Here is a 113,765-nt window from a genome sequence, read left to right as displayed (position 1 = left end):
CTCGCCGCAGGCCCTCGCCGAGAACATCCGGTACTCGGGTTCGCCGCTGCCGTATTCCTTCGGCGAGCGCACCCACAGCAAGGCGGTCTACCTCGTGGATCTCGACGCCGACGGACTGCGGGCCGTCGAGCGGGTCGACCTGCCGGTGGTCCGCGGTCTCCGGCAACTGACCGGGACGGTGCAGGAGTTGCTCGAGGACGACACGTTCCGCGACGCCGAGGACTGCTACGTGTCGGCGGTGCTCACCGACCCGGAACGTCCGGTCGACGCCATGCGCTCACTCCAGACGCGATTCCCGTTCGCCGTGCACCTCGAGTGGCAACGCCCCGAAGGCGGCGACGATCTGCGCTACCGCGACAAGGTCCACGGGCGCAGCGATCTGCAGATCACGCGCAGCTTCCTCACCGACGTGCGCAGCGAGCCGTCGACCGGCGAGATCCGGCTGGTGGAGGCCGCACTCGGCTTCGCCGGCCGGTCCGGCGAAGGCACCGCCGAGGTCGTCGCGCTGGAACAGACGGCATGAGGCTGCATCGACTCGAGGTCGAAGCCTTCGGGCCGTTCGCAGGATCCGTGGAAGTCGACTTCGATCGGCTCGGCGCCGACGGGCTCTTTCTGCTGCACGGTCATACCGGCGCCGGTAAGACGACGGTCCTCGACGCGGTGGCGTTCGCGCTGTACGGCACGGTGCCCGGGGCACGGAAGGACGGCAAGCGCCTCCTGTCCGACCACGCGCCCGCCGGTTCCGTTCCGACGGTGACGCTCGAGGCGACGATCGCGGGCCGGCATCTGCGACTCGTCCGCAGCCCGGAGTTCGAGCGTCCCAAGCGCCGTGGGTCGGGGACCATCAAGGAAAACGCGAAGGCCACGCTCACCTGGCTCGACGGTCGCGGGGAGAACCTGTCACGAATCCCCGACATCGCCGACGAGGTCGGGCGGCTGATGGGCATGAGCGCCGACCAGTTCTTCCAGGTGGTCCTGCTGCCGCAGGGAGAGTTCGCGAAGTTCCTGCGCGCCGACAACGAAGAACGCGGTCAGCTTCTGGAGAGGCTGTTCGACACCACCCGATTCGGGACGGTGGAGGAGTGGTTCCTCGACCGCAGGCGCACCAGCGCCCACGACCTGGACGAGCATCAACGGGCCGTCGACGTCCTGCTGGCGCGGGTCGCGACTGCCGCAGGCATCGAGGGGGGCGCCGACGCCGATCCGGTGACCTGGGCTCACAAGCTCGAGGCCGAGGCGCGCGAGACTCGCGACCTGGCCGCGGACGACCTGCAGACGGCCAAGGGTCAGGCGAAGGTGACCCGCGATGCGCTGACGGAGGCGCGCCGTGTCCTCGAACTGCAGAACCGCAGGCGGCGAGCCGAGGCGGAACTCGAGGCGCACGCAGCGGGAGCGGACCGGCGGGCGGTCCTCGTCGCCGAATTGGCGGATGCGCGCCGGGCCGAACCGGTCGCGACCGTGGCACGCGACGCCGACGCCGCCCGGGCCAAGGCCGCGGCCGCGGCGCGGAACGTCGAGGCGATCACGGACGGGTTGCGTTCGACGGTGGGCGGCGCCGATCTCGTGGCGGAGTTGTCGTGGCCTCCGACCGCCGACGAACGGGAGCACATCCGGTCGAGTATCCGGGACTGGCGTGATGAGATCGTCCGCCTCGACGGGGCACTCGCCGAATCCGTCGCCGCCGACCGGCTCGCTGTCGAAGTGGAGCGGCTGCGTACCCGGCAGGTCGAACTCGCCGAGGCCGGCGACGCGCTGTCCCGGGAGCGCGAACAATTGCCGCTCGCTCTGAGTGAAGCGGAGAAGGCGCTCGACTCGGCGCAGAAGGCCCGCGCCGCGGTGCCCGGGCTCGTCGATGCCCGGGACCGGGCGGCCGACGCTGCCTCGGCGGCGGCGGATCTCCGCACCCGCCGGGCCGAGCGGGATCGGCTCGAGCGCGGTGTGCTCGATGCCCGGCGACAGCATCAGGACGCGCGGGAGCACTGGCTCGACCTTCTGCAACGTCGGATCGCGGGCATGGCAGCCGAATTGGCGGGCACGCTCGAGGACGGTGTCCCGTGCCAGGTGTGCGGTTCATCCGAGCACCCGCAGCCTGCCGAACCGTCCGAGCTGTCGGTGACGAAGACCGACGAGGACAAGGCCCTCGCCGCGGAGCAGAAGGCCGCGGCGGCGATGACGACCGCGACCGAGAAGCTGGGCGCGGTGGAGCGCGCGATCGGCGTGCTCGTCCAGCGCGGTGGCGACGGTGACGCGGACGAACTCGCCCAGGCACTCACGGCCGCGGAGACGGCGGTGGGGCAGGCGACTGCGCTCGGCGACGAGGTCGAGCGTCGGTCCGCGTCGCTCACCGAGCTACGGGACCGCGAGAGTCACCTGCAGGAACGGTCGCTGGACCTGGGCGTCGACGCCGCCACCGTCGCCGAGAGGATCACGGCGAGCACGACACAGCTCGGGGAGATCCGGGCCCGGGTGAGCGAGGCGGCGGGCGACGACCCGAGCGTGGAGGCGCGCCGCGCACGACTCGACGCGCTCGCCGAGTCCGCATCCGAGCTGCTCGACGTGCGGGACGCCGGTGCCGGAGCCGAGTCGGCGGCCCGTGAACTCGCGGCCAAGGCCGAAACACTGGCCGGGGACGCCGGTTTCGACAGCACTGCCGACGCCGTGGCCGCGGTCCGGACGGCCGCCCGTCAGGGCGAGATCGAGGCCGTCCTCACGGCGGCGCGGGACGCCGAGGTCGGGGCGCGCAGCGTGCTCGACGACCCCGAGGTCGTTGCCGTCGCCGAGGCGGATCCCGTGGAACTGGCGTCCGTCCAGCACGCGCACGACGTGGCCGCGGAGGTCGTGAACGTCGCCGTCGCGGCGGCGTCCGACGCCGAGCGCCGACTGCTCGATCTGGAACGGTTCGTCGGTCAGCTCGACAAGGCCGCCGAGGCGATTGCGCCGATGCAGGCCGCGCACGAGGAGCTGGCTGCCCTCGCCGAGGTGATCGCGGGCCGTGGCCAGAACGCCAGGAAGATGTCGCTGCGATCGTATGTGCTGGCGGCCCGGCTGGAAGAGGTGGCCGTCTCGGCATCCGCGCGGCTCGGCCGGATGTCGGCGGGACGGTACGAGTTCGTCCACAGCGACGAGGCCGGTCCGCGAGGCCGCCGCGGCGGTCTGGGGCTGGACATCCGCGACGACTACACCGGGGTGGTGCGTTCGGCCAAGACCCTGTCCGGTGGTGAGTCGTTCCTGGCGTCGCTGTCGCTGGCGCTCGGTCTCGCCGATGTCGTCGCGGCGGAGTCGGGAGGCGTCGTCCTCGACACGATGTTCATCGACGAGGGATTCGGCACCCTCGACGCGGACACCCTCGACTCGGTGATGGGCGTGCTCGACGAGCTTCGTGACGGCGGCCGGGTGGTCGGGATCGTCAGTCACGTCGACGAGATGCGTCAGCGAATCCCGAGCCGGCTGCACGTGATTCGCGGACGCACCGGCTCCACCGTGGAGGTGGTCGCCGGCTGACCGCCGGTCAGTCCGCCTTGGGCGCGACGGCGGCCTCGTCGACGGTGACGCCCTCCCGTTCGGCGTCGTCGAGGTCGTCGTTCGCGGCGACGGCGTCGGCGATGTTGCTTTCGGCGCTGTGCTCGTCGATCTGCTCACCGATGTAGCGCACCACCACGGCGGCGACGGCGGCGGTGGGCACCGCGAGGAAGGCGCCGACGATCCCGAACACGGAGCCACCGGCGGTGACGGCGAGCAGAACCACGACGGCGTGAAGTTTCATGCTCTTGCTCTGGAGTACGGGCTGCAGCACGTTGCCCTCGATCTGCTGCACCACGAGGATGATGATCAGCACGATCACGGCGGTGGTGAGACCGTTGGCCACCAACGCGACGAGCACGGCGAGAGCACCGGCGACGAACGCACCGACGATCGGGACGAAGCCACCGATGAACGTCAGGATCGCGAGGACCGGTGCGAGCGGCACACCGAGAATGAGCAGTCCGGCGCCGATGAAGACGGCGTCGATGAGGCTGACCAGTGCCTGCGTCCGGATGAACCCGCCGAGCGTGTCCCACATGCGGCCCAGCACCACTTCGAGGTGACGGCCCGCGCGGCCGCCGCCGACGGAGTGCAGCCACGGGATGAACCGCGGGCCGTCCTTGATGAAGAAGAACGACAGCACCAGCACGAGGCCGAGTGTGAGCAGCAGGGAGCTGGCGGTGCTGACCCCGGTGAACACACCGGACGCGATGACCGTCCCACTTTCCTGCACCTTCACGACGATGGTGTGGATGCCCTGGTCGATCTGATCGTCCTGCAGGTTGATCGGCGGACCCTTCAACCAGTCCTGCACCTGGTTGATGCCCTGGGTGGCCTTGTTGGCCAGCTCGGGTGCCTGGTTGACCACGGACGGCACGATGCCCGCGATGATTCCGGCGACGACGGCGATGAACACGACGAGCGACGTCGCGGCGGCCGCCGCCGGGGGGATACGCCGTCTCGTCATCGCCCGCGTCGGCGGCCACAGCACCGTGCACACCACGACGGCCAGCAGCACGGGGAGGACGATCACCCACAGCTTTTCGATGATCCACCCGAACAACAACGCGCCCAGCGAGATGGCCACGAGGACCAGCGACCACTTGGCCACCCACATCGCACCCACCCCGATGAGATGCCCGCGGTCCGGTTTCGTGATTGCGGTCCCGGACGGCGCCGGGGCTTCCTTCTCCGTCACAGATGGTCCTCCCTGCCGTGTCTGCTCAGCCGATCAGTACTGACAGTACTGGGGGACGCCGGGACGGCCCGGTGAGGTCAGCAGCAGCGGGCACCCGGGTTCGCGTCGGCGTCCGCGTAGCGCGCCTTCCAGTACTCGCGCTCGGTCGGCACCTCGGCCTCCGGATGGTTCCGGCGAAGGTGTTCGACGTACCTGCTGTAGTCGTGGTCGCCCATCAGCGACCCCGTCCACCACCAGGCGGTCCGGACGGCCCCCACAACCCTATTCATCATGGTGATGTGCCCTGTCCGTGTGGGTGTGTGCAGCACCGGGTGCGCGCACGACGCCCGATGCGATGAGTTCGTTCCATTCCTTGTCGAGTTCCTTCTCGGCGGCGGTGGGGACGAACCCGGCGGGCGCGAAGATCTTCGACGGTTGCTCGGGTGACTCGGTGGTCGGCAGTCCACCCGCCCGGAATGCCTTGATGCAGACGAGCGCTCCGGCCACCACGACGACGAGGACGAGTCCGGCGAACACGATCGACAGGGTGCCCTGGATGAACGTGTTGCGGATGACGGCGTCGATGGCCTCGGGAGTCTTGGCGGAACCGAAGCTGGTCTTGCCGGCTTCCTTCGCCTCCTTGAACGCGGCGTGCTGGGACCAGTAGCCGACGGCGGTGTTGCCGGAGAAGATCTTCTGCCAGGACGCAGTCATGGTGACGATCAGGTCCCAGACGAGGGGAACGCCCGGAATCCATGCCCATTTGAAGAGGCCCCTCTTCATGACGATGGCGAGGACCACCATCAGCGCGATCGCGGCGAGCAGCTGGTTCGCGATGCCGAAGAGCGGGAACAGGGTGTTGATTCCACCGAGCGGGTCGGTGACGCCCATGAGCAGGATCGCGCCCCACAGTCCGACGACGGCCAGCGAGCACACCCAGGCTCCGACGCGCCACGACGGATCCTTGAACTTGCGGGCGGGTCCACCGAAGTTGCCGAGCGAGTCCGACAGCATGAACCGGGCGACACGGGTGCCTGCGTCGACGGTGGTGAGGATGAACAGCGCCTCGAACATGATCGCGAAGTGATACCAGAACGACTTGAGGGCGGCGCCGCCGAGGAACTGGCTGAGCACTTCCGACATGCCGAACGCGAGCGTCGGGGCACCGCCGGTGCGGGAGATGATCGACTCCTCGCCCACGTTCTCCGCGGCCTGCGAGAGGGTGTCGGGGCTGATGTTCGGGCTGGACAGTCCGAGGCCGTTCACGTAGGCGGCGGCCGTCTCGGGGGTTCCGCCGGTGAGGGTGGCCGGCGCGTTGAGCGCGAAGTACAGGTGCTGGTCGATGATGCACGCGGTGACGAGCGCCATGATCGCGACGAACGACTCGGTGAGCATGCCCCCGTATCCGATCAGCCGCATCTGCTTTTCCTTCGCCAGCAGCTTGGGTGTGGTGCCGGAGGAGATGAGGGCGTGGAAGCCCGACAGCGCGCCGCACGCGATCGTGATGAACAGGAACGGGAACAGCGAGCCCGCGAACGCGGGACCGTTGCCCTGGATGGCGAACGTCGTGACGTCGGGCATCTTGATGGTGGGCTGCGCGACCAGGATGCCGATGGCCAGCAGGATGATCGTGCCGATCTTCATGAACGTCGACAGGTAGTCGCGCGGGGCCAGCAGCAGCCACACGGGCAGGACGGAGGCGGCGAAACCGTAGGCGATCATCAGCCAGGCGATGGTCACCTTGGAGAGCGTGAACCAGTCGGCGCCCCAACCGGTGTCGGCGACCCAGCCGCCGGACACGATGGCGAGGAGCAGCAGCACGACGCCGATCAGCGACACCTCCGCGACCTTGCCCGGGCGCAGGTACCGCAGGTAGACGCCCATGAACAGGGCGATCGGGATGGTCATGGCGATCGAGAAGACGCCCCACGGGCTTTCCGCGAGCGCGTTGACGACGACGAGGGCGAGTACCGCGATGAGGATGATCATGATGACGAAGACGCCGATCATGGCGGCCACACCGCCGACGAGGCCGAGTTCGTCGCGAGCCATCTGACCGAGGCTGCGTCCGCGGCGTTTCGTCGAGATCCACAGGACGAGGAAGTCCTGGACCGCTCCGGCGAAGACGACGCCGATGATGATCCACAGCGTGCCGGGCAGGTAGCCCATCTGTGCGGCGAGGACGGGACCGACGAGGGGACCTGCGCCGGCGATTGCGGCGAAGTGGTGCCCGAACAGCACCCGCCGGTCCGTCGGCATGTAGTCCTTGCCGTTTTCCAGGATTTCGGCGGGGGTGGCCCGGTCGTCACGGGGCTGGACGAGTTTGCGCTCGATCATCCGCGCGTAGAAGCGGTAGGCGATGAGGTACGTGCAGACGGCGGCCACCACGAACCAGACGGCGTTGATGTTCTCGCCGCGGATGAACGCGATCATCACCCAGGCGATGCCACCGAGGAGGCCGAGGACGGCGAACGTGATCCGCGCCGCCGGTGAGATGGGGGTGCGGTCCACGACGCCGACCGCTGGCAGATCCGGATCCGTTTTCAGGTACTCGATCTCGGATTCGGGGGCGGCTCTCAGGGCCATCGCGAACTCCTTCCCAGCGCCCCCGTCGTCATTGTGTGCCGGGGGTGACGCCGTCGACAGATGCCACATCTTTTGTGGCCCCCGTCACCCTATTGCGCCGACGTTCGGTTCGACGAAAAAACGACGTCAGAAGCGAGACGAATCGGCGTCGATCCAGTCGGTGAGCCAATCCGAGGGCGGATCCTCGAGCAGTTCGCCGGGCATCAGCCACTCGTACAGTTCCGCGTAGGTGCGCGTGGTGACCCCGTCGATCCGGCGGTTGAGCATCGACGGTGTCAGTTGGTCGAAGCTGTCGAGACCCATCGATGCCACCATCTGCTGGGCGCCGGCCACCGTCGACTTCTGGAACCGGAACACCCTGGCCGCCTTGTCGGGGACGTCGAGCGCGCGGGTCCGCGCCGGGTCCTGCGTAGTCACTCCGACGGGGCAGCGGTTGGTGTGGCACATCTGCGCCTGGATGCAGCCGACGGCGAACATCATCGCGCGGGCGGCCAGGGTGAAGTCGGCGCCCTGAATGATCCGTTTGACGATGTCGGATGCGCTGGCGACCTTCCCGGACGCGCCGATCTTGATGCGGTTCCGCAGTCCGGCGCCGGTGAGCGCGTTGTGCACGAGCATCAGCCCCTCGGTGAGGGGCATGCCCATGTTGTCCTCGAATTCCACTGGACCTGCACCGGTTCCGCCCTCGGAGCCGTCGACGATGACGAAGTCCGGGGTGACGTCGCGTTCGAGCATCGCCTTGCAGATGCCGAGGAACTCGGTGCGCGATCCGACGCACAATTTGAACCCGACGGGTTTGCCGCCGGAGAGCGTTCGCAGGGTGACGATGAAGTCGATCAGCTCGTTCGGGGTGGAGAACGCGGTGTGCGAGGGCGGGGAGATCACCGTCTTCCCGACCGGCACGCCGCGCGTCTCGGCAATCTCCCGCGACACCTTCGCCCCGGGCAGCACTCCGCCGAGCCCGGGTTTCGCGCCCTGCGACAGCTTGATCGAAATCGCCTTCACCTGGTCTGATGCCGCATGTTCGGCGAACTTCCCGGGGTCGAAGTGGCCGTCGTCCGTGCGGCAGCCGAAGTAGCCGGACGCGATCTCCCAGATCAGGTCGCCGCCGTACTTGCGGTGGTACGGGCTGATCGCGCCCTCACCGGTGTCGTGCGCGAACCCGCCGCGCGCGGCCCCGGCGTTGAGGGCTTCGATGGCGTTCGCGGAGAGCGAGCCGAAGCTCATCGCCGACACGTTGAGAAGCGCGATGTCGTAGGGCCGTTCGCAGTCGGGGCCGCCGATGCGGACGGTCGGCGGCTCGGGCGGTGCCATCCGGGCGCGCAGCGAATGGGCCATGAACTCGTAGCCGACGGCGTGCACGTCCCGCTCGGTGCCGAACGGTTCCTCGGCGAGCGTCCCCTTGGCCCGCTCGTAGACGAGGTCGCGGGTGTCGCGGTCGAAGGGCGTTCCGTCCGTGGACGATTCGACGAAGTACTGCTGGATCTCGGGGCGGATCTTCTCGAGCAGGAACCGCGCGTGCCCCAGCACCGGATAATTCCGCAGAATGCTGTGCCGCCGTTGCAGCAGATCCCACGTCCCCAGGGCTGCGAGCGCGAGAAGGACGACCGCGGCGAACCACCACCCGGTCGCCACACCGAGGGTCAAGGCAAGAGCGCCCAGTCCGAGGATCCATAGCGCGAGGACGATCAACCAGCGGGTCACTCGCTGAGGCTAGAACCTCACATGAGTGCCGACGCGTACTCCGGCGCACTTTCGCACTCACATGGGGAGACAGGTGGGATAGTGGACGCACGAGGTCAGCTGCCACGACAGGGGGAGTCATGTCGGAGTCGCCGAGCAATCCGGAATCGTCGAGCAATCCGGTGCCGCCGAAGCCCGGCGACACGGGTACCTACGGCTACCAGTACCCGACGCAGCAACAGCAGCCGCCGCAGCCGCAGCCGTACCCGGGCCAGTACGGCCCGCCGCCACTGCCGCCCTCGAACGCCGGATGGGCGGTGGCTGCCGTCCTCTTCTTCTGGCCGCTCGCCTTCGCCGCGTTCAACCACGTCCACGACGTGTACCCCAAGTGGGCGATGGGCGACTATCAGGGCGCCCAGTACGCGTCCGACCGTGCCAAGGCGCTCGGCAAGATCGCCTTGTGGATCTGGGTGGCGCTGATCGTCGTCTTCGTCATCGGGTACGCCATCCTGATCATCGCCCTCGTCGCGAACAGCGATACCTCCAGCTGGTGAGGCCGATGGTCGTTGATCGGACGCCGACGCCGTAGAATCCAACGACCGTGAGCCTTACCCTCGGAATCGTCGGACTGCCCAACGTCGGCAAGTCCACCTTGTTCAACGCGCTGACCAACAACGACGTGCTGGCCGCGAACTACCCGTTCGCGACCATCGAACCCAACGTCGGCCTGGTCGAACTGCCCGATCCGCGGCTGTCCGAGCTCGCCCGGATCTTCGGTTCCGAGCGCATCCTGCCCGCCACGGTGTCGTTCGTCGACATCGCCGGCATCGTCAAGGGCGCCTCCGAGGGCGCCGGCCTCGGCAACAAGTTCCTCGCCAACATCCGCGAGGCCGACGCGATCTGCCAGGTGGTTCGCGTCTTCAACGACGACGACGTCGTGCACGTCGACGGCCGCGTCGACCCGGCATCCGACATCGAGGTGATCGAGACCGAGCTCGTCATCGCCGACATGCAGACGCTGGAGAAGGCCCTGCCGCGCCTGGAGAAGGAAGCGAAGAAGAACAAGGAACTCAAGCCCGTCCACGAGGAGGCGCTGAAGGCGCAGGAAGTCCTCGACGAGGGCAAGACCCTGTTCAGCGCGAAGGACAAGCTGGACTTCGCGCTGCTGCGCGAGCTGAGCCTGCTCACCACCAAGCCGTTCCTGTACGTGTTCAACGCCGACGAGGCCGTGCTCACCGACGACGCGAAGGTCGCCGAACTGCGCGCCTCCGTCGCCCCGGCAGACGCTGTGTTCCTCGACGCCAAGGTCGAGCAGGAGCTGCTCGAGCTGGACGAAGAGGACCGGCAGGAGATGCTCGACTCCATCGGACAGTCCGAGCCCGGCCTGCACGCACTCGCCCGCACCGGCTTCCACACCCTCGGCCTGCAGACCTACCTCACCGCCGGTCCCAAGGAATCCCGCGCCTGGACCATCCACAAGGGCGACACCGCCCCGCAGGCCGCCGGCGTCATCCACACCGACTTCGAGCGCGGCTTCATCAAGGCCGAGATCGTCTCCTTCGACGACCTCGTCGCCGCCGGATCCATGGCAGCCGCCAAGGCCGCTGGCAAGGTCCGCATGGAGGGCAAGGACTACATCATGGCCGACGGCGACGTGGTGGAGTTCCGCTTCAACGTTTAGAACCCCTGGTCACCACCCTGTTTTGGGTCCTCGGTACGCAGTGGGTACGCAGCGGACTGCAGCGACGACCGGAAGAGTGCCTCGGCCGCGTTGCGAGTACGGTCGCTCGCGTCCGGCCACAGGTGGGCGTAGGTGTTCAGCGTGACGGTGGGGGAGCTGTGCCCCAGCGCCTTCTGCACCGTCACGACGTCGCAGCCCGCCGCGATGAGGCCGGACGCGTAGAAGTGCCGCAAGTGATGGAGATGCAGATCGTCGACTCCGACGGCTTTGCGCGTCTTGCGCCATCTGTAGCCGACCGAGTTCTGGTGCCAGGGGTGCTCGCCCTCGCCGGGGAACATCCAACCGGCAGGGTCGGTGCCAGCTCGCCAGTGGGCGATGTGGAGCGACAGCAACTCGAGTAGCCCGTTGGGTGCGGGGATCACGCGCTCGGAGCCGTACTTCGGTGCCCGGAGCTCGACGACCCCGCCGTTGGCTCGCTGCACCTGACGCCGAACGTTGATCTCGCGACGCAGGAAGTCGACGTCGCCGACCTGTAGCGCCGCGGCTTCACCCAGTCGAAGGCCAGCGAAGGCGCAGAGCCCGACGAACGCGTCGAAGTCCACGTCGGCGGCCTGGACGAGCGCGCCGACCTGCTCTGCCGTGGGGATGATCATCGCGGCATCGGCGCGCCGCCGGCGGGGGAGCGTGATCTTCTCGGATGGATCTTCGGCGAGGACCTTGTCTCGGCGCGCTGCGCGCAGCACTGAGCGCACGTTGTTGAACCGTGTCTTGATAGTCCCTGGTGCGAGGGGCTTGTTTTGCATGGCCTTCACCCATGTCTCCAGATGGGAAGGCCGCAAGTCCGCCATTGCGACGTTACCGAACGTGACTCCGTTCGCCGCAAGGTTCATCGCCTCCACGGTGCCCGGTACCCACACCTGACGAGATGACCACTCACGGTAGAAGCTCGCGAATGTGATCTTGCCCGCTATCGTTGAGCCGCGTCAGTGCCACGTCCGAACAGATCGCCGACACGATCGTCGACCTCGAGCGCCTGGGCGTGCCGGTGACGGCGACCCGCGCCGAGGCCCAGCTAGCGCAAAGGCTGGCGAATCGCGGTGTGTCGACTGACCGCTTGCGCGCCGCGCTCAACACCCGGAGAGCGAACGCCGGCGTCACGTCGAGGAATCGCGGGGCCGCGGCACTGCGAAATCCCCAGGGACGCCGCAAACGCAAGGCGCCGCCGGTGCTGACCAACTTGATCGACGACCGCCTGATCGACGCCGCGTGCGTCGGGCACCACCACCTTTTCGACGGCGAGCGGGACGGCGAGAACGCAACCGACAGGGCGGGCCGCCACGCCGAAGCGGTGCGGATCTGTCGACGCTGCCCGGTCCACGCAGGGCGTGCACAGCGTGCTCCTGCGGCACCGCAAGCTCGCCACTGGCGGCAACACCTGGACGGTCTACAACAACAGTCAGCTCCTGGTCAAAGGGCCGTAGGCGGCAAAGGCCCTCGTCCGCACGATGGACGGGGGCGTGCTGTCGAGCATTCGTCGCCACACGGACGCCGACAGGTCGATAATCGAAACAGGTCGGGGTGACCGCGAGATAGGTGGTATTCCGATGATCGGATTCGGCCCGGACTGGAGTTACTGGTTCCCGTTCCTTGTGCCGCTCGTGCTGTGGTGGAACTCCTGGCACTGACCAGCCCTTCTCGGTGACAGCAACGAAGGAGGAACCATGCAACTGCAGATGTGGATCTGGCAGCAGCTCGGCGACCACGTTTGGTACATCCCGATCCCCGGCTTCCGGGAGTGGATGGGGATCGGGTAGGTGCCGAACGAAAGGGAGATCGAGATGGATGCCTTCACTCACCTGGTCGGGGATAGCTGGAGCATGTGGTCGCCGTTTCCACCGGTGGTCACGTCTTGGCTGGTCGACGTAGTGGATCAACTGTGGAGGATGGGGATCATCGCCGGGTGATCGGAGTGCAGTGGTGTGGCACCGCTCGGTACGCAGCGGGTACGCAGCACTCCCGAGGCCTGTCGGTGCTCGCCAACGCTATCAACGGTCGAAGTCGCAGGTAGGTGCGATTTGCCAACAATCGCCAACTCCAGCAAACGCCCAGCGCTGAGTTCCGCTTCAACGTCTGACGGCGGTTCCTCGCACGAGCACGCCGACCACCCCTGCGCCGACCAGTGAGATCAGCCCGGTGGTGACGGCGGCGTAGTTCCAGCCCGGCACCATGCCGTCGACGGTGCCTACCGGGTCGAGAGCGATGATGCTGACGACGGTGACGCCGATGGACGAGCCGAGGTAGCGGGCGGTGTTGTTGGCGCCGCTGCCGAGTCCGCCCTGATCGGCGGGCACGCTGGCGACGGCTTGGCGGCCGAGGCCGGCGTTGAGCAGGCCGCTCGCGACGCCGGCGAGCAGCAGTCCCGGGACCAATCGCAGCAGGGACGAGTCGGGGGTGAGGCCCGTCATCGTGAGCATGGCGACGCCGACGCCGGCGAGTCCGATGACGAGTTGTGGTGAGCCGGCGAGCCTTGCCGGGAGTGTGCGGGCGAGCAGCGACGCCACGACACTCGTGCCCGACCACAGCGCGATCACCCCGGCTGCGGCCAGCGTGCTGACGTGCATCGTCTTGACCAGAAACGTGCACGCGAACGACATCAGGCCGATGATGCCCGCCCCGGTCGCGAGGGCCGCGAGGGTGGCGGCCAGGAAGTCGCGTCGACGGAACAATGCGAGGTCGAGCATCGGGAACGGTCGTCGCAGCTCGACCGCGACGAAGGCGAGGGTGAACACAGCCGCGCCGACGCCGCAGAGCACGGTGGCGGCCATGTTGCCCTGTCTGCCCTCGACGAGTGCGACGAGCACCAGGACCATCGCGGCGCACAGCGTGACCGCTCCGGGGACGTCGATCCGCTTGGGGACGGCGGAGCGTGACTCCGCGAGCGCGCGCGTCGCGACCTGTCCGATCACGAGCGATGCGACGGCGAGTGCCCAGTACAGGCCGCGCCACCACCCGGCGAGGTCGAGGAGGCCCGCGACGACGGGGCCGACGGCGATGCCGGCGCCGACGCTCGCGCCCCAGATGCCACTCGCCGTCGCCCGCGCCGCAGGCGTGGTAAAGGCATGTGCGACGGCGCCGAGGCTGGCCGCGATCAATGCCGCGCCCGCCACTCCCTGGATCAGTCGTCCGACGATGAACAGGACGGGTTCCTGACTGACCGCGCCGACCACCGCGCCCAGGGCGAGAAGCCAGGCACCCCAGTGGAACACCCGGCGCCTGCCGTAGTCGTCGGCGAGTGCGCCCGCGGTCAGCAGGACCGCGGCGAGGCCGACGCTCATCGAACTGAGAATCCACGTCTGCGCTGCCGGGCCCGCCGACAGTGCCGCGGCAACGGTGGGCATGTTGCCGAGCGGGGCGCAGAACGCGACCAGGGCGACGAACGTCCCGAGCGATGCGACGGCCAGCGTGGTCCCCGGGCGGGGAGTGTGTGCACGGATCAGTGGGGCAACCGCAGTTGGTCTGTTCACAAGACTGAACTTAGAACCATTTTGGTCTGGTGACAAGACTGAATTGCGTTAGCATGTGGGTGTGGCACTGGGAACCGGGTACTCGCAGCAGAACTGCAACCTCGCTCGCGCCCTCGAAGTGGTGGGTGAGCGGTGGACGATGCTTGTGCTGCGCGACTGTTTCTACGGGGTCCGCCGCTTCAGTGATCTGCTTGCCCACCTCGACATCTCGCGCGCCGTCCTGACGGACCGGCTGACCGCTCTCGTCGAGGCCGGCGTCCTCGTCCGTGTCGCCGACGGCGGTCATCCCGAGTACGAACTCACCGAGGCCGGGAAGGCTCTGTGGCCGAGCATCTATGCGCTGTCGCAATGGGGTGAGCAGTACGTGTCGCCCGGCAGTTACCCGGGCCGCGTGTTCTCGCACGCGGTGTGCGGAGCGCAACTCGATCGTTTCGGGCGATGCCCCGACTGCGGCACGATCCCGGGCCCCGAGGACCTGGTGGTCGCGCCCGGGCAGGGGGAGGCCGTCCGTCCCCGCAGCGACGCCGTCGCCGTGGCCCTGCGTGAGCCGCGCCGGATGCTCACTCCACTGCGGCCGCACAGCGCCTGATCGACGCGACCCTCACGCCGCGACGGGCAGGGCCGGTTCGAACGTCGCCCGCACCTGCAACCACTGGGCGAGGATCTGGCATCCGGTGAGCCCGCTCGCATCGAGGGGTTCGCTGGCGTACGCGACGTGCCGCCCACCCCGCGCATTGACGACGCGCACACCGCGCCAGGCGAGGCGCGGCGGAAGGTAGCCGAGCACCTCGATGGCCGCGGTCCGCAGCCGGCGCAGGTCGGTGCGCCACTGCCGGGGGCTGACGCGGGTCTTGGTCGCATTCTGGAAGCTGTTGTTGCGGATCAGTTCCCACGTCTGTGCGAGCCACGTCCGCAGCGCGTGAAACGACATCCACCGGGTGAGGTCCGCGATGTCGCGCACGTAGCTGTCTTCGCTGGCATTGCAGATCATGTCGTCCGGGTGCGCGATCCACTGGACCGGTACGGAGTCGGGGATCGGGGCGCCGTCGCCCGCGACACCGCGTCCGCGGCAGCCCGGCACCACCCCCGCGGGTTGCTCGGGGTCGGAGACGAGACCCACCGCGGAGAGGTTGTCGGCGCGCAGGGCGCCGGTGGCGATCTGCCCGAGCGCCTCACGGATCACGGTGCATCCCTGCGAGTAGCCGATCAGCATGACCGGTCCCGGAGCGTCCTCCATGGCGTCGATCAAGCGGCGGACGCCGATCTCGGTGCTCTCCCGGTAGCTGAGCCCGCCCGCGGCCACCGGCCCGTACGACGCCGGATAGCCGACCCACCGGGACGCGAACCGGTCGTCGAGGGCGTCGGTGACGTCACGCAACAGTCCGGAGACGTGGCGTCGGTGGTCATCGGGGTGGGACTCTCCGGTGCCACCGACGGCGAGAACGGTCACCTGGGACATGGATCCCATCATGCCGACCGCGGGTAATGATCCGTTCGGGCGACCCTGAGAAGTTCCTGGCAATCGAGCGCCGTGGGTTGTCACCCGATCGCCAGCGCGATCAAGGCCACCAGCGGGGGCACGCTCTGCGACAGTGTGCCGACGACGCCGTCCCCGCGCTGTCGGCTGAGCGCCATCCGGTCCGAAACGGCCAGGGCGATGCCCGCCAGGAACATGAAGAGGCAGGTGTAGACGACGAGGGTGCGACCCGGAGTGTCGTGACCCGCCCACCACAGGACGACGCCTGCGATGGCGCCGGAACCGAGGAACAGGTTGTAGAAGCCGACGTTGAACGCCCACAGATGGGCCGCGGGCACATCGCGGCCGGGGATGCGGAAGATGCCCTCGTGCACCGACGGCCTGCGGAACAGGACCGACTCCCACACGAATGCCAGCAGGTGCACGCCTGCGGCGACCAGTGTGGCGATCTGCGCGACGATGGTCACGGCGCACCCGACCCGGTCGCGAGTTCGACGCCGTACCGATCGGTGACCCCGCGCAGCAACCGGTCCATTTCTCCCGGCGAGTCCCCGCCACGGCCGACCGCGTCGAGATCACCGAAGAAACGGCTGTGGGATGCCCCGGCGGAGACGAGGAGGAAGTCGGCGGACTCGGACAGGACCGTGAACGTATTCATCGTTCCCGCCTCGATGGCGATGGTTTCCCCCGCCGCGAGTTCGTACCCGGTGTCTCCGGCCTGGACCAGCATCCGGCCGCGCAGCACGTGGTAGGACTTCGACCACGGCTCGGCGTGCAGCGGGCCGTCCGGTGCGGTCCGGGACGCTTCGACGAGGAAGACTTCGTACGCCCCGCCGGTGTGATCGCCGCCGACCAAGACCGTGATGTGGGCGTCCGGCGCGGTGAGGTGGCGGCCGTCGCCTGCTCTGATTACGTGAACGTGAGTGGACATACTGCGACGGTATGACCGGTGCACCCCGCTGCCCATCCCCGGAATCTGGGATGGTGGTGTGCCCGTGACCAGCGCATACTGTGTTCATGCTGGAGGTCCGGGCGGAAAAGTTGCGCCGGGAGGTGCTCGCTGTGGCGGGATCGGGTGCCGGTGTCACGCAGCTGCACGAGCGCGCCATCGAACTGGTCGGTGAGACGGTGCGCAGCGACCTGACGTGCTGGGCGATGCTCGACCCGGAGACACTCGCGATCAGTTCGATGACCAGCGGGCGCAGCCGGATACCGCAGCAGTACGAACCGCTGCTCGCCGAATCCGAGTACAACGGCGACGATCCGGGCACGTTCGCCGAACTCGCCCGCAGCGGCCGAACCGTCGCGCGGGCCTCGGACCTACCCTCGGACGAGGTCGCGCACAGCCTCCGCCACGGCGCGGTGTGGGCGCCGCTGGGGCTCGGCGGCGAGGTCCGAATCGTGTTCCGCGTCGACGGTGTGTGCTGGGGCGCAGCCGGATTCGTGCGGTCCGGGCCGGATTTCACCGACCGTGAGCTCGAGTTCCTCACACTCGTGGCTCCCGGCCTGGCGGTCGCGACGCGGGCCGCGTCCGTGCACGCCCCGGCGGTCTCCGGTCGCGGTGACCAGGGTCCGGCGGTGGTGGTCACCGACGCCGCCGGCGATCCGATTGCGCTCACAGCCGCGGCCCGCGGCTGGCAGGACCGCTTCGACGAGGTCGCCCCCGGCAGGCTGACCGTGGTGCTGCGGGCCGCGACGTTCGGAGCCCGGTCGAGCGGTTCGGGGATCTTCAAGGCGCGTGTGCGCGACGCGGAGGGCGGCTGGATTCTGGTGCGCGCCACGGCCTTGATCGGCGGCGACGAACCGCAGACGGTGGTCACCCTCGAACCCGCCGTCGGCGGCGAGCTCACCGGATTGTTGCTCGCGGCGTATGCGGTGACCGCACGCGAGCGTGACGTGTGCGCCGATGTGATGGCCGGCTACGCGACGTCCGAGATCGCGGACCGCCGCGGCATCACCGTGAACACCGTCCAGGACCACCTGAAATCGGTGTACGCGAAGGCCGGGGTCCGCAGCCGCGCGGAGCTCGCCGCTCGGCTGCGGACCGGTCGCGAGCACTAGCGGCGGCTCACGAACCGGCCCCGCCCTCCACGGCGGCTCAGCGCGGTTCGGGCCGTTCCTGGTAGCACTTGAAACTCAGTGCGAGACGGCCACGCCCGTGTGTCATCGAGCGCAGGGCGACCGGATAGTCGGTGACCTCGCTCGTCGGCACCGACGCGATGACGGTGACCTCGCCGTCCCCTGCCGGTTCGGTGCCCTCGATCTGGCCGCGGCGCCGTCCGAGATCCGCCATCACGTCACCCTGAAGCGCCGACGGCACCGTGACCTCGACGTGGTCGACGGGTTCGAGGACGAGGGTGCCCACCTTGTCGATGGCCGCACGGAGGGCGAGTGCCCCCGCCATCCGGAAACTGAAATCGTCGGAGTCGACCGAGTGATGCTTGCCGTCGAGAACGGTGGCCCGCAGGTCGACGAGCGGAAACCCGTGCCGGCCTCCGCGTCCCATCGATTCGGCAATCCCCTTGCCGACCGCGGGGATGAGGGACTTGGGTATCACTCCACCGCGGGTCTCGTCGACGAACTCGTAGCCCTCGTTGCGGGGGAGCGGCTCGAAGCGGACCGTCGCCACCCCGAACTGGCCGTGGCCGCCGCTCTGCTTCTTGTGGCGGCCCTCCGTCTCCACGGTGCCGAGCAGCGTCTCGCGGTACGCGATCTTGACGGGTTCGGTCTGGAGGGTGATGCCGTACCGCCGCTTCAACCGGGTCAGCGCCACCTGCACGTGCACATCGCCGGCGCCCCGGACCACCGTCTGGTGGGTTTCGCTGTCGCGGGTCACCTCCAGCGTCGGGTCGTCGCTGACGAGCTCCGTCAGGGCGGTCGCCAGTTTGTCCTCGTCGCCCGCGCTCTCGGCGGCCACGGCGATTCCGTAGACGGGACGCCGGTGCACGATCGGGGGGACGGTGAGGGACGAGCCGATCGGCGCGAGGGTGTCACCCGTCGAGACGTCGGTCAGTTTGATGGCGCCGACGATGTCGCCCGCCTCCGCGGTGTCGATCGCGGTGTGTTTGCTGCCGAGGACGCGAAGCAGGTTGTGCAGGCGCTCCTTCGCTCCGGTGCGCTGATTGACGAGGACGTCGTCGGCGTGCACGGTGCCGGACAGGATCTTCACCAACGCCACCTGCCCGACGTACTCGTCGGTCTGCGTCTTGAAGACGTACGCGAGCGGATCACCGGACGGATCGCACCGCACCTCGGCGACCCCGTCGCCGTGAACCTCGATGCCCGGGACCTCCGACGGTGCGGGCGCGATCCGGCACACGAAGTCGAGCAACCGGTCGACGGCGATCGCATCGACCGCCGACCCGCACAGCACCGGCCACAGCGAGCCCGCCGCGAAACCCGCGCGGAGCGCGTGCTCGAGTTCGGCCACGGAGATGTCCTCCCCGTCGAGATACTTCGAGAGCAGGTCGTCCTCGATCTCGACCACGTCCTCCACGAGATGCTCGTGCTGTTCGTGCTCGCGGTCGGCGATATCGGCGGGCAGTTCGTCGCTCGTGTTCGCGGACCCGCTGTCGTAGAGGATGACGTGCTCGGTGAGGAGATCGGCGACCCCGGTGAACGCCGACGCCTCGCCGACGGGCAGGTCGACCGGCTCGACCCCGGACCCGAAATGGTCGCGGATACCGGCCAGGACGACGTCGAACGACGCCCGCTCCTTGTCCATCTTGTTCACGAACAGGATGCGCGGGATGGAACGCTCACCGGCCGCCTGCCACAGCAACTCGTCGTTCACCTGCAGACCGCTGACGCCGTCGATCACGAACACGGCGACGTCCGCGACCCGGAGAGCGGTCATCGCGTCGCCGATGAAATCGGCATAACCCGGCGGGTCGAGCAGGTTGATCCGGTAGTCGCCCCACGAGAAGGAGGCCAGGCCGAGCGCCAGCGACTGCGTGCGGTCGTGCTCTTCCGGTTGGGTGTCGAGCACGGTGTTACCGCTCTCGACGCGTCCGGGCCGGGTGACGACACCGGCGCGGAAGAGCATCGCCTCCGCGAGCGTCGTCTTCCCGTTACCCTGATGTCCCATCAGAGCGATATTGCGGATCAGATCCGTCTCGGTCGTCACTGCTACCCCCACCACAGCACTGTCGTTGGGTCGCTCCCGACGATACAGCGCGCGCGACCGTCGGCGAGGCGTTATCTTCCACCTGTCCAGGTGGGCGCGACCTCGTTCCACCACACCCGACAGCGAATGGAGACCGGCATGGCTTCGGACGACTTCCTCGTCGAACGTTCCACCGTCATCGATGCGAGCCCCGACGTCGTTCAGCCGTTCCTCGACAACTTCCGGCAGTGGCAGTCGTGGTCGCCGTGGGAGAACGTCGATCCCGACCTGAAACGCACGTACTCCGGCCCCGAGTCGGGTGTCGGCGCCGCCTACGCCTGGGAGGGCAATCGCAAGGCGGGGGCGGGGTCGATGGTGATCACCGAGTCGGTGCCCGGTTCGAAGGTCGTGCTCGACCTGAAGTTCCTCAAACCGTTCAAGGCGGACAACGTCACGACGTTCCTCCTCGAACCGAACAGCGCCGGGACCACCGTCCGCTGGCAGATGACCGGCAAGACCAACCGTTTCTTCAAGATCGTGGGAGTCCTCTTCCCGATGGACAAGATGGTGGGCAAGGACTTCGAGAAGGGGCTCGCGCAACTGAAGGCGACGGCCGAGCAGCGTTAGGCGTCGGTTCCCGTCGTCAACTCGAGGTCGGTCATGGTCTTGAAGCGGGGTGTGCCGTCGCTGTCGTTGCGTGCCTGTTCCATCACGAGGCGGGCGGACCGTCCGTTCAGGTGGAGCGTCGCGACCTGGTCGCCGAAGAACGGTCCGGCGACCTTCGACCAGTCGATGGGAACGGGTGGCACCCGCGACACCCGGCCGAGGATGAAACGCACGGTCCGCTCGGTCGCGCGCCGCCACGAGATCCGGAACGTCACTTTCATGGCGGCCGGAACGTAGTTGTGCAGGGGAGAGCACGTCAGCTGATACACCAGTGACTGCAGTTTCTCGGCGTAGTGCGCCTGCGCGACATAGGCGTGGTGGACGTCCCCGGACAGCACCGAGATGGTGGACGGCGCCCGGCCGGCCGGACCGGCCTTGCGGCCTGCTCCGACCTCGGCGAAGAGGCGGGCCAACCGGTCGAACGAGTCACGGAACGCCGCCCAGTGCTCGAGGTCCGCACCCCGCCGGATCTTCTCCGCCACGGCCGCCACCCGCGGGCCGCGGGACCCGGCGGCGAGTCGTTCGTCCCAGGACTCGAGGTCGTGCAGGGCGCGGGGCAGCAACCACGGCAGCGACGTCCCGACGAGCAGATGGTCGTAATCGCCCTCGGTCTGACGTTCGATCCAGGAGAATTCGGGGTCGGACACCATCTCGCGGCGACCGCCGGAGAGGACACGACCACACCGCGAGTCGATGACGAGCAGCCGCGCGACCCCGAGGTCCCGGCGATACGACCATTGCGTGCCCTTCGCCCCGTCCGCTTCCTCGTCGGCGGCCGACGCGAATTCGCGGAGCATCGGCTCGACGTCGCCGCCGTGCTTCCGAACCCGTTGATACAGTTCATTTTCGGCGAGGAGGCTCGGCGCCAGGTTCCCGAGGTGCTGGTACACCCAGTACGAGGACAGCGCGCCGACGATGCGCTCCTCCCACCACGACGTGGCCTCGAGTTCGGCACGCCAGGATTCCGAGGTGTTCCAGTCGTCCCGGACGTCGTGGTCGTCGAAGATCATCGACGTCGGCACCGTCGACATCAGCCAGCGCACCTGAGGGTCCGTCCACGACTCGGCGTAGAGCCAGGTGTACTCCTCGAAATTGCGCACCTGCGGCCCCGGCGGCTCTTTCACGTCGTGGATCTCGGCGACCCGGGCCTCGGTCTCGGGGGAGAGTTCGTCGGCGTACACCTGATCCCCGAGCAGTAGCAGGGCGTCGGGCCACTGGTCCGGGGACTGTTCGGCCATCCGCACCGCGTAGGCGTCCAGCGCGTCGGCGCCGAGGTGCCGGTTGTCCTCCGTCGTGGACATCGTGGCGAACCGGCACGACCCGAACGTCAGGACGAGCGTGTCGTCGTCCTCCCGGAGGGTGCGGATCACCGACGGGACGGCACTCGGCAACGGCCACACCGGGCGGCCGTCGAGGGTCACCTCGTACGGGGTGGTCGACCCGGGCTCCAGACCCTCCACGACGACGAGCGCATAGTGGTGACCCGACACGTTCCACGTGCGCTCCTCGTGGCCGAGGACCCGGACGGTGCACGCCTCCGACGTCTCGACCCACACCGTGGCATCGCACGTGCCGACATGCCTCAGCAGTGGCCCCAGAATCAGCTCCGCCACGGCGTCACCTTGCCGGAATTCTCTTCGCGCGTGACGGATACATACGCTCAGCCTACGGATCCCCGAGCAAACCCGAGAAGGCTTCCGCCGCGAAAGAGTCGTGGGGTTCGCGGCGACTCGTGGTGATTCGCCAGGAGGTGCCGTCACCTGGTACCACTTTGGTATCATGGGTACATGGCCATGACATTGCGACTGACTGAGGAGCAGGAGCGCGCGCTCACGCTTCTCGCCGACGCTCAAGGTGTCAGCAAGCAGGAGGCGACCGTCCGCGCGATCGTGGAGGCTGCTGCCCGACACACCCATGACGAGCGGGTTCGCGCGCTGTCCCGTCGCGGCCGCGAGCGGTATGCCACCTTGCTGGACCGCCTCGCTCAGTGACGATCGACTACCTGACTCTCGAGGACTTGCTCGCGCTGGCCGAGGATCTCGGCGTTGCGTCCGTCCGGGACCTCGGACTGCTCGACTCGGCGGCTCATCGTCCGCAGACGTCATTGGTCGGCGAGGAGGCGTACCCGTCGATTCACGACAAGGCTGCCGTTCTGCTCGAGTCCCTGACGAGGAACCAGGCGCTGGTCGACGGGAACAAGAGGCTGTCCTGGCTGGCGGTTCACGTGTTCTATGGACTGAACGGCTACGACCTGGATGCTCCCGAAGATCCGGCGTACGACTTGGTCATCGCTGTGTCGAGCGGGGAGCAGGGGTACCGGGAGGTGTCGCGGCAGCTCGCTGATTGGGCGCGTCCCGTCTGAGTGTCGCTACATCCGAAGATCCCTGTCGGACAGTATGTGTCGGAGGGTTCGGCTAGCCTGTCGCGCATGGCTGAACCAGTGAAGGGTCCCGCGTCGTATTTCCCGTCGATCGAGGAGAAGTACGGTCGGCCGATCAGTGAATGGCAGACGCTCATCCGGGCGTCCGAGCTGACCAAGCACATGGAGTTGGTGAGCTGGCTGAAGTCCGAGCACGGCCTCGGTCACGGCCACGCCAACGCGCTGGTCGCCCACACCCTGAAGGGGGACGCCGCCGGCTGACGGCCCCGGTCCGGGTTCGGGTTCGGCGCGGGAGGTTCCTCGCCGCCCTGGCGCAGCCATCTCCGGACCTCTCGCCGCGATGAATCCGATATTCGGCCGCGGGCTATCATTCCGACGACGAATCTGGTGTCGAGGGTTCTGCTGTCGAAGGGAATCGAAGTGAGCACGAAAATCGAACAACTGGAGTTCCAGGCGGAGACCCGCCAGCTCCTGGACCTCATGATCCACTCGGTGTACTCCAACAAGGACTCGTTTCTGCGGGAGCTCATCTCCAACGCGTCGGATGCGCTGGACAAGTTGCGGCTCGAAGCCTTCCGCAACAAGGAGCTCCACGTCGACACGTCGGATCTGCACGTCGAGATCGAGGTGGACGCGGAGAAGCGCACGCTGACCGTCCGCGACAACGGCATCGGCATGTCGCACGACGAGGTCGTCGACCTCATCGGCACGCTGGCCAAGTCCGGCACCGCAGACCTGCGCCGCAAGTTGAAGGAAGCGAAGGACGCCGCCGCCTCCGAGGAACTGATCGGACAGTTCGGCATCGGCTTCTACTCAACGTTCATGGTCGCCGACAAGGTGACGCTGCTGACGCGGAAGGCCGGCGAGAGCGAGGCCACGCGCTGGGAGTCGAGCGGCGAGGCCACCTACACGATCGAGGCGGTCGACGACGCCCCGCAAGGCAGCTCCGTCACCCTGCACCTCAAGCCCGAGGACGCCGAGGATCACCTGCACGACTACACGTCGGAACGGAAGATCAAGGAACTCGTCAAGCGCTACTCCGACTTCATCGCGTGGCCGATCCGGATGAACGTCGAGCGCACGGTTCCCGCGGAGGGCGACGGTGAGGACGAGGTCACCACGACGTCCGAGACGATCAACTCGATGAAGGCGCTGTGGGCGCGCTCGAAGGACGACGTCTCCGAGGACGAGTACAAGGAGTTCTACAAGCACATCGCCCACGCCTGGGACGATCCGCTCGAGGTCATCCCGATGAAGGCGGAGGGCACGTTCGAGTTCCAGGCACTGCTGTTCATCCCGTCCCACGCCCCGTTCGACCTGTTCATGCGGGACGGGAAGACGGGTGTGCAGCTGTACGTCAAGCGCGTCTTCATCATGGACGACTGCGACCAGCTGATGCCGGAGTACCTCCGCTTCGTCAAGGGTGTGGTCGACGCTCAGGACCTGTCCCTCAACGTGTCTCGTGAGATCCTTCAGCAGGACCGGCAGATTCGTGCCATCCGGCGCAGGCTCACCAAGAAGGTCCTCACCACGATCAAGGACCTGAAGACCGAGCGGCCCGACGACTACCGCACGTTCTGGGCGGAGTTCGGCCGCGCGGTCAAGGAAGGCCTGATGTCGGACACCGACAATCGGGATGTGCTGCTGGGTATCTCGTCGTTCGCGTCCACCCACAGCGAGGAGGAGCTCACCTCGCTCGAAGACTACGTGGCACGGATGAAGGACGGTCAGGAACAGATCTTCTACGCGACCGGCGAATCCCGGCAGCTGCTCGAGAGCTCACCGCATATGGAGGCTTTCCGCGCGAAGGGCTTCGAGGTGCTGCTGCTCACCGATCCCGTGGACGAGATGTGGGTCGGCGCCGTGCCGGAATTCGACGGCAAGTCGTTCCAGTCGATCGCCAAGGGCGAGGTCGATCTCGACACCGAGGAAGACAAGAAGGCACACGAATCGGAGCGGGAGGAGCAGGAGAAGGACTTCGCCGGCCTGCTCTCCTGGATGGCCGACGCGCTGAGCGAGCAGGTCAAAGAGGTGCGACTGTCCACGCGGCTGACCACATCACCGGCCTGCATCGTCGGCGACGCCTTCAGCATGTCGCCGGCGTTGGAGCGGATGTACCGGGCGTCCGGGCAGCCCGTCCCCGTGACGAAGCGCATCCTCGAGCTGAACCCGACCCACCCGCTCGTCACCGGGCTGCGGGAGGCGCACGGCGAACGCAACGAGGATCCGGCGCTGGGGGAGACCGCGGAGCTCCTCTACGGGATGGCGTTGCTGGCAGAAGGCGGCGAACTCGAGGATCCCGCCCGGTTCACCACCATGCTCGCCAACCGTCTCGCCAGGACGGTGTAGTTCACCTTGCTGGTATTGGTCACGGGGGGAACAGGGTTCGTCGGGGCATGGAGCGCGAAGGCGGCGGTGGACGCCGGTCACCGGGTGCGCTTCCTCGTGCGGGATCCTGCTCGCCTCGTGACCAGTGCCGCGGCACTCGGACTCGACACGTCGGATCACGTCGTCGGTGACATCACGGACGCCGAGTCCGTGCGCCGCGCGCTCGACGGCTGCGACGCCGTCGTCCACGCCGCCGCCGTGGTCGCGGTCGACCCGCGGCGCGCGGAGGAGATGCTGCAGACCAACCTGGCCGGCGCGCAGAACGTGCTGGGAACCGCGGTCGAGCTGGGCCTCGATCCGATCGTCTACGTCTCGAGTATCGCTGCACTGTTCCAGCCGGGGGCCCGGCTGCTCACTCCCGACCTGCCGGTGTGCGGGCCCCCCGACGCCTACGGCCGGAGCAAGGCACGTGTAGAGCAGTACGCTCGCGACCTTCAGGCCGACGGCGCACCCATCGCGATCACCTATCCGGGCATGATCATCGGCCCGCCGGCGGGGACCCAGTTCGGCGAGGCCGCCCAGGCAGTCGAGGCCGCCGTCCACCTGCGGGGTCTGCCCGGGCGGGGCGCCGCGTGGACGATGGTCGACGTCCGGGAGGTGGCGAGCGCGCACGCCGCCCTCCTCGAGCAGGGACGCGGTGCCCGCCGGTACATGCTCGGTGGTCCCCGGATTCCGATCGCGGGGATCGCCGAGATGCTGGGCGTGATCACCGGCAAATGGATGGGCGTGTTCCCGGTTCCGGACGCCGCGCTGCGCCTGGTGGGCAGGCTGGTCGACGCCGTCGACCGGTTCGTCCCCATCGACACCCCGATCTCGGAGGCCGCGATGGAGTACTACACGCGGATGCCGGACACCGACGACTGGCCGAGCGAGAGCGAACTGGGTGTGAAGTACCGCGATTCGGCGGAAACCCTGGCCGACACCGTTGCCGGGCTGGCGGAGGCGGGCCGACTGTGAGCTTTACTCGTGCGGAGTTGGAGTCGTTCCGCGACGCCGAGGTTCCGGACCTCATCGGACCGGGCTGCAGGCTGCTGTTCGTCGGTATCAACCCGGGACTGTGGACCGCCGCGACCGGGGCGCATTTCGCGCGCCCGGGCAACCGCTTCTATCCGGCCCTGCTGGCCGCCGGGATCATCGAGCGTCCGATCGACCCGACGTCCGGGATGTCGGACGCGGATCGCCATCACCTGATCGAGCGGGGTGTCGGCATCACCAACCTGGCCCCACGCGCCACGGCGAAAGCGGACGAGTTGTCCGGCGAGGAACTGGCCGTCGGAGCCGAGCGCCTGCGCGCCGTGGTCCGCGGCACCGCTCCCCGGGTGGTCGCCGTCGCCGGAATCACCGCCTATCGCACGGCATTCGGGGAGCGTGCCGCGAAGAAGGGTAAGCAACCCCGCGACCTCGAGGGCGCGGAGTTGTGGCTGGTACCCAATCCCAGCGGGCTCAACGCCCACGAAACCGTCGCCACCCTGGCCACGTCGTACCGCGAGGCGGCGATCGAGGCGGGAATCGTTTCCGGCTGACCGGGCGGGTCGCTAGGCTGCGGAGATGACCGTCGTCTACAACCTCTTCTTCGTCTGCCACCTGCTCGGCATGGCCGCCCTCGTCGGCGGTTATTTCGCGGTGCTCGGAGCGCCGCGGATCTCCGAGGTGATGGTGTGGGGTGCGCGGCTCCAATTCGTGACGGGACTGATCCTGGTCGGGCTCGGCGAGGCCGTACTGGACAAGGACTACAACCACGTCAAGATCGGCGTGAAGCTTGTGCTCTCACTGGTCGTGGTCGCGCTCGCCGAGATCGTCCGGGGCAAGCAGAAGAAGGGGCAGGAGAACCCGAACCTGGTCCACGTGACCGGTGGGCTCGGCATCGTCACCGTCTTGGTGGCCGCACTCTGGACCTGATCTCGAGCGGGCATCACTTCTTTGGTGGAGCAAGGATTTTCATCGCGAGTCGCTGCGCGGACTCGGGCATCCGGTCCTTCATCGACATCGCGAACTCGCCCGCCTTCGTGCGCACGGACGTGCCCCTGCCGAACCGCCGGTTGAAGGCGGATCCCTCGGTCGGCTGATCGAAGTGGAGGGGCGGGGCGCCGTCCGCGGCGCCGAGTGCGCGCCCGATCACCATCCGCTGAATCTCGCTGGTGCCCTCGAAGATGGTGTACAGCTTGGCGTCCCGGTACCACTTCTCGACGGGGTGGTCGCTGATGTACCCCCACCCACCCATCGTCTGCAGTGCGCGTTCCGTGGTCTTCACCGCGACCTCCGACGCCGCGAGTTTCGCCATCGAACCCTCGCCGTGGCGGAACTCCACGCCCGCCGCCGCCATCCACGACGCCCGCCACGTGAGCAGCCGCGCGGCGTCGATCTGGGTCGCGAGGTCGGCCAACGGAAATGCGATGCCCTGGTTGTCGATGATGGGGCCGCCGAATGCCTCGCGGCGGTTCGCGTACTCGGTGGCGTATTCGAGCGCGGCGCGGGCGATGCCCAGCGCCTGAGCGGCGACCATGGGGCGTGTCTGCTCGAACGTGCCGAGGGTGGCCGATTTGCGTTGGGGCGCGCCGGTGGCCACCTCCTCCTGCACCTCACGGGCCTTCCGCATGCGGTTCTGCAGCTTGTCGTCGCCGCCGAGCAGGTGGTCGGCGGGTACCCGCACCTGATGGAATTTCAGCTCCGCCGTGTGCGACGCGCGGCAGCCCAGCTTGTCGAGCTTGCGGACGAGTTCGATACCCGGGCTTCCGCCGGGGACCACGAAGAGCGCCTGCCCGCGATGGCCCAGATCCGGATCGACGGTCGCGTTCACCACGTGCACGTCGGCGATGCCCCCGTTGCCGATCCACATCTTGTGGCCCTCGATCACCCACTCGTCGCCGTCGCGCGTCGCGGTGGTCCGCAGATTCCGCACGTCGCTGCCGCCCTCGGGTTCCGAGATACACAGTGCCGCGAGTTTCAGGTTGCCAGGCTCGCCGAAGCACTCCGGCGCCCACCGCAGCATCTGCTCCGGCGTCGCGGCCTGCCCGATCGACGACAGCGCCAACGCGGGCATCACGACGGCCAGCCCGATTCCGGCGCAACCCCAGAACAACTCCTCCATGAACAGGGGGAGGGACAGGCCGGTCGGGTCGCCGATGAGGTCGCGGTAGAACAGCGGACTGTAGAAACCCTCTTGGGCGGCCTTCTCGAGAACGTCCCAGGGGAACTCCTGCGCGCGGTCGTGCTCGGCAGCCACCGGTCGGATCACGTTCTCCGCGAAGGCGTGCGTCCGCTCGACGAGGTCTTTCTGCGCCGGAGTGAGAGCGAGGCTGAAAGTCATGACAGTCCCTCGGTTGCCGCGTTGGTGTGCAACAACGTAACACTCACGACTCGCCGCTACCGGAGTTCACGATATCTCAAAATATGGGAGGACTATCCCATTATCTGGTCGATGTTGCTAGCGTCGAGGCATGAACGGCGACGAGACGGTCTACACCCACGGTCACGACGAATCGGTGCTGCGAAACCATCGGTGGCGCACCGCCGAGAACTCCGCCGGTTATCTGCTCCCGCACCTGCGCGCAGGCATGACGTTGCTCGACGTCGGGTGCGGGCCGGGCACGATCACCGCCGACCTCGCCGGACTCGTCGCACCCGGAGTCGTCACCGCCGTCGAGATGAACGACGACGCGCTGTCCCTCGCCCGGAACGAATTCGCGAAGCGGGGAGTCCCGAACACCCTGACCGTGGTGTCGGACGTCCACGCCCTGAACTTTCCCGACGACAGCTTCGACGTCGTGCACGCGCATCAGGTCCTGCAACACGTCGGTGACCCGGTGCAGGCGCTGCGCGAGATGAAGCGGGTGTGCAGGCCCGGCGGAATCGTCGCCGCCCGCGACGCGGACTACGGCACCTTCACGTGGTTTCCGGCGACACCGGAACTCGACGAATGGCTGACGCTCTACAAAAACATCGCGCGGGCGAACGGTGGTGAACCGGACGCCGGCCGCCGCCTGCGGGCCTGGGCACACGAGGCGGGTTTCGCCGACGTCGTGAACACCGCGAGCACGTGGTGCTTCTCCTCCGACGAGGATCGCGAGTGGTGGGGAGGGTCCTGGGCTGATCGCTCGCTGCAGTCGAACTACGCGGACCGCGCGCTCGAACTGGGGCTCGCCACCGAGGCGGACCTGGAACGCATCGCTGCGGGCTGGCGTTCGTGGGTGCGGGAGGACGACGGCTGGTTCGCGCTCCTGCACAGCGAGATCCTCTGCCGCGTGTAGCAGCGCGGAGGGAAAATCTCGCGACGAGTGCCCGAGGATGGAACACTCGCCCCATGACGACGTTACGGGTGGGTCGACTGTGGTTGGCGGGACTGATGGTGGCTCTGATCGGGCTGGTGCTCGTTCCCGGCGCCTCCGCGACCCCGAACCGAGCAGTCTTCTCCGGCGCATCGGACCAGGTGATCACCGTCTACGCCCCGTCCGCGGGGGCAGTGGTCGCCGAACTGACCGCCTGGGAACGGAATGCGGACGGCACGTGGCAGGTGTTCGCGGGCCCCGTCCCCGCCGACGTCGGCGCGGAGGGAATCGGCGCGGCGAACGAATTCTCCACCCGCACGCCGGCCGGTGTCTTTCCGCTGTCGCAGGCGTTCGGCCGGCAGCCCGCACCGGAGACGGCGATGCCGTACTTCCAGTCCGATCGACGTGACTGGTGGGATGCGAATCCACTCTCGCCGACCTACAACACGCACGTCCGGCAGGACGCGAGCCCCGGTGGGAACAGCGAGAATCTCTACGCGGCTGGACCGCTGTACGACTACGCGGTCGCGATCGGCTACAACGCCGCCCGCATGCCCGGCCTCGGTTCGGCGATGTTCCTGCACGTCACGGACGGCACCACCACCGAAGGGTGCGTCGCCATCGACCGCGACACGCTGACCTCAGTCCTCGGCCGGCTCGACCCGGCGAAGAACCCGGTCATCGAGATCGCCGTAGGCGCGTAGCACCCGTGAGTGGTTGACGAGTCCAGGGACTCGTCAACCACTCACGGGCGGCGGAGCCGCCTACAGGCCGGGACGCTTGCCGATGGTGAGGGTGGGGGTGGAGACGCCGGCGAAGAAGTCCTCGCCCTTGTCGTCGACCACGATGAACGCGGGGAAGTCCTCGACCTCGATCTTCCAGACCGCTTCCATGCCGAGTTCTTCGTACTCGACGATCTCGACCTTCTTGATGCAGTCGAGGGCGAGACGCGCCGCGGGACCGCCGATGGACCCGAGGTAGAAGCCGCCGTACGACTTGCACGCGTCGGTGACCTGCTTGGAGCGGTTGCCCTTCGCGAGCATCACCATCGAGCCGCCCGCGGCCTGGAACTGCTCCACGTAGGAGTCCATGCGACCGGCGGTGGTGGGTCCGAAGGAGCCGGACGCCATGCCGTCGGGGGTCTTGGCCGGACCGGCGTAGTACACCGGGTGGTCCTTGAGGTACTGCGGCATGTCCTCGCCGGCGTCGAGCCGTTCCTTGATCTTGGCGTGGGCGATGTCGCGTGCGACGACGAGCGGGCCGGTCAGCGACAGCCGTGTCTTCACCGGGTGCTTGGACAGCTCGGCGAGGATCTCGGGCATCGGCTTGGTGAGGTCGATCTTCACAGCGGCGCCCTTGCCGGTGCCGGAGACGCCGTCGGTCTCGGCGTCGAGTTGGGCGTCGGTGACCTCGGGGAGGAACCGGCCGGGGTTGAATTCGAGCTGCTCGAGGAAGACGCCCTCGGGGGTGATCTTCGCCTTGGCCTGGCGGTCCGCCGAGCAGGACACGGCGAGAGCGACGGGCAGTGAGGCGCCGTGGCGGGGGAGGCGGATGACGCGGACGTCGTGGCAGAAGTACTTGCCGCCGAACTGTGCGCCGATTCCGATCTGACGGGTCAGCTCGAGCACCTTCTCCTCGAGTTCCAGGTCGCGGAAGCCGCGGCCCGTGATCGCTCCCTCGTTGGGGAGTTCGTCGAGGTAGTGCGCGGACGCGTACTTGGCCGTCTTGAGCGCGAACTCCGCGGACGTGCCGCCGACGACGATCGCGAGGTGGTACGGCGGGCAGGCCGCGGTGCCGAGGGCGCGGATCTTCTCTTCGAGGAACCGCATCATGCCGTCCGGGTTCAGGATCGCCTTGGTCTCCTGGAAAAGGTAGGACTTGTTGGCGCTGCCGCCGCCCTTGGCCATGTACAGGAACTTGTAGGCGTTCTCGTGGCCGGTCGCCGTGTCGGCGTAGAGCTCGATCTGGGCGGGGAGGTTGCTCCCGGTGTTCTTCTCGTCCCACATCGTGATCGGCGCGTTCTGCGAGTACCGCAGGTTGAGCCGGGTGTAGGCGTCGTAGACGCCCCGGGCGATGGCCTTCTCGTCGTCGCCGGGGGTGAGGACGTGCTGGCCGCGCTTGCCCATGACGATCGCGGTGCCGGTGTCCTGGCACATCGGCAGCACGCCGGCCGCGGAGATGTTGGCGTTCTTGAGCAGATCCAGTGCCACGAACTTGTCGTTGCCCGAAGCCTCGGGGTCGTCGAGGATGCTCGCGAGCTGCGTCAGATGGTCGCTGCGCAGGTAGTGAGAGATGTCGTGGAGCGCGGTCTCGGTGAGCAGGCGCAGCGCCTCGGGCTCGACGGACAGGAAGGTGCGGCCGTCGGGTCCTTCGACGGTCGACACCCCCTCGGTGGTCAGCAGCCGATACTCGGTGGGGTCCTCACCGATGGGCAGCAAGTCCTCGTAGAGGAAGTCGGCCATTTTATCTCCTGGACAGCGGGTTGTGTGAAGTTCGTATCCAGGCTAGACGCGGGCTCCGGCGGCCCTGTGACGCGGGGGCATGCTTCGACCTGCGCAGTGGCGTGGCTCACAGAGGTTTCACAGACAAATCCGTACACTTGACTTGATGCGTGTTCACGAACCAGATCGGCCGGCCGAATGACCCTTGAAGTCCAGTACGCCGGAGCTGTCGACAGCGAGACGTCCGGTGCACGCGCGAAGCGGCCCGTGCTGCACGCCTACCTCGACATCGCGATCGTGGTGGTCGTCCTCGTGGCCACGAATCTGATCGCACACTTCACCACCGCGTGGGCGAGCATCGCCACCGTTCCCATCGCCGCTGTCGTGCTGCTCGTGCTCACCCGCCGTCGCGGACTCGGCTGGGCCGAGCTGGGGCTCTCGCCCCGGCACTGGCGAAAGGGCTCGCTGTACGCGCTGGCGGCGATGGGACTCGTGATCGGCGTCGTGGCGATCGGCGCGGCCCTGCCGATCACCCGCCCCTTCTTCATGGCCGACCGGTACGCCACCCTGTCCGGTGCGCTGGTCGCGTCGATGATCGTCATCCCGTTGCAGACCGTCATCCCCGAGGAGCTCGCGTTCCGCGGCGTGCTGCAGGGCACCCTCGGCCGGGTCTACGGCGCACGCGGCGTGTTCGCGGCCGGATCGCTGATGTTCGGTCTCTGGCACATCGCGTCGTCGCTGGGACTGACGTCGGGTAACAAGGGGCTGTCCGGTTTCCTCGGAGGCGGGGTTGTCGGTCAGGTGCTGGGCATCCTGGGGGCAGTCGTCGCCACCGCCGCCGCGGGCGTCGTGTTCACCTGGCTCCGTCGCCGCAGCGGCAGCCTGATCGCGCCCATCGCGCTGCACTGGTCGCTGAACGGCGCGGGCGCGCTCGCAGCCGCCATCGTGTGGCACACGACCATGGCCTGAGTCCGGGAGTCAGCCGGTTTCCGGCGTGCCCAGCCATTCGAGCAGCTTTTCGTACACCGACTCGTGGTTGAGCATCGTGAAATGGTTCGCGGACGCGAGGTGCATGCCGTGCTCGCCGCGGAAGCCGATCATCCGCGTCCTGTTCCGGCCGGACGCGCTCGGCACGAGCACCATGCCGTCGCCGAGCAGGCGACCCAGCGGATGCCGCGGGCTGCGCGTGATGGTCGCGGAGACGAAGTAGTACGTCACGCCGTCGAGGAGTGGGACCTCGTTGCACGCCGCGGCGCGGAGTGCGTCCGGATCGCGATCGCGCCAGTCCTCGTCGACGAGTGAACCCTGGTTCAGATCCCGGATGCCGGCGCTCCTTCTGCGCAGGAGCCCGGAGATCGCGCGCGTCTCCGGCAGTGCGGCCAGGCCGGCACTCGCATAGTGGACGGCCTGCTCCAGCGGGGCGCCGAGGTGGGGCGAGCCGAGACTCACGACCTGCCGAACCCGTCTCACCCACGGCCGGTCGTCGAGGAAGGCGATCCGGCAGGCGCTGCGGGCCACGAGGCCTCCCATGGAATGCCCGACGAGTGCGATCGACTCGACCTCGACCGGCCAGTTCTCGGTGACCGCGTCCAGAAGTTCGGACAGGCTCCTGCCGTTGTCCGAGATGTGCCTGCCGGAGTTGTACCGGATCTGCAGCGCCGTATGCCCCAGGTCCGTCCCGAGCCGTTCACCGTAGGTGGGACGGCGGCCCAGCGCCCACGCGTCTTCGGTTTCGACGAGTCCGTGCAGGAAGACGACGATGCGGCCGCCGGCGTGCGGGAAGGCGTCGGCGAGCGTGGATGCGTCCGGCGCGAGCGCGACACCGTTCACCCGTATCGCCAGGGGTTCGGCGAGCGGCGATCCCTCGGATTCCAGTACGTCACCGATCAGCCCCTGGATCGCGGCGATGGCCTGGGCTCCGCGGCGTGTCTGGGACGGGGCGAGATTCTCCGACGACGGGAGATCCAGGAACCGTCCTGCGAGGGAGCCGCCGAGACGCGCGGTGTCGGCGACGAGTGTGTACACGGCGCCCGAGATCTCGTCGTGGAGCAGCTTTGCAGGAAGGGCGTGGGAGCCGACGCCGAGCCGGATGCCGGCGAAGACGCGATCCGCGATGGCGCGGTGGATGCTGCCGATGCCGGTGGCGGCGCCCCCGATTTCCTCGAGGGCCAGCCGGGCGAGGGCCCGCACCTCGGAGCGGCGTCTGATCTGCGCGTCGGTCACGAAATTTGAGTGTACGCACGTGCACTGAGATGTGCGCGTGTTACGGAAGGGCCGAGAATAGGCGGTGCGGCCGATTATTTCGAGAATAAATCAACCGTGAAGCGGGAAAGTTGATCTTCGATGGTCGACTCAATTGGTCGCCCGACCAATTCCGGGAAAAATGCTGGTGACGCGGATAATGAACATGTTCACGTAGGGAATTGGCCGTCGTGATAGATACGTGATTGAGTCGATCGAAGGTCGCCGACAACGCCGTGACGGGGTCCGCGCGCCTGAAGCGTGCGAACCCCGTCACGGGTGTTCAAGTCTTGTGCCAGCGAAAATGCTAGCCAATCGTGGCCGCGGCCGCGGTTGCGGCGTCTGCGCCACCGCCCAATGCGTCGGCGGAACCCGAGAAGAAGTCCAGGGCACCGGCGAGGTCGGAGAAGGCGGAGAAGAATTCGGACAGGAAGGCGAGATCCATGCTTTTAACTCCTTGCTCGGTTGTGGGCATTTATGTCGGCGCTGAGCGGGCGCCGGATTCATTCCTACCGTTATTGAAATGAGATCGCAATCCGAAGGTTTAACCGAAATGAAACGCGGGGCGAATTACCGGGTTCCGACCAGGTGAGAAGCCCGTGTCCGGATTCACATCCGACGCTCGGGATCCCACGATGTGGGAGCCGTGGCCGTGCTCGAATACGCCGTCGGCGGGCGTCGGCGGGGCTATCCTCGTCCCACGACGTGTAGCGCCTTCCGGACATACCGACGTATAGGGGAATCCATCATGCGCAAGACCATCGTCACCGGTATCGCGGTCGCGGCCATCGCGCTGCTCGGTGCGGCCGGCTGTTCCGACGACAGCTCGAACGAGGCCCCGATCGCGACCACGACGACCTCGTCGGCGTCCGAGCGGGTGGAGGGCGCGATCAGCAGCGTGCAAGCCACGGCGTCGTCCGCCGTCAACACCGCGCGCGAGGCCACCCAGAACGCGATCAACTCGGCCATCGCGGCGGTCCCGATCGGATTCGAGTCGGGAACCGCCGAGCTCAACGCCGTCTCGGACGTGACGATCAAGGCGGTGGCCGCCGCGATGAAGGCCGGCGACAGCAAGATCGAGATCGAAGCGTACGCCACCAACTCGGACGAGGCGGCCGCCGAACTACTCGCCGATCAGCGCGCCCAGGCCGTCGCCAACGCGCTCGAAGCGCAGGGCGTCGACAAGGGCCGCATCTCGGTCGACGGAACGGCCAACCCGCCCGAAGGTGTCAACGTCGATCAGGCGGAGATCACCGTCGAGGACAGCTGACCGGCCCGGTCAGTGCAGGACCGCCCGGTGCTCGTTGCTGTACGGGATATGCTCGGCGGTTCTGCCTTCGCGAAGTTTGAGGACCCACTCGGGATCGGACAGCAGTGCGCGGCCGATGGCCACGAGATCGAACTCGCCGTTCTCGTACTGCGCGAGCAAGCGGTCGATACCGGCGGTGTTCGACGCGCCGTCCGAGGTGAAGGCCGTCGTGAACACGTCGTCGAGGCCCACCGAACCGACCGTGATGGTGGGTAGTCCGGTCAGCCGTTTGGTCCAACCCGCCAGGCCGAGTTCCCCGTCGTCACCGGCCAGCTCGGGGAACGCCGGATCCCAGTGCCTGCGGGTGGACGGGTGCAGCACGTCGACACCGGCGTCGACGAGGGGCGCGAGCACGGCCGCGAGTTCGTCGGGGGACTGCGCGATCCGCGAGTCGTAATGGTTCGACTTCCACTGGCTGAAGCGGTAGACGATCGCGAAGTCCTCGCCGACGGCCTCGCGGATCGCTGCGACCACCTCGACGGGGAATCGGGTGCGGGCCTCGAGGGATCCGCCGTAGCCGTCGGCCCGGACGTTGGTCCGGTCCCACAGGAACTGGTCGAGAAGGTAGCCGTGCGCCCCGTGCAGTTCGATGCCGTCGAAGCCCACGTCGCGCGCGTTGACGGCGGCCGCCACCCAGGCCTCGCGCAGCGCGTCGAGATCGAACGCGGTGAATTCGCGTCCCAGGCGGGTTCCGTCCAGGGCGATTCCGGACGGGCTGGCGGTGGTCACGTCCGGATTCGTGCGGGGCTGCGGGCCGCGTTCGACGCCCAGATGCCACAGCTGCGGGATGATCTGCCCGCCCTCGTCGTGGACCGCGTCCACCACCGATTTCCAGCCCGCGAGGCTGTCCTGGCCGTAGAGGACCGGCACCCGGGTGTGCGATCCGGCGGCCGGGTCGGGAATGTACGTCCCCTCGGTGATGACGAGTCCGACCCCGCCTGCCGCGCGTCGGCGATAGTACGCCGCCACATCGTCCCCGGGAACGCCGCCTGGGGAGAAAGCCCTGGTCATGGGTGCCATCGCGAAGCGGTTCCGTAGCCGGAGGGATTTGACGGCGAACGGCTCGAAGAGCCCGTCCACGGGTAGCGGTGTGTCGGTCATGCCTGTCTGCAACTGATCTTGGTTACGCACTATTCCTGCATACGGCCTGCTGTGTAGTTGTAATCTGAAGTCACAGTCGACACTCGCTGCCGGTGCGTGGGCTCTCGTCCACGCCCGGTCTGACGGGAGGGTGCACTGATGGGCACGAACGACGGAAAACCTGCCGATCTGGTGCTGTTCGGTGACGTGGTCACCATGAACGACGCCGCTCCACGCGCTCGGGCGGTCGCGGTGCGTGACGGTCGGATCGCCGCCGTCGGCAACGATTCTGCGGTGTTTCCGCTGATCGGACCGGCAACGATCACGGTCGACCTGCACCGCGCGTGCATACTCCCCGGCTTCATCGAGGCGCACGGCCACCCACTGAATTCCGCGGTGTTGCTCGGCGAACCGGTGGTGGACGTCAGGCCGGTGACCATCGCCGATGCGGGGGAGGTGGTCGACGCCGTACGCCGCGCCGTCGACGAACACCCCGACGGCGCCGTGCTCAACGGCTGGGACCCCCTGCTCCAGAAGGGACTGCCCGAACCGACCCGGGAATGGCTCAATTCGATCGCTCCCGACACGTCCCTGGTGATCCTGCACAACACCGGCCACGTGGCCTATTTCAACGACGTCGCCGCGCGGGATTCCGGATTGACCAAAGACACACCGGACCCCGAGGGCGGTAGTTTCGGCCGCGACGAGTCGGGTGAACTTGACGGTTCGGCGTTCGAGGCGCCCGCGGTGATGGCGGTGGCCGCCACGATCCTCGCCGGAGCCAGCACCCGGCTCCCGGAGCTCCTCGCCGCGGAATGCGCGCGGATGAACGCGGCAGGGATCACCACCGCCAGTGAAATGGCGTTCGACCCACGCTTCCGGAGCGCCCTGACCGCGTTCGCCCGGTCCGGCGCGCTCACCACCCGGCTGCGGCTGTACGAGATGTCGAACCCGGAGCGCGCCACGGACGTCTCACCCGGAGTCGGCAACGACCTGCTGCGCCAGGTGGGCATCAAGATCTGGTCGGACGGCTCGCCGTGGGTGGGCAACGCGGCCACCAGCTTTCCGTACCTCGACACGGACGTCACCCGGGCGCTCGGCCTCGCCGGAACGCGTGGGGAGGCCAATTACACGACGGACGAGATTCTCGAGATCAGCAAGCCGTACTTCGAGAACGGCTGGCAGATCTCCTGTCACGCCAACGGCGACGCCGCGGTCACGCTGGTGCTCGACGCATGGGAGCGGATGCTGGCCGACTCCCCACGCGAAGATCACCGGCTCCGGCTCGAGCACGTCGGTGCGATGACCCCGGACCAGTTCCGCCGAGCGACCGAACTCGGCGTCACGTGCAGCATTTTCGTCGACCACCTCTACTACTGGGGCGACGTGCTCGTCGACGACCTCTTCGGTCCCGAGCGCGGAGCACGTTGGGCGGCTGCAGGTTCCGCGATCAAGGCAGGACAGCGGATCTCGTTCCACAACGACGGCCCGGTCACCCCGACCAACCCGCTGCGCAACATCGCCGACGCCGTCACCCGCCGCACCCGGTCGGGACGTGTGCTCGCTCCCGAGGAACGGATCTCCGTCCCGGACGCCCTGCGGGCGGAGACGATCAACTCGGCGTGGCACCTCCGGAGTGAGGACGCCATCGGGGCGATCGTCCCCGGTATGCACGCCGATCTCGTCGTGTTGTCGGCCAATCCGCTGCTGGTGGATCCCGACGACATCGCGGACCTCGAGGTGCTCGCCACGATCCTGGAGGGTCGAACGGTCTTCGGAAAGCTGGAGTGATCCGGGTGGCGCCCGGGTCGAGGGCTCTGCGGTCGATCGGGACGTCAGCCGGAAAGTGGATCCGGACTTCGGGTTACACCCGCAAATGGCTGGTTCTCGGCGTCGTGATCGGGATCGTCGCCGGGCTCGGAGCGGTCGTGTTCTACGTTGCGCTGAGGGAGGCGACGCAACTGCTGATCGTCGGCATCGGCGGCTACACCCCGCCCACCGCGGCGGGCGATGGTGGGGCGGTCGGCAGCCGGGAGTTCACGAGACCGTGGGCGATCCCGCTCGTGGTGTGCCTGGGTGGTCTGGTGTCGGGCATCATCGTGTTCACGCTGGCACCGGAGGCCGAGGGACACGGCACCGACGCGGCGATCGACGCCGTTCACCGGGACCCCCGGATGATCCGCGTCCGCGTCGTCCTCGTGAAGCTGGTCGCGTCCGCGATCACGATCGGGTCCGGCGGGTCGGGCGGTCGCGAGGGACCCACCGCGCAGATCTCGGCGGGTTTCGGATCGCTTCTCGCCCGCAGGCTGGACCTGTCCCCACGGGACGGTCGAATCGCCGTGGCGATCGGGATCGGCTCCGGCATCGGCGCGATCTTCGGCGCCCCGCTCGGCGGCGCGGTGTTGTGCTGCACGATTCCCTACAAGGAAGACTTCGATTTCGAGGTGCTCGTGCCGGCGCTGGTCACGTCGATCGTCAGCTACACCGTGTTCGGCAGCTTCCTCGGTTTCGGGCCACTGTTCGGGTATGCCGCTCAGGATTACGTCTTCGACACCCCGGTCCAGCTGGTGTGGTTCGCGCTCATCGGTGTGCTCGGCGGCCTGATCGGATTGTTGTACAGCGGGACGTTCTACACGGCCGTCGATCTCACCCACCGGCTGCCCGGCAGCCGGATCGTCAAACCGGCGGTCGGCGGACTGCTCGTCGGGCTGATGGCGCTCGTGTTGCCGGAGGTGCTGGGCAGCGGTTACGGCTGGATCCAGCAGTCGATGGCCCGCGGCGACCTCACGGCCATCCCGCTGTGGGTGGTGTTGCTCCTGCCGTTCGCGAAGATCCTCGCGACGTCGCTGTCCATCGGCTCGGGGGGATCAGGCGGCATCTTCGGCCCGGGAATGGTGATCGGGGCGTTCACCGGCGCCGCGGTGTGGCGACTGCTGGAACCGATCGCCCCGGGCGTCCCCGACAATCCGGCGCCCTTCGTCATCGTCGGCATGATGGCCTGCTTCGGGAGCATCGCCCGCGCGCCTCTCGCGGTGATGCTGATGGTCGCGGAGATGACGGGAAGCGTCGGTGTGCTGGTGCCGGGGATGATCGCCGTCGGCCTCGCCTATCTCATCGTGCGCCGATCGGGGAAGACGATCTACCGGGCGCAGCGCGAGAACCGCGCGGAGGCTCGGCTCGCCCCGGGATGATCGGATCGGGGTCCGTGTGTGGAGGGCCGGGTGGATTCCGGCATGCTTGTGGCCATGACTGTTCACGTTCCTCAGTACGTCGACCTCCTCTGGCCAGCGCTTCAGGCTGCCATTGCTCTCGGTGGTTCGGCGTCCAACGAGGAACTCGACAGCGCCGTCGTTGAGCGAGAAGGACTTTCGTCCGACGTGCAGGGGGTGCTGCACGGTGACGGTCCGAGCACCGAGATCGAGTACCGCTTGGCGTGGGCCCGCACCTACCTCAAGGGGATGGGTCTGCTCACGAACAGCCGGCGCGGGGTGTGGAGCGTGACGGAGAAGGGCCGCGAGGTCGCCGAGAGCGAGATCCGCCCCCTGCACGCCGAGTTCTCCGCCGAGAACCGCAAGAAGAACGCCGCCCGCAAATCGGCGAAGGCGGCGTCCCGCCGCAACGACGAACCGGATGCCAACATCGCCGAGGCCGAGAACGACGCGGACTGGAAGGACCTCCTCCTCGACACGGTCCTGAAGATGTCGCCGCCCGCGTTCGAGCGGCTGACCCAGCGGTTACTGCGGGAGGCCGGGTTCTCGAGCGCGTCCGTCACCGGTCGCGGCGGCGACGGGGACATCGAGGGACTCGGCGTGTACCAGTTGTCGCTGCTCAGTTTCCCCGTGTTCTTCCAGTGCAAGCGTTACAGCGGCAGCGTCGGTGCGGGGGCGGTGCGCGATTTCCGCGGCGCGATGGCGGGCCGCGGCGAGAAGGGCCTGCTCATCACCACCGGAACCTTCACCGGTGACGCCCGCACGGAGTCCAAGAGGGACGGGGCGCCGCCGATCGACCTCATCGACGGCGACCGGCTGTGCGACCTGTTGAAGGAGCATTCACTGGGTGTCCAGACCACCACGCGCCTCGTCGAGGACGTCGAGGTCAGGTCCGATTACTTCCACTCGCTGGAGCCGAAATGATGAGCGCTGGGTCACCTACCCGGCGCCCGGACACTCTTTCCCGTTGCGGTATGGCCACGAAGCGATCACGCAGGCCCTGAAGCGGTGCCGACAGCGTCCTCTCGTGTGTAAAGAGGAAGTTAAATACACATGTCGCTGACGTGAAGACGATCGAGGGAAGTCGAAATGACGACCACGGCGCCGTGGCAGTTGAAGGGCCACAGGGCACGGCCGCCCGCCGGGATGCTCGCGGACCGTCGCTTCGGGATGCTCGTCGACCAGTTCTTCCGACTCTTCCACGACAGCAGCCAGGGCGGCGGCGCGCTGGCCGTCTATCTCCACGGTGAACCGGTCGTCGACGTGTGGGCGGGATGGGCCAGCCGCGACACGTTCTGGCAGGACGACACGGTCACCCTCACGTTCTCCACCGGCAAGGGCGTCGCGTCCACCGTGCTGCACCGTCTCGCGGGACGCGGGATCGTCGACTACGACACGCCGGTGGCGCAGTACTGGCCCGAGTTCGCCGCCGAGGGCAAGGACGAGATCACGGTGCGCGAACTGCTGTCGCACCGCGCCGGACTGCACCGGGTACGCGGGCTCGTGCCCGGACCACTGAGTCTGATGGACCATTCCCTGGTCAGCGCCGCATTGGCCGCGGCGACCCCGGATCAGCGGCGGCTGAAGGTCCCCGGCTATCACGCAGTGACGTTCGGCTCCCTCGTTGCCGAACTGACGTCCCGCGCGGCTGGGAAACCCTTCACGGAACTGGTGCGCACCGAGGTCGCCGAACCGCTCGGGGTGAAGGAGTTCTGGTACGAGGTGCCGCCGGCCGAGCGTGCCCGGATCGCGAGGACCTTCCCGCACATCAACCCGTTCGGCGTTCCGTGGGGTGCCACGTCGTTCGCGATGTCGCGGCTGCCCGGTCTGCGCAACGTGGCCGACGCCGGCATGCCCGCCGGTTTCGATGCCCTCGTCCGCAACCCCGCGATCCACGACAGCGTGATGCCCGGGTGGAACGGCGTGTTCAGCGCCCGCGCGCTGGCGCGGATGTACGGGGCGCTGGCGAACGGCGGAACGGTCGGCGGTGTGGAGTTCCTCCCACCGGACGTCGTGGCGCAGCTGAGTCAGGTGCAGACGACGGCCCGCGACTACGTCCTGGGCATTCCGATGAACTGGCGGCTCGGCTACCACGCGGGGATGGTGGCACGTCGCAGGCAGCCGTCGAATACTTTCGGGCACTACGGGTTGGGCGGGTCGGGTGCGTTCGCCGACGCCGACACCGGGCTGTCGATCGCCTTCGTCACCAACCGGCTCGGCAACATGCTGACCCCGATCGCCGATCTCCGCCTGCCGAAGCTCGGCTCGACGGCGCTCGCCGTCGCCGAGAAGCTGTAGCCGGGCGGCTCGCGCCGCTGGTGGACCAATTCGATGTCGACGCGCCGTTTTTCGATCGACGCGAGCCTCCGGTCTGGAGGGCGGGGTACCGGTAGCATCGGGTCCGTGACCGACGCGACCGCCAACACCAGCCGTCCTGATCGGTTGCGTGTCCTCGTCTACAGCGACGATGCGAACACCCGCCAGAAGGTCGTTCTGGCGCTGGGGACGCGTCCGCACCCCGACCTTCCGCAGTTGGAGTACGTCGAGGTGGCGACCGCGCCCGTGGTGATCCGGCAGATGGATGCCGGCGGTATCGACCTGGCCGTCCTGGACGGGGAGGCGGTGCCCGCGGGCGGGATGGGGATCGCGAAGCAGTTGAAGGACGAGATCGACGACTGCCCCCCGATCCTGGTGCTGACCGGCCGCCCAGACGACGCCTGGCTGGCCAGCTGGTCGCGGGCCGAGGCCGCGGTGCCTCACCCGCTCGACCCAATCCGGTTGTCCGAAGCGGTCATAGCGCTGCTGCGCACCCGCCTCTCAGCTTAGGCTCGCCTGACTCCGTTTCCCGCCGCGTGAAGGTGCATCGAGCGCCTGTGCCGCAGGGGTTTTCCGTGCTTCGAGATCGCCTGGAACTCGCACGGTCAAATCGACCGGGCCCGACGACTTCCCTTGTACGCTGTGGCATAACTCACAAGAGCGTAGCTTCGGAAACGACCGTCCGGGAATCGGGCGGACAGGCTCGGGAAGAGGGGAGCTGAGACGGCATGAATGTCTATGTGCCGATCCTCGTGCTCGGGGCGATTGCGGTCGCGTTCGCGGTCTTCTCCGTGATCGTGGCGAGGATCGTCGGTCCGAGGCGCTACAACCGTGCCAAGCTCGACGCCTACGAGTGCGGCATCGAGCCGACACTCTCGCCTCTGGGTGCCGGCCGCATCCCGGTGAAGTATTACCTGACGGCCATGCTCTTCATCATTTTCGACATCGAGATCGTGTTCCTCTATCCGTGGGCAGTTCACTTCGATGCTCTCGGTTTCTTCGGTCTCGGGGCCATGGCCCTGTTCATCTTCAACGTCTCCGTCGCCTACGCGTACGAGTGGCGGCGTGGCGGTCTCAGTTGGGACTGATCGGTCCCGTCAGCGATCCAAAAGCTAAGTCGGAAGAGAAGAGTCGGATATGGGCATCGAGGAGAAGCTGCCGAGCGGCTTCCTGCTGACCACGGTCGAGGGGCTCGCGGGTTATGTCCGCAAGGGCTCGCTGTGGCCGGCGAGTTTCGGGCTCGCCTGCTGTGCGATCGAGATGATGGCCACCGCCGGCGGACGCTTCGACATCGCCCGTTTCGGCATGGAGGCGTTCCGGGCGTCGCCGCGGCAGGCGGACCTGATGATCGTGGCGGGCCGGGTGAGTCAGAAGATGGCCCCGGTGCTGCGGCAGATCTACGACCAGATGGTGGAGCCGAAGTGGGTGCTGGCGATGGGTGTCTGCGCGTCGTCGGGCGGCATGTTCAACAACTACGCGATCGTGCAGGGCGTCGACCACATCGTGCCGGTGGACATCTATCTGCCCGGGTGCCCGCCGCGGCCGGAGATGCTGCTGAACGCGATCCTCACCTTGCACGAGAAGATCCAGCAGATGCCGCTCGGTGTTCACCGCGAGGAGGTGGCGCGTGCGGCGGAGCAGGCGGCGCTGGCCGCCACCCCCACCATCCAGATGAAGGGCCTTCTGAGATGACCGGCGCGGGCGAGGGAGTGAAGCGGACCGAGATTCAGCGACGGGGCCGTGCGGTGGTGTCGAGGGAGCGAAGCGAGCCGAGCAGAAGGTGCCGGGGCCGTGTGGTGGTGTCGAGGGAGCCAAGCGAGCCGAGCAGAAGGTGCCGGGGCCGTGTGGTGGTGTCGAGGGAGCCAAGCGAGCCGAGCAGAAGGTGCCGGGGCCGTGTGGTGGTGTCGAGGGAGCGAAGCGAGCCGAGCAGAAGGTGCCGGGGCCGTGTGGTGGTGTCGAGGGAGCGAAGCGAGCCGAGCAGAAGGTGCCGGGGCCGTGTGGTGGTGTCGAGGGAGCCAAGCGAGCCGAGCAGAAGGTGCCGGGGCCGTGTGGTGGTGTCGAGGGAGCCAAGCGAGCCGAGCAGAAGGTGCCGGGGCCGTGTGGTGGTGTCGAGGGAGCGAAGCGAGCCGAGCAGAAGGTGCCGGGGCCGTGTGGTGGTGTCGAGGGAGCCAAGCGAGCCGAGCAGAAGGTGCCGGGGCCGTGTGGTGGTGTCGAGGGAGCCAAGCGAGCCGAGCAGAAGGTGCCGGGGCCGTGTGGTGGTGTCGAGGGAGCCAAGCGAGCCGAGCAGAAGGTGCCGGGGCCGTGTGGTGGTGTCGAGGGAGCGAAGCGAGCCGAGCAGAAGGTGCCGGGGCCGTGCGGTCTGGACTGAGGAGCGAGGGAGCGTAGCGAGTGAGTGACGAGGGAAGACCGCACGACCAAGCTCCGGCACAAGCGAGCAAAGCGAGCCGAGTTACAGAACAGATCGGTGTGCGTAAGGGTTTGTTCGGGGTGCGGGGTAGTGGGGATACGTCGGGGTATGGGCGGTTGGTGCGTCCGGTGTTGTTGCCGGGGAGTACGCCGCGGCCGTTCGGGGGGTATTTCGATGATGTCGCGGATGGGTTGGGGGCGGCGTTGGCGGAGTCGGGTGTGGGTTTCGAGGTGGCGATCGAGTCGGTTGTGGTGTTTCGGGGTGAGGTGACGTTCGGGGTGCGGCGCGAGTTCTTGCCGTTGGTGGCGCGTGTGTTGCGTGATGAGCCGGATTTGCGGTTCGAGATGTGTCTGGGTGTGAATGGTGTGCATTTCCCGCAGGATGCGGGCCGGGAGTTGCATGCGGTGTATCCGTTGTTGTCGATTACGCACAATCGGCGGATTCGTTTGGAGGTGGCGGCACCGGATGCGGATCCGCACATCCCGTCGTTGTATGAGGTGTATCCGACGAATGATTGGCACGAGCGGGAGACGTACGACTTTTTCGGGATCGTGTTCGATGGTCATCCGTCGTTGACGCGGATCGAGATGCCGGATGACTGGCCGGGTCATCCGCAGCGGAAGGATTATCCGCTCGGCGGTATTCCGGTCGAGTACAAGGGCGCGGAGATCGCGCCGCCGGACGAGCGGCGGGGGTACAACTGATGAGCGAGGACACGGTTTTCACTGTCGCGGGTCAGGACTGGGACGACGTTGTCGATGCGGTGAAGGCGTCGTCGGGTGGTGGGGGTTCGGAGGGCGGCGAGGAGCGGATCGTCGTCAATATGGGTCCGCAGCATCCGTCGACGCATGGGGTGTTGCGGCTCATCTTGGAAATCGAGGGTGAGACGGTCACGGAGGCCCGGTGCGGTATCGGTTATCTGCATACGGGTATCGAGAAGAACCTCGAGTATCGGACGTGGACGCAGGGCGTGACGTTTGTGACGCGGATGGATTACCTGTCGCCGTTCTTCAATGAGACGGCGTATTGCCTCGGTGTGGAGAAGTTGCTGGACATCACGGATGAGGTGCCGGAGCGGGCGAGTGTCATCCGGGTGATGTTGATGGAGCTCAACCGCATCTCTTCGCATCTGGTGGCGTTGGCCACGGGTGGTATGGAGTTGGGGGCGGTCACGGCGATGCTGTTCGGTTTCCGGGAGCGTGAGCTGGTTCTGGACGTGTTCGAGATGATCACGGGTCTCCGCATGAATCATGCGTATATCCGGCCGGGTGGTTTGTCGCAGGATCTGCCGGAGGGTGCGGTGGAGAAGGTGCGCGAGTTGCTCGCGTTGATGCCGGAACGGCTGCGGGACATGGAGAATCTGCTCAACGACAACCGCATCTGGAAGGGGCGTACGCAGGGCATCGGGTATCTGGACCTCACGGGGTGCATGGCGCTCGGTATCACGGGTCCGATGCTGCGGGCGACGAGTCTGCCGCACGATCTGCGGAAGTCGCAGCCGTATTGCGGTTACGAGAATTACGAGTTCGATGTCAGTACCGATACGGGGTGTGACGCGTACGGCCGCTATTTGATCCGGGTCGACGAGATGAAGGAGTCGCTGAAGATCGTCGAGCAGTGCCTCGACAAGTTGCGGCCGGGCCCGATCATGGCGGAGGACAAGAAGATCGCGTGGCCGGCGGATCTGACGTTGGGTCCCGACGGTCTGGGTAATTCGCCCGGGCACGTCCGCGAGATCATGGATTCTTCGATGGAGTCGCTGATCCATCACTTCAAGTTGGTGACGGAGGGTTTCCGGGTGCCGCCGGGTCAGGTGTATGTGGCAGTGGAGTCGCCGCGGGGTGAGCTCGGTGTGCACATGGTGAGCGATGGCGGCACCCGCCCGTTTCGGGTGCATTTCCGGGATCCGTCGTTCACGAACCTGCAGTCGGTTGCGGCCACGTGTGAGGGCGGCATGGTTGCGGATGTCATTGCGGCGGTTGCGAGTATCGATCCGGTGATGGGGGGCGTGGACCGATGACCGAGCAAGCAGCACCGAAGCAAACCCCCATCTTCATCGAGTTCGGCCCCCGGCCGGAGGAGAACGGGCTGTTGGTGCGGTCGGGTGCGCGTGAGGAGTATCCGCCGGAGGTCGGTGCGCGGCTGGACGCCGATGCCGACGTCGTCATCGGGCGTTACCCGAATTCGCGGTCCGCGCTGTTGCCGCTGCTGCATCTGGTGCAGGCGGAGGACGGGTGCATCACGCCGGCGGGGATCGAGTTCTGTGCCGGCCGGCTCGGGTTGACCGGCGCCGAGGTGGCTGCGGTGGCGACCTTCTATTCGATGTACCGGCGCGACCCGACGGGCGACTACTACGTCGGAGTGTGCACCAACACGTTGTGCGCGATCATGGGCGGCGACGCGATCCTCGCCGCGCTGGAGGAGCATCTCGACCTGCCGCACGGTGGCACGTCCGCGGACGGCAAGGTCACGCTGGAGCACATCGAGTGCAATGCGGCGTGCGATTACGCCCCGGTGGTGATGGTCAACTGGGAGTTCTTCGACAATCAGACCCCGGAGTCGGCTCGCTCACTCGTCGATTCCCTGCGTTCGGGGGAGCGGGTGTCGCCGAGCCGCGGTGCGGCGCTGTGCACTTTCCGGGAGACGGCCCGTATTCTCGCCGGGTTCCCCGACGAGCGTCCCGGTGCGCCGGCGGAGGGCGGCACCGCGGGCGACGCCACACTCGCCGGACTGCGTGTGGCGCACGAACGGGGCATGACGGCGCCGGATCCGGCGGAGACGTCGCTGATCCCGGAGCCGTCGTCGCGGAACACCGAGCCGGTGGCGGCGGAATCGGCGAAGGACCAGCCGGCGCCTGCCCCGTCCGCGACGGTGCCCCCGGATCGGTCCACCTCGGAGACGGATCCGGCGGCCACCGACCCGGGTCGAAAGGGAGACTGACATGCCGCTGACCCCTGTACTGAGCCGCTACTGGGACGAGCCCGAGTCGTGGACCCTCGACACGTACCGTCGCCACGACGGGTACGAGGGCCTGCAGAAGGCGCTGCGCATGGACCCCGACGAGGTCATCTCGACCGTCAAGGAGGCCGGACTGCGGGGTCGTGGTGGGGCCGGGTTCCCGACCGGGATGAAGTGGTCGTTCATCCCGCAGGGCGACGCCAAGCCGCACTACCTCGTGGTCAACGCCGACGAGTCGGAACCGGGCACCTGCAAGGACATGCCGCTCATGCTGGCGACGCCCCACGCGCTCGTCGAGGGCGTCATCATCGCGGCGTACGCGATCCGCGCCGGGCACGCCTTCATCTATGTGCGCGGTGAGGTGGTGCCGGTGCTGCGCCGACTGCAGGCCGCGGTCGCGGAGGCGTATGCGGCTGGCTACCTCGGCACGAACATCCTGGACAGCGGTTTCGACCTCGAACTGGTCGTGCACGCGGGTGCGGGGGCGTACATCTGCGGGGAGGAGACGGCGCTGCTCGATTCGCTGGAGGGTCGCCGCGGTCAGCCTCGGTTGCGTCCGCCGTTCCCCGCGGTGGCCGGTCTCTACGCGTCACCGACCGTCGTCAACAACGTGGAGTCGATTGCGAGCGTCCCGCCGATCATCGTGAACGGCATCGAGTGGTTCCGGTCGATGGGCAGCGAGAAGTCGCCCGGCTTCACCCTGTACTCCCTGTCCGGGCACGTGACGAAGCCCGGACAGTACGAGGCCCCGCTCGGAATCACCCTGCGGGAGTTGCTCGAGTACGCGGGCGGAGTCCGCGCCGGGCACCGGTTGAAGTTCTGGACTCCGGGCGGTTCCTCGACACCGATCTTCACCGACGAGCATCTCGACGTCGCCCTCGACTACGAGGGTGTGGGGGCCGCCGGGTCGATGCTGGGCACCAAGGCCCTGCAGATCTTCGACGAGACCACGTGCGTGGTGCGTGCCGTGCTGCGCTGGACCGAGTTCTATGCGCACGAGTCGTGCGGCAAGTGCACGCCCTGCCGGGAAGGCACCTATTGGCTGGTGCAGATCCTGGAGCGCCTCGAAAGGGGGGAGGGGACCGACGCCGATCTGGAGAAACTGCTCGACATTGCCGACAACATCCTCGGCAAGTCGTTCTGCGCTCTCGGTGACGGTGCGGCCAGCCCGATCATGTCTTCCATCAAGTACTTCCGCGACGAGTACCTCGCACACTTCGAGCAGGGCGGCTGCCCGTTCGACCCGCATCAGTCCACGCTCATGGCGGGAGTGCATGCATGAAGCCAGCGAGCGTAGCGAGCGATGTTTCGGCGCGGAGGCCGCGCGTTCTGGACCGAGGAACGAGGGAGCGCAGCGAGTGAGCGATGAGGGAAGGGCGCGCGTGAAGGGCTCCGCGCCAGCGAGCATAGCGAGCCATGATACGAGCCCTGACGCAGTGAGCGTTGTCATCGACGGTGTCGAGGTCAGTGTTCTTAAGGGCACGTTGGTGATTCGTGCCGCGGAGATGATCGGTATTCAGATCCCGCGGTTCTGCGACCACCCGTTGCTCGATCCGGTCGGCGCCTGCCGTCAGTGCCTCGTCGACGTGGAGGGGCAGCGCAAGCCGCTCGCTTCCTGCACCACGACGGTCACCGACGGCATGGTCGTCCACACCCAGCTCACGTCGCCCGTCGCCGACAAGGCGCAGAAGGGTGTGATGGAGTTGCTGCTGATCAACCATCCCCTGGACTGCCCGGTGTGCGACAAGGGCGGCGAGTGCCCGCTGCAGAATCAGGCGATGTCCAACGGGCGCGCGGAGTCGCGCTTCGGGGAGGTCAAACGCACGTTCCCCAAACCGATTCCGCTGTCCACGGAGGTCCTGCTGGACCGCGAGCGGTGTGTGTTGTGCGCGCGGTGTACCCGGTTCTCCCAGCAGGTCGCCGGCGACCCGTTCATCGAACTCATGGAACGGGGCGCGCTGCAGCAGGTCGGGATCTACGCGAAGGAACCGTTCGAGTCGTACTTCTCCGGCAACACCGTCCAGATCTGCCCGGTGGGTGCGCTGACCGGTTCGGCGTACCGGTTCCGGGCCCGCCCGTTCGACCTGGTCTCCAGCCCCAGCGTCTGCGAGCACTGTGCGAGCGGGTGCGCCCAGCGCACCGACCACCGGCGGGGGAAGGTGCTGCGCCGGCTGGCGGGCGACGATCCCGAGGTCAACGAGGAGTGGAATTGCGACAAGGGGAGGTGGGCGTTCGCCTACGCCACCGAGCGGGACCGGATCACCGCCCCGCTGGTCCGCGGCGACGACGGCACGCTGGCACCCGCCTCCTGGTCCGAGGCCCTGGCCGTCGCGGCGCGGGGATTGGCCGCCGCGCGGGGCAACGCCGGTGTTCTCGTCGGGGGGCGGTCCACGTGGGAGGACGCCTACGCCTACGCGAAGTTCGCGCGAACAGCGCTCGGCACCAACGACATCGACTTCCGCAGTCGCGCGCACTCCGGCGAGGAGTCCGAATTCCTGGCGGCCCGGGTGGCGGGGCAGCGATTCGCGGTCACGTACGAGGATCTCGACGCCGCGCCGGTCGTCCTTCTCGCGGCGTTCGAGCCGGAGGAGGAATCACCGATCGTCTTTCTGCGGCTGCGCAAGGCCGTGCGGGCGAAGGCCGTTCCGGTCTACTCGATCGCGCCGTACACGTCCCGTGGCCTGGAGAAGATGTCCGGCCGGCTGCTGCGGTCCGCCCCGAATGCGGAGGCGGAAGTGCTCGACGGTCTCCGCACGGGTGATCTGGAGCCCGGTGTCACCGAGCTGCTGCGCAGGCCGGGTGCGGTCATCGTGGTCGGGGAGAGACTCGCCGGGGTGCCGGGGGCGCTGTCCGCGGCGGTGCGGCTGGCCGACGAGACCGGGGCCCGGCTGGCGTGGGTGCCGCGCCGGGCCGGCGAACGCGGCGCACTCGAGGCGGGCGCGCTGCCCGGACTGCTCCCGGGTGGCCGACCGGTGGCCGATCCGGAGGCGCGGCGGCAGGTCGCGTCCGTGTGGAACATCGCGGATCTGCCGGAGACGGCAGGCCGGGATACCGCGGGCATCCTCGCCGCGGCCGAGGCGAAGACGCTCGGGGCGCTCGTGATCGGCGGTGTCGAGGCCGACGATCTCCCCGACCCGCAGGCCGCGTTGGCCGCCGTCGAGGCGGCAGGTTTCGTGGTGAGTCTGGAACTGCGGCACAGTGCGATCAGCGAGCGCGCGGACGTGGTGTTCCCCATCGCACCGGTCATGGAGAAGCCGGGCACCTTCCTCGACTGGGAAGGGCGCGCACGCGATTTCGACGCCGCCCTCCGCGCCACCGGGTCGATGCCCGATCAGCGGGTGCTGCACGCGATCGCCGGCGAAATGGGTGTCTCGCTCGGTCTTCCGGACGCCGCGACCGCACGGCGCGAACTGGAGAGGCTCGGCGCCTGGGACGGAGACTTCCCGGATCCGCCCGGCCACCCGCAACCGCCGCGGCGGGAACCCGGGCCGGGGGAGGCGGTGCTCGCCACCTGGCGGATGCTGCTCGACTCGGGACGGCTGCAGGACGGGGAACCGCACCTGGCGGGCACTGCCCGGACGCCGGTGGTGCGGATGTCCGCGGCCTCGGCGGCCGAGTCGGGTGCCGGTGACGGAGATCCGGTCACCGTGACGACGGAACGGGGCGCCGTCACCCTGCCGTTAATGATCACCGACATGCCGGATCGAGTGGTGTGGCTGCCGCTCAACTCGCCCGGATCCGCTGTCTACCCGCAACTGGCTGCCCGGGCGGGGAGCGTCGTGAACGTCCGCCGCGCGGCCGGCACCAACGGGATCGTCCCGGGAGGTGCGCTGTGACGATCGAGGGCGTCTACCCCGACCCGGCTCTGTTCGGGCACGACCCGTGGTGGCTGGTGCTCGGCAAGGCCCTGGCCATCTTCGTGTTCCTCGTCCTCACCCCGCTTCTGACGATCCTGGCCGAACGCAAGGTCATGGCGTGGATGCAGATGCGCGTCGGCCCGAACCGGGTCGGCCCGCGGGGCATGCTGCAGAGCCTCGCCGACGGCATCAAGCTCGCACTGAAAGAGGGGATCGTCCCGAAGGGTGTGGACAAGCCGATCTACATCCTGGCGCCGGTCATCGCCGCGGTACCTGCGTTCATGGCGTTCGCCGTGATCCCGTTCGGGCCGGCGGTGTCGATCTTCGGGCACTACACGCCATTGCAGTTGACGGACCTCCCGGTGGCCGTCCTCTACGTCCTCGCGGCCACGTCGATCGGCGTCTACGGCATCGTGCTCGCCGGCTGGGCGTCCGGTTCCACGTACCCGTTGCTGGGAGGGCTGCGCTCGACGGCGCAGGTGATCTCGTACGAGATCGCGATGGCGTTGTCGTTCGCGGCAGTCTTCCTGGACGCCGGAACGATGTCCACGTCGGGCATCGTCGCCGCCCAGGAACACACCTGGTACGTCTTCCTGCTGCTGCCGTCGTTCCTCATCTACGTCACGTCGATGGTCGGCGAGACCAACCGGGCGCCGTTCGATCTGCCCGAGGCGGAAGGCGAACTGGTCGGCGGGTTCCACACCGAGTACTCCTCGCTGAGCTTCGCCATGTTCATGCTCGCCGAGTACGTGAACATGGTGACGGTCTCGGCGCTCGCCACCACGCTGTTCCTCGGCGGCTGGCATGCCCCGTTCCCGCTGAGCCTGTGGGACGGCGCGAATTCCGGCTGGTGGCCGGTGCTGTGGTTCACGCTGAAGGTCTGGGGCTTCCTGTTCGTGTTCGTCTGGCTGCGCGCCACGTTGCCCAGGCTGCGGTACGACCAGTTCATGGGTCTCGGCTGGAAGATCCTGATCCCGATCTCGCTGGTGTGGGTCATGATCGTCGCCACCGTCCGGGCCTTCCGCAACGAGGGATACGACGCCCGGTCGATCGCGCTCGTCGTCGCGGGCCTCGTCGTGGCCCTCGTCGTGGTGGTGCTGTTGTGGAAGCGGCTGCGCCCGGGCCGCGTCCCCGCGCCCGAGAAGCCGGTCGAGCCGCGGGGACGCGCCGAACTGTCCCCGGAGACACTCGAACCGTTCGACCCCATGGCCGGTGGATACCCGGTTCCGCCGATGCCGGGTCAGACGCTGCCTGCGTTCCGGCGCACCCCCGTCTCCGTCACCGGCGCACACTCCACCGGTCCCACCCAGGAGAACAGCGATGACTAAATTCCTCGGCCCCATAGCGGGTTTCGGCGTGACCTTCTCGACGATGTTCAAGAAATCGAATACGGAGTTCTACCCCGAGGAGAAGGTGCCGACGGCGCCCCGCTACCACGGCAGGCATCAGCTCAACCGTTACGCGGACGGACTGGAGAAGTGCATCGGGTGCGAACTGTGTGCCTGGGCGTGCCCCGCCGACGCCATCTACGTGGAGGGCGCCGACAACACCGACGAGGAACGCTTCTCGCCCGGCGAGCGGTACGGCCAGGTGTACCAGATCAACTACCTGCGCTGCATCGGGTGCGGGCTGTGCATCGAGGCGTGCCCGACGCGGGCGCTGACCATGACCAACGAGTACGAGATGGCCGACGACAACCGGGCCGGCCTGATCTACGAGAAGGACCGGCTGCTGGCCCCGCTCGAGCCCGGCATGGTCGAGTCGCCGCACCCGATGGCCCCGGGCGCCACCGCCGAGGACTATTACCGCGGCACCGTGACCGGGGGAGCGGCGGCTGCGGCGCAGGACGAGTCCGAGGTCGACGACACGGCGGGGGACAGGCCGTGATCGAGGGAGGAGAGCCGACGTGGTGAACACGATGCCGTCCGCGGTCCAACTGGTCGCGGAACCCTTCACCCAGACCTCGACGGGCGAGGGTGTGCAGTTCTGGGTCCTCGCAACCGTGGCGGTGATCGGCGCGCTCGGGGTGGTCAGCGCAACCAAGGCCGTCTACTCGGCGATCTTCCTAGCGACGACCATGATCATCCTGGCCGTGTTCTACATCGCCCAGGGCGCACTCTTCCTCGGCGTCGTACAGATCGTGGTGTACACCGGCGCGGTCATGATGCTGTTCCTGTTCGTGCTCATGCTCATCGGTGTCGATTCCTCCGAATCCCTCGTCGAGAACCTCCGCGGTCAGCGGGTAGCCGCGATCGCGGCCGGGCTGGGATTCGGTCTCCTGCTGATCGGCGGCATCGGCAGCGCGTCCGTCTCCGCGTTCACCGGTCTCGATCAGGCCAACGCCGCGGGCAACGTCGAGGGGCTGGCCGAACTCGTGTTCATCCGGTACGTGTGGGCTTTCGAACTGACCGGTGCGTTGCTGATCACCGCGACCATCGGTGCGATGGTGCTGGCCCACCGGGAGCGTTTCGAGCGGCGGAAGGACCAGCGCGAGCTGTCCCAGGACCGCGTCCGGGAGGGGGCCCGGGTCACGCCGCTGCCCAGTCCGGGTGTGTACGCGCGGCACAACGCGGTCGACATACCGGCGTTGCTGCCCGACGGCACGTTCTCCGAGCTGTCCGTCAGCCGGTCGCTCGAACGGCGTCCGAGCCTGCCCGCTCGGGCGCTGGGCACCGCGGACGTCGCGACCCCCGACCCCGGTGCGACCGACGAGGGGGATCGGCGATGAACCCCGAGAACTACCTCTACCTGTCGGCGCTGCTGTTCACGATCGGCGCGGCCGGGGTGCTGATCCGGCGCAACGCGATCATCGTGTTCATGTGCATCGAACTGATGCTCAACGCCTCGAACCTGGCGTTCGTGACATTCGCCCGGATGCACGGCAACCTCGACGGCCAGGTCTTCGCGTTCTTCACGATGGTCGTCGCGGCCGCCGAGGTCGTCGTCGGTCTGGCGATCATCATGACCATATTCCGTTCCCGCCGTTCGGCTTCCGTCGACGACGCCAACCTCCTCAAGAACTGACGGGTCCCCGATGACGCACATCCTCGAGAAGGTGACTTTGCCCGACGACGACGCCCCGATCGGCGGTGCGGCATGAGCGGAACGCTCTCGTCGGCCGTGTGGCTGCTGCCGGTTCTGCCCCTCCTCGGCGCCGCCGTGCTCCTGCTCGCGGGCCGCCGCAGCGACGCGTGGGGCCATCTCCTCGGCTGCGCGACGGCATTGGTCTCCTTCGCGCTCGGCGTCGTCTTCTTCGTCGACATGCTGGGCAGGGACCCCGCCGAGCGGGTCGTGCACCAGACCCTGTTCAGCTGGGTGCCGGTAGGCGAACTCCAGGTGGATTTCGGTCTCCAACTCGACCAGCTGTCCGTGTGCTTCGTGCTGCTGATCACCGGGGTGGGTTCGCTGATCCACATCTACTCGGTCGGCTACATGGCGCACGATCCGGAGCGTAGGCGATTCTTCGCCTACCTCAACCTGTTCCTCGCGGCGATGCTGCTGCTGGTGCTGGCCGACAACTTCCTGGGCCTGTACGTCGGATGGGAGGGCGTCGGTCTCGCCTCGTACCTGCTCATCGGGTTCTGGCAGTACAAGCCGTCCGCGGCGGCGGCCGCGAAGAAGGCGTTCGTGGTCAACCGCGTCGGCGACATGGGCCTGGTCCTCGCGATCATGATCATGTTCTCGACTTTCGGCTCGATCGAATTCGCCGACGTGTTCACGCGTGCCGACGCCGCGAGCGAGGGGGTGCTCACCGCGATCGGGCTCGCGCTGCTGCTCGCCGCCTGCGGCAAATCGGCGCAGGTCCCGTTGCAGTCCTGGCTCGGTGACGCGATGGAGGGCCCGACACCGGTGTCGGCGCTCATCCACGCCGCGACGATGGTCACGGCGGGTGTGTATCTGATCGTCCGGTCCAACGCGATCTTCGACCTGGCCCCGAATGCCCAGCTCGCCGTCGTGATCGTCGGTGCGGTGACCCTGCTGTTCGGCGCGATCATCGGCTGCGCGAAAGACGACATCAAGAAGGCGCTGGCGGCATCCACGATGAGCCAGATCGGGTACATGGTGCTGGCCGCCGGTCTGGGACCGGCCGGGTACGCGTTCGCGATCATGCTGCTGCTCACCCACGGCTTCTTCAAAGCCGGCCTGTTCCTCGGCGCAGGCTCGGTGATGCACGGCATGAACGACGAGGTGAACATGCGCCGCTACGGCGGTCTGCGCACCGTCATGCCGATCACGTTCGTCACGTTCGGGCTGGGATACCTGGCCATCATCGGGATTCCGCCGTTCTCCGGCTTCTTCTCCAAGGACAAGATCATCGAAGCGGCGTTCGCCGCCGAGGGCGTCCAGGGCGTCGTCCTCGGAACGGTCACGCTGCTCGGCGCGGGACTCACCGCCTTCTACATGACCAGGGTGATGCTGATGACCTTCTTCGGACAACCGCGGTGGGCTTCCGGGGCGGGCGAGGGGAAGGGGGATGTTCCCGTCGCCGACCCACACGAATCGCCAGGGGTGATGACGGTACCGATGATCCTGCTGGCGGTGGGCTCGGTCGCCGCCGGCGCCCTACTCGCCGTCGGCTCCTCCCTGCAGCACTGGCTGGAACCGGTGGTCGGCACCCACCACGGCGAGCCCGCCCTGCCCGTGTGGGCGATCACCGCACTCACGCTGGTGGTGGTGCTCGCGGGAGTCGCGGTGGCCTACCGGCAGTACGCCCGGCAGCCGATCCCCGAGGTCGCGCCGGCCGACGTCACCGCGTTCACTGTCGCGGCCCGGAAGGACCTGTACGGCGACGCGTTCAACGAGGCGGCGCTGATGCGTCCCGGGCAGGAACTGACGCGAACACTCGTCACCGTCGACGGAAGCGGAGTCGACGGTGCCGTCAACGGGTTCGCCGCGCTCGTCGGCGGAACGTCGATGCGGGTGCGGCGTCTGCAGACCGGGTTCGTCCGGTCGTACGCGCTGTTCATGTTCGCGGGGGCGGCCCTTCTGGTCGCCACGATGCTGGTGAGGCTGTGGTGAGCGGCTTCCCGTGGCTGACCGCCCTCTGGGTGCTGCCACTCGTCGGCGCCGGTGTGGTCCTGGCATTGCCCGTCCACAAGCGCGCGCTCGCGAAATCCGTCGCCGTGGGCGTGTCCGTGGTGGTGCTGTGCCTGGCCGTCGTGCTGGCGATCCGGTTCGATCCGACCGGCGAGCAGTACCAGTTCGTAGAATCCCACGCGTGGATCCCGGCGTTCGGCACCCGGTACATCCTGGGCCTGGACGGCATCGCGCTCGTCCTGGTGCTCCTCACCACCGTTCTGGTGCCGCTGCTGCTGCTGGCGGGGTGGAACGACGGTGACACCGCACCCGACTACGGGCAGCGGCGGATGGCACACACGTACGTGGCGCTGACGCTGATGGTCGAGGCGATGGTGATCGTGTCGTTCACCGCCCTCGACGTCCTGCTCTTCTACATCTTCTTCGAGGCCATGCTCATCCCGATGTACTTCCTGATCGGAGGATTCGGCGGGGTGGGGAGGACGTACGCCGCGGTGAAGTTCCTGCTCTACAACCTGTTCGGCGGCCTGATCATGCTGGCCGCGGTCATCGGGGTGTACGTGGTGACGGCGCGCCAGGACGCCTTCGGCGGCACCTTCGACTTCCGGGTGATCGTCGCCGAAGGGCTGGACGCGGACCCCGGCGTGCTGAAGGCACTGTTCCTCGGTTTCATGTTCGCGTTCGCGGTCAAGGCGCCGTTGTGGCCGTTCCACACGTGGCTGCCGGGCGCCGCGGTGGAAGCCACCCCTGCGAGCGCGGTGCTCATGATGGCCGTCGTCGACAAGGTCGGGACGTTCGGCATGCTGCGGTACTGCCTTCAGATGTTCCCCGAGGCGTCCGCGTACTTCGCGCCGTTCGTCACGGTGCTGGCGGTGATCGGAATCATCTACGGCGCGGTACTGGCCATCGGTCAGACCGACGTGATGCGACTGATCGCCTACACGTCGATCTCGCACTTCGGGTTCATCATTCTCGGCATCTTCGCCATGACGAGCCAGGGACAGGCCGGTTCGACGCTGTACATGGTCAACCACGGCATCTCGACCGCGGCGCTGTTCCTGATCGCCGGGTTCCTGGTGTCGCGGCGCGGCACCCGCCTCATCGCCGACTACGGCGGCGTGCAGAAGGTCGCGCCGGTGATGGCAGGGACGTTCCTCGTGGCGGGCCTCGCGACGCTGTCGCTGCCGGGCCTGGCACCGTTCATCAGCGAGTTCCTCGTCCTGGTCGGCACGTTCTCGCGCTACCGGATCGCCGCCGTGGTCGCGACTTTCGCGCTCGTCCTCGCCGCGATCTACGTGCTGTGGCTCTATCAGCGGATGATGACCGGGCCGCTGAAGGAGGGCAACGAGACCGTCCGCGACCTCGTGCGCCGTGAGATCGTGGTCGTGGCGCCGCTGATCGCCCTGCTGCTCGTCCTCGGCGTCTACCCCAAACCCGTGCTGGATGTCATCACCCCCGCGGTGAGCCACGTCCTCGTCACCGTCGGTCAGCACGATCCTGCACCTACCGTCGCCGGGCAGGACCCACAGGGAGGCACACACCGATGAGTACCTCCGACTTCGTACTCGCCCAGTCCACGACGCTGCGCGCGCCGGACATCGAATACGGTCAGCTGGCACCCATGTTGATCGTGTTCGGCGTGGCTGTCGCCGGTGTGCTCGTCGAGGCGTTCCTGCCCCGGCGTGGCCGCTACTCGAGCCATCTCGTCCTCGCGCTCGGAGGACTCACCGCCGCGTTCGTGGGCGTCGTCATGCTCGCCGGGACCCGCGACTCCACCGTCGCGGGCGCGGTGGCCGTCGACGGTCCGACGCTGTTCCTCCAGGGAACGATCCTGCTGATCTCGATACCCGCGATCCTGCTGATCGCCGAGCGGAGCGTCGACAGTGGGGTCCGAGTGGCGATCGCGGAGGTCACGGCCGCGACCGCCGAGCCGGAAGGCGGAACCGACGCCTTCACCCCGCAGGCGTTCGCCGTCCCCGGCAGCGTCGCCGAACGGGAGGCCACCAAGAACGCCCCCGGGCATACCGAGGTCTTTCCCCTCACCCTGTTCGCGGTCGGCGGGATGCTCCTGTTCCCGGCGTCCAACGATCTCCTCACCATGTTCGTGGCACTCGAAGTGCTCTCGCTGCCGCTCTACCTGCTGTGCGGGCTGGCGCGGCGTCGCCGTCTCCTGTCGCAGGAGGCGGCCCTCAAATACTTTCTGCTCGGGGCGTTCTCGTCGGCGTTCTTCCTCTTCGGTGTGGCCTTGCTGTACGGCTACGCGGGCACCGTCGAGTTGCCGCGGATCGCGGACGCGCTCGCCCGGGGCACCGACGACAAGACGCTGGCGCTGATCGGTACCGCGCTCCTGTCGGTGGGCTTGTTGTTCAAGATCGGCGCCGTCCCGTTCCACTCGTGGATTCCCGACGTCTATCAGGGTGCGCCCACTCCGATCACCGCCTTCATGGCGGCGGCCACCAAGGTCGCGGCCGTCGGTGCGATGCTGCGCATCTTCTACGTGGCTCTGCCCGACCTGCGCGCGGACTGGCGGCCCGTGATGTGGGGCGTCGCCATCCTCACCATGGTGGTCGGTGCGGTCATGGCGGTCACGCAGAACGACGTCAAGCGGATGCTCGCGTACTCGTCGGTCGCGCACGCCGGGTTCATCCTCACCGGTCTGATCGCGGCCAACCGGGCGGGTCTGTCGTCCACGATGTTCTACCTCCTGGCGTACGGATTCAGCACGCTCGGCGCATTCGCCGTCGTCACCCTGGTGCGGGACAGCCGGGGCGAGGCGACGGACCTGTCGCGCTGGGCGGGGCTGGGGCGGCGTTCGCCACTGGTCGGCGGGGTCTTTGCACTGTTCCTGCTCGCATTCGCCGGAATCCCGCTGACGAGTGGGTTCGTCAGCAAGTTCGCGGTCTTCCAGGCCGCCATCGAGGGCGGTGCCGTTCCGCTCGTCCTCGTCGGTGTCGTCAGCAGCGCGATCGCGGCGTTCTTCTACGTCCGCGTCATCGTCCTGATGTACTTCTCGGAGCCGCAGAGCGACGCCCCGACGATCGTGGTGCCCAGCATGTTCACCGCCGCGGCCATCGCGGTCGGTGTGGTGGTGACGGTGGTGCTCGGAATCCTGCCGCAGGGGGCACTCGATCTGGCGGACCAGGCTGCGGTGTTCTTCCGCTGACGCGTTGCGCCGCCCGGTTCGGCGCGGGTCACGAGTGTCCGATGTGACGGATGTCGTCCAAGTGGCTGGCGGGACCCGTGTGAGTGTGGTGGAATGCAAACCGGACAACATACCGACTGAGCGAGAGTGAATGTCGGAGACACGCCGGAGCGCGACCGATCGGATATGGGGGCCACAGTGCAGATTTCTCGGAGAGACCTGTTCCGGTACGCGGCAGCGGGATCCGCCGTGGCCGGGATCGCGGCGCTCACGTCCACCACGTCCTCGGTCGCCGTCGCGAAGGCGGACAGTCTCGGCATCTTGATCGATTACGCCGGTGGGGTGCCGTCGGCGGACGCCATCCTCGAGGCCGGTTATGCCGGTGCCATCCGCTACGTGTCCGACCGCCGTCCCGGCGCCGAGTGGATGGAAGGCAAGCCGATGCTCGCCGACGAGGCGCAGGCGTTGCTCGACGCGGGACTGTCGGTCGTCTCGTGCTATCAGTTCGGCAAGGGGCCGACGGCCGATTGGCGTGGCGGTCTCGAGGCGGGTAAGCGGCACGCGGAGCGCGGGCTCGAATTGCATCTCGCCGCAGGCGGTTCCGAGGATCGACCCATCTACGCGTCCATCGACGACAATCCCACGCCGGCCGATTTCCTCACCATGATCGCCCCGTACCTCGCCGGGTGGGAGTCGGTGGTCGGCAAGGCGAACACCGGCATCTACGCTAACTCGAAGACGCTGGATCTGGCGGTGCTCGCCGGGCTCGGGTCGTGGTACTGGCAGCACGACTGGGGCACCCCCGAGGGGTATGTCCACCCGTCGGCGCACCTGCACCAGTACGAGATCGACGCGAGCAGCGTCGACGGGGTCGGCATCGATCTCAATGACATCCTCGAGCCCGACTATGGCCAGTGGTGACCGGCTAGGCCGCCGGTTGCCCGCCCATCCGGGTGAGCCATTCCCGGGCGTCGTCGGGTAGTGTGCCGGCGGCTTCCGCTGCGCGGCACCACTTCTTGGCCGCGGCGAGGAAATTCATCGGGTTGTACGCGTCTTCCTCGCGTGACCACAGGTTGTCGCCGGCGTAGTGCAGGATCGTGATGTTCGCTGCGGCGTGCTCCGAACCGTCGCCGGGATCCTCCATGGGGTTGTCGATCTCGCAGATGACCCATCCGCGGTCCTCGTCGATCACGTACCAGTTCGCCGGGAATGCGGTCATCCGGCTTCCGGGGAATGCCGACATGGTGCGCGTGACCCATTTCCGAATGGCCTCGCGTCCGCCGAAGTCTCCGAAGGCGTGCTCGACGTACGTGGCGTCTTCCGTGAAGAGGTCGGCGAAGCCGTCCCAGTCTCCGAGTTCGACGCAGCGGCTGACGGTTCGCTGGTAGTGCGCGAAGGCCTCTTCGAGCTCGGCACGACTCCACGGCATGTGTGCATCCCCTTCTCTCGCCCGGCACCCGAGTGTGAGCGCCTCCGGAAATAAGAACACGTTTCAGTTCGTGGGTGGGGCATTTTCCGGTGGGTGGGACGGCGTGAAACGCTCCTCGGCGCAACTCCGATTACCTGTTGTCACTCTTTTCACTCTGGAACCTGGAGGTTCTCCCATGGAGCTGCTCGTCAATTTCGTGTACACCGTCGCCTCGGTCCTCTATACCGCGCTGTTCGTGAACGGATCCTGATCGGGATGTGCACACTACACACCGTGTGTATGGTGCACAATGATGCCTCGGGCAGAATGACGGTAACTACTGGAGGTGTCGGTGTCCGAACGCGACGAGGTGGCGGCTGCTGTCGAGAACGAATTGACATTGCTGTCGCGCTATCACGCCCATGCGCAACGGGCGGGATTCCAACTCGACCGTTCCGCCTACCTCCTCCTCGGGCGCCTGGAACTGGAACATCCGCTCAGCCTGAAACAGCTCGCCGAGGCCTTCCGGCTCGACATCTCGACGATCAACCGGCAGATCGGCGCCTTGCTGAAGCGTGGCCTCGTCGAACGCGTCCCCGACCCGGACGGGGGAATGGCCCGCAAGGTCGAGGCCACCGCGCTGGGGCTCGAACAGCTTCACGCCGACCGGGCGCTGGGCCGAAAAGGCGTCGAGCGCATCATCGCCGAGTGGAGCGACCACGACCGGGGCGAGCTGCGCCGGTTGCTGACGAAGTTCAACGGCGAAATCGAGAAGTACGACGGCAACTCCTGGCCGCGCACCGGGCGGACGCCCTGATCTGACATCGTCAGGACTGGACGTGCGCGGTTGCGTCCCGGGCGAGGTCCGGTTCCTCGGCGATGACTGTGAGGTGAGGGTGTTCCGGCGGCGAGTCGTGCCACCCCTTCCAGGACATCAGGGACCACCGCGACAGTCCCGACAGCGCAGACCCGAGGCTGGCGAACGAGGCGGTGCTCAGTGCCGAGCCCGCCGACCCGACCGACCCGATCGAGAGCACCGAGCCGACACTCCCGATGGACAGGATGGAGTAGGCGGAGCCGATCGAGAGAATCGACCCCTCCGAACGGATCGACAGTATCGAACGCCGGGCGTGTCGCGATCGCAGTGAGTGATCTGGTGTGTGATGCGTCGAGGGCATTCCTCGGTCTACCACGGTGGTGCCGTCGGCAAACAGAGAAGCGGTGCAGACATGAGTGAAGGGCCCTTCCGAATCTTCCGGAGGGCCCTTCGCTCGTCAGCTGTGAAGAGTTACGCGACCTGGAACATGCCGACCGTAGGGAGGAAGCTGCACGTGATCGGCGCGGCGCCCTCTTTCTGCGTGGTCAGTCCACCCGACACGACCGCGAGGACGCGGCCGGGGCCGGTGTCCGCGATCGCCGACAGGGTTGCCGGTCCGTCGGGGTTGATCTTGGCCTCGTTGGTGAGGTTCTGGGTGGCGCGGCGCTGGTTGTCCAGGTTGATCCACGTCACGGTCAGCGGCTCGGGCTGTTCGGCGGCAACGGAACTGGTTCCGAGGGCGGTGAACACGAAACCGGCCTGACCTGCCTTGGGTCCGGGCGGGGGCAGCTGGGCCGGACCGGGGACCGCGAGTGCGGTGCCCACGGAGTCGGCGCCCTCTCCGATGCAGCCCTTGCCGATGGTCGGGTAGAGGAACTGCGCGATGACGGGTGCGTTCTCCTGCGGGATCTCGGGGCCGCCGCCGCCACTGCCGTCGAGGAACGTGATGACGCGCTCGAGAGTGGACTTGAGCTCCGGCGGGATGCCGGGGGACTCGAGGAGGATGCGGGCCTGGTCCAGGATCGCGTCCTGAGGTCCTGCGGCGATGTCTTCGGTACCAGCGGCTGCGCCGATGATCGCGGGTGCGAACGAGGCGAGCATCTCCACAGGGACGCCTTCGGGCACGGGCGGCGGCGTCGGCTGCGCATTCGCCTGGGCCGGCACTGCCATAGCGGCTGCTGCGGCAACAGCGAGAGCAGTTACTGCTCTGCGCATACCTCGGGTTCGAAGCACAGTCTCCCCATCCTTAGTCATAACAGCGTGGACGACAACTCAATCCACGTCTGACGGCTCGGGGGGTCACTCTATGTACAGCGCCCCCGGGTTGTACAGCTCACGAGTTCGTTCACCGATAGCTGCGGCATCCCGGTGGGAGTGTATGGCATACAGACCCCGACGGTGATCTTCCGGTGACCATAGCTTGTGGCACGTGTGGTTCGTGTGATTGGTGATGCAACTGTTACGCGCGGCTACGGACACCTCGGGGCCCGCGGCGGGCGCCGTCTACGCTGTGCGGGACCGTTTCGGGATCGGCTGAGACATCTACACACCTCACGGGGAGAGCACCACACTGTGTCCGACCATGCAGCGTCCGACGACGGAGCAGCCTCCGACGACCCGTCATCCGAGCGTTCTCCCACGTCGTCCCGGGGAGCGTCCGCCCTGCACGGCCTGTTGCGGTGCGCGCCTGCGCTTCTCGTGCTGTCGGTGCTCGGGCGCATGGCGTGGACGCTGTTGAGTCCCAACGGGATGAACCTCGTCGACCTGCACGTCTACGTCGACGGTTCCGAGGCGCTCCGCGGTGGCAGTCTCTACGACTTCACCTACTCGGAAGTGACACCGGACTTTCCGCTGCCGTTCACCTACCCGCCGTTCGCCGCGCTGGTCTTCTTTCCGCTGCACTACCTGCCGTTCCCGCTGGTCGGGGTCGGCTGGCAACTGCTCACCATCCTCGCCCTGTACGCGCTGGCGCGCATGAGCCTCGGGCTGGTGCTCGGTGACGCCGCGCGCAGCCCGCACTGGCGGGCGGTCGCGGTGCTGTGGACCACGGTGGGGGTGTGGGTGGAACCGGTGCGCACCACGCTGGACTACGGCCAGATCAACGTGTTCCTCGCGCTGCTCGTGATGACCGCGGTCCGCAGCTCCCGGTGGTGGCTGTCCGGTGCGCTCGTCGGTTTCGCCGCCGGGATCAAATTGACCCCGGCGATCACCGGCCTCTACTTCCTGATGCAGCGCCGGTGGAAGGCCGCGGTCTTCTCGGGCGTCGCGTTCGCCGCGACCGTCGGAGTCAGCTATCTCCTGATCGGTTCGGAGGCGCGGGAGTACTTCACCCACCTGCTCGGTGACGCCGATCGCATCGGGCCGGTCGGCTCGGTGTGGAATCAGTCCCTGCGCGGCGCGTTGTCGCGGCTGCTCGGGTACGACGTCGAGACGGGCGCCCTCTGGCTGCTGGCCGTGACGGTCACGGTGGTCCTCGCCGCCCTGGCCTGGCGGGCGATCGCCCGGGACGATCGGCTCGGCACCCTCGTCATCGTCGAGTTGCTGGGGCTGCTCGTCTCACCGATCTCGTGGTCACACCACTGGGTGTGGGTCATTCCGATGTTGATCTGGCTGCTGCACGGCCCCTACGGATCGATGCTGGGCACCCGAATCCTCGCCGGGTACTGGCTCGTCACGACCCTCATCGGCGTGCCGTGGGTGCTCAGCTTCTTCCAGGACTCGATCTGGCTGATCTCCCGGCCCGCGGTACTCGCGTGGCTGGGCACGGTCGACGTGGTCGGCGCGTTCGGTGTCTACGCCTGGGTGGCCTACGCCGGGCGCCGCACGAAGCGTGCCGTGGCCGCCGCCCCGGTCAGCCCGCCAGTGAGTCGATCTGCGCAGCAAGATCCAGATCCAACTGCGTGAGCCCGCCCGCGGAATGCGTCGACAGGGTGTAGGTGACCTTGCGCCACCTGATGTCGATGTCCGGATGATGGTTGGCGGCCTCCGCCGCCTCCGCGACCTTCCGGACCAGCTCGACGGCTTCGGGGAAGGTCGGCGACTCGACGGTGCGGACGAGGGAATCACCCGCCCGCCGCCACCCGGGCAGTTCTGCGAGCGCGGTGTCGATCTCTCCGTCTGACAGCAACTCGGCCATACCCCATGATGGTGCGGTGCCAATGGAACGTGCAAGGCCTGTCGACCACGCCGGAGAGGTGGTGGCGGCCGCGATCATCGTCGACGGCCGACTGTTGCTCGCGCAGCGGACGCGGCCCCCGGAACTCGCGGGACTGTGGGAGCTGCCCGGCGGCAAGGCGGAGCCGGGGGAGACCGCCGAGGACGCGCTGCGCCGCGAACTGCGGGAAGAACTCGGGATCGAGGTGTCGGGCGGCGACCGGATCGGCGACGACGTGCCGCTGCCCGACGGCCGGGTGCTCCGCGCGTACCGGGTGGAACTGGTGTCGGGAACACCCGTCGCGCTCGACCACGCGGAACTGCGGTGGGTGGACGGACGGGAACTGGGGGAGATCGACCTCGTCGGCAACGACCGCGGGTGGGTGCCGGACCTACGGCTGCACCTGAACGGTTGGGGCTGACCTCAGGCCGCGCGGGCCTTCTTGAGCCCCTTCTTCAGTTCCTTCTTGGACGCGCCCTCGTTCTCGAGTTTCTTCATGCGCATGATGACCACCGGGCACTTGATGCAGCGCGTCTTGCTGCGGCAGCACTTCTTCTTCGGCTTGAGACCCGAGACCTTGCTGGCCTTCACCTTGCCCATACGCGGCTCGGCCTTCCTACTACGGGGAACACCGGTATCACCGGCTCCACCCAGGTTAGCTTCCCCTCAGCTTTCGGCCCCGACCCACGCGCGAGACAGGGCGAATTCGACGTGGCGCAGATCACTTTACGCTGGTCGGGCAGGGCTCCCGCAGCCGGCGATGCGCGAAGTAGCCGCTCGGGCGGGTAGTATTCACGTGGCCGCGATGCCTGCACTGGGCGATTTACCATCGCCTCGACGAGGATTCTGAATCGAGATGACAAGGCGGCCGCCAGAAAGCCGTGCGAGGGAACTTTCGCGTGGCCGAATCAACTCAGCCAGGAGAGCCACCGCGTGACCATCACCAGCTTCCGTAACGTTGCCATCGTCGCACACGTCGACCACGGCAAGACCACTCTCGTCGACGCCATGTTGCGTCAGTCGGGGGCATTCGAGGAGCGCGCCGAACTGGTCGATCGCGTCATGGACTCCGGCGACCTCGAACGCGAGAAGGGCATCACCATCCTCGCGAAGAACACCGCCGTCCACAAGCATCACGCCGACGGCAGCGTCACGGTCATCAACGTCATCGACACCCCCGGTCACGCCGACTTCGGTGGCGAGGTCGAGCGCGGCCTGTCCATGGTCGACGGTGTCGTCCTGCTCGTCGACGCGTCCGAGGGCCCGCTGCCGCAGACCCGCTTCGTGCTGCGCAAGGCGCTCGCCGCGTCGCTGCCCGTCATCCTCGTGGTCAACAAGACCGACCGTCCCGACGCCCGCATCGAAGAGGTCGTCTCCGAGAGCCACGACCTGCTGCTCGACCTGGCGTCCGACCTCGACGACGAGGCCGCGGAAGCCGCCGAGCTCGCCCTCGACCTCCCGGTCCTGTACGCCTCCGGCCGCGAGGGCAAGGCGTCCAAGGTTCAGCCCGAGAACGGTCACGCACCGGACGCCGAGAACCTCGACGCCCTGTTCGAGGTGCTCCTCAACTACGTGCCCGCACCCAAGGGCAACGTCGACGCGCCGCTGCAGGCTCACGTCACGAACCTCGACGCCTCCGCGTTCCTCGGCCGCCTCGCGCTGGTCCGTATCCACAACGGCGAGCTGACCAAGGGCCAGACCGTCTCCTGGTGTCGCGAGGTGGACGGCGAGCCCGTCGTCACCAAGGCCAAGATCACCGAACTGCTCGCCACCAAGGGCGTCGAGCGTCAGCCCGCCGAGAAGGCCGTCGCCGGTGACATCGTCGCCGTCGCCGGTTTCCCCGACATCATGATCGGCGACACCCTCGCCGACCTGGAGAACCCGGTCCCGCTGCCGCGGATCACCGTCGACCAGCCCGCCATCTCGGTGACCATCGGCACCAACACCTCGCCGCTCGTCGGCCGGGTCAGCGGACACAAGCTGACCGCCCGCATGGTGAAGTCGCGTCTCGACCAGGAACTCGTCGGCAACGTCTCGCTCAAGGTCCTCGACATCGGTCGCCCCGACGCCTGGGAGGTTCAGGGCCGTGGTGAGCTCGCGCTCGCCATCCTGGTCGAGCAGATGCGCCGCGAGGGCTTCGAGCTGACCGTCGGCAAGCCGCAGGTGGTCACCCGTCAGGTCGACGGCAAGGTGCACGAGCCCTTCGAAGAGCTCACCATCGACAGCCCCGAGGAGTACCTCGGCGCCATCACCCAGCTCCTCGCCAACCGCAAGGGCAAGATGGTGCAGATGGCCAACCACGGCGCGGGGTGGGTCCGGATGGAGTTCATCGTCCCGTCGCGCGGCCTGATCGGCTTCCGCACCGACTTCCTCACCGAGACCCGCGGCACCGGCATCGCGAACGCCGTGTTCCACGGCTACGCGCCGTGGGCCGGCGAGATCCGCGCCCGCCACACCGGCTCGCTCGTCTCGGACCGCACCGGTTCGGTCACCCCGTTCGCGATGATCCAGCTCGCCGATCGCGGAACGTTCTTCGTCGAGCCCGGCGCCGACACCTACGAGGGCATGGTCGTGGGCATCAACCCGCGCCAGGAGGACCTCGACATCAACGTCACCCGCGAGAAGAAGCTGACCAACATGCGTCAGTCCTCCGCCGACGTGATGGAGACCCTCGCCAAGCCCATCAAGCTCGAGCTCGAAGGCGCGATGGAGTTCTGCGCCGGCGACGAGTGCGTGGAGGTCACCCCGGAGGTCGTGCGCGTGCGCAAGGTGCACCTGTCGGCCACCGACCGTGCCCGTGAGCGTTCACGCTCCAAGGCCCGCGACAAGGCGGCCCTGTAGTCGGCACGTCCGACCACGTCATACACAACCGGGCGAATGTACCTTCGGTCGATCGTCGGCCGAAGGTACATTCGCTCGTGGGTTTCCGGAGCCTTCCGGTATCTCTGAGGAAAGGCGGCGCGGTGGTTGCTGGGGGTCGACTCGCGAGAGTTCGAGGAGTACGGGGCCGTAGGCGCGGGAACGGTGCGGCGGTGACCGCGCTCCTGCTGGCAGTGTCGGCGGCGATGCTCACGTCGTGCACCGCCGATCCGCCCCCGCCGGTCGAGAGCACCGACAGCCCCAAGCCGACGGTGTCGCCGACCGAGAAGCAGCCCGTCGTCGTCGCCATCGACGACGTGGGCAGCGGATTCAACCCGCACCTCCTGTCGGACCAGTCGCCGGCGAATTCCGCGGTCAGCGCCCTCGTGCTGCCGAGCCCGTTCCGGCCGGTGCCCGATCCCGCCCGCCCGGGCGGCAGCACCTGGATTCCCGACTCCTCGCTGGTGATCTCCGCGGACGTCACGTCGCAGGAACCGTTCACCGTCACGTACCAGCTGCGGAACGAGGCGCAATGGTCCGACGGCGCGCCCATCGCCGCCGAGGACTTCCGCTACCTGTGGCAGCAGATGATCAGTGCCCCCGGCGTGGTCGACCCCGCCGGCTACGAGCTGATCGAGGACGTCAGGTCGTCCGGTGGCGGCAAGACGGTCAGCGTCGTCATGAAGGCCGCCTACCCGGCGTGGCGTGAACTCTTCACCGACCTGCTGCCGTCGCATCTCATCAAGGATTCCCCCGGTGGCTTCGCGACCGGACTGTCCGAGAACATCCCGGTGTCCGGCGGGCACTTTCACATCAAGTCGATCGACCGCGGACGCGACGAGATCCTGCTCGAACGCAACGACCGGTTCTGGGACAAACCGGCGACGCCCGACCAGATCCTGATGCGCCGCGACGGCACCCCGTCGCAGCTCGCCGGCTCGATGCGCAACAACGACACGCACATCGTCCAGATTCACGGGGGGACAGCCACTTCCGCCCAGCTGGCGGCGATCCCGACGGTGCGGACGGGTTCGTCTTTCCAGCCGCGCGGACTCGACCTCACGCTGAACGGCCGGGTTCCCGAACTCGCGGACGTCCGGGTGCGGAAGAGTCTTCTGGAGCTGCTGGACACCGAACTGCTCGCCGTCGTCGGCGCCGGCAGTGAGGCGGCGGCGGTCCCGGCGCGCTCGCAGGTCTACGCCCCCTCCGATCCCGGTTACACCGCGACCGCACCCGCACGGCCGGGTCGCGAACAGGTGCTCGCGCAGCTGGCCGAGTACGGATACGTCGCCGAAACACCCACGGGCACCGTCGTTCCCGCAGGCGCGGCGCCGTCGACCCGGCTCGTCCGCGACGGCGTCCCGCTGACGCTCGTCATCGGGACACCCGAGGGTGACGACACCGCCAGCGCGGTCGCCAACACGGCCGCCGACCAGTTGCGCGGTGCCGGCGTCGACGCCACCGTGACGTCGCTGCCCGCCGAGGAGTTGTACGGGGAGTCGCTGAGCAAGGGCGAGATCGGGGCGGTCGTGGGTTGGTCGCGCGCCGGATCCGACCCGGCGACGGCGCTGGCCTCCCGTCACAGTTGCCCGCCCGCAGTGGTCGCGGCGACCCAGCCGAACACCGAAACCACCGACCCCGAACGTGATTCGGTTGCGGAGGCCGAGGCCCCGTCGAATCTGTCGGGAGTGTGCGACCCCACCCTTCAGCCGTCCATCGACGCCGCGCTGCGGGGGGTCGGTGATGTGCCGCAAGCTCTCGCCGACGCCGACCGCAAACTCTGGGATCTGGCCGCGGTGCTGCCGATCATGCAGGACCGCACACTCGTCGCGGCGGGACCCGGCGTCGACGGGGTGTCGCTGTCGGGGGCCGTGCCGGTCGGAATATTCAGTGACGCAGCGGACTGGAGCAGGATCAAGGAATGAGTGAGCGGCGACTTCTGCTGGTTCATGCCCACCCCGACGACGAGACGCTCACCACCGGCGGCACCATCGCGCGCTACGCCGCTGAGGGCGCCGACGTTCACGTCCTGACGTGCACGCTCGGCGAGGAAGGCGAGGTGATCGGCGAGGAGTGGGCGCAGCTGGTCGCCGACGCCGCCGATCAGCTCGGCGGTTTCCGGATCGGCGAACTGACGTCCGCGCTGTCGTGTCTCGGTGCGGGAAGGCCGCGGTTCCTTTTGGGGGCGGGGCACTTCCGTGATTCCGGCATGGCGGGCACGGCGTCGGCGGCCGACCCGCGCGCGTTCGTCAACGCCGACCGCGACTCCGTGACCGCCGCGATAGTGGCGGTCATCCGGGAACTGCGGCCACACGTCGTGGTCACCTACGACCCGGACGGCGGGTACGGGCACCCCGACCACATCCAGGTGCACACGGTCACCACCGCGGCCGTCGAGGCGGCGGGTTCGGCGCAGTACCCGGACTGCGGCGAACCGTGGGAGGTCGCGAAGCTGTACTGGACGGTGACCGAGGCGAGCGCGCTCGAGTCGGGAATCTGCCGTATCGGCGACATCCCCGACGGCTGGCGGTTGCCGGAGCCCGGCGAATTGCCGAGCGTTCCGGACGCCGAGGTGACGACGGTGATCGACGTGCGGGCCGTGCTCGACGCGAAGAGGGAAGCGCTGTCGGCGCACGCCACCCAGGTGACGGTGGCGCCGAGCGGCACCGAGTACGCGCTCTCCAACGACATCGCACAGCCGATTCTGGCGGAGGAGCATTTCGTGCTGGTCCGTGGCGCCGCCGGGGAGCGGGACGCCGACGGCCGGGAGCGGGACCTCTTCGGTGGCATCGGTCACTGACCGTAGGTATCTGTGACGAGAGTTACGTACTACACTGTGGCCCACGTCACGCAGCGGCCCCGGTCGAGTCCGCGTGACACCCGTCAGGAGAGGCGATAGATGTACAACTGGGATGTTCAGAACGCCATCGTCGCGTTCGTCGACACGCTCCGGCCGTCGTGGCCGGCCCAGCACGACCTGTACTACAGCGTGCTGTACGGATTCGCCGACATGCAGAGCCATTTGCTGACCCTGCTGGGCTACCCGCCCGTCGCCTGATCCACTATTGACACATGACCGTCGGCACCGCAGCGAAACCCGGGCACCTCGATGTTCTGGGGAGGGTCACCCTCACGCTGCTGGTGTTCGACGGTTTCCTGTGCGCCGTCCTCTCGGTGCTCTTCCTGCCCACCTACCTCGGCGCCACCCCGTTCCCGATCAGCATCCTCGCCGCCGCGGTCGCCAACCTGGCGCTGGTGATCGCAGCCCGGTCGACGACAGGCCGGGTGGGCACGGGAGTGCTGCCGCTCGCGGGGTGGGGGTTCGGTTTCCTGCTCTGCATGTTCGGCGGTCCGGGCGGCGACGTGCTCATGCTCGCGTCCGTCTGGACGCTCCTGCTCCTGTTCGGATCGCTGGTCCCGGCAGCGGTCTACCTGTGGAAAGTCAGCGCGAAGGCGGCCTTCGGATCTGTTTCGCCGACGGTGCGCGAGGGTACGCGATAGCCACCAGCAGCCTGCTGAAGGAGCATCGCGATGGCAGATCAGAACTTCACGACCGACGACGCCGGCATCCCGGTATCGAGTGACGAACATTCGCTCACCGTCGGGACGGACGGGCCCATCCTCCTCCAGGATCATTACCTGATCGAGAAGATGGCGCAGTTCAACCGCGAACGCGTCGCGGAGCGGCAACCGCACGCGAAGGGAGGCGGGGCGTTCGGACGGTTCGAAGTCACCGAAGACGTTTCCGCCTACACGAAAGCCGACCTCTTCCAGCCCGGAAAGAAGACGGATCTGCTGATCAGGTTCTCGTCCGTGGCCGGCGAGCGCGGCAGCCCGGACACCTGGCGCGACCCACGCGGATTCGCCCTCAAGTTCTACACCGACCAGGGCAACTACGACATGGTCGGAAACAACACACCCGTCTTCTTCATGCGCGACCCGATGAAGTTCCAGGACTTCATCCGTTCGCAGAAGCGGCGTGCCGACAACAACCTCCGCGACCACGACATGCAGTGGGACTTCTGGACGTTGTCCCCGGAGTCGGCGCACCAGGTCACGTGGCTCATGGGCGACCGCGGCATCCCGCGCACCTGGCGGCACATGAACGGGTACTCCAGCCACACGTACATGTGGGTGAACGCCGCGGGCGACAAGTTCTGGGTGAAGTACCACTTCAAGACCGACCAGGGCATCGAGTTCTTCACGCAGCACGAGGGCGACCAGATGGCGTCCATGGACACCGATTACCACACGCGGGACCTGTGGGAGCACATCGAAGGCGGCGAGTACCCGAGCTGGACCTTGAACATGCAGATCATGCCGTTCGAGGATGCCGACGACTACCGGTTCAACCCGTTCGACCTCACCAAGGTGTGGCCGCACGGCGACTACCCGCTGATCCCCGTCGGCAGGATGACACTCGACCGCAACCCCACGGACTACCACTGCGAGATCGAGCAGGCCGCGTTCGAGCCCAGCAACCTGGTCCCCGGCATCGGGCCGAGCCCGGACAAGATGCTCATCGGCCGGCTGTTCTCCTACCCGGACGCCCACCGCTACCGCATCGGCGCCAACTACAAGGAGCTGCCCGTCAACAGGCCGCACGTACCCGTCCGCTCGTACTCGAAGGACGGCAACATGCGGCACCACAACCCCGGGGATCCGGTCTACGTGCCGAACTCCAAGGGCGGCCCGCATGCCGACCCGTCGCAGGTCGGGGCGACCGCCACCTGGTACAGCGCCGGCGACATGGTCCGCTCTCCGTACGCGCTCCACAGGGAGGACGACGACTGGGGTCAGGCCGGGACGATGGTCCGTGAGGTACTCGACGACGCCGCCCGGGACCGCCTGGTGGACAACATCGTCGGGCACCTGCTGAACGGGGTCACCGAACCGGTCCTGGCGAAGGCGTTCGAGTACTGGCGCAACGTCGACAAGACCCTCGGCGATCGAATCGCCGACGGTGTCGGGAAGAAACAGTCGGAGACCGACCCCAAGGCGGGCGAACAGGCCAATGCGGCGCGCAGCAGCGCGCAGGCGAAGGCCTAACTCTCGAACGCCACCGGGTGCCGGGGCTGATACAGCATCATCTCGCCCGCACCGGGAATCTGCAGCGACGTGGTGAGGCCGTACCCGTCGTCGCGGATCCCGCGGGTGAACCCGGCGCCCTTGGCCTCGAGTTCCGCGACGGTCGATTCGATGTCGTCGCACATCAGCGAGATCTCGTGGTGCGGCCGAGTGGACCACGGCTCACCGCCCCGCTCGTCCGAGGTGGGGTGCACACCCAGCTCGGACGGTCCGGTGCGGAAAATCAGCCACCCGCCGCCCGCATCGACATGTGACCAGCCGAGCACGTCGCGGAAGAAGTCGCGGGCCGCCTCGGCGTCGTCGGCGTAGACCAATGTGTGCACAGCAGTGATCATGTGGGCAGCTTAGTGCGATTCGTCCGTCACACTGGGAGAATGTCGAATGACGAACTTTCCGGACTGACCATCGCCGTTACCGCCGAACGCCGGGCCGCCGAGTTCATCACGCTCCTCGAACGGCACGGGGCCGCCATCGTCCACACACCGGCCATCCACGTGCTGCCACTCGTCGACGACACCGATCTGCGGTCCCGCACCGCCGACATCATCGCGTCGCCGCCGGACCTCCTCGTCGTCAGCACCGCCGTCGGATTCCGCGGATGGCTGGACGCGGCGCGGGCCTGGGACGAGGAGGACGCACTGCTCGCCGCCCTGCAATCGGCGCGGATCATCACCCGCGGTCCCAAGGCGAAGGGCGCCGTCCGCGGCGTCGGCCTGCGCGAGGAGTGGTCGCCGGAAACCGAATCGTCCGAAGAGGTGCACGAACACCTCGTCGCCGAGGGCGTGCGCGGTCTACGAGTCGCGGTCCAGTTGCACGGCACCATCACCGAATGGGAACCGATGACCGACCTGAGCGTCTCCCTCGCCGGCGCCGGGGCCGAAACGGCGGCCGTGTCGGTGTACCGGTGGATCAGACCCGAGAACCAGCAGCCGCTGCTCACACTGCTCGATCAGATCATCCGAGCCGAGGTCGACGCCGTCACCTTCACCAGCGCACCCGCCGTGTCGTCGCTCCTCAGCACCGCGAAGGACACCGACCGCGTCGAGGCCCTCCTGCACGCTTTCGCAGGTCCGGTCGCACCCGTCTGCGTCGGCTCGGTGACCGCCTCGCCCCTCACCGCCCTCGGCGTCGACACCATGCAACCCGCCCGCCCCCGGCTCGGCAGCATGGCCAAATACATCATCGAGGAACTCCCGAATCGGCAACATGTGGGGTGAACGGCACTGTCGGCGTTTCTGACAGGTCGGATGTACCGTTCGCCCCCGGAGGGGTGGTCACCCGATCAGCCCGGCCACGCGGGCGGCGTCGGACAACACAGATTCGAGCATGGCGGGGGTGAGGCGGCCGGTGAAGGTGTTCTGCTGGCTGACGTGGTAGCAGCCGAACAGGTGCAGGGGACGTTCGGCGCCGGGGAGTTCGACGTGCGCGCCGTGCCCGAACTTGGGGCGCGGCCGGGGGACGGCCCAGCCGGCGTCGTCGAGGACGGGGAGCAGCGACTGCCAGCCGAAGCCGCCGAGCACGATCACCGACCGCAGGTGAGGTTGCAGGATGCGTAGTTCGGCGTCGAGCCAGTGGCGGCAGTTGTCGCGTTCCACCGGGGTGGGCTTGTTCGCGGGCGGTGCGCAGTGCACCGGGGACGTGATGCGGACGCCGAACAGTTCGAGGCCGTCGCCGATGTGGGTGGCGGTGGGCTGGCTCGCCAGTCCCACGGCGTGGAGTGCGGCGTAGAGGAAGTCGCCGCTGCGGTCGCCGGTGAACATGCGCCCGGTGCGGTTCGCGCCGTGGGCGGCGGGGGCGAGACCGACGATCAGCAGGGACGCATCGGGTGGGCCGAATCCGGGAACCGGACGTCCCCAATAGGTTTCGTCGCGGAACGACGCACGCTTCTCGCGTGCGACCGTCTCCCGCCACTCGACGAGGCGGGGGCAGGCTCGGCATTCGATCAGCTGGGCGTCGAGACCGGCGATGTCGGTCAGCGCCGCGCCCACACGTCACCTCCGCCGGGTGTCACCGACTCGACGAGCGACCACGCCTGGTCGGCAGGCAGATCGATCACCAGATATTTTCCGGTGCCTGCGGGTGTGGCGGCGATGATGGTCGCCACCCCGGCCCGCCGCTGGAAGAATGACTGCCGGACAGTCCACCCGATGATCCCGTCGGCTTCGAGGCTGTCCCGGGCGCGGTCGAGGGAGCCGCTGCGGGTGATCAGCCACCCGGGGAGCACCGCATGTCCGAGGCCGCGGTACCGATCCCACGCCAGCACCACCCCGCCGACGGCGAGCGCGACGATCGCGGCCCACGCGGCCCAGAACACGGGCCGATCGAGGATCACGAAGACCAGGGCGACGGCGAGCGCGATCTCGGCGGGGATCAGGGCCCGTGTGTAGCGCCGCCGCTGCGCGACCGGCCCGTGCGAAGTGAGCGGTGCTGCGGCCTGACGGTGGTCGCCGATGACGGTGGCCATCACCCGTTCCGCTTCCGCGCGCGGTGCCTGGGGGAGCAGGAGTGACGACTCCCGTCTCGCGGCGCTGACGCCGGTCATGACGGCATCCAGCCGGGCGCCGCCGGCGAGCCGGAGGAGGAGCGGTTCCTCGAGGGTCGTCCCGCGCAGGCGGGCGCGGTCCAGGGTGGTCTGGCGGGTCTTCAGCAGGCCGTGGCTGACGTGCAGGGTGCGGCCGGTGTCCGTCAGCGTCATGTTGCCGTACGTCAGGAGGTACCGGATGCAGGCCAGGGCGCTGGCGGCGATCAGGAGGACGACGATCCCGACGACGACGGCGATGGCGACCCCGACGCGCTCAGCGGATTCGATGCCCTCGGCCACCGTCGACGAGCGGGCGATCTTCGCGCCGATCCCGTACTGGAACGCGAGACCGACGATCGCCGCGATCGTCACCACGCCGGTCACCGAGAACGGGGCGTAGCGGACCCAGGCCGGTGTCCAGTGGCCGATCTCGGTGACCGCGGGCTCCTGCGCGACCGCGGTCGGCTCGACATCGGGGGAGGGTTGCCGGGCGAGGAGTGTGGCCCGCAGGTCGGGAACCAGCCCGGTGGAGAGGGCGTTGAGCTCGAACTTCGCCGCGTCGGGTTTGGAACCCACCTGCTGGCCGGTGCCGATGCGCACGATCGACAGCCCGAGCAGGCGATGCAGGACCCCCGCCTCCACGTCGACGGACCGGATGCGGTTGCGCGGTACCGACAGCAGGCGTTTGCGGAACAGACCCTGCCGCAGTTGCACGTGGACCGGGCCGATGCGGTAGCTCGTCGTGAACCAGCGCGAGATGCCGAACACCACGAACACGACGATGGCGACGAGACTCCACACGTGGTTGCCGCTCTGGGTGCCGATCACCAGCGAAATCAGCAACACGGGCAGCAGTTTGACGATCTCGTCGACCGGGTGGACGAGTAGCATCCGGCGGTCCAGGCGCAACCAGGGCTGTTCCTCCTCGGCGGCGACCGCGGCCTCGCCGTGCGCGATGGGAGGAGCGATTCCCGGTTCCGGTGCCACACTCATGTGGCGTCACCGACATTGGTACCCGCGATCTCGGTGAGCCGCGCGACGGTGCGGTCGGCGGTGTCCTGATCGAGGGCGGAGATCTTGACGGCACCGGCGGACGACGCCGTCGTGACGGTGACGGTCGCCAGCCCGAGCATGCGGTCGATGGGTCCGCGTTCGGTGTCGACGGTCTGGATGCGGGAGATAGGCGCGATGCGACGTTCCTGAGTGAACCAGCCGCTGCGGGTGTACACCGCGGTGTCGCTGATCTCCCAGCGGTGCACCCGGTACCGCCAGAGCGGGACGACGGCGACGTGGAGGACCGCGAGCACGACGGTGATCGCAAGGACCGTGACGTGCACCCACACCGGCCACCAGTGGAAGACGAGAGCGACCGCTTGCACGACGAAGAGCGGAAGCCAGAGCAGGGCGGCGTTGATCGCCCACAGTTGCTTGGCCTTGGGGCTGGGCCGCCACAGCGGGTCCGCCATCGCGACGGTGGTGGGCACACTCATGACCCTACTTTGGCCGTGCCCCGGCATTCTGTCGAGAACCGACCTATCGTGGGAGAACCCCCCCGAAGTGAAAGGAGCGCAGACATGACGTCATTCGATGCGGCCGATTCTCCGGAGGTACCCGAGGCAGACCGGCTGGAGCAGGAACTCGCCGTGGACGACGACAGTTCCGACGAGGTCGAAGAAGTGTCGTCACTGGAGGTGAACGAGGCGGACGTGGCCGAACAGAGCCGGGCGGTTCCGGTCGACGAGGACTACCCCCGCGGGTAGCGATCCGCACGTTCGCGGGAGTCTGGGTGGCAGTGGTCGTCGTCGATGGCGCATGATCGCTGGGTGACCCATTCAGGTGAAGAATCCGGCCGGCCCACGATGCTTCCCATGCCCGGTGTTCCGGCACCAGCTCCGTCCGGCGCGTCTGCGCAGGAAGTGGCTCCCTCCGCCTCCGCCATGCGGCGGGTGCTGCGACGTGCCCGCGACGGCGCCACTCTGAACGTGGACGAGGCGACGACCCTGCTGCAGGCCCGCGGCGACGACCTGGCCGACCTGTGTTCGTCGGCGGCGAAGGTTCGGGATGCCGGGTTGCTGGCGGCGGGCAGACCCAGGGCCGTCACGTACTCGCGCAAGGTGTTCATTCCGCTGACGCGGTTGTGCCGGGACAAGTGCCACTACTGCACGTTCGTGACCGTGCCCGGCAAGTTGCGGGCCGAGGGGCGCGGCGCGTATCTGGAACCGGACGAGGTGCTGGAGATCGCCCGGCAGGGCGCCGAATTGGGCTGCAAGGAAGCCCTCTTCACGCTGGGTGACCGTCCCGAGGATCGGTGGCCGGAGGCCAAGCAGTGGCTGGACGAGCGCGGCTACGATTCGACGCTGGACTACCTGCGGGCGATGTCGATCCGGGTGCTCGAGGAGACCGGGCTGCTGCCGCACCTGAACCCGGGTGTGATGAGCTGGGAGGAGATCTCCCGCCTCAAGCCGGTGGCCCCGTCGATGGGCATGATGCTCGAGACGACGTCGACCCGGTTGTTCACCGACAAGGGCGAATGCCACTACGGCAGCCCCGACAAGGATCCGGCGGTGCGGTTGCGTACGCTCACCGACGCCGGGCGGTTGAGTGTGCCGTTCACGACGGGCATCCTGGTGGGCATCGGCGAGACCGTCCGGGAACGGGCGGAATCGATCATGGCGATCCGCAAGTCGCACAAGGCGTTCGGGCACGTTCAGGAAGTGATCGTCCAGAACTTCCTCGCCAAGCCCGACACCGCGATGCGAGATGCCCCGGACGCGGGCCTCGAGGAGTTCGCCGCGACCATCGCCGTGTCCCGGCTGCTGCTCGGCCCGGGGATGCGCATCCAGTCGCCGCCCAACCTGGTGTCGAACACCGAATGCCTGGCGTTGCTGGGTGCGGGTGTCGACGACTGGGGCGGCGTGTCGCCGCTGACCCCGGACCACGTGAACCCGGAGCGGCCGTGGCCGAACCTGGACACCCTGGCCGCGATCACCGCGGAGGCCGGGTTCGAGCTCACCGAACGCACGGCGGCGCAGCCGCAGTTCGTGCTGGCCGGCTCGCCCTGGATCGATCCGCGGATCACCGGGCACGTGCAGGCCCTCGCGGACCCGCACACCGGGCTGGCCAAGCTCGACACGAAGCCGGTCGGGTTGCCGTGGCAGGAGCCGGACGAGTCCTGGGAGTCGACGGGCCGGGTGGATCTGAACACCGAGATCGACACCGACGGCCGCAACACCGAGACGCGCAGCGACCTCGGCAGCGCGTTCGGGGACTGGGAGACCGTCCGCGAGCAGGTGCTGGAGTTGAGCGGCCCGGTGCGGGTGGACACGGACGTCCTCGCGGCGCTGCGCAGCGCCGAGCGCGATCCGGCGGGCTGCACCGACGACGAGTACCTGGCGTTGGCGACGGCGGAGGGTCCGGGGCTCGAGGCGATGGTGGCGCTGGCGGATGCGCTCCGCAAGGACGCCGTCGGCGACGAGGTGACCTATGTGGTGAACCGGAACATCAACTTCACCAACATCTGCTACACCGGCTGCCGCTTCTGCGCGTTCGCGCAGCGCAAGGGTGACGCGGACGCGTTCACCCTGTCCACCGACGAGGTCGCGGACCGCGCCTGGGAGGCCCACGTCGCGGGCGCGACCGAGGTCTGCATGCAGGGCGGCATCGACCCGGAACTCCCGGTCACCGGGTACGCCGACCTGGTGCGCGCGGTGAAGGCGCGGGTGCCGTCGATGCACGTGCACGCGTTCAGCCCGATGGAGATCGTCAACGGTGCCTCCCGCGGCGGGCAGAGCATCCGGGACTGGCTGACGGAACTGCGCGAGGCCGGTCTGGACACCATTCCCGGCACGGCCGCGGAAATCCTCGACGACGAGGTGCGCTGGGTGCTCACCAAGGGCAAGCTGCCCACCGCCACCTGGATCGAGGTGGTGACCACGGCGCACGAGCTGGGTCTGCGGTCGAGTTCGACGATGATGTACGGGCACGTCGACAACCCGACTCACTGGGTCGGGCATCTGCGGGTGCTGCGCGGAATCCAGGACCGGACAGGCGGATTCACCGAGTTCGTTCCGCTGCCCTTCGTGCATCAGAGCGCGCCGCTGTATCTGGCGGGCGCGTCGCGTCCGGGCCCGACCAACCGTGACAACCGGGCCGTCCACGCCCTGGCCCGGATCATGCTGCACGGGCGGATCCCGAACATCCAGACCAGCTGGGTCAAGCTGGGGGTCACGGGCACCCAGGTGATGTTGCAGGGCGGCGCCAACGACCTCGGCGGCACCCTGATGGAGGAGACCATCTCCCGGATGGCGGGATCCGAGCACGGATCCGAGAAGACCGTCGCCGAACTGCGGGCCATCGCCGAGGGAATCGGCCGCCCGGCACGCGAACGCACCACCACACACGCCCGACGCGAGGGAAGGACACCGGCCGCATGAGCGAGACGGATCGGCTGGGCGACGACACGGTCGTCGGCATCCTGGATCGCGCCGCCCGGGGCATCAATCCCGTGCTCGATCTGGCCCTCACGGATCCGTTCGGTATCAAGCGCCGGACGTTCACCTTGACAGCGGAGGACAGGGGCGCCGCGGAGGCGCTGCTCGACGGGATCGCCTGGGTTCTCGACACCGTGCAGTTCCCGGGGACGGCGTCGTGGGAGAAGGCGAGCGACGACGAGCGGGCACGGTGGTGGGTGACGAGGATCGGCGCGCTGAACACGATCGCGGTCGCATTCCCGGGCATGTTCGGGGTGCTTCTCAATCGACTCCCGATCCAGGACGTGCTCGGGTTCGCGAATCAGGCCGTCGTTCTCGTCGCCGTCGCCCGGGAACACGGCATGACGAACCGATCCGACCAGGTGGACCTGCTGGCGTCCGTGCTCTGCCGGCGTGACACCGACGCGTCTGCGGTGCTCGCCGATACGACGCGATCCGATTCGGCGGACGGCGAGTCCGTGTGGCGCCCGTTCGGGCTCATCGGCGCGCTGTGGCGTACCGGGCGCACGGTGCGCGCGCTCAGTGACGAACTCGACAAGCGTCCTGCGCCGGGCTCGACCTACTCGCTGCTGGGCAATATCCCGGTGGTCGGTGTGGTGGCCGGGTATCTCGGTGAACGGGGAGCGCTGGTGAGAGCCGCGAAGCAGGGCGAGCAGTGGATCGCGTCCCGCGCGCCGCTGCCCGCGGCGGTACGCCGGGTCAGGTAACCCTCACCGCAGAGGGGTCCGCCGGGCAGGCGATAATAGTTTCTTCCGCGGGGTACAAGCAGCCCGTACCTCGCGTTTACTCGTGTCAGAAAGGCAGGGAGAGCGGCAGTGCCCTACACGATTGCTGAACCGTGCGTGGATGTGTTGGACAAGGCGTGTATCGAGGAATGCCCTGTCGACTGCATCTACGAGGGCGGGCGGATGCTCTACATCCATCCGGACGAATGCGTGGACTGCGGCGCCTGTGAACCCGTCTGCCCCGTCGAAGCCATCTTCTACGAAGACGACGTCCCGGACCAGTGGAACGGCTACATCGCCGCGAACGTCGACTTCTTCGACGACCTCGGTTCTCCCGGCGGCGCGGCGAAGCTGGGCAAGGTCGACTACGACCCGCCGTTCGTCAAGGCTCTGCCCCCCATGGGCGAGGACTAGATGTGCCTCGTATCCCGGTAGCCACAGCACTTCCCGACTTTCCGTGGGACTCGCTCGGGTCGGCGAAGGCGAAAGCCTTCGCCCACCCGGGTGGCATCGTCAACCTGTCGGTGGGGACCCCCGTCGATCCGGTCGCCCCGATCATCCAGGACGCGCTGACCGCGGTCGCCGAGGTTCCGGGATATCCGACGACGCACGGCACCGAGGAGCTGCGGAACGCCGCGGTGGAGGCGCTGCGCCGCCGCTACGGCATCACCGGCATCGATCCGGCTGCGGTGCTGCCCGCGATCGGCACGAAGGAGCTCATCGCCTGGCTGCCACGCCTTCTCGGGCTTGGCGCAGACGACCTGGTGGTCATTCCGGAGCTGGCGTACCCGACCTACGAGGTCGGTGCGCTCCTCGCGGGTGCGCGGGTGATCCGGGCCGACGGTCTCAACCGGCTCGGCCCGGAGGGTGCGTCGCTGATCTTCGTGAACTCGCCGTCCAACCCCACCGGCAAGGTGCTCGGTCTCGAGCATCTGCGCAAGGTGGTCGACTGGGCGCGCAGCCGGGGCGCCATCGTGGCGTCCGACGAGTGCTACCTGGGGTTGACCTGGGAAGGTGAAGCCCTCTCGATCCTCGACGAGCGGGTGAACGACGGCGATCTCACCGGGCTCCTCGCGGTGCACTCACTGTCGAAGACGTCCAACCTCGCGAGTTACCGCGCGGGGTTCGTCACCGGTGATCCGGCGTTGGTGGCCGAACTTCTCGAGGTCCGCAAGCACGCGGGCATGATGGTGCCGTTGCCGATCCAGTCGGCGATGACCGCCGCGCTCAGCGACGACGACCACGAGAACGAGCAGCGTGAGCGGTACCGCCGTCGCCGCGAGATCCTTCTCGCAGCGGTGCGTGGCGCCGGATTCACCGTCGACAACTCCGAAGCCGGGCTGTACCTGTGGGCGACCCGCGGCGAAGCCTGCCGGGACACCGTCGAGTGGTTCGCCGAGCGGGGCATTCTCGTGGCGCCGGGGGAGTTCTACGGTCCCGGTGGCGGCACCCACGTGCGCATCGCCCTCACGGCCAGCGACGAACGAATCGCGGCCGCGGCCGAACGACTGGTCTGACCCGAGTCGGCACGTACGGAGCGGTCACGGTGCAAGTATTGGGCCGTGACCCTCGACGACGTCGCCGACGAACTGTACGGCCTCGACCCCGGTGAGTTCGTCGAGGCGCGCACCGCGCGGGTGACCGCGGCGCGGGAGAACAAGGACCGCGCGCTGGCGACCGAGATCGGGAAACTGCGGAAGCCGACGGTCGTCGGCTGGCTCGTCAACCTGCTGGCCCGCGAGTTACCCGACGAGGTCGGCGCGCTCCTCACCCTCGGTGACGCCCTCCGCGACGCGCAGCGACACCTGTCCGGCCCGGACCTTCGGCGGCTGAACACGCAGCGGCAGCAGGTGGTGCGGGCGTTGGCGCGCAAGGCCGGCGAACTCGCCGCCGAGCGAGGCCGGACGGTCGGGGAGGACGCACTGCGGGATGTCGGTCAGACGCTGCACGCCGCACTCGCCGACGCCGAGACCGCCGAACAGGTGCGGCGTGGCCGGGTGGTGACGGCGGCGAGCTACAGCGGTTTCGGTCCGGCCGGACTCTCCGTCGTCCAGGGAAAGACGGCGAAGAAGACCTCGACGTCCGAACCCGCCACCACGCCCCCGGCCGACAAGCCGGGGAAGAAGTCGAAGAAGAAGCCGGTGGAGCGCGACCGCGACGCCGAACGCGCAGCGGCCGAGGCCGAACTGGTGGATGTCACGTCCCGGGCCGAGGAGGTCCGCGGTGAACTGACCGACGCGAGAACGGAACTGGAGAAGGCGCGGTCGACGCTGACGGAGATCGACCACCGGATCGAGGAACTGCGCGCCGAACTCGAACACGCCGAGCAGGAGCGGCAGTTCACCCGGAACGCGGAGAAAGCGTCGGCGGAGGCGGTGCACCGGGGGGAACGAGACCTCGACGCGGCGGAGCGGCGCGTCGAGGAAGCCCGGCGTGCAGTCGACGGTCTCGGCTAGGACGTCCGGAACTTGACCTGCAGCGCACTCGAGGTTCTAGCGTGAATTCATGTCCTTCACTCAGCAGGAACTCGATTATCTGGCCTCACAACGCCTGGGCCGGCTCGCGACGATTCAGCCGAATGGCACGCTGCAGGTCAGTCCCGTCGGCTTCCACTACAACGCCGGCACATCCACGATCGACATCCAGGGCTACAACATGGCGGCGAGCCGCAAGTTCCGCAACGTCGCCGACAACGGGAAGGTGGCGTTCGTCGTGGACGACGTGCCGTCGGTCGACCCGTGGCGGGTCCGATGCGTCGAAATCCGCGGGCGCGCCGAGGCCCTCGACGCCGATGCCGCCCAGGCGAACGATCTCGGCGGACCGACCATTCGCATCCGCCCCGAACGGATCATCAGCTTCGGGCTCGGCCCCACCGATCAGGACGTCCATCAACTCGTGTCGAACGCACGCGACGTGTAGAGGCGACTTACGCGACGTCCGGTCGGTAGCCGGCTGCGAGGACGGCGACCGTGGACGGCGGTGTCAGGACGGTGGCGGTGCCGGTCGGCCGGTTCGCCGGAGTCCCGTATCCCTCGGCCGACCACGGGACGACCGCGTCACCCAGCACGACCGCGGGTCCGCCGTCGGACAGCGCGAACGCGCCGTCGGGCAACGACGACCACGCGGCCTCGTGCGTGCGCTGGCCGGAACCGACCAGTCGTTCCCCGTGCACCCGGGCGTCCATCTGGTCCGCCCCGGGCAGCCCACCCCCGTGTGCCGACTGCCACGCGACGCGAAAGTCGTTGTACCGCTCGCGTCGGCACAGGGCGCACGGCCGGTGCCCGGCCGCGAGGGCCACCGCCTCGTCGTGGAAGAACAGGACCGTGTAATGGCCGTCGCTCCACTGGGCGACGGTGCGGGCCGGGTAGTCCGTGACGCAGATGATCCACCGCTTGCCTGCATGGTTGCGCACGACGGTGTGCCCCCGGTGCAGGCAGCCCCGGTTTCCCATGAACCGGCCGCGGAGTGGAATCGCGACGATCTCGGATCGGGGTGACACGCGATTCCGTTCGGCCATGTGCCGATGGTAGCCAGCCGACCCGCGCGTCAAAACCGGATGAGTACCCCCGTCCGGCGCTAACCTGGGCTCAAGGGTTCCGCTCGGACGGGTGTCCCCGTTCGCCCGCGGTCCCCGGTCACAGTTCCTCACGATCTGAGGGCAGGAGGCAGGCAGCATGGACGCCATCACCCAGGTTCCGGTGCCCACCAACGAGCCGGTCCACACGTACGCGCCGGGCAGTCCCGAACGTTCCCGAGTGCAATCGGCACTCACCGACATCGCCACCAATCCCGTCGACATCCCGCACGTGATCGGTGGCAAACACCGGCACGGCAACGGCGAGCGCGTCGACGTCGTGCAACCCCACCGGCACGCCGCCGTGCTCGGCACGCTGCGTAGCGCGACCCACGACGACGCGTCGGCGGCGGTCGAGGCGGCCACGGCCGCGGCACCGGACTGGCGGGCACTCTCGTTCGACGACCGGGCCGCGGTCATTCTGCGCGCCGCCGACCTGCTGTCCGGCCCGTGGCGAGAAACGCTCGCCGCGGCGACGATGCTCGGCCAGTCGAAGTCGGTCCAGCAGGCGGAGATCGACGCACCGTGCGAGCTGATCGACTTCTGGCGCTTCAACGTTCACTTCGCACGCCAGATCCTGGCCGACCAGCCGATTTCCTCACCCGGGGTGTGGAACCGGCTCGAATACCGTCCGCTCGAGGGCTTCGTCTACGCCATCACGCCGTTCAACTTCAGCGCGATCGCGGGCAACCTGCCGACCGCGCCCGCATTGATGGGCAACACGGTGATCTGGAAGCCGTCGTCGACGCAGACCGTCGCCGCGTACTGGACCATCAAACTGCTCGAGGCGGCGGGAATGCCTCCGGGTGTGATCAATCTGCTCACCGGCAGCGGGCAGGCGGTCTCGGAAGTGCTGCTGAGCGACCCCCGCCTCGCGGGTATCCACTTCACCGGTTCGACCCGGACGTTCCAGCGTTTGTGGAGCGAGGTGGGCGCGAACATCGGGAAGTACGCCGGCTACCCCCGGCTGGTGGGGGAGACCGGCGGCAAGGACTTCGTGGTCGCGCACGCCTCGGCCGACGAGGACGTGCTGCGGACGGCACTGGTCCGCGGTGCGTTCGAATACCAGGGCCAGAAGTGTTCGGCCGCCTCACGCGCCTACGTCCCGAAGTCGCTGTGGCGGCGGATGCGGGACACGTTCACCGCGGAAGTCGACGCCCTCACCTACGGTGACGTGACGGATCTGGAGAACTTCGGCGGGGCCCTCATCGACCGGCGCGCCTACGACAAGAATGTCGCGGCCATCGAACGCGCCCGCGGCGCTACCGGTCTCGAGATCGCCGTCGGCGGCAAGTACGACGACAGCGTCGGCTACTTCGTCCGCCCCACCGTGCTCCTCGCGGAGGATCCTGCCGACGAGGCGATGACCACCGAGTACTTCGGTCCGATCCTGACGGTGCACGTGTACGACGACTCGGCCCCGAACGCGTTCGCCGACGTGCTCGCCGCGGTCGACTCGGCGGCCCCGTACGCGCTGACCGGCGCGGTGATCGCCGACGACCGCCAGGCCGTCGAACAGGCGACGTCGGCTCTCCGGTTCACTGCCGGCAACTTCTACGTCAACGACAAGCCGACCGGTGCCGTCGTCGGGCAGCAGCCGTTCGGCGGGGCCCGCGCCTCGGGCACGAACGACAAGGCCGGGTCCAAGCTCAACCTGCTGCGGTGGGTGTCGGCCCGCACCATCAAGGAGACGTTCGTCCCGGCCACCGACTACCGATATCCGCACATGGGGTCGGAATGAAAGCGCCCACGGTTCTGGCGAATCCGCTGCGCCCGGCGATCCTCGCGGCGGCCCGGTCGTCCCGAGTCAAAAGGGCGGTCACCGGCGCCCCGGTCACGCGGAAGCTCGTCGACCGCTTCGTCGCGGGGGAGAACCGGGAGTCGGCGCTCGCGGCCGTTCGGGAGATCCTCGATTCGGGCCGGTCGGTGTCGATCGACTTCCTCGGCGAAGACACGCGAGACGCCGGGGGAGCCCAGGCGACGGTCGACGAATATCTGGCGCTCGTCGCCGACCTCGGTGCGCTAGCGGAAACGGCGGACGGGACTTCGGGTGTTCGCCGCCTCGAGGTGTCGATGAAACTGTCGGCGCTCGGGCAGGCGCTCGCCGGCGACGGTCGCAGGATCGCCACCGACAACGCCCGCACGATCTGCGCCGCCGCGGAGGCGGCGGGGGTGTGGGTGACCGTGGATGCCGAAGACCACACGACCACCGATTCGACGCTGGCGATCGTGCGCGAACTCCGCAACGACTACCCCTGGCTCGGTGCGGTGGTGCAGTCGTATCTGCGACGCACCGAGGACGACTGCCGCGCCCTCGCAGGCCCCGGGTCGAGGGTCCGGCTCTGCAAGGGGGCGTACCGGGAACCCGAGTCCGTGGCCTTCCAGGACCGCGCTGCCGTGGACGCGTCGTATCTGCGATGCCTGGGGATCCTCATGGACGGGTCCGGGTACCCGATGGTGGCCTCGCACGATCCGGCCGTCATCGACGCGGTCGCCCCGCTGGTCGGGCGCACCGGCCGCGCCGCGAACGCCTACGAGCACCAGATGCTGTTCGGGATCCGGGACGTCGAGCAGCGTCGGCTCGCGAACGAGGACAAGCAGGTTCGGGTGTACGTGCCGTACGGAAGTCAGTGGTACGCGTACTTCATGCGGCGACTGGCCGAGCGTCCCTCGAACCTGCGGTTCTTCCTGCGCTCGGTGGTCACCCGGGACTGACCGGCGCGGTCGCGGATCGGTTCCCGTGGGGGTGTGTCGTTGTAGAGTTTCGCGGTGACGACTTCAGGCGGGGGATGGACCAGCGCGGTCCTCTTCGCCGTCGTTCTCGTCCTCGCGACGCTGCTCGGTTCGACGCGCATCGGCGAGGTCCGGCTCACCCGTCCGCCGCGCACCGCGGTGGTGCTGTGGTTGCTGATCGCCGTGCCGTCGCTGCTGCAGATCGTCCTCCCCGCCGTCCTCGACGCCCTCGAGCGTGACCCCACCCAGATCCGGGACCACCAGTGGTGGCGGATCGTCACGTCGGTTGCGGTGCAGGACGGGGGACTGGCCGGAACCGCGGTGAATCTGCTCGTTCTCGCGTGGGTCGCCCCGCTCGCGGTCCGGGTCTGGGGTGGAGTGCGGGCCGTCCTTCTGTTCGTGGCGAGCCAGATCATCTTCGGCCTGTTCACCGCGTTTCTGTTCCCGTCGCCCGGGGCGGGCAACTCGGGTGCCACGCTTGCGCTGGCCGCGTCCCTCGCCGGTCTGGTGGTGATGCAGTCCAAGGAGTGGCGAGCACTCGCCGCGAGTGGCGGCATCGTCGTCGCCGGTGTCCTGCTGGTGGTCGTCGACGACGCCCACGGATTGGCTGTGCTGACCGGGGCGCTGCTGGGTGCGGCACTGGCCACCGTCAGTCCGCCACCGGGAGACCCACCGGACCGCGTCCGGGCCCTGTGAGAGGCTGTCGATGTGCTGCTGCGATCTCTGAATCCTCTGGCCGTCGCCCAGGGCGACGACATTCCCGACGCCATCCGGATCGGCGACGCCACCCTGTCGCGCGGTGACGTGCTCGGTGCGGCGACGTCCGTGGCCGAGCGTGTGGCACGCGCGGATCGGGTCGCGATCCTCGCCACCCCCACCGTCACCACCGTCCTCGCCGTCGTGGGCTGCCTCATCGCCGGTGTGACCGCGGTGCCGGTGCCGCCCGATTCCGGTCCCGCCGAACTCGAGCACATCCTGCGTGATTCCGGTGCGCAGGCGTGGCTCGGTGAGGCGCCCGCGGACACGGCCGGGCTGCCCGTCGTTCCGGTCCGCGTCCACGCCCGGTCGTGGCACAGCTACCCGGAACCGCCCGAGTCGGGCATCGCGTTCGTGCTCTACACGTCCGGCACCACAGGACCGCCCAAGGGAGTGCTGATCAGCAGGAAGGCCATCGCCGCCGGCCTCGACGCCCTCGCCGACGCCTGGCAGTGGACCCGCAACGACACACTGGTGCACGGACTTCCGCTGTTCCACGTCCACGGACTCATCCTGGGTGTGCTGGGACCGTTGCGTATCGGCAGCCGTCTCGTCCACACGGTCAAGCCCACCCCGGCGGCCTACGCCGCCGCACACGGAACGATGTACTTCGGTGTCCCCACGGTGTGGGGTCGCATCGCCGACGACCCCGAGTCGGCGCGCGCGCTGTCGGGTGCGCGACTGCTGGTGTCGGGCAGCGCCCCGCTGCCCGTGCCGGTGTTCGAGAAGCTGCACGAGCTGACCGGGCTCGCACCGATCGAGCGGTACGGCATGAGCGAGACGATGCTCACGCTCAGCACCAGGGCCGACGGCGAGCGTCGCCCGGGGTGGGTCGGTGTGCCGGTCCGCGGCGTCGAGACCCGGCTGCGCGACGAGCGCGGCGGCGACGTTCCCCACGACGGCGAATCCATCGGCGGACTGCAGGTACGGGGTCCGATGCTCTTCGACGGCTATCTCGGTAAGCCCGACGCGACGGCCGAATCGTTCACGGACGACGGCTTCTTCAAGACCGGCGACGTCGCCGTCATCGACCCGGACGGGTTCCACCGCATCGTCGGCCGCGAATCCACGGACCTCATCAAGTCGGGTGGATTCCGGGTCGGGGCAGGGGAAGTGGAGACATCTCTCCTCGGCCACCCGAGCGTGCGGGAAGCCGCGGTGGTCGGCCTCCCGGACCCGGACCTCGGCCAGCGGCTCGTGGCCTTCGTGGTGGGGGACGACGTCTCGGAAACCGAGCTGATCGAGCACGTGGCCACCGAACTGTCGGTGCACAAGCGGCCCCGCGAGATCCGTGTCGTCGAGTCGCTTCCGCGGAACGCGATGGGCAAGGTGCAGAAGAAGCAGCTGTTCTGAAATCGGTAAGGTGGCGTGCGATACCGGCCCAACACGGATTGGCAGGCGCACAGTGAGTGTCGAGAGCATCGTCCAGAGCACCCGAATCGTCCTCGCCTCCCGGCCGGACGGCGCGCCCACCACCGACAACTTCCGGCTCGAGGCGGTGAACCTCCCCGACCCCGCCGAAGGCCAGGTGCTGATCCGCGTCATCTACCTGTCCCTCGACCCGTACATGCGCGGCCGGATGAGTGCCGCGGAGTCCTACGCCGACCCGGTCGAGATCGACGAGGTCATGGTCGGTGGCACCGTCGGACAGGTGGTCGACTCCCGGCACCCGGATTTCGCAACCGGTGACTACGTTCTCGGGTACGCGGGCTGGCAGTCGCACGCCGTGGTCGACGGCAACCAGCTCCGCACACTCGACCGCGGCGCCGCGCCGTTGTCGACCGCCGTCGGAGTTCTCGGCATGCCCGGCTTCACCGCGTACTCCGGCCTGTTGAAGATCGGGCAACCGAAGGCAGGCGAGACGGTGGTCGTCGCGGCGGCCAGCGGTCCGGTCGGCTCGGCGGTGGGGCAGATCGCGAAACTGAAGGGCGCCCGGGCCGTCGGGATCGCGGGCGGACCGGAGAAGTGTGCCTACCTGCTGGACGAACTCGGATTCGACGCCGCCGTCGACCACCGGTCCCCGAACTTCGCCGAGGAACTGCGCGCCGCGTGCCCCGACGGCATCGACGTCTACTTCGAGAACGTCGGCGGTGCGGTGGCCGCGGCCGTGCTGCCGCTGCTCAACCTGTATGCGCGAGTTCCCGTGTGCGGCCTGATCGCGCAGTACAACGACACCGAGACGCCCGAGGGGCCGGATCGGCTGCCCGGCTTCTTCACCCGGGTGCTGGTCAAGAGCCTCACGATCCGCGGATTCATCCAGCGCGAGTTCGTCTCCGAGATGTACGCGGACTTCCAGCGTGATGTGTCCGGGTGGATCCGGGAGAGGCGATTCGCCTACCGCGAGGACATCGTCGACGGGCTCGAGAATGCGCCCGCGGCGTTCATCGGTCTGCTCCGGGGCAGCAACTTCGGCAAGCTCGTGGTCCGGGTCGCCGAGGAGGACTAACGGGCCGTATTCGCCCTGGACACGGCGCTGTCGTGATACAACGGTGACAGAAGCGAACCCTCGTTATGTTTGCGTGATGTCGATGATGCGGGAGTTCGGTGTCATCCACATAGGGGAGTGATCAGATCTATGACGAATCATAGTTCGGGGCCCGGTTCGCAGATCCTCGTCGACGGCAGGCCCGCCTCCGCCCCGCTGCGCGACACGCTGACGGTCGCGCAGAAGCTGGTCCGGCATTTCGCCGACAACGTGACCCCCTGCGGTTCACTGCCCGGCGAACAACTGCAGAGCGACGTCATGGATTTCACGATCGTCTGCCTCGGTCTCGGTATCCAGATGCTCGACGAGGGCATCAGCCCGACGGACGAGGACCTCGCGGAGGTGCGTAACAGTTCCGCGCGCTGGGCCCGCGAGGGGTTCCCGTTGAAGCTGGTGCTCCGCATTCTCCACGAAGGCATCCAGGAGGCCGGCGACCTCGTCGCCTCGAACGCCCGCAAGGAAGACCTGCCCGAACTCCTGGTCATCCAGAAAGTGATGTTCACGCTCCTCGAATGCGTGACCGTCGCCGCCACGACCGGCTACGTGGAGGAACTCGAAGCCGTCAACAGCGAACGCGACGGTGCCGCGGTCAACCTCGTCACGGCGCTGCTCAGCGGCAGAAAGGCGGCGACCGCCGCGCGGCACGCGGGTGTGGAGCTGGCCGACGAGTACGTGGTGCTGGGGCTGTCGATTCCGTCGCATCCCACGGAGGCCGTGACCCACCGGCGCAAAGCCGTCGTCGCCCGGCAGAAACTCCGCCGGTTGCAGATCGAGCTGGCGGACGCCGCGGGTGGTGCCGCCCTCTGTTCGCTGAGCCCGGACGGCGGAACACTGTTGCTGCCGGGCTCGCCCGAGCGGGCCTGGATGGTGTCGCTGCTCGACCGCATCGGAGCCGCCGCCGGAGTTCCCCTCACCGCGACGGCGACGCGGGTCCGCACCGCCGGTATCCCCGCGGCCGCGGACCAGGTCCACGAACTCCTCGGCCTCGCCCACCAGCTGGCGCTGGAACCGGGCCTCTACGAAATGGACGATCTGGCGCTCGAATACCAGCTCACCAGGCCCGGGCCCGGCCGGACCCACCTGGCGCGGCTCCTCGAACCGTTGCAGGGCTCACCCGAACTGATCGAGACGCTCGAGGTGCACATCGGCCACGATCTCAATCGGCAGCGCACCGCGAAACAGATGCACCTTCACACCAATACGGTGGACTACCGTCTCAAGCGGGTGGCGCAGCTGACGGGCTGCGATCCGACCCGCCCGTCCGGACTGCGGCAGATCCAGGCCGCGCTCGTCGCCCGCAGGCTCGAGGTCGAGCAACCCGATCGCTGACATCGCCCTGATCCGGCCGCCCGCCACCGGCGCAGCGTCGTACGCTGCACCGTTCGCTACGATGTGGGCCGGATCATATTCGGTCCGGGTGTGTCGGTGGTCGTCTCGTGACCGAAATGTTAGGGAGGCAGGCGATGGCCGGAGGGCGTCATTCGAGCGCGGGACAGGAACGCGGTGGTCGCTCGCCCGGGTTCTACGCGGTGTGCGCCGCTGTCGTGCTCGGACTCGTGGCCTCCGTGGTCGTCGTCGTTCAGGCGGTGCGCTCCTGGGCCGACGACTGTGATCAGGTCACCGACTACACCCTCGCCGCCGACCCGAGCATCGTGCCCGCCCTGAGCAGCATCCTCGGCGAAGCGAAGGACACCGACCTGGGCTGCGCGAACGTCGCCGTCAGCGCCGCGACGTCCGGCGACATCGCGGGACGACTCGGCAAGGGAACCGACGCCCCGGACCTCTGGATCCCCGACACCGGCGCCTGGGTGGGCAAGGCGGCACTCACCGCGGCCGGTCCGGTCGAGGTGATGACGGGGTCGATCGCATCCTCGCCCGTTGTCCTGGCCTCCCGCGAGGAGGACGCCCCCACGTCGCCGACGTGGCTCGCCGCCCTCCAGATCAAGGACATCCAGCTGGGCAACCCCCTCGTGACCGGGGTCGCGCAGGCTCCGATCAACGCGGCACTCGCCGAGGGCCAGGCCGACCCCGTGTCTGCGGGGACGGTGCGGGCCGCGCTGGTCCCGCTCGCGCAGGAGGAGAGTGCTCGTACCGCGGATGAGCCCATCGGTGAGGAGATGCTGCAGGGAGTCGTCGACAACGGTGGAGTCGCCGTGGCCACCGAACAGTCCGTGCTCGAATTCTCCGACGGTGACGGCGCACCCTCGCTCACCGCGACGGTGCCCCCCACGGGCAGCAATTTCATGAACTTTCCTCTCTCGTCACCTCGCCGGCCCCCGACCGGCACTACCGAGCCACCCAGGTGGCACGTGCCGTCGCCGCTGTTCTGGGCGGTGAGGAGGCCCGTGCGGTACTCGCGGAGAACGGATTCCGCGGACCCGACGGAAGCCCGCCGGCCGGCGACCGTGGCGTCGGCCGAGTCACCAAGCTCGCGCTCGAGGACGAGTCGGCGCTACAGGACGCCCTCGGCGGGTGGGCGTTGATGGCGCTGCCCATCCGCACGCTCGTCGCGATCGACGTATCGGGGTCGATGGAGACCCCCGCAGGCAACCGGTCGCGCATGGACCTCACGGTCGATGCGGCGCTCGCCGGCAATGCGATGTTCCCGGACAGCGTGTCCGCCGGGTTGTGGGCGTTCTCGCAGGGGCTCGGCGGGGGACCGCAGGACTACAAGGAGATGGTCCCGATCCGCCGCTACGACACGGTGGTCGACGGCCTCACACAGCGCCAGCTGATGGCGCAGCAGGCGGGGAAGGTCGACGGGCTGATCGGCGGCGGCACCGGCCTGTACGACACGACGCTGGCCGCGTTCCGGACGGTGCAGGAGACGTACGACCCGCGCGCCGTGAACAGTGTGATCATCCTGACCGACGGCGCCAACGAGGATCCGGACTCCATCACGAAGGAACAGCTCCTGAGCATCCTGCAGCGCGAGACGGATCCGGCCCGGCCCGTCATCATCGTGACGATCGGCATCACCGGCGACGCCGATGCGGCCACACTCGCCGAGATCTCGCGGGTCACCGGAGGGTCGAGCTACGTCGCGAAGGATCCCGCCGACATCGCCAACGTGTTCGTCAACGCGCTGGCCGCGCGCGGTCGCAGCTAGCGGAATTCCGTTCCGGCGCAGTCGGACTTTTGAGGCGCACCCCTAGCCATTTATCGGGTGGTAGTGCTTTGGTGAAAGGGGGAGTCGGACTCAATCGAGGAGCTCGTCATGGCCAAGCCGTTCAGAGGTGTCGTCAATCTCGATATTCGGGACTCGATCCCGGATTGGGGTCCGTACGAGCAGCCGAAGGCGCCGCCCGGTTCGCCGAACGTCCTCTACATCGTGCTCGACGACGTCGGTTTCGGAGCGATGGGCTGCTACGGCGGGCCGATCGAGACCCCGAACATCGACCGGATCGCCGCGAACGGTCTGCGGTACGGCCAGTGGCACACCACCGCTCTGTGTTCCCCGACGCGATCCTGCCTGCTGACGGGGCGTAACCACACCACCAACGGGATGGCGTGCATCAGTGAGTGTGCTGTCGGATTCCCCGGTGGGAACGGGCACATCCCTCCCGAGTGCGCCACCCTCGCCGAGATCCTGGTCGAGCAGGGCTTTTCCACCGCGATGGTCGGCAAATGGCACCTGTGTGCCGAGGACGAGATGAACCTGGCATCGACGAAACGGAACTGGCCGGTCGGCCGCGGCTTCGAGCGCTTCTACGGCTTCCTCGGCGCGGAGACGAACCAGTGGTATCCGGATCTCGTGCACGACAACCATCCCGTCGAGCAGCCCGCCACCCCGGAGCAGGGCTACCACTTCAGCGTCGACATCACCGACCACGCGCTCGACTACCTCGGCGACGTCAAGGCAATTGCCCCGGACCGGCCGGTGTTCCTGTACTACGCACCCGGCTGCGCGCACGCACCGCACCATGTGCCCCAGAAGTGGTCCGACCGCTACCGCGGCAGGTTCGACGACGGCTACGAGGCGATGCGCGAGCGGACCCTGGCCCGGCAGAAGGAGATGGGCCTCGTACCTCCGGACACCGAGTTGCCGCCGCTCAACCCGATCGGCACCCCCGACTCCCGCACCGGACCCGACGGCCAGCCGTTCCCACCGCTGGACTTCACCCGCCCCTGGGACACCCTGTCCGACGACGAAAAACGGCTCTTCGCGCGCATGGCCGAGGTGTACGCCGGTTTCCTCTCGCACTGCGACGACCAGATCGGCCGACTGCTGGCCTACCTCGAGGAGATGGAGCAGCTCGACAACACCATCATCGTGGTGGTCTCCGACAACGGCGCCAGCGGCGAGGGCGGACCCAACGGTTCGGTCAACGAGAACAAGATCGCCAACAGCGTGCCGGACGATCTCGCCGAGAATCTGACCAAGCTGGACCAGCTCGGCGGCACCGAGACCTACAACCACTACCCGAACGGGTGGGCGATGGCCTTCAACACCCCGTTCAAGATGTGGAAACGCTACTCGTTCAACGGCGGCACCAGCGATCCGTGCATTTTCTCCTGGCCCGCCGGGATCGAGGCCCGCGGCGAGACCCGCGACCAATACCACCACGCCATCGACATCGTCCCGACATTGCTCGACTGCCTCGGTGTCGAACTCCCCGAGACGGTGAAGGGGTACACCCAGCACCCGATCCAGGGTGTGAGCATGCGCTACAGCTTCGACGCCGCCACCATCCCGACCGCCAAGCACACGCAGTTCTATTCGATGCTCGGCGGAAGGGGGATCTGGCACGACGGCTGGAAGGCCGTCACCACCCACCCGACGCTGAGCGGGTGGAGTCGTTTCCCGGAGGACACCTGGGAGCTGTACCACACCCAGGTGGACCGAGCCGAACTCCACGACCTCGCCGCCGAGGAACCCGGCAGACTCGCCGAGCTCGTCGGGCTGTGGTTCCACGAGGCCGGCGCGAACCAGGCGCTGCCGCTCGACGACCGCTCGCCCGTCGAACTCCTCACCACCCCACGTCCGCAGCTCGCACCGCCGCGCAACCGCTACGTCTACCGACCCGGCGGCGCGGAGGTACCGGAGGCGGTGGCGGTCAACCTCCGTAACCGCTCCTACTCGATCGGGGCGCTCGTCGACCTCCCCGAACCCGGTGCCTCGGGAGTGTTGTTCTCCCACGGCGGCAGGTTCGGTGGGCACTCGCTGTACGTCAAGGACAACCGGCTGCACTACGTGTACAACTTCCTCGGCAGCGATCAGCAGAAGATCGATGCGACCGAGGACCTGCCGACCGGGGAGAACCTCATACTGGCCGCGTCGTTCGAGAAGGACGGTGAGGACCCACCCGGGACCGCCCACGGGGTTCTGAGCCTGTACTACGGCGACCGCAAGGTCGGCGAGGGCCGAATCCGAACGCAGCCCGGCAAATTCAGCATCGGAGGCGGCGAGGGTCTCAATGCCGGCCGGGACAGCGGCGAACCCGTCACCGACGACTACCCGGGTGCGTCGCCGTGGGCCTTCACCGGTGGGACGTTGAACCGAATTGCGATCGACGTCAGCGGTGAACCGTTCGTCGACCTCGAACGCGAAGCCGCGGCCATGCTCTCCCGCGAGTGAGAGCGGAAGGGCCATGACGGAACCCCTTCCGAGCTGGCGTGAGGGTGATGGCAAGGCGGCCATCGTGGGATTCGTCGGGCGGGTGACGGCGGAGGACGTCCCCGTGGAGGATCGGATCGCGGTCTTCGACAACGACGGCACTCTGTGGTGTGAGAAGCCGATCCCCATTCAGCTCGACTTCATCCTGCGCCGTCTCGTCGTCATGGCCGAGCACGATGAGGATCTTCGCACCCGTCAGCCCTGGCAGGCCGCCTACACGCAGGATTACGGCTGGTTGAACGACGTCATCAGGCGGCACTACAACGGCGACGACAGCGGCGTGAGAGAACTCGCCGCCGGTGTGCTGACCGGTTTCGCCGATGTAACCGTGGAGGAATTCGAGGCCGGGGCGGACCAGTTCCTGCGCACCGCACGGCATCCCACCCTCGACCGCGACTACCTGGCGTGCAGTTACGCACCGATGGTGGAGTTGCTCGACTACCTGGCCGTCAACGGATTCCGCAACTACATCGTGTCCGGCGGTGGCCGCGATTTCATGCGGCCGATCAGTCACGACGTGTATGGCATTCCACGGCAGCGGGTCATCGGCAGCGGGGTGTCACTGGCCTGGAAGCACGACGGCAGCAGCGGCGTGATCGTCCGCAGAGCGGAGGCGGACGTCCTCGACGACGGACCCGAGAAGCCGGTGCAGATCTGGAACCGGATCGGCAGGCGACCCCTGCTGGCGGCGGGAAACAGCAACGGGGACATCCCGATGCTGCAATTCTCGGAGGCGCCGGACCGGCCGTCGCTGCGGTTGCTGCTGCGCCACGACGACGCCGCCCGCGAGTTCGACTACGTCGCGGGCGCCGAGGAGGCGCTCGAACTGGCCGGAACCCAGGACTGGACCGTCGTCAGTATCGAAAACGACTGGGCAACGGTGTTCCCGCCGCAACTCGAATAGTCCGGGGAATCGTCGTGGGTTGGCCGCGAATCGGGGAATCGACGCCTAGCGTGATGCATGGAACGACCGGGCCCCGATTGCGCACCCTCCCGAACAGGAACACTCCATGGACACTGTCAGGTTCTTCGAACTCGCAACGGAAGTGTTCGAAGTGCTCGGTGTCCTTGCGATGGTTGTCGGGTTCCTCTTCGCCTTCTTCCTCGCGGTCCGCGCGTGGAGGCGGACCGGGGACGGTGCTCAGGCGTTCAAGACCCTGCGGGAGTCGCTGGGAGGCGCGATTCTGCTCGGCCTGGAATTGCTCGTCGCGGCCGACATCGTCAAGACGGTCACGTCCACACCGTCGCTGACCGATGCCGCCGTCCTGGGGGTGATCGTGCTGATTCGCACCGTGCTGAGCCTGTCCATCGAGATCGAGATCGACGGTGTCGCACCGTGGCGGAAGGCTTTCGTGACCGGACCGCAGGTGCTCGCCCACGCGGCGCGCTCGTCCGGGGGGCAGGAGCCGAGTTCGGGCCGGTGAGTCGCCGGCCCGAATCGGTCACACCGTCTGCGAGCGCTGGCGCAACCGGGTGTTGAGCACACCGAGTGCCGCGATGACGAGGAACAGGACGCACGTCGAGATCAGCTGGGTGCGGGCGTCGGAGTCGAAGAGCATGAGCACGACGAAACCGCCGAGCATTGCGAGCGTGAGGTAGCTGAGCCACGGGAACAACCACATCCGCACGGTCAGCTTGCCCTCGCGTTCGAGCCGCGGGCGCAGCCGCAGATGCGAGACGACGATGAAGATCCAGATGACCAGCAGCGCCGAGCCGACGGCGTTCAGGAGAAGTCCCAGGAGGTCGTCGGGCAGCCACCAGTTGAGCAGGACGCTGACGAAACCGAAGAACACCGACAGCAGCACCGCGTTGAGGGGCACTCCGGAATTCGAGATCCGGGCCATGAACGCGGGACCGTCGCCGCGCCGGGACAGCGAATACGCCATCCGCGACGTGCCGTAGATGTTGGCGTTGAACGCCGACAACAACGCGACCACGACCACCAGTTCCATGAACCCGGCCACGTACGGGATGTGCGCCTGGTTGAGGACGGCCACGAACGGTCCGCTCTTCAGGTCCGAGGAATCCCAGGGAAGGACGAGGACCATGATCGAGATCGAGCCGAGGTAGAAGACGCTGATGCGCCAGACGACGCTGCGCACCGCCACGGCGATGGACCGCTCAGGGTCCTCGGATTCGGCGGCGGCGATGGTCACGATCTCGATGCCACCGAACGCGAACGCGACGACAAGCAGTCCCGCGGCGACCCCGGCGAAGCCCTCGGGCATGAAGCCGCCGTGGCCGAAGAGGTTGGTGGTGCCCACCGGTTCGGTGTCCGGCAGCAGGCCGAACACCAGCAGCACGCCGATCACCAGGAACGCGATGATGACGGTGACCTTGATGGCCGCGAACCAGAACTCGAACTCACCGAAGTTGCTGACCTTCGCGAGGTTGACCGCCGCGAAGAAAATCACGAACACGAGGGCGACGACCCACTGCGGAACACCCGGTAGCCAGCCGCTCACGATGCCGGACGCGCCGGTGATCTCGGCGCCGAGAACCATGATCAGCATGAACCAGTAGAGCCAGCCCATCACGAATCCGGCCCATTCGCCGATGCCGATCCGCGCGTAGTGCGAGAAGGACCCGCTGGCGGGGATCGCCGCTCCCATCTCGCCGAGCATGCGCATCACGAACACGACGATGATGCCGGCGAGCAGGTAGGAGACGAGGACGGCGGGACCGGCGGTCGCGATACCGACACCGGTGCCGAGGAACAGTCCGGCACCGATCGCGGAACCGAGGCCCATCATCGTGAGGTGACGGACCTTCAGGCCCCGGCCCAGGGTGCTGGTCGAATCGGTCATGGTGTCGGGTGTTCGCGAACCGCTCACTGCGTCAGTCGTTTGCGTGCAGAGCGGCGTTCAGTTCCACGCCGGTGCCCTTCCACGGCACGACCTCGACGGCTCCCGACACGGAGTTGCGACGGAACAGCAGGTTGGACTGGCCGTTGAGTTCCTTGGCCTTCACGACGGTGCCGTCCGGCCCGGTGACCTTGGTTCCCGCGGTCACGTACAGGCCGGCCTCGAGGACGCAGTCGTCGCCGAGCGAGATGCCGAGACCGGCGTTGGCGCCGAGCAGGCAGCGCTTACCGACGGAGATGGTCTCCTTGCCGCCACCGGACAGGGTGCCCATGATCGAGGCGCCGCCGCCCACGTCGGATCCGTCGTCGACGATTACGCCCGCGGAGATACGGCCTTCGACCATCGAGTTGCCGAGCGTGCCGGCGTTGAAGTTGACGAAGCCCTCGTGCATCACGGTGGTGCCGCTGGCCAGGTGGGCGCCGAGGCGCACGCGGTCGGCGTCGGCGATGCGGACGCCGGACGGGACGACGTAGTCGACCATGCGCGGGAACTTGTCGACACCGAACACGGTGACCACACCGCGGATGCGCAGGCGCGACCGCACCTTCTCGAAGCCCTCGACCGCGCAGGGGCCGAAGTTGGTCCACACCACGTTGGACAGCAATCCGAACAGACCGTCGAGGTTGACGCCGTGCGGGGTCACGAGGCGATGCGAGAGGAGGTGAAGGCGCAGGTAGGCGTCGTGTGCGTCGGCCGGCGGCGCGGACAGGTCGGCGATGGTGGTGCGCACCACGACCTGGTCGACCTCACGCGCTTCGTCGGGTCCGGCGAGGAGTGCCAGATCGGAGGGGATGTCGCCACCCTCGATCCGCACGGTGCCCGCGTCGTCGAAGTTTCCCAGCTCGGGTGCCGGGAACCAGGTGTCGAGGACCGTGCCGCCGACGGTCACGTTGGCGATGCCTACTGCTGATGCTCCCTGTGTGCTCACGGCAGTAGAGGTTACTGCCTCATTACTCGGGCATTCCCAGCGGTCGTTATCGGGGCGTGATCGAATCGAAACCGAGCGGGTTCCGGGCGGGTGGGGGAGTATGCACGGGGCACGTGGGACACACCGGGAAAGGTCGTGGCAATGCGCATTTCGAGGTTGGGTCGATTCGTCGGAGGCGGCCTGCGGGCGGCGGCAGCGGGCGCACTGCTCGCGGGAGTGGTGTCGGTGGTGGCGCCGCAGACCGCGTCCGCCGCCCCGGTGTGCCCGGGCGCCGGTCAGGCACCGGTTCTCGTGGGGCGGGTGCCGGGTGCGGCGCTCGAGGGAGTCGCCGTGGACGGCGGGGGTCGCCTCTACACGACGGACCTCGTGAGCGGGCGCGTGTTCCGCCTCGACGCCCCGGGAGCCCCCGCGGTCCCGGTCGCGACGGTGCCGGACGGCGGGGCCGGGGCGCTGGCCTGGGCGTCGGACGGCTCACTGCTGGTGGGATACGGCGCGGACGCCCGCGTGTTCCTCGGCGACATCCTGCGTCCGGGCGCGATCGCGAAGCTGAACACCGCGACCAACGTGCTCACCCCGTTCGTATCGGGCCTGAGCGCGGCCAACGGACTCGATGTCGCCGCCGACGGAACCGCATACGCCACCAACGACTTCGGAACCCAGATCGGGCGGGTGTTCGCCGACGGGCGGGTGGAACCCAACTGGGCGACGCTGCCCAGCGCCAACGGTGCGGTGCTCGGCGCGGACGATCGGTACCTCTACGTGTCGCGGACGTTCGTGAATCCGGGTGTGAGCCGGATCCCGCTGGCGAACCCGCGAGCGCCCGAGAGCATCCTCGACCTGTCCGGTCTCGACACGTTCGCCGCGCCCGACGGCCTGGCCATGGACTCGCGAGGCCGTCCGGTGGTCCCGGCCAACGTGCGCGGCGAGATCTGGCGCCTCGACTCGCCGGGGCAGTACTGCGTGCTGGCGTCCGGTCTGCCGACGTCGAGCATGGTCGTCTACGGGCAGGGGTCCGGCGGCTTCTCGGCGGGACGGCTGTTCCGCATCGGTTTCGACGGTGCGATCTACGAGATCCCCGGCGGCGTCGACGGGTAGCAACACCCGAGCGGGCGGACGGGTCGGCTTAGGGTGGACGGGTGAGCCCACTCGACCTCCACGCCGATCCCATCGACCTCACCGCCGCCCTGGTGGACATCCCGAGCGTCTCGCACGACGAGTCGGCGATCGCCGCCGCCGTCGAGTCGGCGCTGCGGGAGCAGACCACCGGTTTCGAGATCATCCGCAACGGCAACGCCGTGCTCGCCCGGACCGATCGGGGACTGCCGAGCCGGGTGATGCTCGCCGGTCACCTGGACACGGTGCCGATCGCGGACAATGTGCCCTCCCGGCGTGAGGGCGATCTGCTGCACGGATGCGGAACGGTCGACATGAAGTCGGGCGACGCGGTGTTCCTGCACCTCGCCGCCACCACCCGGAACCTCGCGCACGATCTGACCCTGGTGTTCTACGACTGCGAGGAGATCGCAGCCGTGCACAACGGGCTCGGACGGATCGAACGCGAGATCCCCGACTGGCTGCGCGCGGACGTCGCGATCCTCGGCGAGCCGACCGGAGGTCTCATCGAGGCGGGGTGTCAGGGCACGTTGCGGGTGACGCTGACCACCCGCGGCACCCGCGCGCACTCCGCGAGATCGTGGCTGGGTGACAACGCGATCCACCGCTTCGCCCCGGTCCTGCAGCGGCTGTCGGACTACACCGCGCGGTCGGTGGACATCGACGGCTGCGTGTACCGGGAAGGGTTGTCCGCCGTGCGGATCTCGGGCGGCGTCGCGGGCAACGTGGTTCCCGACGCGGCGGAGATGGACGTGAACTTCCGCTTCGCCCCCGACCGCAGCGCCGAGCAGGCCATCGACCACGTGCGGGAGGTCTTCGACGGCCTCGAACTGGGTTTCGAGGTCACGGACCTGTCGCCGGGAGCCCTGCCCGGGTTGAGCGATCCGGCGGCTGCGGCCCTGATCGAGGCGGCGGGCGGCGAGTTCCGCGCCAAGTACGGGTGGACGGACGTGTCACGGTTCTCCGCCCTCGGCATCCCGGCCGTCAACTACGGCCCCGGCGATCCGAACCTCGCACACAAGCGGGACGAGCACGTGCCCGTCCAGCAGATCACCGACGTGACGACCGTGCTGCGCGCCTATCTGAGCGCCCCGTGACTGCCCGGTGCCCCGAACGGGCCACCCGCTAGCCTGGGGCGCATGGCACCCGAGAAGAACAGTCACGGCCGGAAGTCCTCGTCCGTGAAGCACCGGGGTCCGGTGCAGTTGAGGCGCGCCCGCAAGGCCGACACCACCACCACCGACGAGCGGTTGCTCGACGAGCGGGGCTCGACCGACTGGGTGCACACCGACCCCTGGCGGGTACTGCGGATCCAGAGCGAGTTCATCGAGGGATTCGGTGCCCTGGCCGAGGTGCCGCGCGCGGTCACCGTCTTCGGTTCCGCTCGCACTCCGGACGGCCACCCGGAGTACGAGGCGGCACGGGCGCTGGGTGCCCGCCTGGCCGAGGCCGGCTACGCCGTCATGACCGGCGGCGGCCCCGGCGTCATGGAGGCGGCCAACCGCGGCGCCAGCGAATCGGGTGGTTACTCCATCGGCCTCGGCATCGAGCTGCCGTTCGAGGAGGGCCTCAACGAGTGGGTCGACCTCGGCATCAACTTCCGCTACTTCTTCGCGCGCAAGACGATGTTCGTGAAGTACTCGCAGGCGTTCATCTGCCTGCCCGGCGGGTTCGGGACGCTCGACGAGCTGTTCGAGGCGCTGACTCTGGTGCAGACGCGCAAGGTCACGAGATTCCCGATCGTCCTGTTCGGCACCGAGTACTGGTCCGGGCTCGTGGACTGGTTGCGGGGAACTCTCCAACGCAGCGGCAAGATCTCGGAAGGTGACGTCAATCTCTTGCACGTCACGGACGATGTGGAGGAAGCGGTGCAGATCGTCATACGGTCGCAGCAGGGTGTCGACGAAGCTGCCCTGCTCGGGACGGAGGACCAGTGGTGATGCCGGAAACTGTTCCACCGCGGTCGTTCTCGGTGTGCGTCTACTGTGCGTCCGGTCCCGTGGACGACCACTTCCTGGAACTCGCGTCCCGGGTGGGTACCGAAATCGGAAAGCGCGGTTGGCAACTCGTGTCCGGCGGCGGCAACGTCTCGATGATGGGCGCGGTGGCCGAGGCTGCCCGCGCGGCAGGGGCGACAACCGTCGGTGTCATTCCGAAAGCTCTGGTGCACAGGGAAGTCGCCGACGTCGACGCCGACGAGCTGGTGGTCACCGACACCATGCGTCAGCGCAAGCAGATCATGGAGGACCGGGCGGACGCGTTCGTCACGCTGCCCGGCGGTATCGGCACGCTGGAGGAGCTGTTCGAAACGTGGACCGCGGGCTATCTCGGTATGCACGAGAAACCGGTGGTCCTGCTCGATCCGCACGGTCACTATACGGGGCTGCTCGACTGGCTCGACGGGCTGCGGGGCGGCGGTTTCGTGGCGCAGCGCGCCCTCGACAGGCTGCTCGTCCGGGTCGATGTCGGGGAGGCGCTGGACGCCTGCGTCTCCTGAGGCGCCGCGCGGTCCGCGTCGTGGCGCACGTTGTTACCGTGCAGTAAGGTGACCTGACTCATACTGCAGGCCTGAGGGGATGTCATGCGTTCTGAAGCTCGTTCGACGATCGGGGTGGTCGACCTCGCGAGGCGGCTGCCGGCCATGATTCCGGAGTTGCCGATCATGGCGAAGGGGGTCCTCGGCCTGATCCGGACCCCCGACGCGAGGGAATCGATCGGCCTCGTCTTCCAGCGCGCTGCCGCCGCGCACCCGCGCCGCACGTTCCTGCGGTTCGAGGGCGAATCGCTGAGCTACCGGAACGCCAACATCCGCGTGAACCGGTACGCCCACGTGCTCGCCGACCTCGGAGTGGCACGCGGGGACGTCGTCGGGATCCTGGGGAAGAACTCGCCCGAGACGCTGCTCATCGCACTCGCCGCGGTCAAGCTCGGCGCCGCCGCCGGAATGCTGAACCACAACCAGCGCGGAGACGTGCTCGCGCACAGCATCTCGCTGCTCGACAGCCGGGTCCTGGTGGTGTCCGAGGCGTGCGGCGAGGCCATGGACTCGCTCGACGAACCGCCTGCCGTGCCCTCGGTGCTCTACTTCGACGACCTCGACCGGCTCGCCGAGAAGGCCGCAGACGACAACCCCGAGGTGTGCGAGCAGATCCAGGCCCGGGAGAAGGCCTTCTTCATCTTCACCTCCGGCACCACGGGACTGCCGAAGGCCAGCCTGATGAGCCACTTCCGCTGGCTCAAGAGCATGTCCGGGCTCGGCAACATGGGCGTCCGGCTGCGTGGCAGCGACGTCCTGTACTGCTGCCTGCCGCTCTATCACAACAACGCGCTGACGGTGTCGCTGTCCTCGGTGCTCGGATCGGGTGCGACGCTCGCACTGGGCAAGCAGTTCTCGGCGTCCAAATTCTGGGCCGACGTCGAACTGAACCGGGCTACCGCGTTCACCTACATCGGCGAACTGTGCCGGTACCTGCTGAACCAGCCCGAGAAGCCCGGCGACCGCGACAACTCCATCCGGCTGATGGTCGGCAACGGTCTCCGCCCGGAGATCTGGTCCGAGTTCACCACCCGGTTCGGGATCTCCCGGGTGGCCGAGTTCTACGGCGCCAGCGAGTGCAACATCGCGTTCGTCAACGCCCTCAACGTCGACCGGACGGCAGGCATCTGCCCCCTGCCGCACGCCGTGGTCGAGTACGACGAGGACAGCGGATCGCCCCGGCGGCACTCCGACGGCAGGCTGCGGAAGGTTCGCACCGGCGACGTCGGACTGCTGCTGTCGAAGGTCACGGACCGGGCGCCGTTCGACGGATACACCGACGAGGAGGCCACCGACAAGAAGCTCGTCCGCGACGGCTTCGACGACGGCGACTGCTGGTTCGACACCGGCGACCTGGTGCGCAGGCAGGGCTGGTCGCACGTCGCGTTCGTCGACCGGCTCGGCGACACGTTCCGGTGGAAGGGGGAGAACGTCGCGACCACCGAGGTGGAAGGCGCGCTCCTCGCGCATCCCGCGGTCGAGCACGCCGTCGTCTACGGCGTCGAGATCCCCGGGACCGACGGTCGCGCCGGGATGGCCGCGGTGACGTTGCACGAGAACGAGAAGTTCGACGGTTCCGACGTCGCGGAGTTGCTGTTCCAGCGGCTGCCGTCGTACGCGGTGCCGCTGTTCGTCCGCGTCGTCGACTCGTTGGAACAGACGTCGACGTTCAAGAGCCGCAAGGTGGAACTCCGCAAGGAGGGCTACGACGTCGAGGACACCGACACGCTGCACGTGCTGTCCGGGCGCCGCGACGGGTACAAGCCCTCATACGACGGGTACGTCGACGAAGTGGCGAAGGGTTCGCTCCCCAAGGGGTAATGCGGCTACGCCGCCCGTGAGTACTTCTTAACCGCCCGCCGTTAACAAGTACTCACGGGTGGTGTCGATTTCGCTGCGTGCAATATTGGTGACATGGCCGAGACAGACGTACCGCCCGCGCCCGACCACCTGTCGCCCACGCTGTGCGGGCGGCCCGTGGCGGTCGATCGTGCGCTGGTGATGGCCATCGTGAACCGGACACCCGATTCGTTCTACGACCGCGGTGCCACGTTCACCGATTCCGCCGCCCTGTCGGCGGTCGACCGGGCTGTGGACGAGGGTGCCGACCTCGTCGACATCGGGGGCGTGAAGGCCGGACCGGGTGACATCGTCGACGCGGCGGAAGAGACCCGGCGGGTGGTGCCGTTCGTGGCCGCGATCCGCGAGCGCTACCCGGAGTTGCTCATCAGCGTCGACACCTGGCGCAGCGACGTGGCCCGGCTGGCCGTCGCGGAGGGCGCCGATCTCATCAACGACACGTGGGCAGGCGCCGACCCTGCGCTCGTCGAGGTGGCCGCGGAGACGGGCGCCGGCATCGTCTGTTCGCACACCGGGGGAGCGGTTCCGCGGACCCGGCCGTTCCGCGTCCGCTACGCCGACGTCGTCGCGGACGTCCTCCGGGAAGTGGTGTCGGCCGCCGAGAACGCCGCCCGGCTGGGTGTGCCCGCCGACTCGATCCTCATCGATCCGACCCACGACTTCGGGAAAAACACCTATCACGGGCTCGAGTTGTTGCGGCGAGTGGAAGATCTTGTAAATACCGGATGGCCAGTGCTCATGGCGCTGAGCAACAAGGACTTCGTCGGGGAGACTCTAGGGGTAGATCTCGTCGAGCGGTTGGAGGGAACATTGGCAGCGACAGCGATGGCCGCCGCAGGAGGCGCCCGTGTCTTCCGTGTCCACGAAGTTGCCCCCACGCGTCGAGTGGTGGACATGGTGGCCGCGATTCAAGGCCGGCGCGCACCATCCCGCACCGTGCGGGGGCTGGCATGAGTGCCGTGGGGGCCCGGGCGGCCCGGACGATGGTGGCCGAGGAGCGAACCCCACGCAGCTGGGCCGAGGCGAACAGCTGGGACCAGCCGTCGTGGAGCATCGCCGAACTCGAACGGGCGAAGGCAGGGCGCACCGTGTCGGTGGTCCTGCCCGCGCTCAACGAGGAGGAGACCGTCGCCGCGGTGGTGGACACGATCCACCCCCTGCTCGGTGGTCTGGTGGACGAGTTGATCGTGCTCGATTCCGGATCGACGGACCTGACGGCGGAACGCGCACGCGCGGCGGGCGCCACCGTCATCAGCCGGGAGGAAGCGGTGCCCGCGTTCCCGCCCGTGGCGGGCAAGGGCGAGGTGCTGTGGCGTTCCGTCGCCGCGAGCACCGGCGACCTCATCGCCTTCGTCGACTCGGATCTCATCAACCCCGATCCGGCGTTCGTCCCGAAACTGCTGGGACCGCTGCTGACCGCCGACGGCATCCATCTCGTGAAGGGCTACTACCGCCGGCCGCTCCGCCTCAGCGGCACGGAGGACGCCAACGGAGGAGGCCGGGTCACCGAGCTGGTGGCGCGCCCCATGCTGGCCTCGCTCCGGCCGGAACTGACGTGCGTGCTGCAGCCGCTGGGCGGCGAGTACGCGGGCACCCGGGAGTTGCTGTCGGCGGTCCCGTTCGCCCCCGGCTACGGCGTCGAGATCGGTCTGCTGCTCGACACGTACGACCGTCTCGGACTCGGGGCGATCGGCCAGGTCAATCTGGGGGTGCGCAAGCACCGTAACCGCCCGCTGTCCGAACTCGGGGTGATGAGCAGGCAGATCATCGGCACGATGATGCGGCGCTGCGGGGTGCCCGACTCCGGGGCGGGTCTGACCCAGTTCCTGGTGGACGGCGACTCCTTCGTCCCGACGACGACGGACGTCGCGCTCGCCGATCGCCCGCCGATGAACACGGTGTGCCCCTGACCGCGCGCCCCTGAGGAAGGTTGCTGTCGGACGTCCGTGACAGGATCGGGGCATGGTGACAGCCCTGCTCTATCTGCTCGTCATGGCGTTCGTCGGCGCGATGCTGTTCCTCGCCGCCAGTGCGGTGTTCGGCCGTTCCGAGGAACTCGCGCCCCTGCCGCCCGGCACCACACTCACGGCCCTGCCCGCCGAAGGTGTGACGGGTGCCGACGTGGAGGCGCTGCGCTTCCAGCAGACGCTACGGGGGTACAAGGCGAGCGAAGTCGACTGGGCGCTGTCCCGGCTGGGACGTGAAATCGATTCGCTGCGTGAGCAGTTGGCGGCGGTCGAGGCCGCGTCCGAACGCCCGGGTGATGCCTCGTGACAGCCCCCGACGACCGGGTGCGGTGCGCGTGGGCGGTCGACACGGACGGGTCCCGGCTGTACCGCGACTACCACGACCTCGAGTGGGGTCGTCCGCTGCACGGCCGCGACGAGTTGTACGAGAGGCTGTGCCTCGAAGCGTTCCAGTCGGGATTGTCGTGGATCACGATTCTCCGCAAACGCGAGGCCTTCCGGGCCGCGTTCGCCGGGTTCGATCCGGAGGCGGTGGCCCGCTACACCGAACGGGACGTGGCGCGCCTGCTCGCGGACGCATCGATCGTGCGGAACCGGGCCAAGATCGAGGCGTCGGTGAGCAATGCACGGGCCCTGCTGGAGTTGTCGGACACCGACCTCGACACCCTGCTGTGGTCGTTCGCCCCGCCGCCGCGCCCGAGCCGCCTCGCCACCGTGAACGACGTCCCGGCCGTCACTCCGGAGTCCACCGCGATGGCGAAGGAATTGAAGCGCCGCGGGTTCAAGTTTGTGGGCCCTACCACTGCTTATGCACTCATGCAGGCCACCGGGATGGTGGACGACCACGTGGCCGCCTGCTGGGTTCCGATCACCGCCTGAACTGCCGGTGGACCTGCCTATTTGTGACTCAGGTTCCCGGTACTCGTGTCCATAGGGAAGAATGGATGTCACAAGCCTCGCCGAGTGTTGGCGGGGTGCCAAAATTTGTCGAGGCGCAAGCAGGCAGCGCAGATCTGGAGGGAGCAGAGGATGGCGGCCATGAAGCCCCGGACCGGGGACGGTCCCCTCGAAGCAACCAAAGAGGGACGAGGAATCGTCATGCGGGTTCCGCTCGAGGGTGGTGGACGTCTGGTTGTCGAGCTCACCCCGGAGGAAGCTGCCGCACTCGGTGAAGAGCTCAAGGGCGTCACCAGTTAGTCGAGTGCGGAGAGAACCTCACAGGGCAGGCCCCGTCGCCGTTCTCGGTGCGGGGCCTGTTCCGTGTCCGGAACCGGGAGGCGAACGTTCGTGCTGGCCGATGTGACCGACCTGCTGGCGTGCCCGCAGTGCCGGTCCCGCGTGGAACTCGACGAAGGCACGATCCTGTGCGACCAGGGGCACGCCTTCGATGTGGCGCGGCAGGGCTACGTGAGCCTGATGACCGGGGCCGGCGGCAAGTTCGACGGCGACAGCCCCGAAATGATCGCCGCACGTGCGGACTTCCTCGGCGGCGGCAGCTTCGACCCGCTGATGGATGCCGTCGCCGACGCCGTCGTGTCGGGCACCGGGCCCGGCGACGATCCCCGGATCCTCGAGATCGGCGCGGGCACAGGCCACTACCTGGCGCGCGTCCTCGACGCCGTCCCGACCGGCCGGGGAATCGGCCTCGACGTGTCCAAGTACGCGGCCCGGCGCATCGCCAAGGCCCACCGACGCGCCGGAGCAGTGGTTGCCGACGTGTGGCAACACCTTCCGGTGCGGGACCACGTGCTCAGCCACGTCCTGTGCGTGTTCGCGCCGCGCAACGCCGACGAGGCGCACCGGGTGCTCGCCGACCGCGGGTCCCTGGTGGTCCTCACCCCCACGGAGCGGCACCTGGGGGAACTCGTGGACCTGCTCGGCATGGTCCGGGTGGACGACCGGAAGGTCGAACGTCTCGGGGCCGCGATGTCCGGGCGATTCGAGCGCACCGACCACGTGGCCGTGGAGTACCCGATGTCGTTGTCGCACCTCGATGTGGCCCGGCTCGTCGGGATGGGGCCGTCGGCGCGGCACCTCACCCCCGACCGGCTGGCGTCCTCGATCGCGGCGCTGCCGCAGGAATATCCGGTGACGGCGTCGGTGACGGTGTCCACCTACACCCGCCTCTGAGCTCGTCGCTCAGCGCCGAGACAGTGCGTCCTGGTAGACGTCGAGGGTCTGCTGCGCGATGGCCGCCCAGGAGAACTCGGCGATCGCCCGCGCCCGTCCCGCCTTGCCCATCGCCTGGGCGGTGCCGACGTCGGCCGCGATTGTGTTGACCGCCTCGGCCAGCGCCTGTTCGAACGCCTCGGGCTCGTACGAGTTGTAGTGCACCAGACGGCCGGTGACCCCGTCCTCCACCACCTCGGGGATACCGCCGACGTCGGACGCGACGACCGCGGTCTCGCAGGCCATGGCCTCGAGGTTCACGATCCCCAGCGGCTCGTACACGGACGGGCACACGAAGACGGTTGCGGCCGACAGGATCTCCCGCACCTGGTCGGTGGGGAGCATTTCCCGGACCCAGAACACGTTGCCCCGATGCGCCGCGAGCGCGGCGACGGCCTGCTCGGTCTCGGCGGCGATCTCCGGGGTGTCGGGGGCTCCCGCGCACAGCACCAACTGGATCTCGGGCGCGAACTGGTGTGCCGCGGCGATCAGGTGACCGACGCCCTTCTGGCGGGTGATGCGGCCGACGAACGCCACCATCGGCTGGTCCGGGTCGACGCCGATCTTCGCGAGGGCGGAGTCTCTCGGACCTGCCGGCCCGGCGTGCCAGACGGACGTGTCGATCCCGTTGCGCACCACGTGGACCCGGTGCGGGTCGACGAACGGATACGCGTCGAGGACGTCGAGTCGCATCCCGGCGCTCACGGCGATCACCGCGTCGGCGTGCTCCACGGCGTTGCGCTCGGACCACGAGGAGATGCGGTAGCCGCCGCCCAGCTGCTCCGCCTTCCACGGCCTCCGCGGCTCGAGGGAGTGGGCGGTGAGGATGTGGGGCACGTCGTACAACGCGGACGCCAGGTGGCCCGCCAGGCCGGTGTACCAGGTGTGCGAATGCACGACGTCGGCACCGGTCGCGGCGTCCGCCATGCGCAATTCGGCGGACAGCGTCGCGAGTGCCGGATTGGCTCCGGCCAGCGCGGGATCGGGGGTGTGTACGACCGCTCCGATGCGCGGAGCGCCCATACAGTGCACGTCCACCTCACACAGCTGCTTCAACTGAGCAACCAGTTCGGTGACGTGTACACCCGCACCGCCATAGATCTCCGGTGGGTATTCCTTGGTCATCATCGCCACCCGCACCGGCCTAACGTAACCGTCCGGGCCGCTTCGGGCCACCGCTCTCGGACACATTCAGGTATCGGAGAAACCATGACTCGGCGCTTCGCTGGCGGGGGGAGTGGCCGCCCGATAGGTTGACAGGGTGAGGAGCCAGCCACATGTGCTTGGAATCGTGCTCGCCGGCGGCGAGGGCAAACGTCTCTATCCGCTCACCGCGGATCGGGCGAAGCCCGCTGTGCCTTTCGGAGGCGCCTACCGGTTGATCGATTTCGTGCTCAGCAATTTGGTCAATGCGGGATACCTCCGCCTGTGTGTTCTGACGCAGTACAAGTCGCACTCGTTGGACCGCCACATCTCTCAGACGTGGCGACTGTCCGGGTTCGCGGGTGAATACATCACTCCCGTTCCCGCGCAGCAACGTCTGGGCCCGCGCTGGTACACCGGTAGTGCGGACGCGATCCTGCAGTCGCTGAACCTCGTCTACGACGAGGATCCCGAGTACATCGTGGTGTTCGGTGCCGACCACGTGTACCGGATGGACCCGGAGCAGATGGTGCAGCACCACATCGAGTCGGGTGCCGGGGTGACGGTGGCCGGGATCCGGGTGCCGCGCAGCGAGGCGTTCGCGTTCGGCTGTATCGACAGCGACGAGTCGGGCCGCATCGTCCAGTTCCTCGAGAAGCCGGCGCATCCGCCGGGAACCCCGGACGACCCCAACATGACGTTCGCGTCGATGGGTAACTACGTGTTCACCACCAAGGTGCTCGTCGACGCCATCCGGGCCGACTCCGAGAACTCCGACTCCGACCACGACATGGGCGGCGACATCATCCCCGCCCTGGTCGAGGCGGGCGAGGCGTCCGTGTACGACTTCAAGGACAACATCGTTCCCGGCGCCACCGACCGCGACCGGGGCTACTGGCGCGACGTGGGAACGCTCGACGCGTTCTACGACGCCCACATGGATCTCGTGTCGGTCCACCCGATCTTCAACCTCTACAACCGTCGGTGGCCGATCCGCGGTGAGACGGAGAACCTGGCGCCGGCCAAGTTCGTGCAGGGCGGCCTCGCGCAGGAGTCCGTGGTCGGGGCCGGGTGCATCCTGTCGGCGGCCACCGTGCGCAACTCCGTGCTCAGCTCCAACGTGATGGTCGACAGCGGCGCGACCGTGGAGGGCAGCGTCCTCATGCCCGGTGTGCGCATCGGCAAGGGTGCCGTCGTGCGCCGCGCGATCCTCGACAAGAACGTGGTCGTCGGCGACGGCGAGATCATCGGCGTCGACCTCGAGCGCGACAAGCAACGCTTCGCCGTCAGCAACGGCGGCGTCGTCGCCATCGGCAAGGGCGTCTGGATCTAGCGTGAGGGCCCCGGAACGAACGGGGCTCTCAGAGCTTGGACGCGCAGAGCAGACCGTCGCCGATCGGCAGGAACACGCGGATCAGCTGGTCGTCCTCGGCGAGCGCCTTCGCGGCCTCGCGGACGGCGACGGTGGCCGCGTCACGCTGGCTCGGGTCGACGACCCGTCCGCCGTGCAGCGCGTTGTGCAGCACGATCGCGCCGCCCGGACGCAGCAGACGAACCCCTTCGCGGACGTAGTGCGGGTGATCGACCGGTGCGCTGTCGACGAACACCAGGTCGTACGCCCCGTCGGCGAGCCGCGGCAGAACGTCCAGCGCCCGGCCGTTGATCAGCCTCGTCCGGGCCGGTGCGATGTCGTTGGTCCGGAACGACAGCTTGGCGGCCCGCTGGTGCTCGGGTTCACTGTCGATCGTGGTGAGGACGCCGTCCTCGCGCATGCCCCGGAGCAGCCACAAACTGCTCACACCTGCGCCGGTTCCGACCTCGACGACCGTCTTGGCGTCCAGCATGCGGGCAAACAGGGCTAGAGCAGCACCGACCGCGGGAGGTACCGGTCCGGCACCGAGGTCGTCCGCCCGCTCCCTGGCCGCACCGAGGGCCTCGTCTTCACGGACAGCCCCTTCTGCGTGGGTGAGTATCCGTTCGGCGTTTGTCTGCACGCACATGAGGCTATCGGGGTCTCGTCATCGCCGCTGCGAGGCGCGCTCGACAACGATGCCGCGACCTGCCCGGCCGCGATTCTCAGGAATACCTCAGCTTGCTCACACCGCACACATATCGCGGTGGGAAAGAGTATGTCCAACGCCAGATCCGAAGACCGCCCGGCGGGGAGATCACGACGACGGAGGAAAAGTCCGAGAAACGGGGAACAAATCCCGGCCCTCGGGAGTTGACGCCTGTACCACGTTCAGTGATCTGCGGTCCTGAGTAGGAGGATCCACTTAACTAGATGAGCAACCATACGATGGCTCCAGACGAGAGAAACGCCGACGAGCAACTGTCGGACGCCGAGCTGACGGGCACCGCTGTGTTCGATGCCACAGGCGAGAAGTCCGCCATGCCGTCCTGGGACGAACTCGTCCGCGAGCACGGCGACCGAGTCTACCGACTTGCCTACCGGCTGTCGGGCGACGCGCAGGACGCCGAGGACCTCACTCAGGACACGTTCATCCGCGTGTTCCGTTCCCTGTCCGACTACCAGCCCGGCACGTTCGAGGGCTGGCTGCACCGCATCACCACCAACCTTTTCCTCGACATGGTCCGCCGTCGCAACCGCATCCGCATGGAGGCGCTCCCGGAGGACTACGATCGGGTCCCGGCCGACGGGCCGAACCCCGAGGAGATCTACCACGACGCCCGCCTGGACGCGGATCTGCAGGCAGCGCTCGATTCGTTGGCCCCGGAGTTTCGCGCCGCGGTCGTGCTGTGTGACATCGAAGGACTGTCCTACGAGGAGATCGGTGCCACACTGGGTGTGAAGCTCGGAACCGTGCGTAGCCGCATCCACCGCGGCAGGCAGGCTCTGCGTGAGCATCTGGCTGTGAACGGAAAGGTTGACTCCGATCAGATCGGCGTCGGGTAGTTACCAGGAGGGACGAATGACGCAGGGGCGTGTACCTCGCCAGTTTGGCTCCACCGAACACCTGGCGAGTGAGGCGATCGCCGCCTACGTCGACGGTGAACTCCGCATGTCCGCTTATCTGCGCGCCGCCCACCACCTGTCGATCTGCGCCGAGTGCGCGTTCGAGGTGGACTCCCAGCAGCAGGCCCGGCGTGCCCTGCGCCGCAGCGGCGACGTTGCCATGCCGTCCGGCCTCCTCGGTCTGCTGAGCCAGATCCCCAGTTGCAACCAGGGCGATCCCGCCGACAAGCCCCCGTTCGACTCCCACACCCCGGATTCGCCGCTCACGAGCGCGTACTCGATCACGAGCCGGATCTGGTCCCGGCGCCGGCGCCGTTGAGCGCTCCCGGACCGACGACGGCGGTGTCCGCGCTCAGCGAGGCATCGGTGATACTGGGGCGCGTGACTGACGCACACGAGGGGGACACGACAGCGTGACGGCGGATTACAAGACTCCGGGTTCCGATACGACGGCACCCGACGGTCCCGTGGCGGACGAGTCGGGCACGCTCCGCCCGGCGGATGCCCCACGGCTCGATCCGAGGCCCGTC

General features: G+C 68.0%; 110 protein-coding genes and 1 pseudogene (2 of these 111 cut by a window edge). 81 read left to right on the top strand and 30 right to left on the bottom strand.

Features of this window, described 5'->3' with window-relative positions; translation table 11 throughout:
* Positions 1-523 carry the 3' end of an exonuclease SbcCD subunit D gene (locus JVH1_RS06980; RefSeq protein WP_009479121.1) on the top strand. The gene continues 662 nt to the left of window position 1, outside the view, so only the last 523 of its 1,185 coding nucleotides appear in the window; the start codon falls outside the window, past its left edge; the stop codon is at positions 521-523.
* Positions 520-3,501, top strand: coding sequence for an AAA family ATPase (locus JVH1_RS06975; RefSeq protein WP_009479122.1), 2,982 nt, complete (start codon positions 520-522; stop codon positions 3,499-3,501). The genes JVH1_RS06980 and JVH1_RS06975 overlap by 4 nt, the downstream gene beginning before the upstream one ends.
* A gap of 7 nt (positions 3,502-3,508) precedes the next feature.
* On the opposite strand, the gene JVH1_RS06970 is transcribed toward JVH1_RS06975, so the two are convergent.
* The 4 genes from JVH1_RS06970 to JVH1_RS06955 all read right to left on the bottom strand — a co-directional run bounded on the left by JVH1_RS06970 (position 3,509) and on the right by JVH1_RS06955 (position 8,989).
* The gene (locus JVH1_RS06970; protein WP_009479123.1) at positions 3,509-4,720 is read right to left on the bottom strand and encodes an AI-2E family transporter; all 1,212 of its coding nucleotides are present in this window, start codon (positions 4,718-4,720) and stop codon (positions 3,509-3,511) included.
* A gap of 77 nt (positions 4,721-4,797) precedes the next feature.
* Positions 4,798-4,989: a YbdD/YjiX family protein gene (locus JVH1_RS06965; RefSeq protein WP_029539499.1), complete on the bottom strand. Its 192-nt coding sequence runs from the start codon at positions 4,987-4,989 to the stop codon at positions 4,798-4,800.
* Positions 4,982-7,285: a carbon starvation CstA family protein gene (locus tag JVH1_RS06960; RefSeq protein WP_009479125.1), complete on the bottom strand. Its 2,304-nt coding sequence runs from the start codon at positions 7,283-7,285 to the stop codon at positions 4,982-4,984. Before JVH1_RS06960 ends, JVH1_RS06965 begins: the two co-directional genes overlap by 8 nt.
* 126 nt (positions 7,286-7,411) lie before the next feature.
* The gene (locus tag JVH1_RS06955; protein WP_009479126.1) at positions 7,412-8,989 is read right to left on the bottom strand and encodes an FMN-binding glutamate synthase family protein; all 1,578 of its coding nucleotides are present in this window, start codon (positions 8,987-8,989) and stop codon (positions 7,412-7,414) included.
* A gap of 119 nt (positions 8,990-9,108) precedes the next feature.
* Between JVH1_RS06955 and JVH1_RS06950 the strand changes: the two genes are divergently transcribed.
* Both JVH1_RS06950 and ychF read left to right on the top strand, forming a co-directional pair.
* On the top strand, positions 9,109-9,522 hold the full coding sequence (locus tag JVH1_RS06950; protein ID WP_009479127.1) for a CD225/dispanin family protein: 414 nt from the start codon (positions 9,109-9,111) through the stop codon (positions 9,520-9,522).
* Positions 9,523-9,569: 47 nt separating this feature from the next.
* Entirely contained in the window at positions 9,570-10,649 is a 1,080-nt protein-coding gene (gene ychF / locus JVH1_RS06945) for a redox-regulated ATPase YchF (RefSeq protein WP_009479128.1), read from the top strand.
* On the opposite strand, the gene JVH1_RS06940 is transcribed toward ychF, so the two are convergent.
* Entirely contained in the window at positions 10,646-11,392 is a 747-nt protein-coding gene (locus JVH1_RS06940) for a tyrosine-type recombinase/integrase (protein WP_371112952.1), read from the bottom strand. The genes ychF and JVH1_RS06940 overlap by 4 nt on opposite strands.
* A gap of 1,380 nt (positions 11,393-12,772) precedes the next feature.
* Positions 12,773-14,173: an MFS transporter gene (locus JVH1_RS06935; protein WP_009479134.1), complete on the bottom strand. Its 1,401-nt coding sequence runs from the start codon at positions 14,171-14,173 to the stop codon at positions 12,773-12,775.
* Positions 14,174-14,228: 55 nt separating this feature from the next.
* On the opposite strand from JVH1_RS06935, the gene JVH1_RS06930 reads away from it, so the two are divergent.
* Positions 14,229-14,762, top strand: coding sequence for a helix-turn-helix domain-containing protein (locus tag JVH1_RS06930; RefSeq protein ID WP_009479135.1), 534 nt, complete (start codon positions 14,229-14,231; stop codon positions 14,760-14,762).
* A gap of 12 nt (positions 14,763-14,774) precedes the next feature.
* On the opposite strand, the gene JVH1_RS06925 is transcribed toward JVH1_RS06930, so the two are convergent.
* The 3 genes from JVH1_RS06925 to JVH1_RS06915 form a co-directional block, all read right to left on the bottom strand.
* Positions 14,775-15,644 (bottom strand): cutinase family protein, encoded by an 870-nt coding sequence (locus tag JVH1_RS06925; RefSeq protein ID WP_083849878.1) that lies wholly within the window; start codon positions 15,642-15,644, stop codon positions 14,775-14,777.
* Positions 15,645-15,712: 68 nt separating this feature from the next.
* Positions 15,713-16,117 carry a DUF1304 domain-containing protein gene (locus tag JVH1_RS06920; RefSeq protein WP_009479137.1) on the bottom strand — a complete coding sequence of 135 codons (405 nt, stop codon included), beginning with the start codon at positions 16,115-16,117 and terminating at the stop codon, positions 15,713-15,715.
* A complete protein-coding gene (locus JVH1_RS06915; RefSeq protein ID WP_009479138.1) occupies positions 16,114-16,581 on the bottom strand; it encodes a hypothetical protein in 468 nt (155 codons plus the stop codon). Before JVH1_RS06915 ends, JVH1_RS06920 begins: the two co-directional genes overlap by 4 nt.
* 86 nt (positions 16,582-16,667) lie before the next feature.
* Between JVH1_RS06915 and JVH1_RS06910 the strand changes: the two genes are divergently transcribed.
* Positions 16,668-17,711 carry a helix-turn-helix transcriptional regulator gene (locus JVH1_RS06910; protein ID WP_009479139.1) on the top strand — a complete coding sequence of 348 codons (1,044 nt, stop codon included), beginning with the start codon at positions 16,668-16,670 and terminating at the stop codon, positions 17,709-17,711.
* Positions 17,712-17,748: 37 nt separating this feature from the next.
* Here the strand turns inward: JVH1_RS06910 and JVH1_RS06905 are convergent, their stop codons facing one another.
* The gene (locus JVH1_RS06905) at positions 17,749-19,776 is read right to left on the bottom strand and encodes an elongation factor G (RefSeq protein ID WP_009479140.1); all 2,028 of its coding nucleotides are present in this window, start codon (positions 19,774-19,776) and stop codon (positions 17,749-17,751) included.
* A 138-nt stretch (positions 19,777-19,914) separates the two neighbouring features.
* Here JVH1_RS06905 and JVH1_RS06900 point away from each other — a divergent pair, with 138 nt between their 5' ends.
* Positions 19,915-20,382 (top strand): SRPBCC family protein, encoded by a 468-nt coding sequence (locus JVH1_RS06900; RefSeq protein ID WP_009479141.1) that lies wholly within the window; start codon positions 19,915-19,917, stop codon positions 20,380-20,382.
* Here the strand turns inward: JVH1_RS06900 and JVH1_RS06895 are convergent.
* On the bottom strand, positions 20,379-22,034 hold the full coding sequence (locus JVH1_RS06895; protein ID WP_009479142.1) for an alkaline phosphatase D family protein: 1,656 nt from the start codon (positions 22,032-22,034) through the stop codon (positions 20,379-20,381). The two genes, JVH1_RS06900 and JVH1_RS06895, sit on opposite strands and share 4 nt — an antisense overlap.
* A 174-nt stretch (positions 22,035-22,208) precedes the next feature.
* Between JVH1_RS06895 and JVH1_RS06890 the strand changes: the two genes are divergently transcribed.
* The 7 genes from JVH1_RS06890 to JVH1_RS06860 all read left to right on the top strand — a co-directional run bounded on the left by JVH1_RS06890 (position 22,209) and on the right by JVH1_RS06860 (position 27,088).
* Positions 22,209-22,412, top strand: coding sequence for a hypothetical protein (locus tag JVH1_RS06890; protein ID WP_009479143.1), 204 nt, complete (start codon positions 22,209-22,211; stop codon positions 22,410-22,412).
* Positions 22,409-22,783: a type II toxin-antitoxin system death-on-curing family toxin gene (locus tag JVH1_RS06885; RefSeq protein ID WP_009479144.1), complete on the top strand. Its 375-nt coding sequence runs from the start codon at positions 22,409-22,411 to the stop codon at positions 22,781-22,783. Before JVH1_RS06890 ends, JVH1_RS06885 begins: the two co-directional genes overlap by 4 nt.
* Positions 22,784-22,849: 66 nt before the next feature.
* Complete coding sequence (locus JVH1_RS06880; protein WP_043781906.1) at positions 22,850-23,062, top strand: DUF4287 domain-containing protein; 213 nt, start codon at positions 22,850-22,852, stop codon at positions 23,060-23,062.
* Positions 23,063-23,221: 159 nt separating this feature from the next.
* Positions 23,222-25,150, top strand: coding sequence for a molecular chaperone HtpG (gene htpG, locus JVH1_RS06875; RefSeq protein ID WP_011597982.1), 1,929 nt, complete (start codon positions 23,222-23,224; stop codon positions 25,148-25,150).
* A 6-nt stretch (positions 25,151-25,156) separates the two neighbouring features.
* Positions 25,157-26,146, top strand: coding sequence for an SDR family NAD(P)-dependent oxidoreductase (locus JVH1_RS06870; RefSeq protein WP_043781908.1), 990 nt, complete (start codon positions 25,157-25,159; stop codon positions 26,144-26,146).
* Complete coding sequence (locus tag JVH1_RS06865) at positions 26,143-26,712, top strand: mismatch-specific DNA-glycosylase (protein ID WP_009479148.1); 570 nt, start codon at positions 26,143-26,145, stop codon at positions 26,710-26,712. The genes JVH1_RS06870 and JVH1_RS06865 overlap by 4 nt, the downstream gene beginning before the upstream one ends.
* A gap of 25 nt (positions 26,713-26,737) precedes the next feature.
* Positions 26,738-27,088, top strand: coding sequence for a hypothetical protein (locus JVH1_RS06860; protein ID WP_009479149.1), 351 nt, complete (start codon positions 26,738-26,740; stop codon positions 27,086-27,088).
* Positions 27,089-27,101: 13 nt separating this feature from the next.
* Here JVH1_RS06860 and JVH1_RS06855 read toward each other — a convergent pair whose 3' ends face one another.
* Positions 27,102-28,496 carry an acyl-CoA dehydrogenase family protein gene (locus JVH1_RS06855; RefSeq protein ID WP_009479150.1) on the bottom strand — a complete coding sequence of 465 codons (1,395 nt, stop codon included), beginning with the start codon at positions 28,494-28,496 and terminating at the stop codon, positions 27,102-27,104.
* 130 nt (positions 28,497-28,626) lie between these two features.
* Here JVH1_RS06855 and JVH1_RS06850 point away from each other — a divergent pair, with 130 nt between their 5' ends.
* Complete coding sequence (locus JVH1_RS06850; RefSeq protein ID WP_009479151.1) at positions 28,627-29,436, top strand: class I SAM-dependent methyltransferase; 810 nt, start codon at positions 28,627-28,629, stop codon at positions 29,434-29,436.
* A gap of 53 nt (positions 29,437-29,489) precedes the next feature.
* On the top strand, positions 29,490-30,158 hold the full coding sequence (locus JVH1_RS06845; RefSeq protein WP_043781911.1) for a L,D-transpeptidase: 669 nt from the start codon (positions 29,490-29,492) through the stop codon (positions 30,156-30,158).
* A gap of 60 nt (positions 30,159-30,218) precedes the next feature.
* On the opposite strand, the gene JVH1_RS06840 is transcribed toward JVH1_RS06845, so the two are convergent.
* Positions 30,219-31,916: a fumarate hydratase gene (locus tag JVH1_RS06840; protein ID WP_005239073.1), complete on the bottom strand. Its 1,698-nt coding sequence runs from the start codon at positions 31,914-31,916 to the stop codon at positions 30,219-30,221.
* Between the two features lie 177 nt (positions 31,917-32,093).
* On the opposite strand from JVH1_RS06840, the gene JVH1_RS06835 reads away from it, so the two are divergent.
* Positions 32,094-32,864: a CPBP family intramembrane glutamic endopeptidase gene (locus tag JVH1_RS06835; protein WP_009479153.1), complete on the top strand. Its 771-nt coding sequence runs from the start codon at positions 32,094-32,096 to the stop codon at positions 32,862-32,864.
* 9 nt (positions 32,865-32,873) lie between these two features.
* Here JVH1_RS06835 and JVH1_RS06830 read toward each other — a convergent pair whose 3' ends face one another.
* Positions 32,874-34,118 (bottom strand): triacylglycerol lipase, encoded by a 1,245-nt coding sequence (locus JVH1_RS06830; RefSeq protein WP_009479154.1) that lies wholly within the window; start codon positions 34,116-34,118, stop codon positions 32,874-32,876.
* Between the two features lie 325 nt (positions 34,119-34,443).
* Positions 34,444-34,581 (bottom strand): hypothetical protein, encoded by a 138-nt coding sequence (locus JVH1_RS06825; protein ID WP_009479155.1) that lies wholly within the window; start codon positions 34,579-34,581, stop codon positions 34,444-34,446.
* Between the two features lie 303 nt (positions 34,582-34,884).
* Here JVH1_RS06825 and JVH1_RS06820 point away from each other — a divergent pair, with 303 nt between their 5' ends.
* Entirely contained in the window at positions 34,885-35,406 is a 522-nt protein-coding gene (locus tag JVH1_RS06820; RefSeq protein ID WP_005253674.1) for an OmpA family protein, read from the top strand.
* A 9-nt stretch (positions 35,407-35,415) separates the two neighbouring features.
* On the opposite strand, the gene JVH1_RS06815 is transcribed toward JVH1_RS06820, so the two are convergent.
* On the bottom strand, positions 35,416-36,546 hold the full coding sequence (locus tag JVH1_RS06815; protein WP_043781914.1) for an NADH:flavin oxidoreductase: 1,131 nt from the start codon (positions 36,544-36,546) through the stop codon (positions 35,416-35,418).
* A gap of 138 nt (positions 36,547-36,684) precedes the next feature.
* Between JVH1_RS06815 and JVH1_RS06810 the strand changes: the two genes are divergently transcribed.
* The 21 genes from JVH1_RS06810 (at position 36,685) to JVH1_RS06710 (ending at position 60,372) form a co-directional block, all read left to right on the top strand.
* Positions 36,685-38,316: an amidohydrolase gene (locus JVH1_RS06810; protein ID WP_009479157.1), complete on the top strand. Its 1,632-nt coding sequence runs from the start codon at positions 36,685-36,687 to the stop codon at positions 38,314-38,316.
* Positions 38,313-39,716: a chloride channel protein gene (locus JVH1_RS06805; protein ID WP_009479158.1), complete on the top strand. Its 1,404-nt coding sequence runs from the start codon at positions 38,313-38,315 to the stop codon at positions 39,714-39,716. Before JVH1_RS06810 ends, JVH1_RS06805 begins: the two co-directional genes overlap by 4 nt.
* A gap of 42 nt (positions 39,717-39,758) precedes the next feature.
* Entirely contained in the window at positions 39,759-40,658 is a 900-nt protein-coding gene (locus tag JVH1_RS06800; protein ID WP_005253670.1) for a restriction endonuclease, read from the top strand.
* A 165-nt stretch (positions 40,659-40,823) separates the two neighbouring features.
* Entirely contained in the window at positions 40,824-42,032 is a 1,209-nt protein-coding gene (locus tag JVH1_RS06795) for a serine hydrolase domain-containing protein (protein ID WP_009479160.1), read from the top strand.
* A 105-nt stretch (positions 42,033-42,137) separates the two neighbouring features.
* Positions 42,138-42,560, top strand: a complete 423-nt coding sequence (locus JVH1_RS06790) for a response regulator transcription factor (protein ID WP_009479161.1) — start codon at positions 42,138-42,140, stop codon at positions 42,558-42,560.
* Positions 42,561-42,778: 218 nt separating this feature from the next.
* Positions 42,779-43,138, top strand: coding sequence for an NADH-quinone oxidoreductase subunit A (locus tag JVH1_RS06785; RefSeq protein ID WP_005239104.1), 360 nt, complete (start codon positions 42,779-42,781; stop codon positions 43,136-43,138).
* Positions 43,139-43,187: 49 nt separating this feature from the next.
* Positions 43,188-43,742, top strand: coding sequence for an NADH-quinone oxidoreductase subunit B family protein (locus JVH1_RS06780; protein ID WP_005239105.1), 555 nt, complete (start codon positions 43,188-43,190; stop codon positions 43,740-43,742).
* Between the two features lie 88 nt (positions 43,743-43,830).
* Positions 43,831-44,418, top strand: a complete 588-nt coding sequence (locus JVH1_RS06775) for a hypothetical protein (RefSeq protein WP_371112951.1) — start codon at positions 43,831-43,833, stop codon at positions 44,416-44,418.
* Between the two features lie 20 nt (positions 44,419-44,438).
* The gene (locus JVH1_RS06770; protein ID WP_011597996.1) at positions 44,439-45,161 is read left to right on the top strand and encodes an NADH-quinone oxidoreductase subunit C; all 723 of its coding nucleotides are present in this window, start codon (positions 44,439-44,441) and stop codon (positions 45,159-45,161) included.
* The gene (gene nuoD / locus JVH1_RS06765; RefSeq protein ID WP_009479163.1) at positions 45,161-46,477 is read left to right on the top strand and encodes an NADH dehydrogenase (quinone) subunit D; all 1,317 of its coding nucleotides are present in this window, start codon (positions 45,161-45,163) and stop codon (positions 46,475-46,477) included. Before JVH1_RS06770 ends, nuoD begins: the two co-directional genes overlap by 1 nt.
* Entirely contained in the window at positions 46,474-47,397 is a 924-nt protein-coding gene (nuoE, locus tag JVH1_RS06760) for an NADH-quinone oxidoreductase subunit NuoE (RefSeq protein WP_009479164.1), read from the top strand. Before nuoD ends, nuoE begins: the two co-directional genes overlap by 4 nt.
* Before the next feature lies 1 nt (position 47,398).
* Positions 47,399-48,697 (top strand): NADH-quinone oxidoreductase subunit NuoF, encoded by a 1,299-nt coding sequence (gene nuoF / locus JVH1_RS06755; protein WP_009479165.1) that lies wholly within the window; start codon positions 47,399-47,401, stop codon positions 48,695-48,697.
* A 76-nt stretch (positions 48,698-48,773) separates the two neighbouring features.
* Positions 48,774-51,251 carry an NADH-quinone oxidoreductase subunit G gene (locus tag JVH1_RS06750; RefSeq protein WP_371112950.1) on the top strand — a complete coding sequence of 826 codons (2,478 nt, stop codon included), beginning with the start codon at positions 48,774-48,776 and terminating at the stop codon, positions 51,249-51,251.
* Complete coding sequence (gene nuoH, locus JVH1_RS06745; RefSeq protein ID WP_009479167.1) at positions 51,248-52,600, top strand: NADH-quinone oxidoreductase subunit NuoH; 1,353 nt, start codon at positions 51,248-51,250, stop codon at positions 52,598-52,600. The genes JVH1_RS06750 and nuoH overlap by 4 nt, the downstream gene beginning before the upstream one ends.
* Entirely contained in the window at positions 52,593-53,159 is a 567-nt protein-coding gene (nuoI, locus tag JVH1_RS06740; RefSeq protein WP_011598000.1) for an NADH-quinone oxidoreductase subunit NuoI, read from the top strand. The genes nuoH and nuoI overlap by 8 nt, the downstream gene beginning before the upstream one ends.
* A 31-nt stretch (positions 53,160-53,190) precedes the next feature.
* Positions 53,191-54,000, top strand: coding sequence for an NADH-quinone oxidoreductase subunit J (locus JVH1_RS06735; protein WP_085998420.1), 810 nt, complete (start codon positions 53,191-53,193; stop codon positions 53,998-54,000).
* Positions 53,997-54,296 carry an NADH-quinone oxidoreductase subunit NuoK gene (gene nuoK / locus JVH1_RS06730; RefSeq protein WP_005239116.1) on the top strand — a complete coding sequence of 100 codons (300 nt, stop codon included), beginning with the start codon at positions 53,997-53,999 and terminating at the stop codon, positions 54,294-54,296. Before JVH1_RS06735 ends, nuoK begins: the two co-directional genes overlap by 4 nt.
* Positions 54,297-54,368: 72 nt before the next feature.
* Positions 54,369-56,291 (top strand): NADH-quinone oxidoreductase subunit L, encoded by a 1,923-nt coding sequence (gene nuoL / locus JVH1_RS06725; RefSeq protein ID WP_009479170.1) that lies wholly within the window; start codon positions 54,369-54,371, stop codon positions 56,289-56,291.
* The gene (locus JVH1_RS06720) at positions 56,288-57,856 is read left to right on the top strand and encodes an NADH-quinone oxidoreductase subunit M (RefSeq protein ID WP_009479171.1); all 1,569 of its coding nucleotides are present in this window, start codon (positions 56,288-56,290) and stop codon (positions 57,854-57,856) included. The genes nuoL and JVH1_RS06720 overlap by 4 nt, the downstream gene beginning before the upstream one ends.
* On the top strand, positions 57,853-59,472 hold the full coding sequence (gene nuoN, locus JVH1_RS06715) for an NADH-quinone oxidoreductase subunit NuoN (protein ID WP_009479172.1): 1,620 nt from the start codon (positions 57,853-57,855) through the stop codon (positions 59,470-59,472). The genes JVH1_RS06720 and nuoN overlap by 4 nt, the downstream gene beginning before the upstream one ends.
* 165 nt (positions 59,473-59,637) lie before the next feature.
* Positions 59,638-60,372, top strand: a complete 735-nt coding sequence (locus JVH1_RS06710; protein WP_016883331.1) for a DUF1906 domain-containing protein — start codon at positions 59,638-59,640, stop codon at positions 60,370-60,372.
* A 4-nt stretch (positions 60,373-60,376) separates the two neighbouring features.
* Here the strand turns inward: JVH1_RS06710 and JVH1_RS06705 are convergent, their stop codons facing one another.
* A complete protein-coding gene (locus JVH1_RS06705) occupies positions 60,377-60,880 on the bottom strand; it encodes a nuclear transport factor 2 family protein (protein WP_009479174.1) in 504 nt (167 codons plus the stop codon).
* Positions 60,881-61,205: 325 nt separating this feature from the next.
* On the opposite strand from JVH1_RS06705, the gene JVH1_RS06700 reads away from it, so the two are divergent.
* Entirely contained in the window at positions 61,206-61,676 is a 471-nt protein-coding gene (locus JVH1_RS06700) for a MarR family winged helix-turn-helix transcriptional regulator (RefSeq protein WP_016883330.1), read from the top strand.
* A gap of 10 nt (positions 61,677-61,686) precedes the next feature.
* Here the strand turns inward: JVH1_RS06700 and JVH1_RS06695 are convergent, their stop codons facing one another.
* Both JVH1_RS06695 and JVH1_RS06690 read right to left on the bottom strand, forming a co-directional pair.
* Entirely contained in the window at positions 61,687-62,037 is a 351-nt protein-coding gene (locus JVH1_RS06695) for a hypothetical protein (protein WP_009479177.1), read from the bottom strand.
* Positions 62,038-62,147: 110 nt separating this feature from the next.
* A complete protein-coding gene (locus JVH1_RS06690; protein ID WP_192815081.1) occupies positions 62,148-62,930 on the bottom strand; it encodes a hypothetical protein in 783 nt (260 codons plus the stop codon).
* Positions 62,931-63,248: 318 nt separating this feature from the next.
* Between JVH1_RS06690 and JVH1_RS06685 the strand changes: the two genes are divergently transcribed.
* On the top strand, positions 63,249-64,580 hold the full coding sequence (locus tag JVH1_RS06685; RefSeq protein WP_009479179.1) for a mannosyltransferase: 1,332 nt from the start codon (positions 63,249-63,251) through the stop codon (positions 64,578-64,580).
* Here JVH1_RS06685 and JVH1_RS06680 read toward each other — a convergent pair.
* Positions 64,528-64,812 carry a 4a-hydroxytetrahydrobiopterin dehydratase gene (locus JVH1_RS06680; protein ID WP_011598010.1) on the bottom strand — a complete coding sequence of 95 codons (285 nt, stop codon included), beginning with the start codon at positions 64,810-64,812 and terminating at the stop codon, positions 64,528-64,530. The genes JVH1_RS06685 and JVH1_RS06680 overlap by 53 nt on opposite strands.
* A gap of 22 nt (positions 64,813-64,834) precedes the next feature.
* On the opposite strand from JVH1_RS06680, the gene JVH1_RS06675 reads away from it, so the two are divergent.
* Positions 64,835-65,251 (top strand): (deoxy)nucleoside triphosphate pyrophosphohydrolase, encoded by a 417-nt coding sequence (locus JVH1_RS06675; RefSeq protein WP_009479180.1) that lies wholly within the window; start codon positions 64,835-64,837, stop codon positions 65,249-65,251.
* Positions 65,252-65,253: 2 nt separating this feature from the next.
* Here JVH1_RS06675 and JVH1_RS06670 read toward each other — a convergent pair whose 3' ends face one another.
* Complete coding sequence (locus tag JVH1_RS06670) at positions 65,254-65,430, bottom strand: hypothetical protein (RefSeq protein ID WP_005253649.1); 177 nt, start codon at positions 65,428-65,430, stop codon at positions 65,254-65,256.
* Positions 65,431-65,763: 333 nt separating this feature from the next.
* On the opposite strand from JVH1_RS06670, the gene typA reads away from it, so the two are divergent.
* From typA to JVH1_RS06640, 6 genes are all read left to right on the top strand, one after another.
* Positions 65,764-67,671: a translational GTPase TypA gene (gene typA / locus JVH1_RS06665; protein ID WP_009479182.1), complete on the top strand. Its 1,908-nt coding sequence runs from the start codon at positions 65,764-65,766 to the stop codon at positions 67,669-67,671.
* 122 nt (positions 67,672-67,793) lie between these two features.
* A complete protein-coding gene (locus tag JVH1_RS06660) occupies positions 67,794-69,614 on the top strand; it encodes an ABC transporter family substrate-binding protein (protein ID WP_272943944.1) in 1,821 nt (606 codons plus the stop codon).
* Positions 69,611-70,489: an N-acetyl-1-D-myo-inositol-2-amino-2-deoxy-alpha-D-glucopyranoside deacetylase gene (gene mshB, locus JVH1_RS06655; protein WP_009479184.1), complete on the top strand. Its 879-nt coding sequence runs from the start codon at positions 69,611-69,613 to the stop codon at positions 70,487-70,489. The genes JVH1_RS06660 and mshB overlap by 4 nt, the downstream gene beginning before the upstream one ends.
* A 99-nt stretch (positions 70,490-70,588) precedes the next feature.
* Positions 70,589-70,747 (top strand): hypothetical protein, encoded by a 159-nt coding sequence (locus JVH1_RS06650; protein ID WP_005239161.1) that lies wholly within the window; start codon positions 70,589-70,591, stop codon positions 70,745-70,747.
* A 14-nt stretch (positions 70,748-70,761) separates the two neighbouring features.
* Positions 70,762-71,190: a hypothetical protein gene (locus JVH1_RS06645; protein WP_009479185.1), complete on the top strand. Its 429-nt coding sequence runs from the start codon at positions 70,762-70,764 to the stop codon at positions 71,188-71,190.
* Positions 71,191-71,220: 30 nt separating this feature from the next.
* Entirely contained in the window at positions 71,221-72,738 is a 1,518-nt protein-coding gene (locus JVH1_RS06640) for a catalase (protein WP_009479186.1), read from the top strand.
* Here JVH1_RS06640 and JVH1_RS06635 read toward each other — a convergent pair.
* Positions 72,735-73,112: a VOC family protein gene (locus JVH1_RS06635; RefSeq protein WP_016883325.1), complete on the bottom strand. Its 378-nt coding sequence runs from the start codon at positions 73,110-73,112 to the stop codon at positions 72,735-72,737. The genes JVH1_RS06640 and JVH1_RS06635 overlap by 4 nt on opposite strands.
* Before the next feature lie 39 nt (positions 73,113-73,151).
* On the opposite strand from JVH1_RS06635, the gene JVH1_RS06630 reads away from it, so the two are divergent.
* Positions 73,152-73,994 (top strand): uroporphyrinogen-III synthase, encoded by an 843-nt coding sequence (locus tag JVH1_RS06630; protein WP_029539493.1) that lies wholly within the window; start codon positions 73,152-73,154, stop codon positions 73,992-73,994.
* A gap of 57 nt (positions 73,995-74,051) precedes the next feature.
* Here JVH1_RS06630 and JVH1_RS06625 read toward each other — a convergent pair whose 3' ends face one another.
* The 3 genes from JVH1_RS06625 to JVH1_RS06615 are packed head-to-tail and all read right to left on the bottom strand — an operon-like array spanning position 74,052 to position 76,788.
* The gene (locus JVH1_RS06625; protein WP_009479189.1) at positions 74,052-74,765 is read right to left on the bottom strand and encodes a uracil-DNA glycosylase; all 714 of its coding nucleotides are present in this window, start codon (positions 74,763-74,765) and stop codon (positions 74,052-74,054) included.
* Positions 74,750-76,291, bottom strand: coding sequence for a PH domain-containing protein (locus tag JVH1_RS06620; protein ID WP_011598016.1), 1,542 nt, complete (start codon positions 76,289-76,291; stop codon positions 74,750-74,752). Before JVH1_RS06620 ends, JVH1_RS06625 begins: the two co-directional genes overlap by 16 nt.
* Positions 76,288-76,788: a PH domain-containing protein gene (locus tag JVH1_RS06615; RefSeq protein ID WP_029539492.1), complete on the bottom strand. Its 501-nt coding sequence runs from the start codon at positions 76,786-76,788 to the stop codon at positions 76,288-76,290. Before JVH1_RS06615 ends, JVH1_RS06620 begins: the two co-directional genes overlap by 4 nt.
* Positions 76,789-76,872: 84 nt before the next feature.
* Here JVH1_RS06615 and JVH1_RS06610 point away from each other — a divergent pair, with 84 nt between their 5' ends.
* The 7 genes from JVH1_RS06610 to JVH1_RS06580 all read left to right on the top strand — a co-directional run bounded on the left by JVH1_RS06610 (position 76,873) and on the right by JVH1_RS06580 (position 83,432).
* Positions 76,873-77,058: a hypothetical protein gene (locus tag JVH1_RS06610; protein ID WP_005239177.1), complete on the top strand. Its 186-nt coding sequence runs from the start codon at positions 76,873-76,875 to the stop codon at positions 77,056-77,058.
* A 45-nt stretch (positions 77,059-77,103) separates the two neighbouring features.
* Positions 77,104-79,731: a bifunctional FO biosynthesis protein CofGH gene (locus JVH1_RS06605; protein ID WP_043781961.1), complete on the top strand. Its 2,628-nt coding sequence runs from the start codon at positions 77,104-77,106 to the stop codon at positions 79,729-79,731.
* Positions 79,728-80,495: a hypothetical protein gene (locus JVH1_RS06600; RefSeq protein ID WP_009479192.1), complete on the top strand. Its 768-nt coding sequence runs from the start codon at positions 79,728-79,730 to the stop codon at positions 80,493-80,495. The genes JVH1_RS06605 and JVH1_RS06600 overlap by 4 nt, the downstream gene beginning before the upstream one ends.
* Before the next feature lie 108 nt (positions 80,496-80,603).
* Positions 80,604-80,927 (top strand): ferredoxin, encoded by a 324-nt coding sequence (gene fdxA / locus JVH1_RS06595; protein ID WP_005263360.1) that lies wholly within the window; start codon positions 80,604-80,606, stop codon positions 80,925-80,927.
* Between the two features lie 2 nt (positions 80,928-80,929).
* Positions 80,930-82,030: a succinyldiaminopimelate transaminase gene (gene dapC, locus JVH1_RS06590; protein WP_009479193.1), complete on the top strand. Its 1,101-nt coding sequence runs from the start codon at positions 80,930-80,932 to the stop codon at positions 82,028-82,030.
* A gap of 45 nt (positions 82,031-82,075) precedes the next feature.
* Positions 82,076-82,969 carry a hypothetical protein gene (locus JVH1_RS06585; RefSeq protein WP_009479194.1) on the top strand — a complete coding sequence of 298 codons (894 nt, stop codon included), beginning with the start codon at positions 82,076-82,078 and terminating at the stop codon, positions 82,967-82,969.
* A 49-nt stretch (positions 82,970-83,018) separates the two neighbouring features.
* Complete coding sequence (locus JVH1_RS06580; RefSeq protein ID WP_009479195.1) at positions 83,019-83,432, top strand: PPOX class F420-dependent oxidoreductase; 414 nt, start codon at positions 83,019-83,021, stop codon at positions 83,430-83,432.
* 7 nt (positions 83,433-83,439) lie between these two features.
* Here the strand turns inward: JVH1_RS06580 and JVH1_RS06575 are convergent, their stop codons facing one another.
* A complete protein-coding gene (locus JVH1_RS06575) occupies positions 83,440-84,030 on the bottom strand; it encodes a hypothetical protein (protein ID WP_043781964.1) in 591 nt (196 codons plus the stop codon).
* A gap of 157 nt (positions 84,031-84,187) precedes the next feature.
* On the opposite strand from JVH1_RS06575, the gene pruA reads away from it, so the two are divergent.
* The 10 genes and pseudogenes from pruA to JVH1_RS06525 all read left to right on the top strand — a co-directional run bounded on the left by pruA (position 84,188) and on the right by JVH1_RS06525 (position 97,102).
* On the top strand, positions 84,188-85,828 hold the full coding sequence (pruA, locus tag JVH1_RS06570; protein ID WP_009479197.1) for an L-glutamate gamma-semialdehyde dehydrogenase: 1,641 nt from the start codon (positions 84,188-84,190) through the stop codon (positions 85,826-85,828).
* A complete protein-coding gene (locus JVH1_RS06565; RefSeq protein WP_009479198.1) occupies positions 85,825-86,802 on the top strand; it encodes a proline dehydrogenase family protein in 978 nt (325 codons plus the stop codon). Before pruA ends, JVH1_RS06565 begins: the two co-directional genes overlap by 4 nt.
* Before the next feature lie 54 nt (positions 86,803-86,856).
* Positions 86,857-87,516 carry a rhomboid family intramembrane serine protease gene (locus JVH1_RS06560; protein ID WP_009479199.1) on the top strand — a complete coding sequence of 220 codons (660 nt, stop codon included), beginning with the start codon at positions 86,857-86,859 and terminating at the stop codon, positions 87,514-87,516.
* A gap of 12 nt (positions 87,517-87,528) precedes the next feature.
* The gene (locus JVH1_RS06555) at positions 87,529-88,929 is read left to right on the top strand and encodes an acyl-CoA synthetase (RefSeq protein ID WP_009479200.1); all 1,401 of its coding nucleotides are present in this window, start codon (positions 87,529-87,531) and stop codon (positions 88,927-88,929) included.
* 52 nt (positions 88,930-88,981) lie between these two features.
* Complete coding sequence (locus tag JVH1_RS06550) at positions 88,982-90,022, top strand: NADP-dependent oxidoreductase (RefSeq protein WP_009479201.1); 1,041 nt, start codon at positions 88,982-88,984, stop codon at positions 90,020-90,022.
* A gap of 129 nt (positions 90,023-90,151) precedes the next feature.
* Entirely contained in the window at positions 90,152-91,390 is a 1,239-nt protein-coding gene (locus tag JVH1_RS06545) for a CdaR family transcriptional regulator (protein ID WP_009479202.1), read from the top strand.
* A 134-nt stretch (positions 91,391-91,524) separates the two neighbouring features.
* Positions 91,525-93,170, top strand: a pseudogene (locus tag JVH1_RS06540) (substrate-binding domain-containing protein).
* 108 nt (positions 93,171-93,278) lie between these two features.
* Entirely contained in the window at positions 93,279-95,639 is a 2,361-nt protein-coding gene (locus JVH1_RS06535; RefSeq protein WP_009479205.1) for an arylsulfatase, read from the top strand.
* Between the two features lie 13 nt (positions 95,640-95,652).
* Positions 95,653-96,582 carry an HAD family phosphatase gene (locus JVH1_RS06530; protein ID WP_009479206.1) on the top strand — a complete coding sequence of 310 codons (930 nt, stop codon included), beginning with the start codon at positions 95,653-95,655 and terminating at the stop codon, positions 96,580-96,582.
* A gap of 106 nt (positions 96,583-96,688) precedes the next feature.
* Positions 96,689-97,102 carry a DUF1622 domain-containing protein gene (locus JVH1_RS06525; protein ID WP_009479207.1) on the top strand — a complete coding sequence of 138 codons (414 nt, stop codon included), beginning with the start codon at positions 96,689-96,691 and terminating at the stop codon, positions 97,100-97,102.
* Positions 97,103-97,120: 18 nt separating this feature from the next.
* On the opposite strand, the gene JVH1_RS06520 is transcribed toward JVH1_RS06525, so the two are convergent.
* Both JVH1_RS06520 and dapD read right to left on the bottom strand, forming a co-directional pair.
* Positions 97,121-98,485, bottom strand: a complete 1,365-nt coding sequence (locus JVH1_RS06520; RefSeq protein ID WP_037197365.1) for an amino acid permease — start codon at positions 98,483-98,485, stop codon at positions 97,121-97,123.
* 31 nt (positions 98,486-98,516) lie between these two features.
* On the bottom strand, positions 98,517-99,470 hold the full coding sequence (gene dapD / locus JVH1_RS06515) for a 2,3,4,5-tetrahydropyridine-2,6-dicarboxylate N-succinyltransferase (RefSeq protein ID WP_009479209.1): 954 nt from the start codon (positions 99,468-99,470) through the stop codon (positions 98,517-98,519).
* A 141-nt stretch (positions 99,471-99,611) separates the two neighbouring features.
* On the opposite strand from dapD, the gene JVH1_RS06510 reads away from it, so the two are divergent.
* The 11 genes from JVH1_RS06510 to JVH1_RS06460 all read left to right on the top strand — a co-directional run bounded on the left by JVH1_RS06510 (position 99,612) and on the right by JVH1_RS06460 (position 109,076).
* Entirely contained in the window at positions 99,612-100,565 is a 954-nt protein-coding gene (locus JVH1_RS06510) for an SMP-30/gluconolactonase/LRE family protein (RefSeq protein ID WP_009479210.1), read from the top strand.
* A 41-nt stretch (positions 100,566-100,606) separates the two neighbouring features.
* Positions 100,607-101,680, top strand: a complete 1,074-nt coding sequence (gene dapE / locus JVH1_RS06505; protein WP_009479211.1) for a succinyl-diaminopimelate desuccinylase — start codon at positions 100,607-100,609, stop codon at positions 101,678-101,680.
* Positions 101,681-101,722: 42 nt separating this feature from the next.
* The gene (locus tag JVH1_RS06500) at positions 101,723-102,523 is read left to right on the top strand and encodes a TIGR00730 family Rossman fold protein (RefSeq protein ID WP_016883313.1); all 801 of its coding nucleotides are present in this window, start codon (positions 101,723-101,725) and stop codon (positions 102,521-102,523) included.
* On the top strand, positions 102,523-103,080 hold the full coding sequence (locus JVH1_RS06495) for a TIGR00730 family Rossman fold protein (protein WP_029539490.1): 558 nt from the start codon (positions 102,523-102,525) through the stop codon (positions 103,078-103,080). Before JVH1_RS06500 ends, JVH1_RS06495 begins: the two co-directional genes overlap by 1 nt.
* Positions 103,081-103,164: 84 nt before the next feature.
* The gene (locus JVH1_RS06490) at positions 103,165-104,940 is read left to right on the top strand and encodes a long-chain-acyl-CoA synthetase (protein WP_009479212.1); all 1,776 of its coding nucleotides are present in this window, start codon (positions 103,165-103,167) and stop codon (positions 104,938-104,940) included.
* A 93-nt stretch (positions 104,941-105,033) separates the two neighbouring features.
* On the top strand, positions 105,034-105,933 hold the full coding sequence (gene folP, locus JVH1_RS06485) for a dihydropteroate synthase (protein ID WP_043781967.1): 900 nt from the start codon (positions 105,034-105,036) through the stop codon (positions 105,931-105,933).
* Complete coding sequence (locus JVH1_RS06480) at positions 105,930-106,889, top strand: glucosyl-3-phosphoglycerate synthase (protein WP_011598038.1); 960 nt, start codon at positions 105,930-105,932, stop codon at positions 106,887-106,889. The genes folP and JVH1_RS06480 overlap by 4 nt, the downstream gene beginning before the upstream one ends.
* 52 nt (positions 106,890-106,941) lie before the next feature.
* Positions 106,942-107,253, top strand: a complete 312-nt coding sequence (locus JVH1_RS06475; protein ID WP_005239244.1) for a DivIVA domain-containing protein — start codon at positions 106,942-106,944, stop codon at positions 107,251-107,253.
* On the top strand, positions 107,250-107,825 hold the full coding sequence (locus tag JVH1_RS06470; RefSeq protein ID WP_009479214.1) for a DNA-3-methyladenine glycosylase I: 576 nt from the start codon (positions 107,250-107,252) through the stop codon (positions 107,823-107,825). Before JVH1_RS06475 ends, JVH1_RS06470 begins: the two co-directional genes overlap by 4 nt.
* Positions 107,826-107,975: 150 nt before the next feature.
* Positions 107,976-108,143, top strand: coding sequence for a DUF3117 domain-containing protein (locus JVH1_RS06465; protein WP_003936084.1), 168 nt, complete (start codon positions 107,976-107,978; stop codon positions 108,141-108,143).
* A 90-nt stretch (positions 108,144-108,233) separates the two neighbouring features.
* Entirely contained in the window at positions 108,234-109,076 is an 843-nt protein-coding gene (locus JVH1_RS06460) for a putative RNA methyltransferase (RefSeq protein WP_009479215.1), read from the top strand.
* Between the two features lie 9 nt (positions 109,077-109,085).
* On the opposite strand, the gene glgA is transcribed toward JVH1_RS06460, so the two are convergent.
* Positions 109,086-110,255, bottom strand: a complete 1,170-nt coding sequence (gene glgA / locus JVH1_RS06455) for a glycogen synthase (RefSeq protein WP_009479216.1) — start codon at positions 110,253-110,255, stop codon at positions 109,086-109,088.
* A gap of 121 nt (positions 110,256-110,376) precedes the next feature.
* Between glgA and glgC the strand changes: the two genes are divergently transcribed.
* Positions 110,377-111,591 (top strand): glucose-1-phosphate adenylyltransferase, encoded by a 1,215-nt coding sequence (gene glgC, locus JVH1_RS06450; protein ID WP_005239253.1) that lies wholly within the window; start codon positions 110,377-110,379, stop codon positions 111,589-111,591.
* 28 nt (positions 111,592-111,619) lie between these two features.
* Here the strand turns inward: glgC and JVH1_RS06445 are convergent, their stop codons facing one another.
* The gene (locus tag JVH1_RS06445; protein WP_005239255.1) at positions 111,620-112,258 is read right to left on the bottom strand and encodes an O-methyltransferase; all 639 of its coding nucleotides are present in this window, start codon (positions 112,256-112,258) and stop codon (positions 111,620-111,622) included.
* Positions 112,259-112,542: 284 nt separating this feature from the next.
* On the opposite strand from JVH1_RS06445, the gene sigE reads away from it, so the two are divergent.
* The 3 genes from sigE to JVH1_RS06430 form a co-directional block, all read left to right on the top strand.
* On the top strand, positions 112,543-113,175 hold the full coding sequence (gene sigE / locus JVH1_RS06440; RefSeq protein ID WP_011598042.1) for an RNA polymerase sigma factor SigE: 633 nt from the start codon (positions 112,543-112,545) through the stop codon (positions 113,173-113,175).
* A gap of 16 nt (positions 113,176-113,191) precedes the next feature.
* Positions 113,192-113,554: a DNA-directed RNA polymerase sigma-70 factor gene (locus tag JVH1_RS06435; protein ID WP_009479219.1), complete on the top strand. Its 363-nt coding sequence runs from the start codon at positions 113,192-113,194 to the stop codon at positions 113,552-113,554.
* A 94-nt stretch (positions 113,555-113,648) separates the two neighbouring features.
* On the top strand, positions 113,649-113,765 hold the start of the coding sequence (locus JVH1_RS06430; RefSeq protein WP_009479221.1) for a trypsin-like peptidase domain-containing protein. Its footprint extends 1,407 nt past the window's final position; the window shows 117 of its 1,524 coding nt (coding positions 1-117); its start codon is at positions 113,649-113,651; its stop codon lies off the right edge, out of view.

This window comes from Rhodococcus sp. JVH1, from assembly GCF_000280725.2.
Taxonomy (GTDB): domain Bacteria; phylum Actinomycetota; class Actinomycetes; order Mycobacteriales; family Mycobacteriaceae; genus Rhodococcus_F; species Rhodococcus_F jostii_A.
The sequence above is the reverse complement of the archived record's forward strand: the minus strand, read 5'-3'. Positions and strand labels throughout refer to the sequence as shown.

What these genes read in the sequence shown, in the direction of transcription:
- JVH1_RS06975 (WP_009479122.1), top strand. Translation starts at nt 520, where the DNA reads ATGAGGCTGCATCGACTCGAGGTCGAAGCCTTCGGGCCGTTCGCAGGA.
- JVH1_RS06965 (WP_029539499.1), bottom strand. Translation starts at nt 4,989, where the DNA reads ATGAATAGGGTTGTGGGGGCCGTCCGGACCGCCTGGTGGTGGACGGGG.
- JVH1_RS06960 (WP_009479125.1), bottom strand. Translation starts at nt 7,285, where the DNA reads ATGGCCCTGAGAGCCGCCCCCGAATCCGAGATCGAGTACCTGAAAACG.
- JVH1_RS06950 (WP_009479127.1), top strand. Translation starts at nt 9,109, where the DNA reads ATGTCGGAGTCGCCGAGCAATCCGGAATCGTCGAGCAATCCGGTGCCG.
- JVH1_RS06925 (WP_083849878.1), bottom strand. Translation starts at nt 15,644, where the DNA reads ATGATGGGATCCATGTCCCAGGTGACCGTTCTCGCCGTCGGTGGCACC.
- JVH1_RS06915 (WP_009479138.1), bottom strand. Translation starts at nt 16,581, where the DNA reads ATGTCCACTCACGTTCACGTAATCAGAGCAGGCGACGGCCGCCACCTC.
- JVH1_RS06910 (WP_009479139.1), top strand. Translation starts at nt 16,668, where the DNA reads ATGCTGGAGGTCCGGGCGGAAAAGTTGCGCCGGGAGGTGCTCGCTGTG.
- JVH1_RS06900 (WP_009479141.1), top strand. Translation starts at nt 19,915, where the DNA reads ATGGCTTCGGACGACTTCCTCGTCGAACGTTCCACCGTCATCGATGCG.
- JVH1_RS06890 (WP_009479143.1), top strand. Translation starts at nt 22,209, where the DNA reads ATGGCCATGACATTGCGACTGACTGAGGAGCAGGAGCGCGCGCTCACG.
- JVH1_RS06880 (WP_043781906.1), top strand. Translation starts at nt 22,850, where the DNA reads ATGGCTGAACCAGTGAAGGGTCCCGCGTCGTATTTCCCGTCGATCGAG.
- JVH1_RS06860 (WP_009479149.1), top strand. Translation starts at nt 26,738, where the DNA reads ATGACCGTCGTCTACAACCTCTTCTTCGTCTGCCACCTGCTCGGCATG.
- JVH1_RS06855 (WP_009479150.1), bottom strand. Translation starts at nt 28,496, where the DNA reads ATGACTTTCAGCCTCGCTCTCACTCCGGCGCAGAAAGACCTCGTCGAG.
- JVH1_RS06850 (WP_009479151.1), top strand. Translation starts at nt 28,627, where the DNA reads ATGAACGGCGACGAGACGGTCTACACCCACGGTCACGACGAATCGGTG.
- JVH1_RS06845 (WP_043781911.1), top strand. Translation starts at nt 29,490, where the DNA reads ATGACGACGTTACGGGTGGGTCGACTGTGGTTGGCGGGACTGATGGTG.
- JVH1_RS06840 (WP_005239073.1), bottom strand. Translation starts at nt 31,916, where the DNA reads ATGGCCGACTTCCTCTACGAGGACTTGCTGCCCATCGGTGAGGACCCC.
- JVH1_RS06835 (WP_009479153.1), top strand. Translation starts at nt 32,094, where the DNA reads ATGACCCTTGAAGTCCAGTACGCCGGAGCTGTCGACAGCGAGACGTCC.
- JVH1_RS06825 (WP_009479155.1), bottom strand. Translation starts at nt 34,581, where the DNA reads ATGGATCTCGCCTTCCTGTCCGAATTCTTCTCCGCCTTCTCCGACCTC.
- JVH1_RS06820 (WP_005253674.1), top strand. Translation starts at nt 34,885, where the DNA reads ATGCGCAAGACCATCGTCACCGGTATCGCGGTCGCGGCCATCGCGCTG.
- JVH1_RS06815 (WP_043781914.1), bottom strand. Translation starts at nt 36,546, where the DNA reads ATGACCGACACACCGCTACCCGTGGACGGGCTCTTCGAGCCGTTCGCC.
- JVH1_RS06810 (WP_009479157.1), top strand. Translation starts at nt 36,685, where the DNA reads ATGGGCACGAACGACGGAAAACCTGCCGATCTGGTGCTGTTCGGTGAC.
- JVH1_RS06800 (WP_005253670.1), top strand. Translation starts at nt 39,759, where the DNA reads ATGCTTGTGGCCATGACTGTTCACGTTCCTCAGTACGTCGACCTCCTC.
- JVH1_RS06795 (WP_009479160.1), top strand. Translation starts at nt 40,824, where the DNA reads ATGACGACCACGGCGCCGTGGCAGTTGAAGGGCCACAGGGCACGGCCG.
- JVH1_RS06785 (WP_005239104.1), top strand. Translation starts at nt 42,779, where the DNA reads ATGAATGTCTATGTGCCGATCCTCGTGCTCGGGGCGATTGCGGTCGCG.
- JVH1_RS06780 (WP_005239105.1), top strand. Translation starts at nt 43,188, where the DNA reads ATGGGCATCGAGGAGAAGCTGCCGAGCGGCTTCCTGCTGACCACGGTC.
- nuoD (WP_009479163.1), top strand. Translation starts at nt 45,161, where the DNA reads ATGAGCGAGGACACGGTTTTCACTGTCGCGGGTCAGGACTGGGACGAC.
- nuoE (WP_009479164.1), top strand. Translation starts at nt 46,474, where the DNA reads ATGACCGAGCAAGCAGCACCGAAGCAAACCCCCATCTTCATCGAGTTC.
- nuoF (WP_009479165.1), top strand. Translation starts at nt 47,399, where the DNA reads ATGCCGCTGACCCCTGTACTGAGCCGCTACTGGGACGAGCCCGAGTCG.
- nuoI (WP_011598000.1), top strand. Translation starts at nt 52,593, where the DNA reads ATGACTAAATTCCTCGGCCCCATAGCGGGTTTCGGCGTGACCTTCTCG.
- JVH1_RS06735 (WP_085998420.1), top strand. Translation starts at nt 53,191, where the DNA reads ATGCCGTCCGCGGTCCAACTGGTCGCGGAACCCTTCACCCAGACCTCG.
- nuoK (WP_005239116.1), top strand. Translation starts at nt 53,997, where the DNA reads ATGAACCCCGAGAACTACCTCTACCTGTCGGCGCTGCTGTTCACGATC.
- nuoL (WP_009479170.1), top strand. Translation starts at nt 54,369, where the DNA reads ATGAGCGGAACGCTCTCGTCGGCCGTGTGGCTGCTGCCGGTTCTGCCC.
- nuoN (WP_009479172.1), top strand. Translation starts at nt 57,853, where the DNA reads ATGAGTACCTCCGACTTCGTACTCGCCCAGTCCACGACGCTGCGCGCG.
- JVH1_RS06710 (WP_016883331.1), top strand. Translation starts at nt 59,638, where the DNA reads ATGGGGGCCACAGTGCAGATTTCTCGGAGAGACCTGTTCCGGTACGCG.
- JVH1_RS06705 (WP_009479174.1), bottom strand. Translation starts at nt 60,880, where the DNA reads ATGCCGTGGAGTCGTGCCGAGCTCGAAGAGGCCTTCGCGCACTACCAG.
- JVH1_RS06695 (WP_009479177.1), bottom strand. Translation starts at nt 62,037, where the DNA reads ATGCCCTCGACGCATCACACACCAGATCACTCACTGCGATCGCGACAC.
- JVH1_RS06690 (WP_192815081.1), bottom strand. Translation starts at nt 62,930, where the DNA reads ATGACTAAGGATGGGGAGACTGTGCTTCGAACCCGAGGTATGCGCAGA.
- JVH1_RS06680 (WP_011598010.1), bottom strand. Translation starts at nt 64,812, where the DNA reads ATGGCCGAGTTGCTGTCAGACGGAGAGATCGACACCGCGCTCGCAGAA.
- JVH1_RS06675 (WP_009479180.1), top strand. Translation starts at nt 64,835, where the DNA reads ATGGAACGTGCAAGGCCTGTCGACCACGCCGGAGAGGTGGTGGCGGCC.
- JVH1_RS06670 (WP_005253649.1), bottom strand. Translation starts at nt 65,430, where the DNA reads ATGGGCAAGGTGAAGGCCAGCAAGGTCTCGGGTCTCAAGCCGAAGAAG.
- mshB (WP_009479184.1), top strand. Translation starts at nt 69,611, where the DNA reads ATGAGTGAGCGGCGACTTCTGCTGGTTCATGCCCACCCCGACGACGAG.
- JVH1_RS06650 (WP_005239161.1), top strand. Translation starts at nt 70,589, where the DNA reads ATGTACAACTGGGATGTTCAGAACGCCATCGTCGCGTTCGTCGACACG.
- JVH1_RS06645 (WP_009479185.1), top strand. Translation starts at nt 70,762, where the DNA reads ATGACCGTCGGCACCGCAGCGAAACCCGGGCACCTCGATGTTCTGGGG.
- JVH1_RS06640 (WP_009479186.1), top strand. Translation starts at nt 71,221, where the DNA reads ATGGCAGATCAGAACTTCACGACCGACGACGCCGGCATCCCGGTATCG.
- JVH1_RS06635 (WP_016883325.1), bottom strand. Translation starts at nt 73,112, where the DNA reads ATGATCACTGCTGTGCACACATTGGTCTACGCCGACGACGCCGAGGCG.
- JVH1_RS06630 (WP_029539493.1), top strand. Translation starts at nt 73,152, where the DNA reads ATGTCGAATGACGAACTTTCCGGACTGACCATCGCCGTTACCGCCGAA.
- JVH1_RS06620 (WP_011598016.1), bottom strand. Translation starts at nt 76,291, where the DNA reads ATGAGTGTGGCACCGGAACCGGGAATCGCTCCTCCCATCGCGCACGGC.
- JVH1_RS06615 (WP_029539492.1), bottom strand. Translation starts at nt 76,788, where the DNA reads ATGAGTGTGCCCACCACCGTCGCGATGGCGGACCCGCTGTGGCGGCCC.
- JVH1_RS06610 (WP_005239177.1), top strand. Translation starts at nt 76,873, where the DNA reads ATGACGTCATTCGATGCGGCCGATTCTCCGGAGGTACCCGAGGCAGAC.
- JVH1_RS06605 (WP_043781961.1), top strand. Translation starts at nt 77,104, where the DNA reads ATGGCGCATGATCGCTGGGTGACCCATTCAGGTGAAGAATCCGGCCGG.
- JVH1_RS06600 (WP_009479192.1), top strand. Translation starts at nt 79,728, where the DNA reads ATGAGCGAGACGGATCGGCTGGGCGACGACACGGTCGTCGGCATCCTG.
- JVH1_RS06580 (WP_009479195.1), top strand. Translation starts at nt 83,019, where the DNA reads ATGTCCTTCACTCAGCAGGAACTCGATTATCTGGCCTCACAACGCCTG.
- JVH1_RS06575 (WP_043781964.1), bottom strand. Translation starts at nt 84,030, where the DNA reads ATGGCCGAACGGAATCGCGTGTCACCCCGATCCGAGATCGTCGCGATT.
- pruA (WP_009479197.1), top strand. Translation starts at nt 84,188, where the DNA reads ATGGACGCCATCACCCAGGTTCCGGTGCCCACCAACGAGCCGGTCCAC.
- JVH1_RS06565 (WP_009479198.1), top strand. Translation starts at nt 85,825, where the DNA reads ATGAAAGCGCCCACGGTTCTGGCGAATCCGCTGCGCCCGGCGATCCTC.
- JVH1_RS06545 (WP_009479202.1), top strand. Translation starts at nt 90,152, where the DNA reads ATGACGAATCATAGTTCGGGGCCCGGTTCGCAGATCCTCGTCGACGGC.
- JVH1_RS06535 (WP_009479205.1), top strand. Translation starts at nt 93,279, where the DNA reads ATGGCCAAGCCGTTCAGAGGTGTCGTCAATCTCGATATTCGGGACTCG.
- JVH1_RS06530 (WP_009479206.1), top strand. Translation starts at nt 95,653, where the DNA reads ATGACGGAACCCCTTCCGAGCTGGCGTGAGGGTGATGGCAAGGCGGCC.
- JVH1_RS06525 (WP_009479207.1), top strand. Translation starts at nt 96,689, where the DNA reads ATGGACACTGTCAGGTTCTTCGAACTCGCAACGGAAGTGTTCGAAGTG.
- JVH1_RS06520 (WP_037197365.1), bottom strand. Translation starts at nt 98,485, where the DNA reads ATGACCGATTCGACCAGCACCCTGGGCCGGGGCCTGAAGGTCCGTCAC.
- JVH1_RS06510 (WP_009479210.1), top strand. Translation starts at nt 99,612, where the DNA reads ATGCGCATTTCGAGGTTGGGTCGATTCGTCGGAGGCGGCCTGCGGGCG.
- JVH1_RS06500 (WP_016883313.1), top strand. Translation starts at nt 101,723, where the DNA reads ATGGCACCCGAGAAGAACAGTCACGGCCGGAAGTCCTCGTCCGTGAAG.
- JVH1_RS06495 (WP_029539490.1), top strand. Translation starts at nt 102,523, where the DNA reads ATGCCGGAAACTGTTCCACCGCGGTCGTTCTCGGTGTGCGTCTACTGT.
- JVH1_RS06490 (WP_009479212.1), top strand. Translation starts at nt 103,165, where the DNA reads ATGCGTTCTGAAGCTCGTTCGACGATCGGGGTGGTCGACCTCGCGAGG.
- folP (WP_043781967.1), top strand. Translation starts at nt 105,034, where the DNA reads ATGGCCGAGACAGACGTACCGCCCGCGCCCGACCACCTGTCGCCCACG.
- JVH1_RS06480 (WP_011598038.1), top strand. Translation starts at nt 105,930, where the DNA reads ATGAGTGCCGTGGGGGCCCGGGCGGCCCGGACGATGGTGGCCGAGGAG.
- JVH1_RS06475 (WP_005239244.1), top strand. Translation starts at nt 106,942, where the DNA reads ATGGTGACAGCCCTGCTCTATCTGCTCGTCATGGCGTTCGTCGGCGCG.
- JVH1_RS06465 (WP_003936084.1), top strand. Translation starts at nt 107,976, where the DNA reads ATGGCGGCCATGAAGCCCCGGACCGGGGACGGTCCCCTCGAAGCAACC.
- JVH1_RS06445 (WP_005239255.1), bottom strand. Translation starts at nt 112,258, where the DNA reads ATGTGCGTGCAGACAAACGCCGAACGGATACTCACCCACGCAGAAGGG.
- sigE (WP_011598042.1), top strand. Translation starts at nt 112,543, where the DNA reads ATGAGCAACCATACGATGGCTCCAGACGAGAGAAACGCCGACGAGCAA.
- JVH1_RS06435 (WP_009479219.1), top strand. Translation starts at nt 113,192, where the DNA reads ATGACGCAGGGGCGTGTACCTCGCCAGTTTGGCTCCACCGAACACCTG.